Source organism: Hymenobacter sp. 15J16-1T3B (assembly GCF_020711235.1).
In the GTDB taxonomy this organism is placed as follows: Bacteria; Bacteroidota; Bacteroidia; order Cytophagales; family Hymenobacteraceae; genus Solirubrum.
The window spans coordinates 1-110945 of the sequence record NZ_JAJFAV010000019.1 but is presented as its reverse complement, the minus strand read 5'-3'; the positions used below and the strand labels follow the sequence as shown (position 1 = coordinate 110945).

General features: G+C 66.0%; 105 protein-coding genes, 2 tRNA genes and 1 pseudogene (1 of these 108 running past the window's edge). 55 read left to right on the top strand and 53 right to left on the bottom strand.

Translation table 11 applies throughout. From position 1 onward, the window contains the following. Positions 1 to 278, bottom strand: the 5' end (the start) of a protein-coding gene (locus LJ737_RS24145; protein WP_227769336.1) for an SDR family oxidoreductase. Its footprint begins 916 nt before the window's first position; the window shows 278 of its 1194 coding nt (coding positions 1–278); it begins with the start codon at positions 276 to 278; its stop codon lies beyond the left edge, outside the window. Between the two features lie 152 nt (positions 279 to 430). Here LJ737_RS24145 and LJ737_RS24140 point away from each other — a divergent pair, with 152 nt between their 5' ends. Both LJ737_RS24140 and LJ737_RS24135 read left to right on the top strand, forming a co-directional pair. Beyond that, on the top strand, positions 431 to 1252 hold the full coding sequence (locus tag LJ737_RS24140; protein WP_227769335.1) for a S1/P1 nuclease: 822 nt from the start codon (positions 431 to 433) through the stop codon (positions 1250 to 1252). Between the two features lie 167 nt (positions 1253 to 1419). Then, positions 1420 to 2127, top strand: coding sequence for a 16S rRNA (uracil(1498)-N(3))-methyltransferase (locus LJ737_RS24135; RefSeq protein ID WP_227769334.1), 708 nt, complete (start codon positions 1420 to 1422; stop codon positions 2125 to 2127). A gap of 28 nt (positions 2128 to 2155) precedes the next feature. Here LJ737_RS24135 and LJ737_RS24130 read toward each other — a convergent pair whose 3' ends face one another. Beyond that, on the bottom strand, positions 2156 to 2911 hold the full coding sequence (locus tag LJ737_RS24130; protein ID WP_227769333.1) for a DUF8737 domain-containing protein: 756 nt from the start codon (positions 2909 to 2911) through the stop codon (positions 2156 to 2158). 88 nt (positions 2912 to 2999) lie between these two features. Then, the gene (locus LJ737_RS24125) at positions 3000 to 3584 is read right to left on the bottom strand and encodes a Crp/Fnr family transcriptional regulator (protein ID WP_227769332.1); all 585 of its coding nucleotides are present in this window, start codon (positions 3582 to 3584) and stop codon (positions 3000 to 3002) included. Between the two features lie 167 nt (positions 3585 to 3751). Between LJ737_RS24125 and LJ737_RS24120 the strand changes: the two genes are divergently transcribed. After that, positions 3752 to 4414, top strand: coding sequence for a DUF4159 domain-containing protein (locus tag LJ737_RS24120; protein WP_227769331.1), 663 nt, complete (start codon positions 3752 to 3754; stop codon positions 4412 to 4414). 1 nt (position 4415) lies between these two features. Beyond that, positions 4416 to 4853 (top strand): hypothetical protein, encoded by a 438-nt coding sequence (locus LJ737_RS24115; protein WP_227769330.1) that lies wholly within the window; start codon positions 4416 to 4418, stop codon positions 4851 to 4853. A gap of 23 nt (positions 4854 to 4876) precedes the next feature. Here LJ737_RS24115 and LJ737_RS24110 read toward each other — a convergent pair whose 3' ends face one another. The 6 genes from LJ737_RS24110 to LJ737_RS24085 form a co-directional block, all read right to left on the bottom strand. Beyond that, positions 4877 to 5743 carry a methylated-DNA--[protein]-cysteine S-methyltransferase gene (locus LJ737_RS24110; RefSeq protein ID WP_227769329.1) on the bottom strand — a complete coding sequence of 289 codons (867 nt, stop codon included), beginning with the start codon at positions 5741 to 5743 and terminating at the stop codon, positions 4877 to 4879. Between the two features lie 56 nt (positions 5744 to 5799). Then, positions 5800 to 6975 (bottom strand): alpha/beta hydrolase, encoded by a 1176-nt coding sequence (locus LJ737_RS24105; RefSeq protein WP_227769328.1) that lies wholly within the window; start codon positions 6973 to 6975, stop codon positions 5800 to 5802. A 27-nt stretch (positions 6976 to 7002) separates the two neighbouring features. Next, complete coding sequence (locus LJ737_RS24100) at positions 7003 to 7560, bottom strand: 1-acyl-sn-glycerol-3-phosphate acyltransferase (protein WP_227769327.1); 558 nt, start codon at positions 7558 to 7560, stop codon at positions 7003 to 7005. A 43-nt stretch (positions 7561 to 7603) separates the two neighbouring features. Then, positions 7604 to 8395: a patatin-like phospholipase family protein gene (locus LJ737_RS24095; RefSeq protein WP_227769326.1), complete on the bottom strand. Its 792-nt coding sequence runs from the start codon at positions 8393 to 8395 to the stop codon at positions 7604 to 7606. Between the two features lie 3 nt (positions 8396 to 8398). Continuing rightward, on the bottom strand, positions 8399 to 9247 hold the full coding sequence (locus LJ737_RS24090) for an MBL fold metallo-hydrolase (RefSeq protein WP_227769325.1): 849 nt from the start codon (positions 9245 to 9247) through the stop codon (positions 8399 to 8401). Positions 9248 to 9324: 77 nt separating this feature from the next. Further along, positions 9325 to 9510 (bottom strand): hypothetical protein, encoded by a 186-nt coding sequence (locus LJ737_RS24085; protein ID WP_227769324.1) that lies wholly within the window; start codon positions 9508 to 9510, stop codon positions 9325 to 9327. Between the two features lie 308 nt (positions 9511 to 9818). Between LJ737_RS24085 and LJ737_RS24080 the strand changes: the two genes are divergently transcribed. Beyond that, positions 9819 to 10070 (top strand): hypothetical protein, encoded by a 252-nt coding sequence (locus tag LJ737_RS24080; RefSeq protein WP_227769323.1) that lies wholly within the window; start codon positions 9819 to 9821, stop codon positions 10068 to 10070. A gap of 215 nt (positions 10071 to 10285) precedes the next feature. On the opposite strand, the gene LJ737_RS24075 is transcribed toward LJ737_RS24080, so the two are convergent. From LJ737_RS24075 to LJ737_RS24065, 3 genes are all read right to left on the bottom strand, one after another. Continuing rightward, a tRNA-Asp gene (locus tag LJ737_RS24075) sits at positions 10286 to 10359 on the bottom strand. Between the two features lie 192 nt (positions 10360 to 10551). After that, positions 10552 to 11592, bottom strand: a complete 1041-nt coding sequence (locus LJ737_RS24070) for an FKBP-type peptidyl-prolyl cis-trans isomerase (protein WP_227769322.1) — start codon at positions 11590 to 11592, stop codon at positions 10552 to 10554. A gap of 252 nt (positions 11593 to 11844) precedes the next feature. Then, positions 11845 to 11918 (bottom strand) — tRNA-Asp (locus LJ737_RS24065). Positions 11919 to 12206: 288 nt separating this feature from the next. Between LJ737_RS24065 and LJ737_RS24060 the strand changes: the two genes are divergently transcribed. Further along, on the top strand, positions 12207 to 13157 hold the full coding sequence (locus tag LJ737_RS24060; protein WP_227769321.1) for an acetyl-CoA carboxylase carboxyltransferase subunit alpha: 951 nt from the start codon (positions 12207 to 12209) through the stop codon (positions 13155 to 13157). A 122-nt stretch (positions 13158 to 13279) separates the two neighbouring features. On the opposite strand, the gene LJ737_RS24055 is transcribed toward LJ737_RS24060, so the two are convergent. After that, positions 13280 to 14260: an ADP-ribosylglycohydrolase family protein gene (locus tag LJ737_RS24055; RefSeq protein ID WP_227769320.1), complete on the bottom strand. Its 981-nt coding sequence runs from the start codon at positions 14258 to 14260 to the stop codon at positions 13280 to 13282. 506 nt (positions 14261 to 14766) lie between these two features. Here LJ737_RS24055 and LJ737_RS24050 point away from each other — a divergent pair. Further along, the gene (locus LJ737_RS24050) at positions 14767 to 15015 is read left to right on the top strand and encodes a hypothetical protein (protein WP_227769319.1); all 249 of its coding nucleotides are present in this window, start codon (positions 14767 to 14769) and stop codon (positions 15013 to 15015) included. Between the two features lie 87 nt (positions 15016 to 15102). On the opposite strand, the gene LJ737_RS24045 is transcribed toward LJ737_RS24050, so the two are convergent. Beyond that, entirely contained in the window at positions 15103 to 16179 is a 1077-nt protein-coding gene (locus LJ737_RS24045) for a DNA polymerase beta superfamily protein (RefSeq protein ID WP_227769318.1), read from the bottom strand. Positions 16180 to 16263: 84 nt separating this feature from the next. Between LJ737_RS24045 and LJ737_RS24040 the strand changes: the two genes are divergently transcribed. Then, positions 16264 to 16797: a cupin domain-containing protein gene (locus LJ737_RS24040; RefSeq protein ID WP_227769317.1), complete on the top strand. Its 534-nt coding sequence runs from the start codon at positions 16264 to 16266 to the stop codon at positions 16795 to 16797. Positions 16798 to 16887: 90 nt separating this feature from the next. Here the strand turns inward: LJ737_RS24040 and LJ737_RS24035 are convergent, their stop codons facing one another. From LJ737_RS24035 to LJ737_RS24015, 5 genes are all read right to left on the bottom strand, one after another. Then, positions 16888 to 17652: a nucleotidyltransferase domain-containing protein gene (locus LJ737_RS24035; protein ID WP_227769316.1), complete on the bottom strand. Its 765-nt coding sequence runs from the start codon at positions 17650 to 17652 to the stop codon at positions 16888 to 16890. Between the two features lie 275 nt (positions 17653 to 17927). Continuing rightward, positions 17928 to 18707, bottom strand: coding sequence for a class I SAM-dependent methyltransferase (locus LJ737_RS24030; protein WP_227769315.1), 780 nt, complete (start codon positions 18705 to 18707; stop codon positions 17928 to 17930). Then, positions 18700 to 19746: a hypothetical protein gene (locus LJ737_RS24025; protein ID WP_227769314.1), complete on the bottom strand. Its 1047-nt coding sequence runs from the start codon at positions 19744 to 19746 to the stop codon at positions 18700 to 18702. Before LJ737_RS24025 ends, LJ737_RS24030 begins: the two co-directional genes overlap by 8 nt. Positions 19747 to 19784: 38 nt before the next feature. Next, on the bottom strand, positions 19785 to 20336 hold the full coding sequence (locus LJ737_RS24020) for a GbsR/MarR family transcriptional regulator (RefSeq protein WP_227769313.1): 552 nt from the start codon (positions 20334 to 20336) through the stop codon (positions 19785 to 19787). A 26-nt stretch (positions 20337 to 20362) separates the two neighbouring features. Beyond that, complete coding sequence (locus LJ737_RS24015; RefSeq protein ID WP_227769312.1) at positions 20363 to 21298, bottom strand: TIGR01777 family oxidoreductase; 936 nt, start codon at positions 21296 to 21298, stop codon at positions 20363 to 20365. Positions 21299 to 21660: 362 nt separating this feature from the next. On the opposite strand from LJ737_RS24015, the gene LJ737_RS24010 reads away from it, so the two are divergent. The 7 genes from LJ737_RS24010 to LJ737_RS23980 all read left to right on the top strand — a co-directional run bounded on the left by LJ737_RS24010 (position 21661) and on the right by LJ737_RS23980 (position 30504). Next, positions 21661 to 22476 carry an SDR family oxidoreductase gene (locus LJ737_RS24010; protein WP_227769311.1) on the top strand — a complete coding sequence of 272 codons (816 nt, stop codon included), beginning with the start codon at positions 21661 to 21663 and terminating at the stop codon, positions 22474 to 22476. A 118-nt stretch (positions 22477 to 22594) separates the two neighbouring features. After that, positions 22595 to 25348 (top strand): MGH1-like glycoside hydrolase domain-containing protein, encoded by a 2754-nt coding sequence (locus LJ737_RS24005; RefSeq protein WP_227769310.1) that lies wholly within the window; start codon positions 22595 to 22597, stop codon positions 25346 to 25348. 75 nt (positions 25349 to 25423) lie between these two features. Then, positions 25424 to 26071 (top strand): cyclase family protein, encoded by a 648-nt coding sequence (locus tag LJ737_RS24000; RefSeq protein WP_227769309.1) that lies wholly within the window; start codon positions 25424 to 25426, stop codon positions 26069 to 26071. A 152-nt stretch (positions 26072 to 26223) separates the two neighbouring features. Beyond that, positions 26224 to 27210 carry an NADP-dependent phosphogluconate dehydrogenase gene (locus LJ737_RS23995; protein ID WP_227769308.1) on the top strand — a complete coding sequence of 329 codons (987 nt, stop codon included), beginning with the start codon at positions 26224 to 26226 and terminating at the stop codon, positions 27208 to 27210. Between the two features lie 122 nt (positions 27211 to 27332). Then, positions 27333 to 27938, top strand: a complete 606-nt coding sequence (locus LJ737_RS23990) for a TMEM175 family protein (protein WP_227769307.1) — start codon at positions 27333 to 27335, stop codon at positions 27936 to 27938. A 279-nt stretch (positions 27939 to 28217) separates the two neighbouring features. After that, complete coding sequence (locus LJ737_RS23985; protein ID WP_227769306.1) at positions 28218 to 29945, top strand: M28 family metallopeptidase; 1728 nt, start codon at positions 28218 to 28220, stop codon at positions 29943 to 29945. A gap of 103 nt (positions 29946 to 30048) precedes the next feature. Further along, entirely contained in the window at positions 30049 to 30504 is a 456-nt protein-coding gene (locus LJ737_RS23980) for a hypothetical protein (RefSeq protein WP_227769305.1), read from the top strand. Between the two features lie 51 nt (positions 30505 to 30555). On the opposite strand, the gene LJ737_RS23975 is transcribed toward LJ737_RS23980, so the two are convergent. Next, the gene (locus tag LJ737_RS23975) at positions 30556 to 33210 is read right to left on the bottom strand and encodes a polynucleotide kinase-phosphatase (protein WP_227769304.1); all 2655 of its coding nucleotides are present in this window, start codon (positions 33208 to 33210) and stop codon (positions 30556 to 30558) included. 236 nt (positions 33211 to 33446) lie between these two features. Between LJ737_RS23975 and LJ737_RS27320 the strand changes: the two genes are divergently transcribed. Continuing rightward, the gene (locus LJ737_RS27320; RefSeq protein ID WP_227769303.1) at positions 33447 to 33716 is read left to right on the top strand and encodes a hypothetical protein; all 270 of its coding nucleotides are present in this window, start codon (positions 33447 to 33449) and stop codon (positions 33714 to 33716) included. 39 nt (positions 33717 to 33755) lie between these two features. Here LJ737_RS27320 and LJ737_RS23965 read toward each other — a convergent pair whose 3' ends face one another. The 3 genes from LJ737_RS23965 to LJ737_RS23955 form a co-directional block, all read right to left on the bottom strand. Further along, positions 33756 to 34193 carry a DUF5991 domain-containing protein gene (locus LJ737_RS23965; RefSeq protein ID WP_227769302.1) on the bottom strand — a complete coding sequence of 146 codons (438 nt, stop codon included), beginning with the start codon at positions 34191 to 34193 and terminating at the stop codon, positions 33756 to 33758. Positions 34194 to 34312: 119 nt separating this feature from the next. Continuing rightward, positions 34313 to 36277: an OmpA family protein gene (locus LJ737_RS23960; protein WP_227769301.1), complete on the bottom strand. Its 1965-nt coding sequence runs from the start codon at positions 36275 to 36277 to the stop codon at positions 34313 to 34315. Positions 36278 to 36511: 234 nt separating this feature from the next. Then, positions 36512 to 36925, bottom strand: a complete 414-nt coding sequence (locus LJ737_RS23955) for a winged helix-turn-helix transcriptional regulator (protein ID WP_227769300.1) — start codon at positions 36923 to 36925, stop codon at positions 36512 to 36514. Between the two features lie 160 nt (positions 36926 to 37085). On the opposite strand from LJ737_RS23955, the gene LJ737_RS23950 reads away from it, so the two are divergent. From LJ737_RS23950 to LJ737_RS23940, 3 genes are all read left to right on the top strand, one after another. Further along, positions 37086 to 37457, top strand: coding sequence for a DoxX family protein (locus LJ737_RS23950; protein ID WP_227769299.1), 372 nt, complete (start codon positions 37086 to 37088; stop codon positions 37455 to 37457). 96 nt (positions 37458 to 37553) lie between these two features. Continuing rightward, on the top strand, positions 37554 to 38399 hold the full coding sequence (locus tag LJ737_RS23945) for a sulfurtransferase (RefSeq protein WP_227769298.1): 846 nt from the start codon (positions 37554 to 37556) through the stop codon (positions 38397 to 38399). A gap of 37 nt (positions 38400 to 38436) precedes the next feature. Next, positions 38437 to 38874, top strand: a complete 438-nt coding sequence (locus LJ737_RS23940; RefSeq protein WP_227769297.1) for a hypothetical protein — start codon at positions 38437 to 38439, stop codon at positions 38872 to 38874. 10 nt (positions 38875 to 38884) lie between these two features. Here the strand turns inward: LJ737_RS23940 and LJ737_RS23935 are convergent, their stop codons facing one another. Further along, complete coding sequence (locus tag LJ737_RS23935) at positions 38885 to 40312, bottom strand: 3' terminal RNA ribose 2'-O-methyltransferase Hen1 (protein WP_227769296.1); 1428 nt, start codon at positions 40310 to 40312, stop codon at positions 38885 to 38887. A 226-nt stretch (positions 40313 to 40538) separates the two neighbouring features. On the opposite strand from LJ737_RS23935, the gene LJ737_RS23930 reads away from it, so the two are divergent. Further along, complete coding sequence (locus LJ737_RS23930; RefSeq protein ID WP_227769295.1) at positions 40539 to 41102, top strand: hypothetical protein; 564 nt, start codon at positions 40539 to 40541, stop codon at positions 41100 to 41102. Positions 41103 to 41197: 95 nt separating this feature from the next. Here the strand turns inward: LJ737_RS23930 and LJ737_RS23925 are convergent, their stop codons facing one another. Further along, positions 41198 to 41719 carry an NUDIX domain-containing protein gene (locus LJ737_RS23925; protein ID WP_227769294.1) on the bottom strand — a complete coding sequence of 174 codons (522 nt, stop codon included), beginning with the start codon at positions 41717 to 41719 and terminating at the stop codon, positions 41198 to 41200. A 101-nt stretch (positions 41720 to 41820) separates the two neighbouring features. Between LJ737_RS23925 and LJ737_RS23920 the strand changes: the two genes are divergently transcribed. Then, positions 41821 to 43263 (top strand): DEAD/DEAH box helicase, encoded by a 1443-nt coding sequence (locus LJ737_RS23920; RefSeq protein WP_227769293.1) that lies wholly within the window; start codon positions 41821 to 41823, stop codon positions 43261 to 43263. A gap of 153 nt (positions 43264 to 43416) precedes the next feature. Further along, positions 43417 to 43896 (top strand): hypothetical protein, encoded by a 480-nt coding sequence (locus LJ737_RS23915; RefSeq protein WP_227769292.1) that lies wholly within the window; start codon positions 43417 to 43419, stop codon positions 43894 to 43896. 100 nt (positions 43897 to 43996) lie between these two features. Here the strand turns inward: LJ737_RS23915 and LJ737_RS23910 are convergent, their stop codons facing one another. The 3 genes from LJ737_RS23910 to LJ737_RS23900 form a co-directional block, all read right to left on the bottom strand. Beyond that, complete coding sequence (locus tag LJ737_RS23910; RefSeq protein ID WP_176132931.1) at positions 43997 to 44170, bottom strand: hypothetical protein; 174 nt, start codon at positions 44168 to 44170, stop codon at positions 43997 to 43999. A 709-nt stretch (positions 44171 to 44879) separates the two neighbouring features. Next, positions 44880 to 45452, bottom strand: coding sequence for a helix-turn-helix domain-containing protein (locus tag LJ737_RS23905; RefSeq protein WP_227769291.1), 573 nt, complete (start codon positions 45450 to 45452; stop codon positions 44880 to 44882). 379 nt (positions 45453 to 45831) lie between these two features. Next, positions 45832 to 47622 (bottom strand): L,D-transpeptidase family protein, encoded by a 1791-nt coding sequence (locus LJ737_RS23900; RefSeq protein WP_227769290.1) that lies wholly within the window; start codon positions 47620 to 47622, stop codon positions 45832 to 45834. Positions 47623 to 47979: 357 nt separating this feature from the next. Between LJ737_RS23900 and LJ737_RS23895 the strand changes: the two genes are divergently transcribed. Continuing rightward, the gene (locus tag LJ737_RS23895; RefSeq protein WP_227769289.1) at positions 47980 to 49782 is read left to right on the top strand and encodes a M1 family metallopeptidase; all 1803 of its coding nucleotides are present in this window, start codon (positions 47980 to 47982) and stop codon (positions 49780 to 49782) included. Between the two features lie 142 nt (positions 49783 to 49924). Then, complete coding sequence (locus tag LJ737_RS23890) at positions 49925 to 50854, top strand: cyanophycinase (protein ID WP_227769288.1); 930 nt, start codon at positions 49925 to 49927, stop codon at positions 50852 to 50854. A 175-nt stretch (positions 50855 to 51029) separates the two neighbouring features. Here the strand turns inward: LJ737_RS23890 and LJ737_RS23885 are convergent, their stop codons facing one another. Beyond that, a complete protein-coding gene (locus tag LJ737_RS23885; RefSeq protein WP_227769287.1) occupies positions 51030 to 52004 on the bottom strand; it encodes an isoaspartyl peptidase/L-asparaginase family protein in 975 nt (324 codons plus the stop codon). 345 nt (positions 52005 to 52349) lie between these two features. On the opposite strand from LJ737_RS23885, the gene LJ737_RS23880 reads away from it, so the two are divergent. The 4 genes from LJ737_RS23880 to LJ737_RS23865 all read left to right on the top strand — a co-directional run bounded on the left by LJ737_RS23880 (position 52350) and on the right by LJ737_RS23865 (position 55230). Further along, on the top strand, positions 52350 to 52766 hold the full coding sequence (locus tag LJ737_RS23880) for a DUF3127 domain-containing protein (protein ID WP_227769286.1): 417 nt from the start codon (positions 52350 to 52352) through the stop codon (positions 52764 to 52766). 105 nt (positions 52767 to 52871) lie between these two features. Then, a complete protein-coding gene (locus tag LJ737_RS23875; protein WP_227769285.1) occupies positions 52872 to 53753 on the top strand; it encodes an SDR family oxidoreductase in 882 nt (293 codons plus the stop codon). A gap of 256 nt (positions 53754 to 54009) precedes the next feature. After that, positions 54010 to 54270, top strand: a complete 261-nt coding sequence (locus LJ737_RS23870; protein ID WP_227769284.1) for a hypothetical protein — start codon at positions 54010 to 54012, stop codon at positions 54268 to 54270. Between the two features lie 315 nt (positions 54271 to 54585). Further along, positions 54586 to 55230 (top strand): AlbA family DNA-binding domain-containing protein, encoded by a 645-nt coding sequence (locus LJ737_RS23865; RefSeq protein ID WP_227769283.1) that lies wholly within the window; start codon positions 54586 to 54588, stop codon positions 55228 to 55230. Between the two features lie 70 nt (positions 55231 to 55300). Here the strand turns inward: LJ737_RS23865 and LJ737_RS23860 are convergent, their stop codons facing one another. Then, positions 55301 to 55843, bottom strand: a complete 543-nt coding sequence (locus tag LJ737_RS23860) for a DinB family protein (protein WP_227769282.1) — start codon at positions 55841 to 55843, stop codon at positions 55301 to 55303. Between the two features lie 161 nt (positions 55844 to 56004). Between LJ737_RS23860 and LJ737_RS23855 the strand changes: the two genes are divergently transcribed. Further along, complete coding sequence (locus LJ737_RS23855; RefSeq protein ID WP_227769281.1) at positions 56005 to 59049, top strand: T9SS-dependent choice-of-anchor J family protein; 3045 nt, start codon at positions 56005 to 56007, stop codon at positions 59047 to 59049. Positions 59050 to 59179: 130 nt separating this feature from the next. On the opposite strand, the gene LJ737_RS23850 is transcribed toward LJ737_RS23855, so the two are convergent. After that, on the bottom strand, positions 59180 to 59860 hold the full coding sequence (locus tag LJ737_RS23850) for a VOC family protein (RefSeq protein ID WP_227769280.1): 681 nt from the start codon (positions 59858 to 59860) through the stop codon (positions 59180 to 59182). Between the two features lie 125 nt (positions 59861 to 59985). On the opposite strand from LJ737_RS23850, the gene LJ737_RS23845 reads away from it, so the two are divergent. Further along, a complete protein-coding gene (locus LJ737_RS23845) occupies positions 59986 to 60498 on the top strand; it encodes a YkvA family protein (protein WP_227769279.1) in 513 nt (170 codons plus the stop codon). Here the strand turns inward: LJ737_RS23845 and LJ737_RS23840 are convergent. Then, positions 60489 to 61313, bottom strand: a complete 825-nt coding sequence (locus LJ737_RS23840) for a DUF4184 family protein (RefSeq protein ID WP_227769278.1) — start codon at positions 61311 to 61313, stop codon at positions 60489 to 60491. The genes LJ737_RS23845 and LJ737_RS23840 overlap by 10 nt on opposite strands. 131 nt (positions 61314 to 61444) lie before the next feature. On the opposite strand from LJ737_RS23840, the gene LJ737_RS23835 reads away from it, so the two are divergent. Next, positions 61445 to 63733, top strand: a complete 2289-nt coding sequence (locus LJ737_RS23835; RefSeq protein ID WP_227769277.1) for a S46 family peptidase — start codon at positions 61445 to 61447, stop codon at positions 63731 to 63733. Positions 63734 to 63861: 128 nt separating this feature from the next. On the opposite strand, the gene LJ737_RS23830 is transcribed toward LJ737_RS23835, so the two are convergent. Continuing rightward, positions 63862 to 65268, bottom strand: coding sequence for a metallophosphoesterase family protein (locus tag LJ737_RS23830; RefSeq protein ID WP_227769276.1), 1407 nt, complete (start codon positions 65266 to 65268; stop codon positions 63862 to 63864). A gap of 227 nt (positions 65269 to 65495) precedes the next feature. On the opposite strand from LJ737_RS23830, the gene LJ737_RS23825 reads away from it, so the two are divergent. Both LJ737_RS23825 and LJ737_RS23820 read left to right on the top strand, forming a co-directional pair. Further along, positions 65496 to 66779, top strand: a complete 1284-nt coding sequence (locus LJ737_RS23825) for a metal-dependent hydrolase family protein (RefSeq protein WP_227769275.1) — start codon at positions 65496 to 65498, stop codon at positions 66777 to 66779. A gap of 10 nt (positions 66780 to 66789) precedes the next feature. Continuing rightward, on the top strand, positions 66790 to 67296 hold the full coding sequence (locus tag LJ737_RS23820; protein ID WP_227769274.1) for a hypothetical protein: 507 nt from the start codon (positions 66790 to 66792) through the stop codon (positions 67294 to 67296). Positions 67297 to 67361: 65 nt separating this feature from the next. On the opposite strand, the gene LJ737_RS23815 is transcribed toward LJ737_RS23820, so the two are convergent. Next, positions 67362 to 68126, bottom strand: a complete 765-nt coding sequence (locus LJ737_RS23815) for a glycosyltransferase family 2 protein (RefSeq protein ID WP_227769273.1) — start codon at positions 68124 to 68126, stop codon at positions 67362 to 67364. Positions 68127 to 68239: 113 nt separating this feature from the next. Between LJ737_RS23815 and LJ737_RS23810 the strand changes: the two genes are divergently transcribed. From LJ737_RS23810 to LJ737_RS23800, 3 genes are all read left to right on the top strand, one after another. Continuing rightward, on the top strand, positions 68240 to 68539 hold the full coding sequence (locus tag LJ737_RS23810) for a YciI family protein (protein ID WP_227769272.1): 300 nt from the start codon (positions 68240 to 68242) through the stop codon (positions 68537 to 68539). Positions 68540 to 68630: 91 nt separating this feature from the next. Next, positions 68631 to 69029 (top strand): STAS/SEC14 domain-containing protein, encoded by a 399-nt coding sequence (locus tag LJ737_RS23805; RefSeq protein ID WP_227769271.1) that lies wholly within the window; start codon positions 68631 to 68633, stop codon positions 69027 to 69029. An 81-nt stretch (positions 69030 to 69110) separates the two neighbouring features. Further along, complete coding sequence (locus tag LJ737_RS23800; protein ID WP_227769270.1) at positions 69111 to 69974, top strand: DUF1571 domain-containing protein; 864 nt, start codon at positions 69111 to 69113, stop codon at positions 69972 to 69974. 296 nt (positions 69975 to 70270) lie between these two features. Here LJ737_RS23800 and LJ737_RS23795 read toward each other — a convergent pair whose 3' ends face one another. Continuing rightward, a complete protein-coding gene (locus tag LJ737_RS23795) occupies positions 70271 to 71146 on the bottom strand; it encodes an SDR family oxidoreductase (RefSeq protein WP_227769269.1) in 876 nt (291 codons plus the stop codon). Between the two features lie 138 nt (positions 71147 to 71284). Here LJ737_RS23795 and LJ737_RS23790 point away from each other — a divergent pair, with 138 nt between their 5' ends. Next, positions 71285 to 72112: an NAD(P)H-binding protein gene (locus tag LJ737_RS23790; RefSeq protein ID WP_227769268.1), complete on the top strand. Its 828-nt coding sequence runs from the start codon at positions 71285 to 71287 to the stop codon at positions 72110 to 72112. A gap of 30 nt (positions 72113 to 72142) precedes the next feature. After that, a complete protein-coding gene (locus LJ737_RS23785; RefSeq protein WP_317206669.1) occupies positions 72143 to 73393 on the top strand; it encodes a BaiN/RdsA family NAD(P)/FAD-dependent oxidoreductase in 1251 nt (416 codons plus the stop codon). A gap of 5 nt (positions 73394 to 73398) precedes the next feature. Here LJ737_RS23785 and LJ737_RS23780 read toward each other — a convergent pair whose 3' ends face one another. Next, a complete protein-coding gene (locus LJ737_RS23780; protein WP_227769267.1) occupies positions 73399 to 73920 on the bottom strand; it encodes a DUF6756 family protein in 522 nt (173 codons plus the stop codon). A 99-nt stretch (positions 73921 to 74019) separates the two neighbouring features. Between LJ737_RS23780 and LJ737_RS23775 the strand changes: the two genes are divergently transcribed. Continuing rightward, a complete protein-coding gene (locus tag LJ737_RS23775) occupies positions 74020 to 74487 on the top strand; it encodes a PA2169 family four-helix-bundle protein (protein ID WP_227769266.1) in 468 nt (155 codons plus the stop codon). 268 nt (positions 74488 to 74755) lie between these two features. Here LJ737_RS23775 and LJ737_RS23770 read toward each other — a convergent pair whose 3' ends face one another. Together LJ737_RS23770 and LJ737_RS23765 are read right to left on the bottom strand one after the other, a co-directional pair. After that, a complete protein-coding gene (locus tag LJ737_RS23770) occupies positions 74756 to 76696 on the bottom strand; it encodes a DEAD/DEAH box helicase (protein ID WP_227769265.1) in 1941 nt (646 codons plus the stop codon). A gap of 429 nt (positions 76697 to 77125) precedes the next feature. Continuing rightward, positions 77126 to 77317: a cold-shock protein gene (locus tag LJ737_RS23765; protein WP_227769264.1), complete on the bottom strand. Its 192-nt coding sequence runs from the start codon at positions 77315 to 77317 to the stop codon at positions 77126 to 77128. Positions 77318 to 77553: 236 nt separating this feature from the next. Here LJ737_RS23765 and LJ737_RS23760 point away from each other — a divergent pair, with 236 nt between their 5' ends. Further along, the gene (locus LJ737_RS23760) at positions 77554 to 78252 is read left to right on the top strand and encodes a DNA alkylation repair protein (protein WP_227769263.1); all 699 of its coding nucleotides are present in this window, start codon (positions 77554 to 77556) and stop codon (positions 78250 to 78252) included. A gap of 73 nt (positions 78253 to 78325) precedes the next feature. On the opposite strand, the gene LJ737_RS23755 is transcribed toward LJ737_RS23760, so the two are convergent. After that, positions 78326 to 79042: a hypothetical protein gene (locus LJ737_RS23755; protein WP_227769262.1), complete on the bottom strand. Its 717-nt coding sequence runs from the start codon at positions 79040 to 79042 to the stop codon at positions 78326 to 78328. Between the two features lie 88 nt (positions 79043 to 79130). Here LJ737_RS23755 and LJ737_RS23750 point away from each other — a divergent pair, with 88 nt between their 5' ends. Further along, a complete protein-coding gene (locus LJ737_RS23750) occupies positions 79131 to 79562 on the top strand; it encodes an acyl-CoA thioesterase (RefSeq protein ID WP_227769261.1) in 432 nt (143 codons plus the stop codon). A gap of 281 nt (positions 79563 to 79843) precedes the next feature. On the opposite strand, the gene LJ737_RS23745 is transcribed toward LJ737_RS23750, so the two are convergent. After that, positions 79844 to 80668, bottom strand: a complete 825-nt coding sequence (locus LJ737_RS23745; protein WP_227769260.1) for an FkbM family methyltransferase — start codon at positions 80666 to 80668, stop codon at positions 79844 to 79846. A gap of 60 nt (positions 80669 to 80728) precedes the next feature. Beyond that, entirely contained in the window at positions 80729 to 81127 is a 399-nt protein-coding gene (locus LJ737_RS23740) for a hypothetical protein (protein ID WP_227769259.1), read from the bottom strand. Positions 81128 to 81244: 117 nt separating this feature from the next. On the opposite strand from LJ737_RS23740, the gene LJ737_RS23735 reads away from it, so the two are divergent. Continuing rightward, positions 81245 to 84676, top strand: coding sequence for a UvrD-helicase domain-containing protein (locus tag LJ737_RS23735; RefSeq protein WP_227769258.1), 3432 nt, complete (start codon positions 81245 to 81247; stop codon positions 84674 to 84676). Here the strand turns inward: LJ737_RS23735 and LJ737_RS23730 are convergent, their stop codons facing one another. The 4 genes from LJ737_RS23730 to LJ737_RS23715 all read right to left on the bottom strand — a co-directional run bounded on the left by LJ737_RS23730 (position 84677) and on the right by LJ737_RS23715 (position 88657). Beyond that, positions 84677 to 85444, bottom strand: a complete 768-nt coding sequence (locus LJ737_RS23730; RefSeq protein ID WP_227769257.1) for a DUF4262 domain-containing protein — start codon at positions 85442 to 85444, stop codon at positions 84677 to 84679. Between the two features lie 215 nt (positions 85445 to 85659). Then, complete coding sequence (locus LJ737_RS23725; protein WP_227769256.1) at positions 85660 to 86826, bottom strand: hypothetical protein; 1167 nt, start codon at positions 86824 to 86826, stop codon at positions 85660 to 85662. 60 nt (positions 86827 to 86886) lie between these two features. Next, entirely contained in the window at positions 86887 to 88056 is a 1170-nt protein-coding gene (locus LJ737_RS23720; RefSeq protein WP_227769255.1) for a hypothetical protein, read from the bottom strand. 76 nt (positions 88057 to 88132) lie between these two features. Continuing rightward, entirely contained in the window at positions 88133 to 88657 is a 525-nt protein-coding gene (locus tag LJ737_RS23715) for a vitamin K epoxide reductase family protein (protein WP_227769254.1), read from the bottom strand. Between the two features lie 103 nt (positions 88658 to 88760). Here LJ737_RS23715 and LJ737_RS23710 point away from each other — a divergent pair, with 103 nt between their 5' ends. Together LJ737_RS23710 and LJ737_RS23705 are read left to right on the top strand one after the other, a co-directional pair. Further along, positions 88761 to 89285: a GNAT family N-acetyltransferase gene (locus tag LJ737_RS23710; RefSeq protein WP_227769253.1), complete on the top strand. Its 525-nt coding sequence runs from the start codon at positions 88761 to 88763 to the stop codon at positions 89283 to 89285. A 3-nt stretch (positions 89286 to 89288) separates the two neighbouring features. Next, the gene (locus LJ737_RS23705; RefSeq protein ID WP_227769252.1) at positions 89289 to 89612 is read left to right on the top strand and encodes a hypothetical protein; all 324 of its coding nucleotides are present in this window, start codon (positions 89289 to 89291) and stop codon (positions 89610 to 89612) included. Positions 89613 to 89655: 43 nt separating this feature from the next. Here the strand turns inward: LJ737_RS23705 and LJ737_RS23700 are convergent, their stop codons facing one another. From LJ737_RS23700 to LJ737_RS23680, 5 genes are all read right to left on the bottom strand, one after another. Next, positions 89656 to 90189: a hypothetical protein gene (locus LJ737_RS23700; RefSeq protein WP_227769251.1), complete on the bottom strand. Its 534-nt coding sequence runs from the start codon at positions 90187 to 90189 to the stop codon at positions 89656 to 89658. A 247-nt stretch (positions 90190 to 90436) separates the two neighbouring features. Then, complete coding sequence (locus LJ737_RS23695; RefSeq protein ID WP_227769250.1) at positions 90437 to 91021, bottom strand: hypothetical protein; 585 nt, start codon at positions 91019 to 91021, stop codon at positions 90437 to 90439. Positions 91022 to 91075: 54 nt separating this feature from the next. Next, positions 91076 to 91822, bottom strand: coding sequence for a hypothetical protein (locus LJ737_RS23690; protein ID WP_227769249.1), 747 nt, complete (start codon positions 91820 to 91822; stop codon positions 91076 to 91078). A gap of 93 nt (positions 91823 to 91915) precedes the next feature. Next, entirely contained in the window at positions 91916 to 92335 is a 420-nt protein-coding gene (locus tag LJ737_RS23685; RefSeq protein ID WP_227769248.1) for a hypothetical protein, read from the bottom strand. Between the two features lie 108 nt (positions 92336 to 92443). Continuing rightward, positions 92444 to 93022, bottom strand: a complete 579-nt coding sequence (locus LJ737_RS23680; RefSeq protein ID WP_227769247.1) for a hypothetical protein — start codon at positions 93020 to 93022, stop codon at positions 92444 to 92446. Between the two features lie 84 nt (positions 93023 to 93106). Between LJ737_RS23680 and LJ737_RS23675 the strand changes: the two genes are divergently transcribed. Beyond that, positions 93107 to 96199, top strand: coding sequence for a PD-(D/E)XK nuclease family protein (locus LJ737_RS23675; RefSeq protein ID WP_227769246.1), 3093 nt, complete (start codon positions 93107 to 93109; stop codon positions 96197 to 96199). A gap of 198 nt (positions 96200 to 96397) precedes the next feature. On the opposite strand, the gene LJ737_RS23670 is transcribed toward LJ737_RS23675, so the two are convergent. Further along, entirely contained in the window at positions 96398 to 96931 is a 534-nt protein-coding gene (locus LJ737_RS23670) for a hypothetical protein (RefSeq protein ID WP_227769245.1), read from the bottom strand. Between the two features lie 105 nt (positions 96932 to 97036). On the opposite strand from LJ737_RS23670, the gene LJ737_RS23665 reads away from it, so the two are divergent. The 4 genes from LJ737_RS23665 to LJ737_RS23650 all read left to right on the top strand — a co-directional run bounded on the left by LJ737_RS23665 (position 97037) and on the right by LJ737_RS23650 (position 99177). Then, on the top strand, positions 97037 to 97471 hold the full coding sequence (locus tag LJ737_RS23665; protein WP_227769244.1) for a nucleoside deaminase: 435 nt from the start codon (positions 97037 to 97039) through the stop codon (positions 97469 to 97471). Between the two features lie 96 nt (positions 97472 to 97567). Beyond that, positions 97568 to 97873: a hypothetical protein gene (locus tag LJ737_RS23660; protein ID WP_227769243.1), complete on the top strand. Its 306-nt coding sequence runs from the start codon at positions 97568 to 97570 to the stop codon at positions 97871 to 97873. After that, positions 97846 to 98253, top strand: a complete 408-nt coding sequence (locus LJ737_RS23655; RefSeq protein WP_227769242.1) for a hypothetical protein — start codon at positions 97846 to 97848, stop codon at positions 98251 to 98253. The genes LJ737_RS23660 and LJ737_RS23655 overlap by 28 nt, the downstream gene beginning before the upstream one ends. An 84-nt stretch (positions 98254 to 98337) precedes the next feature. After that, positions 98338 to 99177, top strand: a complete 840-nt coding sequence (locus LJ737_RS23650) for a mechanosensitive ion channel family protein (protein WP_227769241.1) — start codon at positions 98338 to 98340, stop codon at positions 99175 to 99177. A gap of 146 nt (positions 99178 to 99323) precedes the next feature. On the opposite strand, the gene LJ737_RS23645 is transcribed toward LJ737_RS23650, so the two are convergent. Beyond that, on the bottom strand, positions 99324 to 99959 hold the full coding sequence (locus tag LJ737_RS23645; RefSeq protein ID WP_227769240.1) for a response regulator transcription factor: 636 nt from the start codon (positions 99957 to 99959) through the stop codon (positions 99324 to 99326). A gap of 159 nt (positions 99960 to 100118) precedes the next feature. Between LJ737_RS23645 and LJ737_RS23640 the strand changes: the two genes are divergently transcribed. From LJ737_RS23640 to LJ737_RS23625, 4 genes are all read left to right on the top strand, one after another. Further along, positions 100119 to 101312, top strand: coding sequence for a hypothetical protein (locus tag LJ737_RS23640; protein ID WP_227769239.1), 1194 nt, complete (start codon positions 100119 to 100121; stop codon positions 101310 to 101312). 207 nt (positions 101313 to 101519) lie between these two features. After that, a complete protein-coding gene (locus LJ737_RS23635; RefSeq protein ID WP_227769238.1) occupies positions 101520 to 104762 on the top strand; it encodes a glycine-rich protein in 3243 nt (1080 codons plus the stop codon). Positions 104763 to 104917: 155 nt separating this feature from the next. Beyond that, positions 104918 to 106672 (top strand): sensor histidine kinase, encoded by a 1755-nt coding sequence (locus tag LJ737_RS23630; RefSeq protein WP_227769237.1) that lies wholly within the window; start codon positions 104918 to 104920, stop codon positions 106670 to 106672. Positions 106673 to 106822: 150 nt separating this feature from the next. Then, the gene (locus tag LJ737_RS23625) at positions 106823 to 108565 is read left to right on the top strand and encodes a chloride channel protein (RefSeq protein WP_227769236.1); all 1743 of its coding nucleotides are present in this window, start codon (positions 106823 to 106825) and stop codon (positions 108563 to 108565) included. Positions 108566 to 108597: 32 nt separating this feature from the next. Here LJ737_RS23625 and LJ737_RS23620 read toward each other — a convergent pair whose 3' ends face one another. After that, a complete protein-coding gene (locus LJ737_RS23620) occupies positions 108598 to 109008 on the bottom strand; it encodes a ribosomal maturation YjgA family protein (RefSeq protein ID WP_227769235.1) in 411 nt (136 codons plus the stop codon). Positions 109009 to 109164: 156 nt separating this feature from the next. Here LJ737_RS23620 and LJ737_RS23615 point away from each other — a divergent pair, with 156 nt between their 5' ends. Continuing rightward, entirely contained in the window at positions 109165 to 109944 is a 780-nt protein-coding gene (locus LJ737_RS23615) for an oxygenase MpaB family protein (protein WP_227769234.1), read from the top strand. Positions 109945 to 110055: 111 nt separating this feature from the next. Further along, positions 110056 to 110945: pseudogene (locus LJ737_RS23610) on the top strand (hypothetical protein); the annotation flags it as partial.

Here is a 110945-nt window from a genome sequence, read left to right as displayed (position 1 = left end):
TTGACCCAGGTATCGAAGCCGCCGAAGGCCTGCTGGGCTTTCTGGGCAATGGTTTGGGCGGCGCTGGGCTCGGCCACGTCGATGGCCACGTACACAGCCTGGCCGCCGTCCTGCTTAATTTCGCTTACGAGCTGGCGCAGGGCTTCTTCGGAGCGGGCGGCCAGCACCAGTTTGGCGCCCTTTTTGGCGGCCATGCGGGCCGTCACGAGGCCGATGCCGGAGGAGGCACCGGTGATGACAATAACCTGGTCTTTGAGCTTTTTGAGTTTCAGGGCCATTGGTTGTGTGGGCTTGGTGTGGATTAAAAAAGGACGGGTTGTAAGCTTTCTTGTACGGCGGGCCCGCGGCTTCGGTACGAACTTTTTTTGCCGGACCTTTGTGCAGCCCTCGGCGCGCCGGACGCGTCGTTGGGCTCTTTTCCCGTTTCCGAATGCGTTTCCTCTCCCTTTCTGTCCGCCGCGCTTTGCGGGCGGCTGCCCCGTTTACGGCCGCAGCGCTGCTGCTGCTCTCCCCCGCCGACGCCTCCGCCTGGGGCCGCGAAGGCCACCGCACCATTGCGCTGATTGCCCAGAAGCACCTTTCCAACAAGGCCGCGGCGCAGATCAAAGACCTGCTCGGCGACAAATCCATTGCCGACGTGGCCTCCTGGGCCGACGAGGTGCGCAACCAGCCCGAATACAAGGGCACCGGTGCCTGGCACTTCGTCAACCTGCCGCTGGGCTACGGCTTCGGCGAGTTTGAACAGCAGCTGAAGGCCAAAACCGAGGCCAACGCCTACCAGGCCCTCAACGACAACCTCAAGCTCCTGGCCGACCCCAAGCAGCCCCGTGAAAAGCGCATCGACGCCCTCAAGTTCGTGGTGCACCTGGTCGGCGACATCCACGAGCCCATGCACGTGAGCCGGGCCGAGGACAAAGGGGGTAATGACATTCAGCTGCAGTTTCAGGGCGAGGGCACCAACCTGCACCGTATGTGGGACAGCGGCTTGATCCACGCCCAAGGCCTTTCGGACGACAAAATGGCCGCCGATTACGACCACCCCGACAAGCAGATTGCCGCCACCTGGGCCAAGTCGCCGGTGGAGCAGTGGCTGTTCGAATCGTACTTGGTGAGCACCAAGCAGTACGCCGAGGCGCCCAACGGCACCACGCTCGACGCGGAGTATTACAAAAAACACATCGACGAGGTGCGCGTGCGCCTGCAGCAGGGCGGCATCCGCCTGGCCGAAGTGCTTAACAAGGCGCTGAATTAAGCGGCAGTGCTCTTACGTACCGCGGCCGGCGCCGCGTCGGTCTCCGACGCGGCGCCGGCCGCGCCTTTTTCGGGCGACGTTTCCTTAATGAGCCGCGCCAGTGTATCCTTTAGGCCTTGGCCGGCGCGCAACGGCCACTTGCCCGCCGGCCCTACCTTTGCCCCATCATGCCCCATACCTTCTACGCCCCCGACCTCGCCGGCGCCGCCTATACCCTGCCCGAAGACGAAAGCAAGCACGCCGTGCGGGTGCTGCGCCTGCAGCCCGGCGACGCGGTGGTGCTCATCGACGGCCGCGGCGGGGTGTACCAGGCCGAGGTCAGCGACGACAACCCCAAGCGCTGCCAGCTGCGCATCACCGGCGAGCAGCAAGTGCCGCGCCGCGCCTACGAGGTGCACGTGGCCGTGGCGCCGACCAAAAACCTCGACCGCATGGAGTGGCTGGTGGAAAAAGCCACTGAAATCGGCATCGACCGGCTGACCTTTCTGCGCTGCGCCCGCTCCGAACGGCGCGAGCTGAAGCTCGACCGGCTCGAGCGCATTGCCGTCAGCGCCCTGAAGCAGTCGGGCCAAGCCTGGCTGCCCCGGCTCGACGAGCTGACGGATTTTGGCGCGTTCGTGGCGGCGGTGGCACCCGCTACCACGTTCATCGCCCATTTGGCCGACGATGACCGCACTTCCCTGGCCCAGGTGGCAGCGCAGGGTGCGGGCTGCTGCATCCTCATCGGCCCCGAGGGCGACTTCACCCCCGACGAAATTCAGCTGGCGCGCGGGCGCGGCATCCGGCCGGTGGCCCTGGGCCTCACCCGCCTGCGCACCGAAACGGCCGCGCTAGCCGCCTGCCACACGGTGCACGTGGCGCGGGAACTGGCCTAGCCCCACCGCGACGCGCCCCCACTCCGACTTACAGGAGCGCGGCTATGGCCGGCCGCGTCGTCGTGGCGGCGGCTGGGCCAGCACCAGCAGCCGCCGTCGCGGAAACGGCTACCGCGCCCGCGCGCAGCTGCCAAAGTACCGTCAGGTGGGCCAGCAGCACCAGGGGCACCACCACGCCGGGCAGCCACACGAACGGAAACTGCAGCACGGCCACGTTGGGCTGCTCGAAGCCCCACTGCTGCAGGGGCCCGGGTATGGCCAGCACGGCGTTGACGATGATGTTTAGCAACGTCGCCAGGCCGAGCACATTCCACGCCCGCAGGGCAGTGCGCCCCCAGCGCGGCCGGCGAAACGCGAAGTAGTACACCAGCGGCGCGCTGAGCCCGGCCAGGATGTCCCAGTTGCGGCCCTCAAAGGTCATCAGCCGCGGCACGCTTCCCAGCAGGTATAGGCCCAGCAGCGTCAGCTCCACCGGCACGCGCACGACGTGCAACAGGGTTAGCTGATCGGGGCGCAGGCCGGCCAGGAAGCGGCGGCCCCGGGCCGTGGCAAACAGCAGCCCGATGCCGAGCAGCGGCGGGCCCAGGAGCAGTGCTGTGCGGGGCGGAAAGGCGTCGGTTTTCAGGAAAAAGCCCGCCAGAGCCGCCGCGCCTTGCAACACTAGAAACGCGAGCAGCCAACCGAGCACCCGGGCGGAGCGGTGGGCCGCCCGGTAAAAAAGCCAGCCGGCCAAGCCGGTGATGAGCCCGAAGGCGAGGCTGAGGACAATGAGGGAGCTGGTCATGGCCGGAAACGGTTAGGGTGAACGACGACCCAAAGGAAGCGGCCCCGCGCCGCGCCCGGCTTGCCAAATGGCAGGAAATAACGGCGGGCTATTTTTTCCCGGCCGCGGCCTTTCGCAAGCGGCTCAGGGAGGTGTCGGTCACGCCCAGGTAGGAGGCCACGTCCTTGAGCGGGGCGTGCTGCACAATGTCGGGGTGGGTGGCCAGCAGATGCTCGTAGCGGGCGGCGGCCGGGGTAGTTATCATTTCCAGCATGCGCGTCTTGAGGGCCGCAAAGCCGCGCACCAGCACTCCGCGGCCGAACTCGCGAAACTCCGGCCGGGCGTGAAACAGCCCGTTGAGCTGCGCGTAGCTCAGGGCCCAGCCGCTGCAGTCGGTCAGGGCCTGGAAGTTTTCCTGCGAAGGCGTGCGCATGAAAAAGGACGACACTTCCAGTACCACCTGGCCGCTGGCGAAGAAGCCGGTCGTCACGTCGTGGCCATCGGTGTCGTAGGCGAAGCTGCGCACGTAGCCGCTGGTCAGCAGCAGGTATTCGTCGCTGACTTTGCCGGCCCGCAGCCACAGCTCGTGCCGGCGGAGCTGGCGCGGGCAGAACGTCTGCGCGATGTCGGCGGCCTGCGCCGCGCTGATGCTGCCCGTGCTCTGCAAAAAGGTGCGTAGGGAATCCTGGTTCATGGCAGACGCCGGGTTGGGGGACGGAATCGAAGCGGCCGGTGGCCCGGGCTTGCCCGGGAGCAACGCGGCGTGCGTACTTTGCGTCGTTGCGGCGCCCGGGCCGGCTCCGAACTTTCCGCGCCGGCCTGCAATTATAAGGCACGCCCTTCACCTCGCTCCTACCTGCCATGTTTCGCTACCTGCTGCTCTCGGCGGCGCTGCTGTTTTCCCTCGTTGCCGCCGGCCCGGCCGCGCCCAGCTTTCAGATTGCCCGCCTGCAGTACGGCGGTGGGGGCGACTGGTACGGCAACAAAACCTCCCTGCCGAACCTGATCCGTTTCTGCAACCAGACGCTCAAAACCAACATTGCGCCCGAGGAAGCCGTGGTGGAGCCCGATTCGCCCCTGCTGCTGCAGTACCCCTTCGTGCACATGACCGGCCACGGCAACGTCACCTTTACCGACGCGGAAGCCAAAAACCTGCGCCGCTACTTGCTCGGCGGCGGCTTTCTGCACATCGACGACAACTACGGCCTGGACAAATACATCCGGCCCGAGATGAAGAAGGTGCTACCCGAGCTGGACTTCGTGGAGCTGCCCTTCTCCCACCCCATCTACCACCAGAAATTTCCCTTCCCCAAGGGCCTGCCCAAAATCCACGAGCACGACGGCAAGCGGCCCCAGGGCTTCGGGCTGGTGTACAAGGGCCGGCTGGTGTGCTTCTACACCTACGAGTGCGACCTGGGCAACGGCTGGGAAGACCCCGAGGTGTACAAAGACCCGGTGGAAAAGCACGAAGAAGCCCTGCGCATGGGCGCCAACCTGCTGGCCTACGCGCTGACCCAGCAGTAGCGTGCAGATTACCTACTCCGCCTTTTCGAGCCAGCCCACCCCGGCCCAGCTTGACACGTACCCGGGCGCGGCGCTCTGGTATTTGCTCGACGGCGACCTGCTCATCACCGAGCACGGCCGCACGTTCTGGCAGGAAGATTTCCCGCTGTTTCGCTTGGCCGCCCTGCTGCACCACTGGCTGGCGTACCGCCCCGCGCCCCTGGACGAGTCGCGCCTGGTGGTGGAAGACTTCCGCGACGAGCCCGCCCTGGTCATTCGCCGGCAAGCCCCGGACGTGACGCTCACGTGGACGGAAGAAGGCCGCGCCGTGAGCAGCGTGGCCGTGATTGAAGCCGAGTTTACGCGCGCCAGTCAGGCCTTCCTGCAGCAGCTGCAAACCGACGTGCAAGTGCGCTTCGGCGTCGACATGCACCCGCTGCTCCGGGGCATCCCGTTTTAAGGGCTGCGGCGGCCCGGGGCGGACTATCCCGGCACCGCCTGCGGTTCCAGCCGCGCCATTTCCCAGCCGATCAGCGCCTTTTTGGTGACGGAGCCCCAGCGGTACTCGCCGAGCAGGCCCTCCTTGCGGATGACGCGGTGGCAGGGAATGAGCACGGCCACCGGGTTGGCGCCCACGGCCGAGCCCACCGCCTGCAGGGCCTTGGGCTGGCCGATGGCCCGCGCCACGTGCTGGTAACTGACCACCTGCCCGACGGGCACCCGCAGCAGCGCCTCCCACACCTTCACCTGAAAGTTGGTGCCGCGCACCAGCAGGTGCAGCGGCTGCCCGGCCCGCGGCGCAAAGGCCCGCGCCAGCAACGGCGCCGTACGGGCGGCATCGGGCACCCATTCGGCGTGGGGCCAGCTGCGGCGCAGCTCCTGCAAAGCCGCGGCCGGGTCCGGGTGCTGGGCATCGAGCAGGTGCAGGCCGCAGATGCCGCGCTCGGTAGCGGCCAGCAGCGCCGGGCCGAAGGGCGTCGGGTGCACGCCGTAGCCGATGCACAGGCCCGCGCCGCCGCTGCGGTACTCGTGCGGGGTGGCGGCTTCCAGGGTCACGAACAAGTCGTGCAGGCGCGAGGGGGCCGAAAGGCCGGCGTCCTCGGCGGCTTCGGCCAGGTTGCCGGCCGCGGCCAGCCGCGCTTTGAGAAAATCGGCCGTGAGAAACTGCACGAAGCGCTTGGGGCTGATGCCGGCCCATTCGCTGAACAGGCGCTGGAAGTGAAACGGGCTCAGACTCACGGCCGCGGCCACTTCCTCCAGGCTGGGCTGGCGGCGGAAGTTGGCTTCTAGAAACCGGATGGCCTGGGCAATGCGCTGGTAGTCGGGGTTGAGGGATTCGGCGGGTAGCATGCACCAAACTTACCGCCGCCCGCGCCCCGTTCCGACCCGATTCTTGCGGACTTGGCCTACCGCCGCACCTCGAGGCGAATGGCGGGATGCCGCTGGGCCACCTGCGGCAAGGCTTCGGCAGCGTGCCCACGCAGCTCGGCATCGAAGAAGGCGGTGAGCAATTCCGCCGTCAGGCGCAGGCCCTGCGCCCCGTCGACGCGGCCGAAGCGGTGCTGGCGCAGCTTGGCGGGCACCGCCGCGGGAGGCAGCAGGGCGGCGTCCTGAAAGTTGCTGTGGTAAAAGCCGGGCAGCCGCACCCGGTACGCGGCGGGGGCCGGCGCCTGCAGTTGCGCCCACACCCGCTGGCGGCGGGCTTCGGAGCGGTCTTGCTGCTCCCAGGTTTCCACCGGCTGCCCATCGAGGCCGGGCGGCTCTGACGTGAGGTAGAGCACCGGCTGCGCCAGGCGGCCGGTCGTTTCCGCTTCGTCGAAGTCGCCGTCGAGGTTGGCCACGGCGCCCAGCAAAGCCCCGGCCTGGGCCGCGCCCACGGCCGCCGTCCCGCCGATGGAATGGCCCACAGCGCCTACCCGACTCAGGTTCAGGCGTCCGCGCACGGGGCTATCGGGTGCCGCGTTGAGCTCGTCCAGCTGCCGGCGCACGAAGCGAAAATCGGCTACCAGCGGGCCGTGCTCGTGCAGGCCGCTGCCTTCCAGCAATTGGCCGTTGCGCAGCTGCACCACGCCGGCGTACTGCGGCGGGGCCCAGGCCACCACGACGTAGCCCTGGCTGGCCAGTTCTTCGAGCAAGGCGCTGTAATCGGTGGGCAGCCAGTTCAGCCCGGGGGCAAACAAGAGCACGGGCAGGGCCTGGGCCGCTGGGGCCACCGGAGCCTGCCGCTGCGCCGTCGTGCGCAGGCCCAGCAGCGCCGTAGCTGCCCCCGCCCCGAGTCGGCGCGTCAGCTGGGCGTGGTAGCGCTGCGCCCAGGCCGCCGCGGGCAGCACGCTGTCGGCGGCCGCGGGGGTTGCCGGGCGCGCCGTGGGGTAATACACCCATACCGGCAACTCGCGCTGCCGGGTGGCGTCGGTCCAGTACCGCAGCGTGCGGCCTACCCCAAAAGGCCCGGTGGGCGTGGGCAGGCGCAAGCTGACCACGGGTTCTTGCGCGGCCGCTTGATCGGCCGCCTGGTCAGCGGCCCCGGGGTGGCAGGCGCTCAAGCTGAGCCAGGCCGTGAACAACAGTCCGCCGTAACGCATAGGCAGAGGTCAGGAAATAACTCGGGGCTAGCGGATGCCCATTTCCGGAAAGCGGCCCTTCTTGGTGCGGTAAAACGCTTTGATTTTTTCCTCGTCCTGCTCGTAGTTGCCCGTCGGGTACACCGCCGGCCCCACGCCGGCTTCCTTGCGGCTGTAATCGAGGAAGCCGAGCAGAATGGGCACGCCGGCGGCCTGGGCCACGTGGTAGTAGCCGCGGCGCCAGCGGGGCTGGTACTTGCGCGTGCCTTCCGGGGTGATGAGGATGATTAGGTCGGGGTACTGCTGAAACAGCTCGGTCATGGCTTCCACCATGCTGTTGTTCTTGCTGCGGTCGATGGGCAGGGCGCCCAGGCTCAGCAGCAGCTTGCCCAGCAGCGGAATGTTGGTCCACTCGTGCTTCACGGTGAAGCGCACGTTGCGGCGCATCAGGAAGAACGCGGCGCGGGCGTACATAAAGTCCCAGTTGCTGGTGTGCGGGGCGGCAATCATCATGGCCTGCCGAATGTCCGGCGGGATGCCGGAGGCCAGGCGCCAGCCCGTAATTGCAAACCAGAACTTGGAAAAGGCCAGCCAGAAGCTGTTCATAGGGGCAACGGGAAAAGAAGCGTCGGGGGAAAAGCCAACAAAGCTAGCCAAAATCCCCGGCGGGCGCCACCAGCAGGGCTGCCAGCGCCGCGGCCTGCGCCATCGTGTGCTGGTAGCCAATGTCGAACAAGGCCGCGGCGTGGCGCAGGTCGGCCACCCGGTAGTCGCGCAGCTCCGGGGGCTGCAGTACCAAGGCGCAGCGGGCCAGACGCGGGGCCACGTTGGTGCCAATGGCGAGCATAAACGTGCGCTCGGCCACGTGCCGGATGCTCTCGATGCGCCCCTCGGGGTTGAACACGTTGGTGTGCGCCCCCAGCACCACCAGCTCGGGCCGGTCGAGCAGGGGCTCCACCGGCAGGTTGTTGAGCAGCCCGCCGTCGACCAGCACCCGCCCCCGGTACTCGATGGGCTGGCAGAGTACCGGCACGGCACAGGAGGCCAGCAGCGGCGGCACCAGCGGCCCTTCGTCGAAAAACACGGTTTCGCCCGCGGCCAGGTCGGCGGCCGACAGCGTGACGGGCAGGCTCAGGTCGGCGAAGGTCTGGTTACCGGGCAGGTGGGCCGCAAACAGCTTTTCCAGCAGGGCCAGGCTCACCAGCCCCCGCCGGTACGCCGGCCGGATCAGCCGCAGAAAGCGCGTGTCGGTGAGCAGGCGCAGCACCTCACGCGGCGGAATGCCGGCCGCGAAGAACACCGCCGCCAGCCCGCCCGAACTCACGCCCGACATGGCCCCGATGGGCAACTGCAACTCCCCCAGCGCCTCCAACATGCCCAGGTGGGCAATGCCCCGGGCCGCCCCGCCCGACAGGGCAATTCCTAGCTTGCGCGTGGCCACGGCTTACAGGTCGCTCAGGCGCAAGGTATCGGCCAGGCGCACGCCCCGCTCGGTCATTTGCACGGTGCAGGCTTCGGTGTGCGCGTCGTGCTCGAGCACCAGCACCCACTGCTCCTCGGCGGCGCGGCGCAGCACTTGCTCCTTTTCCAGCAGCGTCTGCAGGGGACGCACGTCGTAGCTCATTACCCAGGGCATGGGCAAATGAGCCGTGGAAGGCAGCAAATCGGCCATAAATGCCAGCTTGCGCCCCTTGTAGTCGAGCACGGGCACCATCATTTTCTCGGTGTGCCCGTCGGCAAATACGATGTCGCGCAGCATGGGCAGCTCGGCGGGCACGCCCTGCCCTGGGTCGACAAAGCGCAGGTGGCCGCTTTCCTGGATTGGCAGGATGTTTTCGGTCAGAAAGGAGGCTTTTTCGCGGGCGTTGGGCGCCGTGGCCCAGTCCCAGTGGCTCTGGTTCGACCAGTACGTGGCGTTCGGAAACGCCAGTTCCAGCTTGCCATCGGCGGTGCGCACCACCGAGCCGCCGCAGTGGTCGAAATGCAAATGGGTCAGAAACACGTCGGTAACGTCGGCCGCGGTGAAGCCCTGCTGACGCAGAGAGCCTTCAAGTGTCGCGTCGCCGTGCAGGTAGAAGTGCCCACGGAATTTCTCGTCTTGCTTGTTGCCAATGCCGTTGTCGACGAGCACCAAGCGGCCCGCGTCCTCGATGAGCAGGCAGCGCATGGCCCAAGTGCACATATTGTTGTCGTCGGCCGGGTACTGCCGCGACCAAAGGGATTTGGGCACGACGCCGAACATGGCGCCGCCGTCGAGTTTAAACAGGCCGGTATCGAGGGTGTAAACGTTCATGGGCGCAAGATGCACAAAGCCGCCGGACCCGTTGTGGCGGATCCGGCGGCTTCGCTAGGCCCGGCAGCGGGCGACGATTAGTGCATCCAAGCCAGCATGCCCCGGAAGGGGTTGCCGGAACCGCGGTAGGGCGTATAGTTGGGACGGTGCGTGTGCGGCTTGCCTTTCATCAGGGCTTTTACATAACGCGGCCGCGGGCGGGCTTCCGCTTGGCCAGCGCAGCCAAGCACAATCAGAGCGAGCAGAAGTACCAGTTTGTTCATAACTCAGAAGGCTTAAAGGTCCGTTACTGAGACTAATTTATAACATAACCAATCATATAAACCAAATAACAAGAAAATAATATGATTATTTACACAATTACAAGGTTAAGTTAAATTGCTTAATTATATAATTTAACTTATAAAAGCCTTAACAATATCAACCATACCTGTCTGAAAGTCCGCGTTTCCGGCTTGTTGGGGCACTAATAGCTCGACGCCACTCCACTCATCACATCATAATGTGATATCTCCAATCAGGCTTTTTGCGTTTTGCCAGGAAGTTGGATTCACGATTGTTTTTTACCCTCATGGACGACGCCTACCTCTCCGCCCTTGGCTTCGAGCAATGGGTCAGCCAGCTGCCCTTGCAAACCACCATGTACGTGCACCGCTGCCCAGCCCAGGATGGAGCCCGCCTCTACCTAGCTATTCCGCCCGCGGCCGCGCCGGAAAGTGCTCCTGCCTGCCGCGCCCGGTTCGAAGCCCAAGTGGAGCGCTTCTTCCGCAAACACGGCGGCCGCCGGTCTGCCCCGGCACCCCAGCCCGTTTCCCTTGCCTAAGGCATCTGCGGCTCTTGCCGGCAGGCATCACATATATATGTGATGCCGCCCGTACGTTGCCGGCGTACCTTCGCGCCCACTGCCCTAGCCCGGCAACATTGGTGAACAAAGGAAAAGCCTCGCCCCGCCGGGAGAGGCTTTTTTCGTGCGCGCTGGTTTGCCGGCGCGCACGAAAAAAGCAAAAGGCCCTGCAGCGCGATGCTGCAGGGCCTTTGCGGTCCGGACGGGACTCGAACCCGCGACCTCCGCCGTGACAGGGCGGCATTCTAACCGACTGAACTACCGAACCAAGGTAACCCGCTCTGGAAGCCGTGTGCTTTCCGTTAAGGTGCTGCAAAGGTAAGGCGGGTTTTCATATTTCAAAACCTGAAAAGCGAGTTAAACGCTAAAAAAACGCCCTTCCCACCGCATAAAATTGGTTATGAAGGATATAGGCCGAGTAATTTTTTTTGAAAAAATTACTCGGCCACGGCTCAGCGGCTTATTTGATATCCACCAGCTCCACGTCGAAGCGCAGCACGGCGTGCGGGGGAATGTCGGCGCCGGCGCCGCGGGCGCCGTAGGCCAAGCCGGAGGGAATCAGCAGCACGGCCTTGGCGCCTTTGCTGAGCAGCGGAATGCCTTCGTCCCAGCCCGGTATTACCTGGCCCACGCCGATGGGAAAGTCAATCGGCTGGCCCCGCTTAAACGAGGAGTCGAATTCCTTGCCGCTGAGCAAGGTACCGCGGTAGTGCACCGAGACGGTCTGGCCTTTGGTAGGTTTGGCCCCGCTGCCGGGCTCCGTCACGATGTAGTAGAGCCCCGAGGCGGTTTTCTGGGCTTGCAGGTTGTTTTGCTGCAGGTATTCCTGGATAAGCTTGTCGTCGACGGGCTTCTGCTTTTCTTCCAATTGCTTGGCCTGGGCCTGCGCGGCATTCATCATCTGCTGCTGCGCGGCCATGGCGTCGGCTTGGCTCTGGATGGCGGCTACCTTCACCAACAAGCGCATGGTATTGCCGTGCTTCTTGATCTGGGGCGGCGCCGGCTGGCCGGAGCTTTTGAGGGAAAGCGAATCGGCGTTGAAGCGGAACACGGCCGAGTCGCCGGCCTGCAGCAGGGAAATGGCCTCCTCCAGCCCGCCCTTACGCACCACGGCCTCCAGCGGCACGCGTACCGGGTAGCCCCCGGTTTGCTTGCGCGACTGAAACAGCACCGAGTCCTTGGCGGTGCGGTATTCCACGTGCAGTGCCATTACCTGGCCGATGCGCTTGGCGTAGGCCGCGGCGGCCGTAGCGGGCACCACGGCCGGCTGGCGCGTGTAGCGCCCGTTCACGCGCTTGTAGATGCGGTACTCAATGCCTGATTTCAGGCGGTTGTATTGGGGCGGCTGGGCCTGCACGGGCTTGGCCGCGGCGGCTTTGGGCTTAGCGGGGGTGGGGTTGGTTTGGTTCGGCTTGGTTTGAAAAGCCAGCAGCGCGGCCAAGCCCAGCCCGGCCAGGGCGCAGCTCGCCGGTGTATTCCAACGGGTCATCGTCGTTCGCATCGAATAAGGAAAAGGAACCGAAAGATAGGCGGCGGGCCCAGAACTGCCGGGCGGGTGGTTGCGCCGGGCCTGCGCAACTGCCCGGTACGGTCGGGCGTGCTTGGCTTGAAGCGGGCCAGCCCCCGCCGGCGCAGTAACCCGGCAAGCGCACCTTGGTTAGCAGAGATGTTGGCGCCGCGGGGTTCGGCTCGGCAAGGCGCGAATGGGCGGAAAAAGCAAAAGGCCCTGCAGCGCGATGCTGCAGGGCCTTTGCGGTCCGGACGGGACTCGAACCCGCGACCTCCGCCGTGACAGGGCGGCATTCTAACCGACTGAACTACCGAACCAAGGTGCAATGTGGCCGGGGCGTTTCCCCGATTGCGCTGCAAAGGTAGGGGCCTGTTTTGCCGCTTTCCAAGCCCGGGGCAAAAGTTTTTTACCAAATCGTTACCCGACGAGCTGTTGTGGCTGATAGCCAACCAGAAAAATTTCGGACGCCCCGGCTAAACTTTTCGCCGCCGCCGCCCAAAATAGCCGTGCCATGCTTGGCGCGCGTCGCTTACCTTTGCCCTCCCCCATTTTCCACCGTAACCACGACAACTGCGCGGCGTCCTTCGGCCGCCGCCCGCTTGGCCATGCTGCTCGATTTCGAACAACCGATTGCCGCCCTCGAAGGCAAGCTCCGCGAGATGCAAAAACTGGCGCAGGAAAGCCAGGTTGACGTCTCGGAGGCCGTTGAGGCCCTTGAAACCAAAATCAAGGCGCTCAAGAAAGAAACGTACGCCAACCTCACCCGCTGGCAGCGCGTGCAGCTTTCGCGCCATCCCGACCGCCCCTACACGCTCGACTACATCGAGGGCATGACCCAGAAGTTTGTGGAGCTGCACGGCGACCGGACCGTGGCCGACGACAAGGCCATGGTGGGCGGTTTTGCCGAACTCGACGGGCGCACCGTCATGTTTATCGGGCAGCAGAAGGGCCGCAACACCAAGCAGCGGCAGCTGCGCAACTTCGGCATGCCCAACCCCGAGGGCTACCGCAAGGCCCTGCGCCTAATGAAGCTGGCCGAGAAGTTCGGCAAGCCCATCGTCACGCTCATCGATACGCCGGGCGCCTTCCCGGGCCTGGAGGCCGAGGAGCGCGGACAAGGCGAGGCCATTGCCCGCAACCTCAAGGAAATGTTCATGCTGAAGGTGCCCGTTATCTGCATCATCATCGGCGAGGGCGCCTCGGGCGGAGCCCTGGGCATTGCCATCGGCGACCGGGTGCTGATGCTGGAAAACACCTGGTACTCGGTGATTTCGCCCGAGTCGTGCTCCAGCATCCTGTGGCGCTCCTGGAACTACAAGGAGCAGGCCGCCGAAGCGCTGAAGCTCACCGCTACCGACATGCTCAAGGCCGGCCTGGTTGACGGCATCGTGAAGGAGCCCCTGGGCGGCGCCCACACCGACCCGGACAAAATGATTCAGACGCTGAAAAAGACCATCCTCAAAACCCTGGACGAGCTAGACGCCCTGCCCCACGACGAGCGGGTGTCGCAGCGCATCGACAAGTTCAGCAAGATGGGCGTGGTCGTGGAAGCGTAAGCAGTTGTCAGGGCGCACTTCGCTCTTGACTGCCTGTTCTGACAAATCAAAAAGCCCGCGACTGGTGTCGCGGGCTTTTTTGTTAGCGTCGGCCCGACGACCGATAACTCGCACCGGACCACTTACTTCACCGCCGCGGCCAAGCGGGCAGCCAAGTCCTCGATGTCGGCGCGGCGGGCCAGCACCTGCAGCCACTCGGGCGGAATGGCCTGCTCGCCGTAGTACAGGCCGGCTAGGCCGCCGGCGACGGCGCCAGTCGTGTCGGTGTCGTCGCCGAGGTTGACGGCGGCCAGCACGGTTTCGGCGTAGGTGTCGTAGCGCAGCAGGCCCCAAAGAGCGGCTTCCAGGGTGTGGAGCACGTAGCCGGAGCCACTGATTTCGTCTTCGCGATACTGCGCTAGGGGCAGAATTTCGTATTCGCCGTGGGGCTGCTGCAGAATGCGGTGAAAGCGGTGCTGCTCGGCCAGCAGCGCCGGCTCATTGGCAATGGCGGCCACCACAATGTGCCGCGCTTCATCAAAAGCGACCTGCCTATCAGCTCCCAGCAGCAGCTGCCGGGCCACTTCGAGGTAGATGAAGCAGGCCAGCACGGAGCGCGGGTGAGCGTGCGTGGGGCTCGACACTTCACGAGTCTGTTGCAGCCGCTCAGCCACCGGCAAGTTGCGCGTGTAGAACACCAGCGGCAGGATGCGCATCAGGGAGCCGTTGCCGTTGCTGTACTCGTCAGAACCGCCCGCGTGTAGCGGCGGCGTGCCACGCTCCAAGCGGCGAATGGCCTCGGCTGTAGCCACGCCTATGTCGAAGACGCGCCCGTGAGGCGTCCAGTAAGCATGCTCGTACCAGTTGATGAAACGGCGACTCAAGTCACCCAGGTCGTAGCCTTTGGTTAGGCTTTCGGCCAAACAGAAGGTTAGCGAGGCGTCGTCGGACCAGGTGCCGGCGGGCTGGTTGTGGGTGCCGTAGGCGCGCATGCTCACCACGGGGTCGGCTTTGCGGCGGGCGCGGCTTTCGAATTCAACGGGCACGCCCAGCGCGTCGCCGACGGCCAGGCCGAGCAGGGCGGCGCGGATGTGGGCTTCGAGGGAGGATGAAGTTTGGGACATAGCGAAGGATATACAACCCGAAGGTAACGGCGCCGAACCAGCCGCCGCGGACAGGGGCAGGCCCAATCTTCTGTGGCCGCCGGCCGCAGCGCGCAAAAAAGCCCGCAGGAAGCCTGCGGGCTTTAGGCGGGTAGTCGGCCCCTCCTACGATCAAACCACTACCCGCTTGCGCTGGGTGCCCGCAACGAGGGCTCAGCGGGTAGATGTCGGCTGGCAGTAGTTTCCACAAATCCGGCGTTGAAATTTTCTCGGCCGCGGCAAGCCTTCCTTGTTTTGCTCAATTCACGACTGCACAAAACTCCGTCGGCGTCGTTTTTTTAGCGGCAACAGGAACTTTTTTTATTTCTACAACCAACTCAACAACAATACATTATTACGCCAGCAACATCGCCACCTGCCGGCGCTACGCGCAGACGAGCCGCAGCACTTTAGATTTTGGCACACAATTTTCAAGTGACCTGGAGAGTTTAACAGTTACGAACCGCCACTTCAACCTTCTCTCTCCGATGATCCGAATCCTGCTTCTCTGCTTTGCGCTGCTGGTGAGCAGCGTGGCCTCCACCACGCCGGCCGAAGCGGCCCGCATCAGCTCCTACGCCAAGGCCAAAATGAAGGGCCGCATCTACACGCACCGCCCCAACTACAAAACCTACAAGGGCCGCAAGAAAGCCAAGCGCTTCAGCCTGCGCAAAACCGGCAAGAGCAGCAACAGAACGTTCCAGCTGCGCCCCAAGCACAGCACCACGCGCTTCTAGTCCCGCCCGACAACGCCCGCCGCGGCGGTTCGTCGACCGACCAGCTCCCTTGCGGGGCCGCGCCTCCTGGCCGCGGCCCCGCTTTTTTTAGGCCCCGGCGTAAAAGCGCTGCCGCGTCTCGATGAGCACCTGCTCCACGGCGGCGCGGTCGGGTTCAGGGGGCAGTGCGGAGGCGGCAAAGGCCGCATCGACACGTTGCACCAGCGCTTCGGCCTGCTGCACCAGGTCGGCGTACTCGAACTCGCCGCGGCGGATCTGCAGCAGAAAGTCGCGGTTGGGGCGGCGCACGTGCAGGCGGCCTTCGCGGGCAATTTCCTCGGCCATCTGCAGCAAGCGAAACACGTGCAGCATGTTCTTGGCGTCGTAGTTTTTGCCGTGCTGCACGGTGTTTTGGTAGCGCTCGGTGTTGCGCTTTTGCACCCAGTCCCAGTACTCGCGGTACACGCGGCAGTAGGTGCTGTAGCCGTTGCGGTTGAACGACAAATACGCCACGGGCTCCTCCCCTTTCGGCACGGCCGAGAGTTGCACGTCGTTGCTCAGCTCCGCGTCGCGGATGAGGCCGCGGTAGCCGAGTCGGCCATCCGCCGAGCCGTCCACGAACAGCGCGTAGAGGTCGGGCAAGTGCGGCACATTGGCCAGGCCGCACTGCGCGGCCGTGAGGCTTTGCCGTTGCAGCCAGGTTTCGGCCGGCTGGGCCCCGGCACCGCGGGTCACGTAGCAGAAGTCGAGCACCGACTTGCGGGCCGGCGGCTCGGGGTTGTTGATTTTCTTGTTGAGGCCCTTGGCTTTCTTGATCTGGGCCACGGCGTAGTCGGCGAAGGTTTGGCGGCAGAGCTGGGAGAGAAACAGCTCGGGCCGAAACGCCGCGAACAGCGGGTGGCGCTGCCGCACGCAGTCGGCCGGCGAGGCCAGCAGCTCCAGCACGTTGGGGTTGTTCTTGAGGGCCAGCTCGGTGAAGCGGCGCAGCTCGTAGAACACCTCGTCGTTCGTGTCGTTGGCCACCTGCGGCACGTAATCGAGGCCCAGAAACTGGCGCTCGGGCAGCACAAACACGCCCTTCAGGTCGGTATCGGAGTGGGCCAGGTTGGTGCCGTAGGCCCGGCTGCCGCTGACGGCTTCGAAGAGAATCAGGTGCTGCTGGCGCAGATCGGGAATGAGGAGCATAGAAGCAAGGTAAGTCCTGTTAAGTTTGTTGGAAAAGCGCGACCGTACCGCCCCGGCGGGGTCACCCTTCTCTTCTTCTCGCCTATGCTTACTGCTACCTTGCCGACCGCGGAGCACCTGCACGTCGTGCGCAGCGCCCGCGACAACGTCGGCTACTCCGAGCTGCTGCTGTACGTGGCACCCCATTATTTCACGCCCAAGCACTTCCACGACCTCTTCGACGAATGTTTCGAGGTTGTCGCGGGCGAATTAGAATTTGGCCACGGCAACCAGAAGGTGGTGCTACGGGCCGGCGAGCAGGTCACGGTGGGCCGCGGTACCGTCCACTATTTCGCAAACCGTACGGCGCAGTCGGCGGTGGTACGGGTGAAGGTTTCGCCCGGCAACCCCGACTTTGAGCTCGGCTTCCTCATTTACCACGGCCTGATTCGCGACCAGCTCGTCGACCAGAAGCGCCGCCCTAAGCACTTTGCCGACACGGCCATCTTCCTCAAACTCACCAACTCGCGCTTTCCCGGGCTGGGTCGCTTTATCGAGCCGTTGTTTTTCCGGGCGGCCCGCAAAGCCATAGCGCGCGGCCGCCTGGCCGAAATGCATGCGCGCTACGCCGTGAACTAAGAATCAGACCAGGCTGTGGCGCCGCTCAATAATGATGGCACACACGATATCGGTTGCTCGCCGCGGTTCCGCGCAGGTTCGCGCGGAACTTTAAAAGCTCCCCGCCAGCAGCTGCCGAAACCGCTCGTTGAGGGCCGGCGTGGGGTCGTCGCGGCGCGGGGGCGCCGGGGCGGTGCGGGCGGCCTGCCCGGCCAAGTATTCGGCTTCGATGAAGTGGGCCAGCCCGGCCGGGCGCGGGGCGGTGGTTGTTTCGTCGGCCCGGGCTTTTAGGCGCAAGAGCGCGTCCACGTCGGCCTGCAACTCCGCGGGCACCAACTCGCGCAAGAGGCGGAACTCCATCGGTGGCACGGTTTGCCGTTCCCGAATCCAGCGGGCGGCTAGCACGGAGCGCAGGGCGTAGAACAAGCGTTTTAGGCGGATGGCGGGCGGCGGCAGGTCCTCTTCTACCCCGCGGCGCACCAGGCCCAGGTAGTGGTGCAGCCCGGCCAGCGGGTTGAAGCACTCGGCCCGCAACGGCTGCAGGACGGTGCGAAAGTCCAGGGCCTCCAGGTACACCACCGGCGACTGCAGCCACTCCAACAGGGCGGCGTTGGAGCCGCGCAGTAGTTTCAGGGCCTTGCGCAGGTCCCAGCCGGCTAGGTCCAGCTCGTCGTCGAGGGGAAAATTGAGCGTGTCGGGGCCTTCGTCCAGGGTCAGGTACCAGCTGGCCGGGCGGCAGTAAATAAAGCGCACGTCGTAGTCGGAATCGGGCGAGGGAAAGCCCCAGGCCCGGCTGCCGGCTTCGCAGGCGTAGAGGATGCGGATGCCGTGCAGCGGCTCCAGGCGGCGCAGCTCGGCTTCGATTCGCGGTTGCATGCGGGCAAATTAGTGCGGTTTCGGCGGCGGCGGCCGGTTACGCCGGCTAAGCTGGCGGCTGGTCGGCGCGCCGGTTGGGCAACTTCTCCGGGAGCAGGCCGGAGGGCCGCGGCTGATGTCGGATAGCAAACTTTACTCAAAGCATTGACAGTCAATACGTATGCTGATAAACGCACACTAATTCAACTTCACCAGCCACGGCCTAAGCCTGCCGGCGGCGCCCAACAGTGTGAGCAGCCGCATCGGTGTCGAGCGGGCAAACAGTTCCGGCCAACTCAGCTGCCGCGCCGGCCCACGAGGGCCGTGGCGCAGCCCAGCAACAAGGGCACTTGCCGCACCTCGGCGCAGCCGGCGGCCAGAAAAGCGCCTTCCACCGCGTCGAGGTTGGCGAAGCTGTGGGCGTAGAAGGGCAAGTAGCGGTGCAGGGCGGCGCGGCCCCGGCTCAGCCAGGTCAGCAGCGGCAGCACCGAGCCCAGGTACTGCCGAAACGCCCAGCGGCGCCAGCCTTGCCGGGGCAGGGTGAATTCGAGCAGCACGAAGGTTCCGCCCGGCCGCAGCAGGCGCCGCACTTCGGCGGCCAGGGCCAGGAACTGACGGGCATCGAGCGTTTTCAGGCCGTAGCCGCACACCACGGCATCGGCGGCGGCGGCGGGCAGCGGGGTGCGCAGCGCGTCGGCCAGGTGCAGGGTGGTGTTGGCGTGAACGGCCTGCTGCCGGCGCTGCGCCGCCTGCGCAAGCATGGCGCCGGCAAAATCCACGGCCTGCACCTGCGCGCCGGGCCCGAGGCGGCGGCGCAGCGCCGGCCACAGCTCCCCGCCCCCGCACATCAAATCGACAACCGTGCCAGCGGCCGGCAGCGCGGGCAGCAGCTGCGCGGCTTGGTGGCGCCAGGCGGCGGTTAGGCCCAGCGCCATCCACTGGTGCCAGCGGTAGCTGGGCGCCAGCTGATTGAAGAGGTGGCGCACGAAACCGGCGTCGAACAGGGCGGCTTCGGGGGCGGTATCGGCGGGGGTGCGGCGGCGGGCGCGGGGCCGGGCCATGACGCGGCTACTCATGCTGGGCTTGGGTTTGGATGGCGGAAAGCACGCGCTGGTGCATGTCGTCGAGCAGGTAGTCGCTCCAGAGCTGCCAGTAGGCGCGCGGGGCAATGCTGTGGCGGTAGGAGGTCGAGGCTTCGAGCACGGTGCTGCCGTCGGGCTGGGGCAGCAGGCGGAAGGTGCCCTGCTCCACGCGGAAATAGCCGTGCAGGTGCGGGGCGTGAATGCGCGGGTACGGACTCAGCTCCTGCATCGGAGCGGGCATGTCGGGCACCCGAAACGTCAGTTCCCGCCCCGGCTGCCAGCTCGTCACCGGCAACCGCGCTGCGCCCTGCGAATAGGTGCAGATGAGCTGATGGCGGCCGTCGGGGGTGGTTTGCAGGGCCGTGCGCGTGGGGTAGGCCACGCCGGCCCGAAACAACCAGCCCACTTCGGCCGGGTACTGCACCGGCCGCGTGAGCACCTGCCACACGCGCTCGGGCGAAGCCTGCACCCGCAGCCGCGTGACAACGCGGTGGGCCGGCACCGGCACGGGGTAGCGGGCTTCCAGCGCCTGCCCAACCGGGTAGAGCAACACCAGCACCGTGAGCACCCGGGCCGAATTTCGCTCCCCAATCATGTGACTCAGCGAACTGCCCAGCCACGCCCCAATCAGCGCCATGAGCAACGCCAGCGGCGCGGCCATCAGCACGCAAATGACGCCTTCCAAGGCCGAGGCCACCAGCAAGGCCAGCGTGCTGAGCGCGGCCAGCACGACGGTGACCCAGGTGGCTACCAAGCCGGGTTGGGGCTCCCCCGGGGCCCGGCGGGCAGTATACATGGCATTGGCGACCAGCCCCCCGATAAAAGGCGAGGCCAGAAACACCATGATGCCGTAGCTCTGAAAAACGTTGGTGGAAAGGAAGGTCAGCGCGGCGCTGAGCGCGGCGGTGGGCACCACGGCCAGCACGGCGCAGCCCGGCGGCGTCTGGGTCAGCCACTGCCCCACCGACTGGGGCGGGGCCGCGGTTTCGTCGTCTTCGGGATAGAGGCGGGGCGGTTGGTTGGCGGGGTCCATACGCACGGGGAGTGGCGGGCGGACCGGAGCCGGCCGCCCTAGGTGAACATTCGGAGAAACTTGTCGATCAACCAGTTCTTCTCAGCCTTCATCACACCGGTGAGCACCGTGTCGGCGCTGTCGGCCAGCTGCTGAATGTCGCCGAGCACGCGGTGAAACTCGCGGTAGCCGGGCTCGGTGGGGTCGCCGGGCAGGGCGGCTAGCTGGTCGAGGCTGCGCTTCATCGCGTCCAGCTCGCGGCGTTTCCGCTCGCGGATGATGCAGCGCGTGACCTGCAGCATGTCTTTTTCGGCCACGAAGTACTCGCGCCGCTCGCCGGGCTTGAGGGCCTTATACACCAGGCCCCAGTCGAGCAGCTCGCGCACGGTCATGCTGGCGTTGCCGCGCGAAATCTGCAGCTGCGCCATCAGGTCTTCGGTGCTCAGCGCCTCGGCCGATACCAGCAGCAGCGCGTGCATCTGGGCCATGGTGCGGTTGATGCCCCAGTTGGCGCTGGTGGCGCCCCAGAGCTGCACAAACTGGGCTTTGGCCTGCTCTAGCGGCAGCAGGTCGGGCGAGGAGTCGGCGGTTGGGTTAGTCGGGTCGGGCATGAAGGAAAAAGCGCAAAGGCCGCGAATCAGGCCTCTACGGTACGCAGAATATCGGCAACGGCCGCTTGGCAGCCGGGAAATTGGAACTGAAAGCCCCATTCGAGCAGGCGCTGGGGGTATACTTTGCGGCTTTTGAGCACCAGCTCGGTCTGGGTTTGAAGGGCCCAGGCGCCGGCTTCGAGCAGCCACTCGGGCTGGGGCAGGCGCAGCACCGGGCGCAGCTGCTGGGCCAGCAGGGCGTTGAAGTCGCGGTTTTGGAGGGGCTCGGGCGCGCAGAGGTTGAACACTCCGCTGGCGCCCGGCTGCTCAATCAGAAATTCGACGGCCCGGGCAAAGTCGGTGGCGTGCAGCCAGCTGATCCACTGCCGGCCGCTCCCCTGCGGGGTGCACAGGCCCCAGCGCGCCAGCCGGGCCAGCACCGGAAAGGCCCCACCCTCGGCGCCGAGCACAATGGCCGTGCGCAGGGCCACGCGGCGGGTGTTGGGCGCCGGGCAGGCCCAGAAGGCGTCTTCCCAGGCCTGGGCCACCTCCACCGAAAAGCCCCGCCCGATGACGCCGTCGGCCTCGGTGTTGGCCGGCCGCTCGCCTTCCGTGTGCTCGTAGATGGTGGCCGTGGAGGAATTGAGCCACACCCGCGGCGGGCGGCGGCAGGCCGCCACGGCCGCCCCGAGCACCCGCGTACTTTCCACCCGGCTGTCGACGATGGCGCGGCGGTTGGCCGCGTGGTAGCGGCAGTCGACGCTGCGGCCCGCCAGGTTCACCAGCACCTCGGCCCCGTCGAGCTCGGCGGCCCACTCATCGAGGGTGCGGCCGTCCCAGCGCACGTAGCGCACGTTGGCGTAGGCGGGTAGCTGCTCCCGCGACAACACCACGATTTCCACCCCGGGGCGGCGGAAGTGGCGAATCAGGCGTTGGCCCAGAAAGCCGGTGCCACCGGCCAGAACGATGCGCGTGGGTGCCATAGCGGTACACAAAAAAGATGAAGAAAAGAAGCTTCAGTGCTTTGTTCGCTCCAAATGTATCACAAGTTTCAATAATTATTGAAACTTGTGATACATAATTAATAATCGGTTAATTATCAGCTACTTTATTTTCGCAACACCGCCCAATAATCGGCTAGAGCAGCCGGATTGACTAGGCCGCGGGGCCGGCCACCAGGGCCGAGCCGGGCTCCAATAGGCTCCTTCACAAAAAAAACAGCTGCTGTGCCGCAGTTTGCCGGCGCCGCCGGCACCCGCGCCCGGTGGCCGCGACGAAACCCAATGGCTGTAACCCCGGGGCCGGTTTTGCGGTCTAGCAATAGGTTTTCATCCCGACTGCAGCCATGACTCAGCCTACTCCTCTCCTACTCCAACACCAAATTGCCCTCGTCACGGGGGCCAGTTCCGGCATCGGCTTCGGCGTGGCCGAGGCGCTGGCCGCGGCGGGCGCCACCGTCGTTATCAACTACCACAAGGAAGCCGAGCCGGCCGAAAAGCTGGCCCAACGCATCAAGGACGGCGGCGGCGAGGCCCTGGCCGTGCAGGCCGACGTAAGCAAGGAAGAAGACGTGCAGCGCATGTTTCGTACCGTCGTGGAAAAATACGGCACCGTGCACATCTTGGTCAGCAACTCGGGCATTCAGCAGGACGCGGCGTTTCTGGACATGACCGCGGAGCAGTGGCAGCGCGTCATCGGGGTAAATCTGACGGGACAGTTTTTGTGCATGCGCGAGGCGGCGCGCGAGTTTGTGCGCCGCGGGCCCCAGCCCGACGTGTCGCGGGCCACGGGCAAGATCATCTGCATGAGCTCGGTGCACGAGGTGATTCCCTGGGCCGGGCACGTGAACTACGCCGCCAGCAAGGGCGGGCTGATGCTGCTGATGAAGAGCGTGGCCCAGGAGCTGGCCCCGCACCGCATCCGCGTCAACGGCATCGGGCCGGGCGCCATTGCCACGCCCATCAACGCGGAAGCGCGCGACACGCCCCAGGAAGAGCGCGACCTATTGAAACTCATTCCCTACGGCCGCATCGGGGAGCCCGCCGACATCGGCAAGGTGGCCGTGTGGCTGGCTTCCGACGAATCGGACTACGTGACGGGCCACACGCTGTTTGCCGACGGCGGGATGCTGCTCTACCCCGGCTTCGTGGGCAACGGCTGAGCCCCCGGCGCGGGCGGCAGCCCGCGTCCGCCTGGGCCGTTCGGCCACCCTACCGCTCAGGCACCCGAGGAGTCCCCATCTGATGGCCGCGGCCGCAAGCCCGCGCTACTTTTTGCTTATGTCGACCACACCCGACACGCCCGAACACCAACGCCTGGCCACGGCCAACGCCCCGAAGGGCGCCACGCCCTGGCGCCGCTTCGGCCCCTACCTGGCCGACCGGCAGTGGGGCACCGTGCGCGAGGACTACTCCGCCGGCGGCGACGCCTGGCACGCCACCACCCACGACATGGCCCGCAGCTACGCCTACCGCTGGGGCGAGGAGGGCATCGGCGGCATCTCGGACGACAAGCAGCGGCTGTGTTTCGCGCCCGCCTTCTGGAACGGGCAGGACTCCATCCTGAAGGAGCGGCTGTTCGGGCTGAGCGGGCCCGAGGGCAACCACGGCGAGGACGTGAAAGAGCTGTACTACTACCTCGACAACACGCCCACGCACTCCTACATGCAGATGCTCTACAAGTATCCGCAACGGGCGTTTCCCTACGAGTGGCTGGTGCAGGAAAACGGCCGCCGCAACCGCCACAAGCCCGAGTTTGAGCTGCTCGACACGGCCGTCTTCCACGAAAACCACTACTTCGACATTTGTCTGGAGTACGCCAAGGCCAGCCCCACGGACCTGCTCATCGAGCTGACCGTGTACAACCGCGGGCCCGAGGACGCGCCGCTGCACGTGCTGCCGCAGCTCTGGTTTCGCAACACCTGGAGCTGGGGCTCCGACGCCTACCGCCCCCAGCTGCGCGCCGACGCGGACGGCCACCTCGAGGTAGCGCACCGCGAGCTGCCGGCCCTGCGCCTGTACTGCGAGCCGCTCGACGAGCAGGCGCCGGAGCTGTTGTTTTGCGACAACCAGACCAACTGCCAGCGGCTGTTCGGGGTGGCGGCGCCCGCGGAGGAGCGGTTTTTCAAGGACGGCATCAACGACTTCGTGCTGCACAACCGGGCCGATGCCGTGAACCCCGAGCGCGTGGGCACCAAGGCCGCCGCGCACTACCGGCTGCTGGTGCCGGCCGGGCAGCAGCGGCGGCTGCGCTGGCGCCTGGGCCCGCCCGAGTTGGCCGCGCCCTTCGCTGACTTCGACCAGCTCATGCAGCAGCGCCGCGACGAGACGGACCAATTTTACGCGGCGCTGCAGGCCGACATCGGCGACGCGGACGCGCGCAACGTGCAGAGGCAGGCGCTGGCGGGCATGCTCTGGAGCAAGCAGTTCTACTACTACGACGTGCCGGAGTGGCTCACGGGCGACCCGGCTTTTCCGCCGCCCCCGGAATCGCGCCAGCACGGCCGCAACGCCCACTGGCGCCACCTCAACAACGCCGACGTCATTTCGATGCCGGACACCTGGGAGTACCCCTGGTACGCGGCCTGGGACTTGGCCTTCCACTGCGTGCCGCTGGCCATGGTCGACGCGCACTTTGCCAAGCACCAGCTGGGGCTGCTGCTGCAGGACTGGTACATGCACCCAAACGGGCAGCTGCCGGCCTACGAGTGGAACTTCTCGGACGTGAACCCGCCGGTGCACGCCTGGGCCACCTGGCGCGTGTACAAAATGGACCAGAAGCAACGTGGCGAGGGCGACGTGGCGTTTCTGGAAGCCAGCTTCCACCGGCTGCTGCTGAACTTCGCTTGGTGGGTAAACCGCAAGGACGTGGAAGACCGCAACGTGTTCGAAGGCGGCTTTTTGGGGCTCGACAACATCGGTGTGTTCGACCGCTCGGCCGATTTGCCGCCGGGCACCTTTATGGAGCAGGCCGACGGCACCTCCTGGATGGCCATGTACGCGCTGGACATGATGCGCATTGCCCTGGAGCTGACCAAGACCAACCCCATCTACCAGGACATGGCCAGCAAGTTCTTCGAGCACTTCCTCTACATCGCCGACGCCATGGCCGGCATGAACGGCAGCCCGGACAGCCTGGATTTGTGGGACGACGAGGACGGGTTCTACTACGACGTGCTCAACACCCCGGAGCGCGGCCGGCAGCCCCTGAAAGTCCGCTCCCTGGTGGGGCTGGTGCCCTTGTTTGCGGTGGAAGTGCTCGACGAGGATTTGATGCGCGAGATGCCCACGTTTGTGGCCCGCATGAGCTGGTTTTTGGAGCACCGCCCGCAGCTGGCCGCGCTGGTGTCGCGCTGGCAGGAGCCGGGCAAGGGCCGCCGCCACCTGCTGAGCCTGCTGCGCGGGCACCGCATGAAGCTGCTGCTCAAGCGCATGCTCGACCCGGCGGAGTTCCTCTCCGACTACGGCATCCGGTCGTTGTCAAAGTACCACCATGAGCATCCCTACGTGTACCACACGCCCGAAAAGGACTTCACGGTGCGCTACGAGCCGGCCGAGTCGGAAACGGACCTGTTCGGGGGCAACTCCAACTGGCGCGGGCCGGTGTGGCTGCCGATGAACTTCCTGATCATCGAGTCGTTGCAGCGCTTCCACCACTACTACGGCGACGAGTTCAAGGTGGAATACCCCACCGGCTCGGGCGAGTACTGCACCCTGCTCGGCATTGCCGATGCGCTAACCGCGCGCCTCACCCGCCTGTTTTTGCGCGACGCGCAGGGCCGCCGCCCCGCCCTCGGCCCCGACCCGCACGTTCAGGACGACCCGCACTTCAAGGATTTTCTGCTCTTCCACGAGTATTTCCACGCCGAAACCGGCCAGGGCCTCGGCGCCAGCCATCAAACCGGCTGGACCGGCCTCATTGCCAAGCTGCTGCACCCGCGCCGCCCCGACGGCAGCCTGTTCGCCGGCGTGTCGGACGAGCAGGAAGAGCAGCAGCAACTGCAAGAACCCGTGCCGGCGGAGCCGGGCAAGTAACGAGGGAGGAATAAAAGGTCATGTCGAGCGAAGCCGAGACCTGACGTGCAGTTAAAACTCACCAAATCACCCACCATGCCCGACTCCCCTACTCCCTCGCCCTGGCTGGATTTGACCACGCCCATCACCGACCAGATGCTGCACTGGCCCGACAACGCCCCGGTGCACATCCGCCCGACGCGCAGCATGGCCTGGGGCGACGCGGCCAACGTGACCGAGCTCAGCCTGAGCGCCCACACCGCCACCCACGTCGACGCTCCGCGCCACTTCCTGGCCGAGGGGGCCGACGTCACCCAGCTCGACCTCAGCACCCTCATGGGCCCGGCCCGGGTGGTACGCATTGAGCACGAACAGTTTGTAACGCGCGACGAGCTGGAACGGCAACTGCCCGAGGTGCAGCCCGGGGCGCGGCTGCTGTTTCGCACCCGGAATACCGAGCGCAACTGGTCGGTTCAGCCATTTACCCAGGACTTTGTGAAGGTGCGCGCCGACGCGGCCAAGTGGCTGCGCGACAACGGCGTGGTCTGCGTGGGCGTGGACTACCTCTCCGTGGGGCCGGCCGATACGCACAAAATTCTGCTCGGCGCCAGCATCACCGTCATCGAGGGCCTGAACCTGCGCCAAGCTGAACCGGGCCGCTACGACATCATCTGCCTGCCCCTGCTCATCGAAGGAGCCGACGGCGCCCCGGCCCGCATCATTGCCCGCAGGCTCCAGGAATGAAGGCACGAATTGGTGCGCAGTGAATGCCCCGAACTGCTGCTACTGGCTGCTGAGTTACGGCTTCCTTCTTCCTCCCAGCGTTGGCGCTGCGGCCCTCAGCTCCACCTGCCCCATCCTTCACAAATTCACCACTCCACAACTTCACCCTTGACATGAGCAACACCCAAATCGGCATCGTCGGCCTCGGCAAAATGGGCGCGGCCCTGGCCCAGCAGGCGGCCGAAAAAGGCTACCCCGTGGTGGGCATGGACATTCGCCCGCGGCCCGACCTGGAATCCGACCTGATTCACGTCGTGGGCACGCTGCCGGAGCTGGCCCAGCGGCTGGCGCGCCCGCGCAAAGTGTTTATGTACATCCCGGCCGGCGCGGCCGTCGACGGCATCATCGAGCAGCTGCTCGGGGTGCTGGAACCCGGCGACGTGCTCGTCGACGGCGGCAACTCCTACTGGGGCGACTCCATCCGCCGCGCCCGGCGGGTGCAGGCGCAGGGCGTGCACTTCCTCGACTGCGGCACCAGCGGCGGCCCCGGCGGCGCCCGCACCGGCGCCTGCTACATGGTGGGCGGCGCCCCGGCGGCCGTGGCCCTGCTGCAAGACTTTTTCGTGGCCACGGCCGTGCCCGGCGGCTTTCTGCACACCGGCCCGGCCGGCACCGGGCACTACGTGAAGCTGGTGCACAACGGCATCGAGTTCGGCATGCTGCAAGCCATTGCCGAGGGCATGGGCCTGCTCACGCACTTCCGCGAAAAGCTGGACATCAGCGCCATTCTGCAGCTGTGGAACAACGGCTCGGTGGTGCGCAGCTGGCTCATCGAGCTGATGAAAAAGACCTACGACCAGGAAGGCGGCTTCACCGTGCCCAGCTACATCGAGGACACCGGCGAAGTGAACTGGCTGGTGGCCGATGCGCTGCACATGGAAGTACCTATTCCGGTCATCACGCAGTCGGTGGTGCAGCTCTTCACCTCCCGCGACAAGGACCCGACCTGGGCCAAGGCCATTGCCATGATGCGCCACGGCTTCGGCGGCCACCCCTACGGCGAGGACGCGGGCATCCGGCACGAGCGGCAGTTCGGGCGCGTGGGCGAGTACGAGCAGCCCGACGAGACCGGGGAGCAGCCGGAGAATAATCCGAAGTAGGCCCCTGGAAGCCCCGCTCGGCGCAGGGGCAGCATTGCGCATTGCGCATTTCTGAGCAGCTTTGTTCGGTCTTGATAGCTGCGGCTGCGGGACCGAACCAAGCTGCTCAACTTTTTTCTGCCATGCACAAGGGCCGCCTCGAAGCCTTCAGCGACGGTGTACTCGCCATCATCATCACCATCATGGTGCTGGAAATCAAGGTGCCGCACGGCCACGGCACCCTGGCCGACCTGCTGCCCCTGGTGCCGGTGTTTCTGAGCTACGTGCTGAGCTTTATCTACATCGGCATTTACTGGAACAACCACCACCACATGCTCAGCAGCGCCTCGCGCATCAGCGGCGTGGTGCTCTGGGCCAATCTGCACCTGCTGTTCTGGCTGTCCTTGGTGCCCTTCGCCACCGGCTGGATGGGCGAAAACCACTTTGCCCCGGCCACGCTCACCCTCTACGGCGCGGTGCTGCTGATGTCGGGCGTGGCGTACTGGGTGCTGCAAAGCACGATTATCCGGCAGGACGGCCCCGACTCCGTCCTGGCCCACGCCATCGGCCGGGACCTGAAGGGCAAGGCCTCGCCCCCGCTCTACATTGCGGGCATTCTGGCCTCGCTGTGGCAGCCCTGGCTGGCCGGGGCCATCTACGTGTTCGTGGCCTTCATGTGGCTGATTCCGGACCGGCGCATCGAACGCACGCTGGCCCGCAAGGCCGCCGACAACCGGGTGGCGCCCTAGCCGATGGCCTTTGCGCTGCGCCACGCGGGGTGTCGGCTGACCAGCTGCTGGGTACCGCCGTTTGAGCCGCGTCGAGCTGCTGGATCAGTATTTGGGGCCGCCATAGGCTTCGATAACCTGCAGTTTCTGGAGCCCCAAGAGCCGTACGGGGCCACCGAGCGGGTCATCGTGACGGAGCCCGGCCAGGGTACCCGGCGTTCGGGTAGCGGCGGGGCAATTCTGGGCCCGCCGTTGTAAGTTGCCGGCCGCGCCGGGGTGCCGGCGCATTTCCCCGCTGTTATGCCCACTTCTGCCCTGATCCGACTGCTGCTGGCGGCCCCGGTCGGCCTGCTGCCCTTGCTGACCGGCTGCCGCACCCAACCCGCCGCGGCCACCATGGCCGGCGCGGCCGCGCCGGCCGTTGCGCCGCCTGCTGTCGCAGCGCCGGCGCCCGCCCCGGCGGCCGTCGACACGGCCACGCTCGGCCGGTATTTGCGCGCCGTGGCCTCCGACGCCATGCTGGGCCGCAAGCCCTTTACGGAAGGCGAAAAGCGCATCACCGGCTACCTGGCCGCCGAATTCAAGCGCCTCGGCCTGCAGCCCGCGCCCGGCGGTAGCTATTTTCAGCCGGTGCCGCTGGTTGAAATCACCGGCACGCCGGCGCCCGCGCTGCTCATCAAGGGCGGCAAGGGCCAGCCGCTGAGCCTGCAGTACAAAACCGACTTCGTCAGCTTCACCCAGCGCGAGCAGCCGGAAGTAGCCGTCACCAACTCCCCGCTGGTCTTCGCCGGCTACGGCGTGACGGCGCCCGAGTACGGCTGGGACGACTACCAGGGCCTCGACGTGAAGGGCAAGACCGTGGTGGTGCTCGTCAACGACCCCGGCAACGCGGGCACGGACACCACCCTGTTCCGCGGCAAGGCCATGACCTACTACGGCCGCTGGACCTACAAATACGAGGAAGCCGCCCGCCACGGGGCTGCCGCGGTGCTCATCGTGCACGACACCCAACCGGCGGCGTACCCGTGGTCGGTGGTGCTGAGCGGGGCCGTCAGCCCCAAGCTGCGCGCCCAGACAGCCAACAAAGGCGCCGACAAATGCGCCCTGGAAGGCTGGCTGACCCTGGACGCGGCCAAGCGCCTGTTTCAGGCCGCCGGGCAGAACTACGAGGCGCTCTACCAAGCCGCCAACACCAAAGGCTTCCGCCCGCGGCTTCTCGGCCCGCTCACGCTCACGGGCAGCATCCGCAACCAGCTGCGCCGCCAGACCTCGCAGAACGTGCTGGGCGTGCTGCCCGGCACCACCCGCCCCGACGAGTACATCATCTACTCCGCGCACTGGGACCATTTCGGCGTGGGCAAGGCCATTCAGGGCGACTCCATTTACAACGGCGCGGTGGACGACGGCACCGGCCTGGCCGCCCTGCTCAGCATTGCCGAGGGCTTTCAGAAATCGGCCACGAAGCCGGCGCGCAGCATCGTGTTTCTGGCCGTGACGGGCGAAGAGCAGGGCCTGCTGGGCTCGGCCTACTACGCCCAGCACCCGGTGTTTCCGCTGAATAAGACCGTGGCCGACCTGAACATGGACATGCTCTGGCCCTACGGCCCGATGAAGGATCTGACCGTCATCGGCTACGGCCAATCGGAGCTGGAGGACTACGCCCGGGCGGCGGCCCGGGCGCAGGACCGCTACCTGCTGCCCGACCAGACGCCCGAAACCGGCATGTTCTACCGCTCCGACCACTTCAGCTTTGCCCACGTGGGCGTGCCTTCGCTCTACGCCTCGGGCGGCTACGAAAGCCGCGCCCACGGCAAGTCCTACATTGCCGACAAGCGCCGCGAGTACACTACTAATATGTACCACAAGCCCGCCGACCAGTTCAGCCCCGGCTGGGACCTGACCGGCATTGCCCAGGACGCGGAGCTGTACTTGCGCGTGGGCCAGCGCCTGGCCGCCGAAACCACGTTTCCGCAGTGGCGGGCAGGCTCGGAGTTTCGGGCGGCGCGGGAGAAGAGCCTGGGCCACTAAGCCGGGCTGGACTGGTTTTTGAGCGGCGGCCGGGGCCGTTTCGGTCGCATTGTCGGCCGAAACAGCCCCGGCCGCCGCTCAACTTTTTATCCGTGTTTTCCGCATGAAAAAGCTATTTACCCTGCTACTACTCAGCCTGCTGGCGCTGCCCGGGTATTGCCAGATGGACCACACGTCCCTGGTGGAGCTGTTTTTCACCGAGTATACCCTGCTTGGCCCTGAAAAGGCGCTGGAGCACCTGTACGCCACCAGTGCGGCGCCGCAGCACAACCAAGCAGGCTTTGAGCAGCAGCGGGCGGAGCTGCGCAAGCTCACGCCGGAAAACGTCGGCAAGTACTGCGGCCGCCAGCAGATCCGGGCAACCGGCCTGAGCTGGAACCTGGCGGCTACGTCCTATTTGGTGCGCTTCGAGCAGCAGCCGGTGCGCTTCACCTTTACGTTCTACAAAGCCCAGGACCGGTGGGGCCTGTACGCCTTCACCGTCGATACGGACCTGGCGGCGGAGCTGGCGGAAACGCTGAAGCTGAACTACCCGACGCTGGAAACCCGCCAGCCCTGAGCCGGGGCGCTGGCTCAGGGCTGGCGGGGGCCGCCGCAGCACACGGACTTGCTACAGGCGCGGGTCCACGGCTTCGCTTTCCAGGGCCAGCACACCGAACACGCACTGGTGCACCTGCCGCAGCGGCTGCCCGGCCACGAAGCGCTCCAGGCCCTCCACGCCCAGGGCGAATTCGCGCAGGGCCAGGTTGCGCTTGCTCTTCACGTTTCGCTCGCGCAGGCGCTCCAGGTTGCCGGGCAGCAGGTAGTCGGGGCCGTAGATGATGCGCAGGTACTCGCGGCCGCGGCACTTCAAGGCGGGCTGCACCAAATTTTTCTGGCCCGCGGGGATGAAGTCGTAAGGCTTCACCACCATGCCTTCGCCGCCGGCTTCGGTCAAATCCAGCCACCATTGCGTGGCCACCTCCACGTCCGGAATGTCGCGCAGCGTGACCACGCGGTAGGGCGTGGCGCGCAGCAGGCCCTCGTCGGCGCGGCAAAGCGCGTGCAGGGTTTCCATGTGCCAGGCGTGGTCCTTGTCGAAGTAAGTGCGGCCCTCGGTGGCCAGCAGGTGGAAGGGCGCCAGGCGCAGGTCCGCGAGGCTTTCCACGGGCCAGCAGTAGCGGCGGTAGGCCTGGGCGTAGTGCTCGGCCGCGTTCTGCCGGGCCACGGTGCGCGCCAGCAGGGCCTCGAGGCCGTCGAGGCCGCGGGCGGCGGCTTGGCCGAGGGCAGCGGCCGCGGCGGGCAGGGCGGCCGTGGCAGCGGAGGCCACGGCGGCGTACTGGTTTTTGATGAGCTCCTGGGCCTTGGCCGACCAGGGCAGCAGCTCTGCGTCGAGGCACACCCAGTCGGTATCGAACCGCTCCCAGAAGCCGCTGCTGCTCAGCGCGTCCTGCAGACGGGCCAGGAAGGCGGCTTCCATCGCCGGATCAGTGAAGAAATTGCGCCCGGTGCGGGTGTACACCTTGCCCGGCCCCTCGCCCACCACCCCGAAGCGGCGCCGGGCGGCGGCTTCGTCGCGGGCCAGCACCACCACCACGCGGGAGCCCATGTGCTTTTCCTCGCACACCACGCGCTCCACGCCCTGGCGGCGGAAGTAGTCGAAGGCCTCGGCCGGGTGCTCCAGCATATCGGGCAGCACCGAGGTTTCGGAAGGCGACATGGTGGGCGGCAAATACAGCAGCCACTTCGGGTTCAGGGCAAAGCGCGACATGACTTCCAGCGCCGCCGCGGCGTTTTCCTCGCGGATGGTCACCGAGGGCAGCAGGCGCGTTTTCACGATTTGCTTGCCGAGCACGTCCGCAAGGTCCAGCACCTCGTCGTGCTGCTGCTGGGCGGAAAGCGGAGTCGTCAACTGCGAGTTGTCCGTTGCCCGGTCGCTTGGGTGGTCTGCCAACGTACTGCTGACCACGCCCCGCAGCGGCCGCACCGGCTCGCAGTAGACCTGGGCGGCGGGCACCGTCACCAGCTCCCGCTCGGGGTAACGCAGGGCGGTGAGGCGGCCGCCGAACACGCAGCCCGTGTCGATGTCGATGGTGTTGTTGAGCCATTCGGGCTCGGGCACGGGCGTGTGGCCGTAGACCACCGTGGCCCGGCCGCGGTACTCGGCGGCCCAGGGGTAGCGCACCGGCAGGCCGAACTCGTCGATTTCGCCGGTGGTTTCGCCGAACAGGGCAAACGCCCGCACGGCGCCCGAGCCGCGGCCTTGCATGTCCTCGCGCAGGCCGGCGTGGGCCACCACCAAGCGGCCCTCGTCGAGCACGTAGTGGCTCACCAGCGAGTCGAGAAACTGCCGCACTTGGTGTTTGAAGGTGTCCGACTCGCCCGCCAGCTGGCGCACGGTTTCGGCGAAGCCGTGCTGCTCGTTGACCTGCTTGCCGTTCAGGTAGCGCAGCAGCTTGATGTCGTGGTTGCCGGGCACGCACAGCGCCAGCCCGTCGTGCACCATGCGCATGACGAGGCGCAGCACCGCCGGCGACTCTGGGCCGCGGTCGACTAAGTCGCCGAGGAACACCACCTTGCGCGCCGCGTCAGCGTCGGCCCGGCGAGTAACGCGCACGCCCAGGTCGCGCGCGTCCTGCACCGTCTCGGCCTGCACCGCGTAGCCCAGCTGGTCGAGCAGCTGCGTTAGTTCTTGGTAGCAGCCGTGCACGTCGCCGATGATGTCGAAGGGGCCGGTTTCGTGGCGCCGGTTGTTGTGCAGCGGGTCGCGCACCACGGCCTGCACGGCGTCGATTTCCTCGGGCCCGTGCAGGTGGTAGATGTGCCGGAAGCCCTCGGCTTTGAGCAGCTTGAGGGAGCGGCGCAGCTGCTGGCGCTGCTGGGGCACCACGTGGCGGCCCAGGTGCTGGCGCTCCGCCCGCTGACGGTTGCGGTCCTCGGCCACGCGGTCGGGCACGTCGAGCACCACGGCGGCGGGCAGCACGTGGTAGCGGCGGGCCAGCTCCACCAAGGTCTTGCGCGCCTCCGGCTGCACATTGGTGGCGTCGACCACGGTGAGCAGGCCACGCTTCAGGCGCAACTCTACTAAAAAGTGCAGCAGGGCAAAGGCGTCGGTGGTGGCGCCCTGGTCGTTTTCGTCGTCCGCCACCAGGGCCCGGCACTGATCCGACGAGACAATTTCGGTGGGCCGGAACAGCCGGCGAGCAAAGGTGCTTTTCCCCGCCCCCGAGGTGCCGATGAGCAGCACCAGGGAGAGTTCGGGGAGCTTGAGGGAGGTCAAGGACATGGATAGAAATGGATATTTTCGCCCGCGTTCCTACGCGTCTTCCGATTATGGTACTAGCCGACTGGTTAGCCGCATTGCCGGCGAATTTAGCCCAAACCGGTATTACCCTTTACCCCGGCGCCCCGCCCCGTTCGATTCGGCGGTTTGAGGGGCAACTCCATCTAAGATTACCCGAAGATTTTCGGCTGTTTTACAGCTGGTGTGACGGTTTTGAATCGACCACAGACTGGTTCCGCATGGTTCCACTGGATGAAATCATGACTCACCCCGGCAACTACCAGCCGCCCCGACGCTTCACCATTGCCGAGTGCCTGCTGTACTGCGACACGTGGGAGGTGGAGCTGCTCAACGCTCCCAGTGCTTACCGCATTCTGAACACCTACCGGGGCCAGCAGGTCGTACTGACCACTTCGTTGGCCAGCTTTCTGCAGCATTTCTTGCGGGGCGGGGTGTACGCGGCTAACGGGCTGTATGCGTGGGCCGAACGGCTCCTGGCCGGTGGTTGAGCGGCCCGTCCAATACGGCTGCTGGTTGGCAGCCCCTTCCTACTTCCGCACAAACGCTACCTGCCCGTCCCGGTAGGTTTCCAACAGGCGCGGGGTAAGCTTGCCCCAGTAAGTCTGCACGGTGCCGTTCGGGGCTTTGTGCAGGCGAAAGAGCACGTCGCCGGGCTTGAGCTGTTGGTAGCCCGCGCCGTCGAGGCCCTGCACGAAGATGACCTGGGCGTCGGTCGGAGTGCCGGACGCGCGCACTTTCAGCTTCATAAAAGTCTGCTGGCCCTCCACGTTCAGCTGCCCGCCGAGGCGGCCGCTGGCCGGGGGCTGCAGGCGCAGTTGCCAGGTCATGGCCATGCTGTAGCCGGCCACGGCTTTCACGGGTTCTTCCTCGTAGCGGTAGTTGCCGGCCCAGGCTTGCACGCCGGCGGCCGGCGGGGTGGCCGTAAGCACGGAAAACCAGGTCAGCAGGAGCAGCAGCGTGGTCATGGCGACGACGGATGGGTGGAACTGCTTCCTGTAACGCAATTCCGGCGCCCGCGGCCGAGCTGCGGCTCCGCCCGGTCCGCGGTTACCGCTGCGTTTCCGGTTGTTGCGCGGCCGGTGGGCTACTGCACGCCCGTCACCCGGAACTCCACGCGGCGGTTGAGCTTGCGTGTTTCCTCCCGCTCGTTGCTGGCCCGGGGCTCGGCCCCGCCCAGGCCCACCCCGCTGATGCGCTCGGCCGCTACGCCGTGGTTGACGAGGTAGGTCTTGACGGCCGCCACGCGCTGCTCGCTTAGCGCCACGTTTTTCTGCGGGTCGCCCACGTTGTCGGTGTGGCCGCGCAGCTCGATGCTCATGCCCGGGTTCTGGGAGAGCAGGGTCACGAGTTGGTCGAGAGCGGCGAACGACGAGGCGAGCAGCGTGGCCTGCCCCTGCTCGAACTGCACTTTGTCGAGGGCCGTGACGGTGCCCACGCCCAGGGGGCGCAGCAGGATGTCCTGCACCGACGGCCCGGCCGGCAGCGTGTAGAGGCTGTCGGCGGCCAGGTAGCCGGCCAGTTGGGCCTCGGCCGCGTAGCTGAAACCGGGCTGGGCGCTAAAGCTAAAGGTGCCGTCGGCCGTGAGCGGCACCGGGCGGCCGCGCAGGCTCAGCCGGGCCCGCGGCAGGGGCTGCCGCGTCACGGCGTCGAGCACCCGCCCGCGCCAAGTGGCGCTGGACGGGGCCGCGGCCGGGGCTGGCGCCGCGGGCGGCGGCACCGGGCTGCGAAACAAATTGCAGCCGGCCAGGTCGGTGTACACGCCGCGGCGCACGCGGCGGGCGTCGCGGAAGGACAGGTCGACTTCGTAAATGGATTTGGGCCCGGCCAGGTAGAGGCGGCGCTGCCCGCTGGCGTCCTGCTGCATCAGCAGGTCGCTGTAGCCGCCGCGCTCGGGCAGCCCGTCGATGGGCAGCAGGTCCGGGTCGGCTTTGAGGGTGCGCAGGTCGACCCGCAGCACCGCGCCGTCGGTGCTGTACACCTCGTAGAGCGTGCCCTTGTCGTCGAGGCAGAAGTTGGCGTGGGTCCCGGCGCCGGCAAAGCCGATGGCCGGGTAGTAGGGCGCCTGCTGCACCGGGTCGTGCGACCACACCACCGTCACGCTGCCATCGGCGGGGCTCACGCGCACGAGCTGGTTGCCGTCGGAGGTGATGAAGTAGAGCCGGCCGGCGGCGTCGGTGGCGGCCGAAATCCAGACGCTTTCCCCGCCCTGGGCCGGCAGCTGCCACTCGGTGTAGCCGCCCTGCCGGGAGGCCGGGTCGTAGCGGTACACGTACTCCGGCGCGTTGGTCGGGGCTTTGGTAACGGCGTAAAGGCAGTTGTCGAAGCCTTTGGCCAGGGCGTACGACTGAAAGGGCAGCACCTGCCGGTGCACCCTGGGCGCGGCCGCCAAGTCGTTGGTATTGAACTCGTGAATTGTGCGGCAGTCGTCTTCCCAGATGCCGTTGTGCACGCGCAGGGCCGCAATGCCGTACATTTTGTCGTCGCAGCCCTGCTCGGCGTAGCGCTTGGGCGGGGCCGCGGGGCTGCTGCCACCCGTCAGCGCCAACGACTCCACCAGCTGCTGGCCCTCGGCCAAGTAGCGGCGGTCGGCGGCCGGGGCGCGGTACTCCAGCTGCAGCTGCTGCCCGCCGCGCAGCAGGCGGCGGCCCAGCACGCGGGTGCGGCCCGCGGCCGTGGCGTAGCTGTAGTCGTAGCTGAGTTCCTGGTAGGCGCCGGCGTCGCGCTCGGTCAGGCGCAAGACCTGGCTTTGGGGCAGGGCGCGGATGCGGCTCCACAGCGAATCCTGCAGGCCCTGGGCAAGCGGGTTCGGGGTTTTCAGCGCGTCGGGCAGGCTGCGGCTGCGCAGCACCGCGGCGGCCGGCGGGTTGTCGGGCGAGCCGCCGGCGTAAAAGGTCACCGCCCCGGCCTCCTGGCTGACCTGCCAGGTCAGCGGGTAGGTGAGGCGGTAGCCCAGGCGGGCGTCGGTGTAGGCTTGCCCGGCCGCGGGGCCCTGCGCGCGCAGGGGCAGCCCGCACAGCATCAGGAAAACCAGCGTCAGCAAAACCTTCATAGGCGGAAACTCAAACTCGGCGCGGCGGCCCCGCTGCGGGGCGCGGCCGGCCTGGTAACGTAAAGTTACGCCTGGTTTGCTCCCGCCGACGTGTATCCGTCCGCGCCGGCACTGGCGGGCCGTACCCCGCCCGACGATTTCCCCGTTGATTGTCAGCTAGAAGATCGAGCAACTGCGGCGGCGGGGCCTCAGTAGTTTTTTCTACGCGCAGTGGGTGTGGCCGGCCCGCAGGCCCTAGGCCGACAACGCCTCGGGCTCGGGCCACTCGGCCTCGGCGGCCGCTTCCAGGGTTTCGGGGTGCATGATGTGGCGGCGGTGCTGCTGCCCCCAGGAACGCAGGGCCTCAATGACGGGGTAGAGCGTGCGCCCGTAAGCGGCCAGCGTGTACGTGACGGCCACCGGAGCCGCGTCGGCTTGCACGTGGCGGGTGATGAGCCCGTTGATTTCCAGCTCTTTCAGCTCCTTGCTGAGCATCTTGGCGGTGATGCCGGCCACCTCGCGCTGCAGCTGCTTGAAGCGCCGCGGGCCGCCGGTGAGGCCCACAATGATGGGCAGCTTCCACTTGCCGCCGAGCAAATCAAGGGCGTCGCGCACGGAGCGCATGGAGGCGTTGCATTCCTGCGGGGTTCGGGGCTGGGTCGAGTGCATGGGACAAAGGTCGTTATAAATCAGGGCGCTATACCCGGGCACACCGGTATCCTTCGGTAAACCGCTATCCATTTCATACCCGGCGGCGGCCACCTTTGCCGGCAGCAGCGGGCCACCCGGACGGCCCGCGCGGCGCTCCTCACCCACCACCGTTACTCCGATGATTCTCAACAAAAAAAGCCTCGTGACCGGGTTGGTCACGGCCGTGCCCGCCCTGCTGGTCGCGGCCAGCGGCGTCATGAAACTGCTCGGCGGCGCTGGCATCCAAGCGGCCCTGGCCCGGGCCGGCGTGGCCGAGCTGCGGGTGCCGCTGGGCCTGCTGGAGCTGCTGTTCACGGCCTTGTTTCTCTACTCGCGCTCCATGAAACTGGGCCTGCTGCTGCTCACCAGCTATTTTGCCGGCGCCATTGCCACCGACCTCTCCCACGGCCAAAGCCCCGGTCCGGCCGCGCTGATTCTGACCCTGGTGTGGATGGCGGCCTTCGTGCGCGACCGGTCGGCCTTTCTGCCCGCCCCGCCGGCACGGGCCTAAACAGCGCCGGCCGAAGCCGCCGGTCGAAGTTCTGAGCGGCGGGCGGGAAGTCGCCAAGTCGCGTAATTTGGCCCGGCTTCACTGCTTGCCGCGCCTATGAATCTCGCTCCCCTCATCACGCCCGCTGCGCTCCGCCCCTTGCTGGCCAGCGGCCAGGTCTGCCTGCTCGACGCCCGCACTGGCCCCGGCGCCCGGGCCGCGTTTGAAGCCCGCCACCTCGCCGGGGCGCAGTTTGTCGACCTGGAGCGGGACCTGGCAGCCCCGGCGCCGGACCCGGCCGCGGGGGGCCGGCACCCACTGCCTTTCCCCGAGCAGTTTGCCCGGCGGCTGGGCGAGTGGGGCATCGAGCCGGCTTCCCGGGTGGTGGTCTACGACGACAAGCAGGGCGCCAACGCCGCGGCCCGGCTGTGGTGGCTGCTGCGCGCCAGCGGCCACGCGGCCGTCCAAGTGCTCGACGGCGGCTGGCAGGCGGCGCTGGCGGCCGGCTTGCCCGTGGCTACGGGCCCCGAACCCGCTACGGCGCCCAGGCCACCCTACCCCGCCACGGCCTGGCTGCTGCCCACCGTCGACGCCGACCACGTGCAGCGGGTGCTGCGCGCCGGCACCGGCCTGGTCATCGACGTGCGCGAAGCCCGCCGCTACCGGGGCGAAGTCGAGCCCATTGATGTGGTAGCGGGCCACATTCCGGGCGCCCTCAACGTGCCGTTTAGCGAAAACCTCGACGCGGCCGGCCAGTTTCTCTCCCCCGAGGCCTTGCGCGCCAAGTACGCGCCGCTGGTAACTGGCGCCGGCGAGGTGGTGGTGCACTGCGGCTCGGGCGTAACGGCCTGCCACACCCTGCTGGCGCTGGCGCACGCCGGCTTGCCCCTGCCCAGCTTGTACGTGGGCTCGTGGAGCGAATGGTCGCGCAGCGGCCGCCCCCTAGCCACCGGAGCGGCCTAGGCCCATGCGTGTTTCCTTGCGCATCACAGCCACCGTCATGCTTGGCTCGCTGGGGTTGCCGGCCTGCCGCGGCCGCGTGCAGGCCGGCGCCGAGCTCACGGCCGCCGAACTGCAGCGCCTGCGCCAGCTGGGCCTGCTGGCCCCGGGCGAAACCGTGCGCCTGTTCGACTCGCAAGCGGGGCTCAGGGGCAGCGCACAGGCCGGCAATTTCTTCACCGACCGCCGCCTAGCCGCGTACTGGCTGGAGAAAGACCGCCCCGGGCGCAGCAGCATCACCTACGCCTACTACCCGGACGTGGACACGCTCTACGGCATCGACCGCAGCCAGACGCTGACCTACGCGTCTTACCTGGAAGTACGCTGCCATGATGGCCGCCGCTTCAACGTGTACGTCAGCGCCGACAGCGCCCAGACCCGGCGCTTTTTCCGCGCCGCCACGGCCGAGTGGCAGCGCGCCCGCCGCCCCAAGCCCTAGCGCGGGCCGTTTACCGCTCAAACACCGCCAGCTGCGAGGGAGCCCCCACCTCGGCCTCGGCCGGGCCGAGTGGCTCCACCCGCACGCGGTAGCCGTGCCGCTCGGCCACGCCCGCGGCCCAGGCCCCGAACTGCGCCCGCGTCCACTCAAAGCGGTGGTCGGCGTGGCGGAAGGAGCCGGCTGATAGGGTTTCGTAGCGCTGATTGTAGTCGGCGTTGGGCGTGGTGACGAGCACGGCGCCGGGCCGGGCCCGGGCGAAGATTACCTGCTCGAAGGTGGCCAGCCGGCTTTCGTCGAGGTGCTCGATGACTTCCACCACGGCCGCCGCGTCGTAGCCGGCCAGGCGCGGGTCGTGGTAGAGCAAGGAGCCCTGGGTAAGCGTGAGCCGCTCGCGCTGCCGCGGCGGCATTTCGGCCACGTGCAGCCGCTCCTGCGCCCGCTGCAGCTCCTGCCACGACACGTCGAGGGCCAGAATATGTTCGATCTGCGGCAGGCGCAGCAGGCGGCGCACCAACTGCCCTTCGCCGCAGCCCAGGTCAAGCACCCGCCGGGCGCCGAGGCGCTGGATTTCCTCGGCCACGCGGTCGAGGCGCTGGGCGTGCAGCTTCGGGGTTTTTTCCGCAGTGGCCGAGGGCTGGCTGCTGCCGGCTTCCGCCTCGCCAATAGCGGCGGCTTCCGTGTCGTCCGAGGCCGGCTCGTCGGCGGCCAGCAGGCGCTCCAGCGTGGGGTTCACGTACTGGGCCAGGTTGCGCAGGTAGCGGCGGGTGATAAACTCGCGCTCTGGGTGCTCGGGCAGCCAGCCCGCCCCGCGCAGCAGGAGTTTCTCGGCCTCGGCCTGGTTGATCCAGTAGTGCTTGTCGCCGCGGTCGAGCACGGGCAGCAGCACGTAGAGGTGGCTGAGCAAGTCGCGCAGGCGGCGGGCCGGGTGGCGCAGGCGCAGCGTAAAGTAGCGGCTTTCGTGCCAGGCCGGCACGGTCGGGTCGAGCGGATGCGCCTCGGCTTCTACCGCGTAGCCCAGCGGCCCGAACAGGCGGTGCAGCTGCTCGGCACTGGCGGCGGGCACCACGGCCACGGTGGCTTCCAGCGGCAGCAGCGTATCGGGCAGCTCGGGGCGGTCTTTGCAGGTGCCGTTCATGGCCGTGTTGAACGCCTTGGCCAGGGCCGCGCTCAAAAACGACGAGGCCACGTAGGGCCGGTCGTTGACGTACTGCTCCAGCGCAAAGCCCTCCCCGGCCGGCCCGCGATGGTTGCGCACCAGCCCGACGGGGTCGAGGTCGAGCAGCAGGGCGGCGGTGCAGCGCGCCGCGGTGGCTTCGGGATAGAAAATGTGAGCCTGCCCCGCCGCCACGTCCAGCGTCTGCAGGCGGGCCGGGTTCTTGTGCAGCAGGTAGCCCAAGTCGGTGGCGGGCTGGTGGGTGGTACTAATGGTGAGGAGCATAACGGGAGGCTCGAACGCGAATCGACTACGGCCCGGCGCGGGGCCGCGGCAAGTTAGAGCTGTTTGGCCGGCTCGCCAGCCCAGCGCAAGCACTGCGTCCGGCCCCGGTGCAAGCCGCTTTTTCGCCGAAGTCACGCGCCTGCTCGCCGAAGGGCCGCGGCCGGGCGCGGCGGGTTAGCTATTTTTGTCGGCTGAAAAGCTCCCACCGGTTTCCCTCCACCCCTCTATGAAGAAGTTCGTTACCCTCGTTGCGCTGCTCGCCCTTGGCGCCGCGGCGGCCCACGCCCAGTCCTTGCCCGGCGCCGAACGCAAGAAATACATGCTGCCCAAAAAGGACAGCGAGTGCGCCTACGTGCAGAACGTGACCAAAAACACGGAGGAAGACCAGGAGGTCGAGGGCACGTTTACCCGCCTGGCCTACCGTCCCTACAGCGAGCTGCTGAACGAAATCAACGAGTTGCGGAAGATGAACAACTGGGCCGACTCGACCTACCAGCGCCGCTTCAATACCCTGCCGGCCGGCGGCACGCTCACCATCATCATGCACCGCAAAGGCGCCAAAAACGCTGACCCCAGCCTGCTCACCGTGGCGGCCCTGACCAAGGACGGCCAGCCGCTGATGAGCCAGCAGCTCACGCCCGGCACCGGCCGCTTCTGGAACCGCGACCTGTACCTGAGCACCCGAACTATACCATTTGTTAAAACCGAGCAACCCGGCCCGGTGCAAGTCGTCATCAGCGACGCCAAGCTCAAGCAACACTTTGACTACGTCGTTAATACGCAGCAATAACGACTTTGCCACCAACTCCCCGATAACTACCGGGCCGCGGCAGACAGACCCGACAAGTCTGCGCACCGCGGCCCGGTTTTTCCAATTGGGTGAAGCTATTTTTTATTGAGCTGCGCCCACTGCACGGCAATTAAAGTCTTGGCATCGCGCCACTGGCGGGCTTGCATTTCGGCCCGGCTCAGGCGCACCAGGGTGATGTTCTCGTTTTCGTCCTCGGCCCCGCCGCCATCCCCGGTCTGCTCGCTTACCTCGGCGTAGTAAATGGCAATGGTTTCGGCGTTGCCGCCCGGCGAGGGAAAAATGGTGACGATGTGCTCCAGGTGGTCGACCTCCGCGTAGCCCAACTCCTCCTCGATTTCGCGGCGCAGGGCCTCCTCCGGCGACTCATTGCCTTTGTCGAGCATGCCGGCGGCAATTTCTTCCATCTCCTGCTCGGCCCCCACGCGAAACTGCCGCACGAAAACATATTGCTGCTTGTTGGTGTCGTACACCAGCGCCGCCACGGCGCGGCCGGGCTCAAACCGTTCGCGCGTAAGGGTTTGGTCGCCGTCCTGCACGGTGAGTTTGCGCAGCTTATAGAAGCCGTCGTAAACCGTTTCTACCTTTGTAATCTTCATGGGTGGGTTGGATAAGAGTCTGACCACGTTCTTTACGCCAAATATGCGGGCCCGTGTTCGGCCCCGCGTCCACCCTGCCGCATTTCTTTTTCCCATCGATTTTGACATTTGACGACCTTCACCTGCTGCCGGAGATTCTAAAATCTCTGCACGCCGCAGGCTATGAGCGCCCGACGCCCATTCAGCAGCAGGCCATTCCGCACGTGCTCGACGCCCGCGACCTGCTGGGCGTGGCCCAGACCGGCACCGGCAAAACCGCCGCCTTCACTCTGCCGCTGCTCCAGCGCCTGCACCTGGCCCGGCCCGCGCACCAGCCCACCGGCCCCCGCGCCGTGCGCGCCCTCATCCTGACGCCCACCCGCGAGCTGGCCATTCAGATCGGGGAAAGCTTCGAAAGCTACGGCAGCTACCTGCCCCTGCGCCACGCCGTGATTTTCGGCGGCGTGAGCCAGCACCCGCAGGTGCAGGCCCTCAAGCGCGGCGTCGACGTGCTGGTGGCCACCCCCGGCCGCTTGCTCGACCTCATCAACCAAGGCTTCATCGACCTGAAGCGCCTGGAAATTTTCGTGCTCGACGAGGCCGACCGCATGCTCGACATGGGCTTCATCAACGACATCCGGCGCATCCTGCCCCTGCTGCCCAAGCAGCGGCAAAGCCTGTTCTTCTCGGCCACCATGCCGCCCACCATCCGCGAGCTGGCCGACACCATCCTGCGCAACCCGGTGCAGGTAGCCGTTACGCCCGTGTCGAGCACCGCCGAAACGGTGGAGCAGGTGGTGTACATGGTGGAGAAAACCGACAAGCCCTACCTGCTGCTGGAAGTGCTGGAAGACCCCGAACTGCGCCGCGTGCTCGTCTTCACCCGCACCAAGCACGGCGCCGACCGCGTGGCCAAGGGCCTGAACGCGAAGGGCGTGGGCGCGGAGGCCATCCACGGCAACAAGTCGCAGAACGCCCGGCAACGGGCCCTGCAGAACTTCAAAACCGGCGAAACCCGGGTGCTGGTGGCCACCGACCTAGCTGCCCGCGGCATCGACGTGGACGAACTGAGCCACGTGGTCAACTACGAGCTGCCCAACGAGCCCGAAACCTACGTGCACCGCATCGGCCGCACCGGCCGCGCCGGCGCCGAGGGCCGCGCCCTTTCCTTCTGCGACGCGGAAGAACGCGCCTACCTGCAGGATATTCAGCGCCTGATCAACCAGGAGCTGCCGGTGGTCGACACCCACTCCTACGCCCAGAACGACGTGGCGCCGGTGCCGCTGAAGGGCCCTAACATCACCAAGCCCAAAGGCCCGGCCGGCCGACCGCCGCGCTCCGGTCCGCGCCCCGAACGGGGCGGCTCGGCCCCGAAAGCGCCCAAGGCCGCCCAGAGCGGGGGCGGCCGTCCCGCTGCCAACGCGCCGCGCCCCAAAGCGGAACGCCAGGGCCAGTCGCAACGCTCGGGCCAAGCCCCGGCCGGCGGCAGCAAGACCGGGGGCGCTGGCAACGGCCGCTCCGGCCGGCGCCGCAGCCGCAACTCCCGCCCCAACCGCGCTTCGTAACCAGTGCCGCCGCCCGTCTTCCCCGACGGGCGGCTTTTTTTGCTTACTTCAACAACCACCGCCAGCCGAACGAACAAATCCGGCCCCCTAGCGCTTATAACAGAGCCCGTCCGACGCCCGGCCGGGCGTGTGCCATTTCCTTTCCGCATTTACATGGCTAGCTGTTCGCTTTCGGTTATTGAAGCGCTGCGCACCACGGCGCAACGACTGAGCACGCAGGCCCCTTACCAATGGGGCCACATGGGGAGCTGCAATTGCGGCCACCTCGCCCAAACCATTACCCACCTGAGCAAGGCCGAGATTCACGCCCGCGCCCTGCAGCGCTACGGCGACTGGGACCAGCAGCTGCGCGACTACTGCCCCACCAGCGGCCTGCCCATGGACGAAACCATCGATGAGATGCTGGCGGCCGGCTTTACCCGCGCCGACCTGGCCCACCTCGAACGCCTTTCCGACCCGGTTATCCGAGCGGCCATCCCATTTGAGCGCCGCGACGCCCTGCGCCACAACCAACGCGACGACGTGGTGCTCTACCTACGCACCTGGGCCCAACTGCTGGAGACGCAGTGGCTGGCCGGATTTGAGCTGCCAGAGTTGCCATTGGCCGCCCCCGCCTCGCAAGTCGCCGGGTAGGTCCGGCCGGCTGTTCAATACCGCCACCACGCAAAACGCCCCACCTGAACCGCGGTCCAGGTGGGGCGTTTTGCGTGGTGATGGCCGCAGGCCGATCAGGCTATTTGATGGCGTTCGGGTTGCTGCTCTGTGCTTCGCGGTAACCTTCAGGCCGGTGGCTGCGCTTGTAAGCAGCATCAGCGTTGGGGTCTTGTTCAGCATTCGGCGGGGGCGTGCACGACGTGGCCAGCACGGCCACCCAGGCAAATAAAGCGAGCAGGCAGGTCTTCTTCATGCCCCAAAGGTAAGCAGCGCTTCTGTATTCCGACAAGGGTTCGTGCAGATGTCTGGGCAAGGATTCTTCGGCTCGCCGCTCTTCCTTCCCTTTGGACAGATATCTACAGCTGCTAATCACAATCGGCAGGTCTTTACATACGTATATGTACCCAAGTACCAGGGGTAACTCCCAAACACCATAATTTACAAAACACAATCACCACACTGGATTCCCGCGCCCCTGAAAGGTTTGATTAACATTCTAACAAACCCTTTCATCATAAGTGATAACGCTAACTGCATTGGCTTAGCCTAGCTTATTGACGTATATGATAATACACAGAAATCTCCATGCTCCTATTTTTAGCAAATTCTTTATCCGCAAGAGTTGTATACATCCCTATTATTGGCATTTATAAAATAATATAATTCCTGCAATACAACAAGCTCTTACCTTAACTACTAAATCAAAAGTCATAGTAGAACACTACTTACATTTAGCTCTGATAACAAGAATCTTATACAATCATATCTATCTCGATTCACAAGGCAATAATGACAACATGACAAGTATAGTTTAACCAAGCACATCATTTACTTCATCTTCCCTACCAAAGAGGCAGTTAAGAATATAATCCTGCCTTCTCATCGCCACTGGCGCGACGACTCTCTTAGTTACACTAATCAATGTGAGGAGCCAGTAACTACCCTTTTCGAGTCGCTCAAGGCTAGATTCCTTCTGATGCAGGGCTGAAGTCTGTAAAGGTGCCGTCGCTGTAGAATATCAGCACCCGGCGAATAGTCTTGGCAGGCTTGGGTTCCAAGCTGAGCGACGGTGCAGCAGCCACCACCGCCCCAGTAGCTACTGTGGCAATTGCCGCGTCTGTTAGAGCAGCAGGGGGCGTCGGCGGTGTAGCGGCAAGCTCCGTAAGGGCCGCATCCGACTTCTGCTCGGCGGCAATGCGTGTGGTTTCGGCCCCGCTGCTGGCCTTATCGCTTTTGGCCGTAGCCCGGGGCCGAGCAGGAGTATCCGTGAGCTTCACGGGGCCGTTTGAACGCTCCACCTGCCGGCTTAGCTGGTCGGTGGCTCCGCTAGCAAGCATAGGACCCTGCCCGGTGAGCAGCCAAGGCATGGCGACGTCGGGAAACGCAGCAATGATTTTCTGCACGACTTCCAGGCTGGGCTTGTTCCGTCCGCCCAGAATGTGACTCACAATGGGGCGCGCTACCCCAATAGTATCGGCAAACTGCGTCGGGGTTAGCTGCCGCACTTGCAGCAGCTGGCGGATTCGGTCGACCATGGCGTTTAAAGCGAGTTTACAAAACTACCAACATCCACCTGGCAACCCAATTCAAAGTCAAACTATGATTTTTAACCATTGATTACATTAATAAAATTTATAAACAAAAAGATGGCCGATTTTTCAATTATGTAAATTTCAATTTACATAAGTATCAAATGTAAACAGCTGCTCCCAGGCTTGCTTGGGCACTATTCTAGAAACCGTCAGCACACTCTCGTGTGCTCAAGCCGCCTGTTTACGTGCCGACATCACCTGCTCAAAGCTGTGAGTAGAAATTCGATGGTTCTCCCAACACGCAAACGCCGCCGCTCCAGCGTACTGGAACGGCGGCGTTGATGAATAGCCCGGACGCGTGGCTCCGCGCAGCGAGTTGCGACTAGGCGCTGAAGTATTCTTGGGCCAGCGCTTTGTCGTGGCCATAGATGTCGTCGCGGAAATGCAGATTGCCGGCGTCGTCCACCCAAGCGGTGAAGTACACCAAGTAGACGGGCAGTTTCTCAGGCAGGGTCACGTATTGCTCCTTCCCTTCCGCCACCGTCTGCTGAATCTTGCTCATGTCCCAACCGGGCTTGTTGCGCAACAGGTACTCGGCCAGCACCAGCGGCTTTTCCACGCGCACACAGCCGTGGCTGAAGCCACGCTTGGCCTGACTGAACAGCTCATCGTGCGGCGTGTCGTGTAAGTAGATGTCCTGAGAATTAGGGAACAAAAACTTCACGTCGCCCAAATCGTTCTTGGGGCCGGGTCGTTTGCGGAGCGTGTACTTCCACGTGTCCTGCGTGAGGTTGGCCCAGTCGATGCTCGTCGGGTCCACGGGGGTGGCCTTGGCGCCGTAGCCCTTCACCACTTCCATATCGAGACGGTCGAGGGTCCCGTTGGGGTCGGCCGCCAGCTTGTTGCGCAGCTCTTTGTCGATGATGCTGAAGGGCACGTTCCAGTACGGCGCCAGCACCACGTACTCCATCTTGTCGCTGAACACGGGCGTTGCGTTCAGGGTCTTGCCCACGATGACGCGCATGTCCAAGGCCGGCTTGCCGTTCTCGTACACCCACATGTGGTAGTCGGGAATGTTTACCAGCAGGTAGTTCGGCTCGAAGCGCTTGGGTATCCAGCGCCAGCGTTCCATGTTGACGATGATCTGGTCGATGCGGCGCTGCAACGGAATGTTGAGCATGTTCACCGTTTCGGGCGTCAGGCGGCCGTCGGATTTGAGCCCGGTTTGCTGCTGAAAGGCTTTGACGGCCTCGGCCAGTTCGGCGTCGTATTTGTGCGACTCGCGCGGCGCGGCCGAGGCCGGCTGCCCGGGTTTGTTCGATACAGGCACGGCTTGCACCGGCGCGTTGCTCACGGCCGGGTTGGGCGTGCCGTCGGGGTTGAAGCCGAGCAGGCGACGGCGCACCGCGGGCACTACCGACGAGGAGTCGCCCACGCGCAGGGGCTTCTTCACGGCGGGCACGGGCTGCCAACCGCCGTTGCGTTGCATGGCGCGGTAGTTGGCCAGCGCCTTGCGCAGCCGGTCGTATTCGGGGTGCAAGGGCGCGAATTCGTAGTACGGGTAGGTACTTTCGCGCTCTTGGAGTATGGTCATGAGGGCCTTGTGCAACTTGATTTTGTTGCGTTTGACCTTCCAATCGATGTTTTTTACTTCCCGCGGATCCACGATGCCGCGGTAGAAGTCGTCGGCCCAGTTGAAGTACGTGGCCGACAGCGCCACGTCGATTTCCTTTTCGAGGGCGTTGCGCGCGGTGGTATCCGGCGCTTTTTTGATCTGGGCAAAGAGCTGCTCGAAGTCGACGACGCGGTACTTTTTGGGGTCCAAGCCGTTCTCGCCGGCTTTGTTCAGCTCGGAGAGCATGCGCTCGGTTTGAGGCACCAGCTCGTGGTTTTTAAACCAGCCGAGGCGGCCGTCGCGCTCCTTGTAGAACTTTTTGCCCCACTCGATTTCGTCTTTGAATGCCGGCTTGGCGGCCATGTACTTCTCGACGTACACGGTATCGACGCGCGGCTGCGGGCCGGCGAGCTTGCCCTGGCCGGGCAGCAGGTCGGCGGCTGCGTCTTGGACCTTCGCTTTCTGCTCCTGGCTACACGCACTGGTAACCAGCAGCAGGCAAAGGGCCAGCCACAGCATGAAGGTGGAATAGAAAGCGGATTTAACCGAAGCGTTCATTGGGGAGGGTGGAAAACAAGGCGGCAGGGCGCTTGGCTGCGGTGAAAGGCCCAAACGCTCGTTTGGCCGCAGCGGCGCTTGCCTCGTTGTACTCCGTCGGTGGGCGGCAGGTTGCCTTCACCAGCGGGTTTCCAGCCTGCAAGATAGCCGAAAAGCCCGGCGCCGAAAACATTTCTAAACAGATATATACCGGCCTGCCGCGCCAAAACAACCGGTTTAGGTTGGGCCGCGCGCCGCCCCTCAGCGGCACCTCGCCGGCTTGAGCCACTCTGATTTCTTCACCGCGCGCCAAACCCAGCCCGCCCCGGGGCGGTTATCTTTGCTGTCCTCGTTGACCTCACCCACTCCTTATAATATATGGCCGTTCCCCTGCTCGCCGCCGACCCGCACAGCTGCGCCCGCCCCGCCGAAGCCGCGGTGCGTCACCTCTCGCTCGACCTGACCGTGGACTTTGCCAGCCGCAGCCTGCACGGCACCGCCACGTGGCAGCTCGACGTGCAGCCCGGCGCGACGGATCTGTGGCTCGACACGCGCGGCCTAGCCATTGAAGCCGTGACCCTGGCCGACGGCGCGACTCTCACCCACTTCGAGCTGGGCGACGACGACCCGGTGCTCGGCCGCCCGCTGCGCATTCACGTGCGGCCCGGCGAGGAGCAGATTTCCATCCGCTACCGCACCGCTCCCGACGCGGCCGCGCTGCAATGGCTGAGCCCCGAGCAAACGGCCGGCAAGCAGTACCCGTTTCTCTTCACCCAGTCGCAGGCCATTCTCGCCCGCACCTGGATTCCCTGCCAAGATTCGCCCGGCATCCGCTTCACCTACGACGCCACCGTGCGCGGCCCGCAGGAACTGCTGGCGCTGATGAGCGCCGAAAACCCGCAGGCGCTGTCGGCCACGGGCGAGTACCGCTTCCGCATGCCCCAGCCGATTCCGGCCTACCTGATGGCCCTGGCCGTGGGCGACCTGCGCTTCGAGGCGCTGAGCCCGCGCACCGGCGTGTACGCCGAACCCGTGACGCTGCCGGTGGCCACCGCGGAATTTGGCGACCTAGAACCCATGGTGGCCGCCGCCGAAGAGCTGTACGGCCCCTACCGCTGGGAGCGGTACGACCTGCTGGTGCTGCCGCCCTCCTTTCCCTTCGGCGGCATGGAAAACCCGCGCCTCACCTTCGTCACGCCCACCATCCTGGCCGGCGACCGAAGCCTGACCAGCCTGGTGGCACACGAGTTGGCGCACTCTTGGTCGGGCAACTTGGTGACCAACGCCACCTGGAACGACTTCTGGCTAAACGAGGGCTTCACGGTGTACTTCGAGCGTCGCATCATGGAGCGCCTCTACGGCCGGTCCTACGCCGACATGCTGCAGGTGCTCGGCCAAACCGGCCTGCACCACACCATTGACGAATTGGGCAAAGAAAGCATCGACACCCACCTGCACCTGAACCTAGCCGGCCGCGACCCAGACGAAGGGCTCAACGAAATTGCCTACGAGAAAGGTAATTACCTGCTGCTGACCTTAGAAAGCATCGTCGGCCGCGAAAAGCTCGACGCCTTTATCACCAAGTACTTCGCCGAGCACGCCTTCCAGTCCATGGACACGGCGCACTTTGTGGCCTACCTGCGGCGCGAGCTGCTCGACCGCGTGCCGGGCGCGGAGGAAAAGCTGCAGCTCGACAAATGGATAAACGCCCCGGGCATTCCGGCCGTGGCGCCGCCGGTGCAGTCGGAGCGCTTTGCCAGCGTGGAAGCGGCTTTGCAGAGCTGGCGCCACGGGGTCGCGCCGGCCGCCCTCGACACCGCCGCGTGGAGCAGCCACGAGTGGGTGCACTTCCTGCACGGCCTGCCCGAACACATCAGCGCCGAGCAGTTGCAGCAACTCGACCAGGCTTTTGGGTTCACTCAATCCGGCAACGCCGAAATCCTGACGGCTTGGCTGCCCCTTGCCGTACGGGCTGGCTACCACGCCGCCGACGCGGCGCTGGCTGAGTTTCTGACCCGCGTAGGCCGGCGCAAATTTTTGGTGCCGCTCTACAAGGCGCTGCTGGCTACGCCCGAGGGCACAGCGCGGGCGCGGGAGATTTACCAGCGCGCCCGCCCCAACTACCACGCTGTATCCACCAGCACACTGGATACGTTAGTAGGCAAACCGGCCGGCGCGTAAGGCGCTTGGCGGCCGCCACTTTCCGGCTTTGCGCAGCAGCTCCTCGCGCCTATCCCGCGCGGCGGCTGGGCATTTTTGGCCTCAGGCTTGCATACGGGCCCGTGGTCTATTTTTCACCCCAAGACAACCTTCCTTTAGCTAGTTGGACGCTCTGAAACCCCTGGGTAAGCTCATTGCCGTTGGCGGCAACGAAGACAAAGGCACCTACGCCAACCCCAACCCGCGCCGCCGCAAGAAATACTACCTGAACTTCTTTGAGCTCGGGATTCTGAAACGCGTGGTGCTGGAAAGCGGCAAAGCCGATCCGCGCATCGAAGTCGTAACCACCGCTTCCATGATTCCGGAGGAAGTGGGCGCCATCTACGTTTCCTCGTTCGGCATGCTCAATTGCCTGAACGTGGGCGTGCTCGACATCCGCGTGCCCGCCGACACCGACCAGCCCGAGTACCTGCAGCGCCTGGCCGCGGCCGATATCATCATGTTTTCGGGCGGCGACCAGTCGCGGCTCAAGGAAATGTTCGGCGGCACGCGCTTTCTGGAGTTGCTGACCACCCGCTACCAGCAGGAGCCCAACTTTGTCATTGCCGGCACCTCGGCCGGGGCCATGGCCATGTCGCAGATCATGATTCGCGGTGGCTCGGTGCCCGAGGCCCTGATGAAGGGCGCCGTGAAAATGGGCACCGGCCTGGCACTGATTCAAAATGTGGTCATCGACTCGCACTTCGTGAAGCGCGGCCGTTTCGGCCGGCTCATCGAGGCGGTGGGCCTGCACCCGCGGCTCATCGGCATCGGGCTGGGCGAAGACACCGGCGTGCTCATCCGCGAGGGCAACCTGATTGAAACCATCGGCTCGAATCTGGTCATCATCATCGACGGGCACAACATCCGGCACAACAACACGCCCGGCGCGGCCAAGGGCACGGCGCTGTCCATCGAGAACATGACCATGCACGTGCTGGCCAAGGGCAACGTGTACGACATCCGCGAACGAAAATTCTTCGTCGACAAGCGCACCCACGACGAGGCCTTCGGGCCCACCGCCGCGGCCATCACCACGCCGGCCGTTTCGTAGCGGCTACTCCTTATATATATAGCGCGGGCCGGAGCGACAGTTGTCGTTCCGGCCCGCGCTGTTTTTCAGGTAAGCAACGTGGCAACCCTATGCGGCCCCGACGCCCGGCAGTAGCACCAAACGCTGCTTCGCGCGTCGTCGAACCATTCGGAAGCCAGCAACGCGGAGCGGAATGTTACTGCTCGTCGTTGTAAATGCCGACGAAGAGAGGTGACTCGCTGCTGACGCTGGCGCGGTACATGCCCTCGGAGTTGAAGGGCAGCGCGATGTTGCCGCGGGCATCGACGGCCACCAGCCCACCTTCCCCGCCGACGGGCGCCAGTTTGTCGTGGACCACCACCCGGCAGGCCTCGGCCAAGCTCAAGCCGCGGTACTCCATCAGGCAAGCAATGTCGTGGGCTACTACCGCCCGCATGAAAAACTCGCCGTGGCCGGTGCAGCTAATGGCGCAGGTCCGGTCGTCGGCCCAGGTGCCGGCCCCGATGAGCGGGGAGTCGCCGATGCGGGAAAAGCGTTTGTTGGTCATGCCGCCGGTGCTGGTGGCAGCGGCCAGGTGGCCGTGCTGGTCCAGCGCCACCGCGCCCACCGTGCCCATCTTCTTTTTGGGGTCTTCGTTGACGGCTTTGGGTTCTTCGAGCGGGGCATCATCGCTGTGGTCGAGGCGCACCTGCCCGCTGGCCAAGGCTTCCTGCAACTGCTGGTAGCGGTGCTCGGTGAAAAAATAGTCGGGCGGCTGCATCGCGAGCCCCTGCTGGCGGGCAAACTCTTCGGCACCGGGCCAGGCCAGCAGCACGTGCTCCGATTTCTCCATCACCAGGCGCGCAGCCCGGATGGGGTTCTGAATGGCACGCACGCCTGTTACCGCGCCGGCCAGCCGCGTGTGTCCCACCATCACCGACGCGTCCATTTCGTGGTGGCCTTCGTGGGTGAACACCGCGCCGCGGCCGGCGTTGAACAAGGGGCAGTTTTCGAGCTGCACTACGGTGTGCTCCACCGCGTCGAGGGCCGAGGCGCCCTGGCGCAGCAAGTCGTAGCCGGCGGTGAGGGCCTCGCGCAGGGCGTGGCGGTACTGGGCCTCGGCGGCGGGAGTGAGCAGGTGGCGGGCAATGGTGCCGGCGCCGCCGTGCAAGGCAAGGGCAAATGAGGGCATGCAGCAAGATGGTAGGTGCGCGGGCAAAATTACGGCCCAGCGCCCGTGTGGTTCAGGTTGCCGACTCCTTAATTATATAGGAGCGCCGTGCGGGAGGCGGTGCGGAGACGGCAGCTGGTCAAGTCAGCAGCCGGGCCGGCCGGATATGCACATTTTTTTAGCAAGCCAGCTTTGTCAACTATTTTTTTGAGCAAAACCACACACTTTGCACATCAGCTTCATTCCCTGACGCTTATATTAGCCGCCGAAAATAGCCCCGGGCAGCACCCTGTTTTGGGCCTCCGCCAGGGAATTATTTTTCGTAGATTTGGCTTACTAATTTTCAAACCTCCCCTTCTTTTGACTATGGCTTACGAAGCTACCGGCCGCCTGCACGACATCATGGATGAGCAACAGGTGAGCGAGAAATTCCGCAAGCGCGAGTTCGTGCTGGAAGTCGTAGACGGCCAGTATCCCGAGCATATCAAGTTTCAGCTGGTTCAGGACAAGACCGCGCTGATCGACCAATACAAAGTTGGTGACGAAGTCCGCGTGCAGTTCAACCTGCGCGGCCGCGGCTTCAACAAGAACGGCCAGATGCTGTATTTCACCAACCTGGAAGCGTGGCGCATCGAAGCTGCCGGTGGCGCCCCCGCGGGCGGCAACCAGGGCGGTGGCTACGCTGCTCCAGCCGCCAACCAGAACCCCGGTCTGCGCCGCGACGCCCAGCCCCAGCGCCCCGCCCCCATTGCCTCGGACGACGACAACGACCTGCCGTTCTAAACTGCCCCGCGCAGCTTGCGAATAAAAAATGCCGCTTCCGGTTTCCGGGAGCGGCATTTTTGCGTACGTACCGGCAGCCCCCCGTTGAGGGGCCACTTCCACCGCATGACTTCCGTTTCCGCTGCCGGCTCCTTACAAGGCCGCACCGTGCTGCTTACCGGCGCTTCGGCCGGCATTGGGTTGGCCGCCGCGCGGCAGTTGGCTACCCTCGGGGCTCAGCTGATTTTGGTGTGCCGCGACGCGGCCCGCGGCGAGCAGGCCCGCGCCGCCATTCGCCTAGCCGCACCCGAAGCACCCGCGCCCGACCTGATCCTAGCCGATTTGGCCGTGCAGGCGCAGGTGCACCGCCTCAGCGACGAAGTCCTGGCCCGCTACCCACATCTCGACGTGCTTATCAACAACGCCGGCGTGCTACCGGCGCAGCTCAGCACCACCGTCGACGGGCAGGAACTCTGCTGGGCCACCAATCATTTGGCGCCGTTTATCCTGACCAATCGTCTGCTGCCCCTACTAGAAGCCGCGGGGCCGGGCGCCCGCATTATCACCGTGGCCTCAGAGGCGCACTGGCTCGGCGAAATAGAGGTGAATGCGTCGGCCCGGGCCGACGCCAACCGCAGCAGCGCTTTCACGGCTTACTGTGACTCCAAGCTAGCCAACATCTTGTTTACCAAAGCACTGACTGAGCGCCTGGAGCTAACGGGTATCACCGCTCACTGCTTGCACCCGGGCGTCGTGCGCTCCAATCTGTGGTCGCATAGCTCGTGGCTGCTGCGCCTGTTGATGGTGTCGGCGTGGCCCTTCGCCCGCTCCTGCGAGCAAGCCGCGGCTACCATTACTCACGTAGCAACCTTGCCGCAGGCGGCACAAGCCAACGGGCAGTATTTTAAAAACCGGCAAGTCGCCCGAGTTTCGGGCCGGGCGAGTAACCGGGCCGAAATCCATCGACTGTGGCGAATTTCAGCCGATGAAACCGGTGTCGGTGAGTAAAATATAAGGCAAAAAGAGCTCGGTTTAGAATCGTAACAGTCGGATTAATTACGAATTAATTCCCCAGACTAATAGGCATATCGAGCCGGTTTTATCAGCAGTAATCGACATTATTACCGAATAAAAAATGGCCTTTGCAGCCTGTTTAAGCGGGTTCAAACTCTCCAAGCCAAAAAATAACGGGTTACGTCCGTACTTTATTTTTTATTTCTCGTTCCTTTGCTCAGGTTTAACACCCTTCAAACGACCCTAACCCATGGCCGAACTTAACCTGCAGCATCTACAGAAAGTATTGTCGGACGCGACCCGCAATGAAAATCTGGTTCGCGAAATTCGTCGCGCCCACAGCAAAGTGCAGCTGGCGCTAAACGAGCTGGCCGAGCTGCTGGACCCGGCTTACGAGCCCAATGAGCGCAAAAAACCAGGCCGCAAAGCCGCAGCTGCCGAAGGTAACGAGGGCGGTGAAGGCCGTCGTCGGGGCCCGGGCCGTCCGCCCAAAAACGCCACCAACGCGTAATTTTATTGGTACCGCCGTCCTGCGGCCGTGCCTGGCCCGTCGCCCTCGGTCGACGGGCTTTTTTATTGGCCTCGGCGACTGGGGTGATTGTCCGCTACGGGCCATACGTGACCGGTTATTACCGGAGCGAGGAACCGGGCCGAATACCAATAATTCGTCCAGAAATTACAGCCCCCGATTTACGCGCCCGCGGGTCCGCTTCGGCGCTGCGCGACGGAACCCGGGGTGGGCAAGCCGCCGTTATCCTCTTTTGCGGCTACCACGTGGCAACGCCATTTGGGCAAGTGCGCAGCCGGATTTTGCATTAGTTGTTCGATGAAATTCACGATGCAGCGCCTGCGGGAATTGATTGCGCAGGGCGAAGGCGAAACGCTGGAATTTAAAAAGCGCACCACCCACCCTAGCCGAATTTCGCGCACCCTGGCTTCGCTGGCCAATGCCCGCGGCGGCCGGGTACTGGTAGGCGTGGAAGACAACGGCCGGCTGGTGGGCGTGCGCGACGCGGAGGAGGAACGCTACCTGCTGCGCCAAGCCGCCGAGCAGTTCGTGGACCCGCCGCTGCCCCTGCAAATCGACGAGGTGGAGGACGAGGACCGGGTGGTGCTGGTGGTGACCGTGGCCGAAAGCCCGCGCAAGCCCCACCGGGCCCTGGTCGGCGAAGATGACTGGCGCGGCTACGTGCGCGTGGGCGACCAGAGCGTGCAAACCAGTCAGCTGACCGACAAGGTGCTGCGCAACGAGCCGCCGCCCGAACACCGCCTGGAGTGGCTGCCGCTGAGTCGCCACGAGCAGGCCGCGCTGGATTACGTCCGTCAGCAGCCCCGCCTGACTCTGCCCCAGTACATGAAGCTGATCAACGTATCGAAACGCCGGGCCCACCGCATGCTCATCAAGCTGGTGCTGCACGGCTACCTACGCTACCACGATAAGGAAAAAGAGCCGTATTACACCAAGGCCTAAACGCGCCGTCGCCAGACCAGACCGCCCGACCAAACTAGCCGGGCGGTCTGGTCTAAAACTGCTTGGGGTGCTACGCTTCGGCGGTAATCAGCGGCAGGTAGCGCTCGGCCAGGATTTCGGCGTGGTGCGCCTCGTGGCCGGCCGTGATGAAGCGCAGGGCCTGCACGGTGACGGGGTTGCCGTTGGCCGTGCCGCCGCGCTGCAACTGCTCGGGCGTAAAGCTGCGGAACAGGGCGAGGGTAGCTTGGCGCACGGCCGCGTACTCGGCCAGCAGGCTGGCCAGGGTCCGGTCGTCGGCGCCGGAATGGTCGGCGTAGTGGTTTTCGTCGAAGCCCGGCAGCTCCTGCTGGTCGGCGCGGGCGAAGCGCAGGGCGCGGTAGGCGAAAATGCGTTCCACATCGGCGATATGCAGCACAACTTGCTTGATGCTCCATTTGCCCGGGGCGTACCGAAACGAGGCTTGTTCCTCGGTTACCTCGGCCAGGAGTTGGTGCAGGGCCGTGGGCTGCACGCCGAGCATTTCAAGCGGATCGATGTCGGCCCCGACGCGGTTGATATAGGTGTCGAAGTAAGGCGGGTAGGTGCCCGGGACGGGGCGCAGGAGTTCGGACATAAAACGGGCTGTTGGGCTTGGAACGCAAGATACGCGGCGGCCGGATTGTTCGGTCACGCTGCAGCGGGCTCATCTTCATGATGTTTTGGTAACATTTCGGTAACATTGTAGCCCTCACCCCGAAGTAACTTTGCCTTCCCACTTAACCCGACCTCATGTCGATGAAATCACCTTTACTACTTGGTTTGCTAAGTGCTGGCTTGCTGGGCTTTGCAAGTCAGGCAGCCCAAGCCCAAACGCCGGTTACGCTGGCTAGCACCCCTTACACCGAGAACTTCGACAACCTCGCGACGGGGTTGCCGGCAGGTTTCGGGGTGTACACCGGTGCCACGGCTACGGCTCCCGGCACGGCGGCAACTTTTGCGCCTGCCAAAGCGGCGTGGAACGCCACCGCCGGCGGCTTCAAAAACGTGGCTTCGGCCACGGGCCTGACGGCCACTTCGTCCGCGGCCGACCAGGACGCGTCGACCAACCGGGCGCTGGCTCTGCGCCAAACCGGCTCGCTGGGTGACCCGGGCGGCGCGTTTGTATTCCAAGCCGCCAACACCACGGGCAAAACGGATTTCTCGCTGAGCTTCAAGCTGCAGTCCCTCGACAACTCGGTGGGCCGCACGGTGAACTGGACGGTGGATTACGCCACCGGCGCCACGCCGACGGCATTTACGCCCCTGGCTTCGGGCACGGGCAGCACCACGCCGACCTTCGGCAGCAACACGGTCACCGCCAGCTTCGGCACGGCGCTGGACAACCAGACCGGCCCGGTGTGGATTCGCATCGTGGCGCTGACGGCCAGCACCGGCTCGGGCTCCCGCCCCACCTCAGCCATCGACGACTTTTCGCTGAGCTGGCAGGGCAACCCCAACGCCCCGACGCTGACGACTTCGGTGTCGACGCTGGCCTTCGCCAGCCAGAACATCGGCACGACCTCGGCTCCGCTGAACTACACCCTGACGGGTGCCAACCTGACCACCGACGTGACCGTGGCCGCCACCGGCCCCTTCACAGTGTCGAAAGACAACACCACCTTCGCCTCGTCGGTGACGCTGACCGCGGCGGAAGTGGCCACGGCCAAGACGCTGTACGTGAAGTTTGCCCCGACCGTGGCTGGCCCCACTACCGGCAGCCTCACCCACACCAGCACCGGCGCTAGCACCCGCACCGTGTCGTTGACGGGCACCGCCGTGGACCCCTCGCAGCTTAGCTTCGACTTCCAGGCCTGCACCGGCACCACGTCGATTTCGGACGGCTGGACGCAGTACAGCGTAACGGGCCCGCAGACCTGGGCCTGCACCACCTTCGGCCGCGACCCGCAAAACCCGGCCGGCACCACCGCTTTCCCGAGCGGCGTGCAAATCAACGGTTTCGCCAGCGGCTCGAACGTGCTGAACGAGGACTGGCTGATTTCGCCGGCCCTGAACCTGGCCAGCACCACCTTCCCGCTGCTCTCCTACTGGAGCCGCGTGGCCTTCAACGGCGCCCCGCTGAAGCTGATGGTGTCGACTAACTACTCCGGCTCGGGTAGCCCCTTGGCCTCGGGCGTGACCTGGACCGACCTGAACGGCTCGTTCCCGGCCACCGGCACGGCCGAATGGACGCAGACCACCAACGTGGACCTCTCGGCTTACAAGCAGGCTGGCGTGTACATCGCCTTTGTGTACAACTCGACCAACGACGAAGGGGCCCGCTGGACCCTGGACGACGTGGCCGTGACCAACTCGCCCACCGCCCCGCCGCCCGCCATCCGCAGCAGCGTGCCGAGCCTGGCTTTCGGCTTCCGCGCCGTGAACAGCACCCCCACGCAGACCTTCACCGCCACCTTCAGCAACCTGACGGCTGGCGCCACCATCACGTCTTCGGATGCGGCGTTCCAGGTGTCGACCAACGGCACCACCTTCGGCAGCACGGCCACGGTGACGCAAGCGGCCGCGGCGGCCGGCGCCATCACCGTTACGGTGCGCTTCGCCCCCACCACGGCTTCGCGCAACTACACCGGCAACATCACCCTGGCCTCGACCGGCGCTACTAGCGTGGTGGTGGCCGTGAGCGGCAACACCTACGACGTGACCAGCACGCTGGAAGTGGTGAACTGGAACGTGGAGTGGTTCGGCTCGGCCACCATGGGCCCGACGAACGACAACCAGCAGTACACCAACGTCAGCACCATCATCAACTCGCTGAACGCCGACATCTACGCCCTAGCCGAAGTGGTGGACACCGTGCGCCTGCGCACGATGGTGGCCGCCATGCCCGGCTACGCCTACCGCGTGTCGGACTTCGGCTCGTACGCTGATGACCGCAACGACCCGGACTACGCCGACGCCCAGAAGCTGGCCTTCATCTACCGCACCAGCGTGGTGTCGAACCCGCAGTTCACCTCCTTCTTCCGCTGCACCGAAGCCCAGAACTGCGCCGAGCGCAACTACTGGTCGTCGGGCCGCTTCCCCTTCGTGATGACGGCCAACGTGACGCTGAACGGCGTGACCAAGCAGGTGACCTTCGTGCTGATCCACGCCAAGGCCAACACCAGCCCCACCACGACCTCTTACGCCCGTCGTAAGAGCGGCGCCGATGGCCTGAAAGCCAAGCTGGACGCGGATTACCCCACGCAGAACTTCGTCATCCTGGGCGACTTCAACGACGACCTGGACCAGACCATCACCACCGGCATCACGCCGAACACGACCTCGTACAGCGCCTTCACCAACGACGCCGCCAACTACCCGGCCCTGACCCTGCCGCTGAGCCTGGCCGGCAAGAAGTCGACCGTGAGCTACAACGACGTGATTGACCACGTGGTGGTGTCGAACGAGATGAACGCCTACTACATCCCCGCCTCGGCCGAAATTCAGTCGCAGGTAGCCGGTCTGGTCGCCAACTACGGCAGCACCACCACCGACCACTACCCCGTGCTGACGCGCTACTCCTTCTCGCCCGCCACGGCTACGGCCGGCGCCCGTACGGCCAAGCTAGGCCTGTACCCGAACCCGGTGAGCAAGTCGGTGCGCGTGGAAGTGCCCGAGAAAGGCCAGCACCTGCAGCTGGAAGTGCGCACCGCCGACGGCCGTCTGGTGGTGAGCAGCACCGGCACGGTGGAGCAGCTGAACCAGCAGCTGAACGCCAAAGTGGGCAGCCTGCACGCCGGTATGTACGTGGTACGTATCGTGGGCGAGCAGCAAACCTACGTGGAGCGCTTCGTGAAGCAGTAAGCTTCCGCTGCCTCCCGGCTACGCAAAAGCCCCGCTCCGATCCGGAGCGGGGCTTTTTGTTGGTATCGGGTCCGCGGGTGTTAGCGGGCCTGAACGGTTGGCAAAACGGGTAAGCGTACCCGAAGGGGCTTCACGCACGGGAGTCGGCGCCGGTGTGCTCGTTGGCTTCGAGCACGAACGGGCGGCCGGCTTGCTCGCCTTCGAGGCGCAGCCAATGAGGCTCGGCGGGGCGGCCGGTGGGCAGCCAGCCGCGTTGGGTTTCGGTGAGGATGAGCAGGCCTTCGTCGTCGCCGAGGGCGGCAAAGTTGGGCAAGCGCGGGCCGCGGTGAAACGCGGGAATGCCGTGGGCGGCCGTCAGGGCCTCGGCGGTGGGCAGCACTGCGGGCGTAACCACCCCGACCTCGCTCAGGCCCAGCAGGCTGGCGGCCGCGAAGGGCCGCGGCGACGCGTTGGGCAGGGGCTGGCGGGCAATGCATTCGAGGATGTTGCCGGCCGGATCGAGGAAGTAAAACGCGCGGGCCTGCCAGTTGGGAAACTCGGCAATGGGCTGGCCGTCGGTGAACGGCAGCAGCGGGGTGCGGGCGGCAAACCAGGCGTAGGCCGCGTCGAGCTGGTTGTGCGGCACGTGTAGGGCGAAGTGGTAAAACGGGGCCGTGCCTAGCGCGGCGGGCCGAAAAATCAGCTCGGAATACCCTAGCTGCACGCGTAGCCCGGCGGCCGTGGCGTGGGTGGGTAGCCCCAGCACCTCGGCGTAGAAGCGGTGCAGCGCGGGCAAATCGGGGGCAAGCAGGTGCAGGGTGAGCAGGTGCATGGGCGAGGGAAAACGGGGCCGGGCCCGCAACGTAGCCACTACGCCCCACAGTTGCCAGCGCCGCCGGGCACAACGGCGCGGCGGCCCGGCGCGTACACGGCCCACCACCCTCCTTTCCCCACGCAATGGCAACCCTGACCGAACGCGGCCTCCAGATTTCCAAAAACGCGCTCTTCAACGTCTTCACCTCCCGGGCCGGCAAGCTGCTCGGCAAGCCTTTCAAAGCGGTGCTCGTGCTCAACGAAGTGGCCGACAAGCTGGCCAGCGAGGAGAGCAAGGACAACAAGTTCAAGCAACTCTTCGACGCGGCCCTGACCGTGGTGCGCCTGGTGCGCGCTTACGTCAACGGCTCGTACCGCGAGGTGCAAACCAGCACCATTGTTTCGGGCCTGGGCGTGCTGCTCTACGTTCTTTCGCCCATCGACCTAGTGCCCGATTTCATTCCGGTGCTCGGCTTTCTGGACGACCTCAGCCTGGTGAGCTGGTTTATCGGCAAGTTCCAGGACGAAATCCGCCGCTTCCGCGAGTGGGAAACCAGCTCGGCCGCGGCCGATGCCCCGACCACGGCATTAGCGCCCACGGCTTCCGCGTCCTCGGCCGCCAACGCGGTGGCCATAGCCGAAATGGGTCACTCGTAAAACGAGGGTTCCGGCTGTTTCACCGGCCGCGAAGCCGGCTCTGCGGGGCCGGCTTTTTTTGCGTGCTGCCGGTACCACAGCCCGAAGCCCAGCAGCCCCAGCCACAGAAACGAGCAACTGGCCACGATGCTCTGCACAATAACCCAGCGCACGGCGGCGTAGGACGTCAGCGGCGGCAGGTGCCGGGCATTGTAGGCCACGCCCAGCGCCGCCGCGCCCAGCAGCAGCCCGGCCGTCCAGAGCAGGCGGTGGCGCAGGACCGGGGCCACGCCCACCGGCTGGCGCTGCAGCCACCGCCACGCCCACCAGGCCAGCATCAGCGCCCCGATGCCCGTGCTGATGAGCTGCAGCAGCTTGCAGATGGGCATGTGCTCGAAGTACGGAAAGGGCACCTCGCGCAGCAACAGCGGCCAGTGCTCGGCCACCCAGCCGTCGGTGTGGGTGAAGGCGTCCCACACATCGTGCGTGGCGGCCCCAACGAGAATGGCCGCGGCGAGCTGCCCCAGGCGCCGGCCGGGGCCAAAGGCAAACGGCTCGGCCGCGGCAGCCGCGGCCCGGCGGCCGGCCCAGGCAGGCAACAAAGCCACCGCCGGCCCTTTTACCACGGCGTGCCACAGCCAGAGCACCAGCAGGCTCAGGGGCAGGCACGAAAAAAACAGCCCCCAGAACGAGTGCCCAAACTCGCCTTCGGCCTGCAGCTGCAGGAAATAGATGAAGTCCGGGCTTAGGCTGCCCACCCACAGCGCCGACATGGGCAGGCGCAAAGGGCGGGCCAGCGGCACGGCCGCGGCAGGATGGCTAAAGGTGAACGGCATTAAACGAGCGGCGGCCTCGGCGCCTGTACTGGCGCACGAACCACTAAAGTTAACGGCAGAATCTGAGGCTGGGGTGAAGCGAGTCGGGTTTGCGGCGTAATTTTGCCGCAACCATCCCCAAACACACGCTCTTGCTCACCTCCCTTTTCTCCCGCCGCGCCGCGCGCACCTGGGCCCTGCTGCTGGCCTTGGTGCTGCCCGCCGCCGCCCGCGCCGACGAAGGCATGTGGCTGCCGCTGCTGCTCAAGCAGCTCAACGAAGCCGACATGCAGCAGAAAGGCCTCAAGCTCTCGGCCGAGGACATTTACTCCGTCAACCGCGGCTCGCTCAAGGACGCCATCGTGCAATTTGGCGGCGGCTGCACCGGCGAAATCATCAGCAACGAGGGCCTGCTGCTCACCAACCACCACTGCGGCTACGGGCAGATTCAGCAGCACTCGTCGGTGGAAAACGACTACCTCACGAAGGGCTACTGGGCCATGACGCGCGAGCAGGAGCTGCCCAACCCGGGGTTGACGGCCACCTTCATCGTGCGCATGGAGGACGTCACGGCGCCGGTGCTGCAGGGCATTCCGGCCGGCATTGCCGAAGCCGACCGGGAGCGAATCGTGCAGCAGCGCTCGGCCGAAGTGGCCCAGAAGGCCGTGGCCGGCACGCACTACAAGGCGTTTGTAAGGCCCATGTTCAACGGCGGCGAGTACTACCTCTTCGTGACGGAAGTGTTCGAGGACGTGCGCCTGGTGGGCGCCCCGCCGAGCAGCATCGGCAAGTTCGGCGGCGACACCGACAACTGGATGTGGCCCCGCCACACCGGTGACTTTTCGATGTTCCGCATCTACGCCGGGCCCGACAACAAGCCTGCCCCCTACTCCAAGGACAACAAGCCCTTCGTGCCGCGCCACTCCCTGCCGATTTCGCTCGGCGGCGTCAAGCCCGGCGACTTTACGCTGGTGTTCGGCTTTCCCGGCCGCACCACCGAATATCTCACCAGCTGGGGCGTCGACGAAACCTACTCGGTGTCGGACCCGGCCAAGGTAAAAATCCGCGACACCAAGCTGCGCATCCTCGACGCGGACATGAAGGCCTCCGACAAGGTGCGCATTCAGTACGCGGCCAAGTACGCCTCGCTGGCCAACTACTGGAAGAAATGGATTGGCGAAATGCGCGGCCTCAAGCGCCTCGACGCGGTGCGCCGCAAGCAGCAGCAGGAGCAGCAGTTCCGCCAGTGGGTGCAAGCCGGTGATGGCGCCCGGCAAGCCGCCTACGGGCAGATCCTGACCCAGCTGGAGCAACAATACCGCACGGTGCGCCCCTACGTGCAGGCCCGCGACTACGTGACCGAAGCCGCCCTGGGCATCGAGCTGCTGGGCTACGCCAACGCCCTACAGCAGTACGTGGATTTGGTGCAGGCCAAGGCCCCGCAGAGCGAAATCAACGCGGCGCTGGAAAAAACCCGCAAGGGCACCACCGGCACCTTCCGCAACATCAACATCGCCACCGACCAGAAGGTGGCCGCCGCCCTGCTGCCGCTCTACGCCGAGGGCACGCCCGCCGAGCTGCTGCCCGACAACGTGAAGGCGCTGCGCCAGAAAAACACCACGCCCGAGGCCTGGCAGCGCTACGTGGCTGATTTGTATGCGCGCAGCCGCCTGACCTCGGAGGAAAGCGCCCAGAAAGTGCTCGACGAGGTGGCCAAGGGCAACATCAGCGGTATTCTGAATGATCCAGCGTATCAGCTGATTGCGCCCATCGTGGCCACCTACCGCCAGAAGGTGCTGCCGACCTACACCCAGGCCCAGGACCAGATTACCCTGCTGCAGCGCACCTATATTGCCGGCCTGCGCCAGCAGCAACCCCAGCGCAAGTTCTACCCCGACGCCAACTCCACCCTGCGCGTGGCCTACGGGCAGGTGGCCGGCTACCAGCCCGCCGACGGCGTGCAGTACGACTACTACACCACCTTGGACGGCATCATGCAGAAGGCCGACCCGACCAACTCGGATTTTGAAATTCCGGCCCGCCTGGTGGAGCTCTACGAGAAGAAAGACTACGGCCCTTACGCCGTCAACGGCACGGTGCCGGTGGCGTTTACGGCCACCAACCACACCACCGGCGGCAACTCCGGCTCCCCGGTCATCAACGGCCGCGGGGAGCTGATCGGCACCAACTTCGACCGCAACTGGGAGGGCACCATGTCGGATTTGATGTACGACCCGGACCGGGTGCGCAACATCACGCTGGACGTGCGCTACATGCTCTTCGTGGTCGATAAATACGCCGGCGCCACCCACCTGGTGCGCGAAATGAAGCTGGTGAACGGCCCCGGCTCGGCGCCCACGGAAGCCAGCGGCTCCGACGACAAGAAGGCCAAGAAAACCAAAGTAAAAGTGAAGCGCGAGAAGGCCGCGGCCGCCCGCTAAGCCTTTTTGCCCACCTGCCCAAAACCCGGAACTTGCCCCGTGCAGGTCCGGGTTTTTATGTTGTTATCGGGCCGTTCTGTTGCCCAACCAGCCGTTGCCGTTGGCGCGGCCCCACAGCGGGCCCGCGGCTACAGCTTCACCAGCCGCTGCTGCAGCCGCCGCGCGCCCACGCGCGCCGAGGCCTGGTACAGCCCCGGCGGCAGCGGCGGCGTCACCACCAGATGGTTCAGCCCGGCCTGCCCCGCCTGCTCCGCTTGCCACACCACCCGCCCCTGGTCGTCGGTGAGGGTGAGCACGACCGGAGCGGCCGCGGGCAGCGTCACGTCCACCGTAAGCGCCGGCCCGAACGGGTTCGGGTAGGTACTCAGCGAGGCCGGGCCGGCCTCGACGGGCACCGGCACCGGTCCGAAATACGTGGATAGCCCCTGCTCGTCGTCCTGGCGCAGGCGGTAATAGCGCAGCCCCGGCGGGGACGTCGCAGCGTCGGTAAACGCGTAGTGCCGGGGCGCGCTGCTGCTGCCCGCGCCGGCCACGAAACCGATTTCCCGGTACTGCAGCCCATCGGCCGACACTTCCACGCCGAATCCCCGGCAACGCAGTTCCTGGGCGGTAGTCCAGCTAAGTTGCACGGCCGCGCCCTCGCGCCGGGCCTGTAGTGCCGTCAGCGTCACGGGCAGCGGGGTGCTGGTGCGCAGCAGCGTGTAGGCGTCGATCAGCTGCCCGGTGCGGGTGTAAAACTGCATGGAAAGCGAATTGGCGGAAGCGTTGAGCAGCATCGCGCCGTAATCGGCCGCGTACAGGGCCTGGGTGTAGGGCCCGGGCTGCCCGACGCCGTACAGGCTGCGCCCGCCCAGGCCGTTGACGATGTAGGTCAGCCCGTCCACCGTCAGCCGCTCGTAGTGGTGGTTGTGGCCGGCCATTACCAGGGAGGCGCCCCAGGCCTTGAAGGGCCACTGCATGCCCTGAATGTCGCCGTAGACACCCGAGGAGTAGGGCGCGTGGTGGAAGTACACCACTTTCCAGGGTTCGGTGGCCGCCGCCAGCCGTTGCCGCAGCCACTGCGCCTGCGCCGAGGTACTCGCGGTGCCGTCGGGCTCGTGCGCGTCGCTGTCGATGGCGAAGAAGCGCACGTTGCCGCGCGCAAACTCGTAGTACCGCTCGTTGCCGGGCAGGGTGAAGAAGTTTAGGTAGCCCTGGGCGGTGCCGGTTTCCCAGTCGTGGTTGCCCAGGGAGGGAAAGAACCGGTTTTCTGCCCCCGGCGAAGCCGCCCCGTAGCTGCCGGCGTAGGGGTACATGTAGTGGTGGTAGTACTGCCCGATGTTCTGGTCGATGGTCGCGGCCTCGCCGTACTCGTAATTGTTGTCGCCCACGGTGATGACGAAATCGGGGTTCCAGCTTGCTACCAGCGCGGCCACGTCGCGCTCGGGCTGCCCGGCCATGCCGAAGTCGCCGATGCAGGCAAAGCGCTGCGCCCTAGCCTCCCCGGCTACCAGCCAACTGCCCACCACCATCACCCATGCCGTTATCCCTCTCATACGACCTTATGTTGGCGCCAAAAAGAGTTATACCATGAATATATTTATAATATTTATCTTTAAAAATCAATAAATAACATTGTTAGCACAAACAAGCCGGCGGCCTCCTTGCGTCCTTTATACAAAGCCGTTTTGCCGCGGCCCGGCGCGCTTGGCCCTTTCAGCGGCCGCGTAGGCGCCGCCGGAGGTTCTTTGGGGATACTGCCCACGGGCCGTAGCTTGCGGCCATGACCCAACGCCTCTTTCGCCGCTGCCTGCTGGCCGCTTTGTGCGTACTCGGCGGGCGCTGCCTAGCCCAGTCGGCGCCGCCCGCCCCGCTCCTGCTCCAGCCCGCCGCCGTGTTCGACGGCCAGACGCTGCACCCCGGTTGGGTCGTGCTCGTGGAGGGCAGCCTGATCAAAGCCGCGGGCCCGGCCGCCCAGGTGAAGGCGCCGGCTGGCGCCCGGGCAGTGCCGCTGCCGGGCCTGACCTTGCTACCCGGCCTGATCGAGGGTCATAGCCACCTGCTGCTGCACCCCTACAACGAAACCAGCTGGGACGACCAAGTGCTGCGCGAGTCGCAGGCGCTGCGGGTGGCGCGGGCCACCGAGCACGCCCGGCGCACCCTGCAGGCCGGCTTCACCACCGCCCGCGACCTGGGCACCGAAGGGGCGGATTACGCCGACGTGGGCCTCAAGCAGGCCATCGAGCAGGGCATCATCCCCGGCCCGCGCCTGCTCATTGCCACCCGCGCCTTGGTGGCCACCGGTTGCTACGGCCCCAAGCTTTCCGTCGATGTGGCGGTGCCGCAGGGCGCGCAGGAAGTCAGCGGCCCCGACGAAATCGTGCGGGCCGTGCGCGAGCAAGTTAGCCGCGGCGCCGACGTGGTGAAGGTGTACGCCGATTACCGCCTGACACCCGGCGGCCCCTCCGTAGCCACCTTCTCGCAGGACGAGCTGAACGTGCTGGTGGCCACGGCCCGCTCCCTCGGCCGGCCGGTGGTGGCCCACGCCTCCACGCCCGAGGGCATGCGCCGGGCCGCGCTGGCCGGCGTCGAAACCATCGAGCACGGCGACCAGGGCACGGCGGAGGTGTTCAAGCTCATGAAGCAGCGCGGCGTGGCCCTCTGCCCCACCGTGGCCGCCGGCGACGCCATCTTGCAGTACCGCGGCTGGCGCAAGGGCCAGGGCCCCGAGCCCGAGCGCATCACGCAGAAAAAAGCCAGCGTGGCCGCCGCCCGCCGGGCCGACGTAGCCCTGGTGCTCGGCGGCGACGTGGGCGTATTTCCCCACGGCGACAACGCGCGCGAACTGGAATTGCTGGTGCGCGAGTACGGCTTCACTCCGCTGGACGTGCTGCGCCAAGCCACCAGCGGCAACGCCCGCCTGCTGCACCTGCCGGACCGCGGCCAAGTGCAATCCGCCCTGCTCGCCGACCTCGTGGCCGTAGCCGGCGACCCGACGCAGGATGTGCAGGCTCTGCGGCAGGTGCGCTGGGTGATGAAGGGGGGCGCGGTAGTGCGGGAACTATAAGCTCAACTTGATGGAAAGAATAGCGCAGCTTCAGGCTCTTGTCAACCTGTCAATACCAGCTTTTGCTGCTCCAAACGCTGATGATAACTCCGTTTTGCAGTTTCTATTGGACCAAGGAACTGATCTAGTCCAAGCCCAACAAGTGGTGGCTTTTGCTCCCCTAGCGTTTGGTCGTGCCGTCTTGGCTCAATTGCCAATAGTGCTTTCTACCACCTCCAGCATAGTAGATGACCGAGGAAATGTCTACGAGGGCTATCTGCTGGAACTCGAGCCAGTCTTTGTAGCAGCTCAATGGCTGGCCGAGGAGCTAATCGAGCGACGTCAGTGGCGCGAGGATGAGCACATGCTGTTGGCCATGTGGAGCGCGGAGTTTAAGTCGGTCAATGCGCTGCTACGCGAGGGCTCCAAGCCTGAGAATCTAGAAATATCTCCGCCTGTTTTGCTTTGGGACATAGTCAGTACTGTTCCACCGATCAAGCCAGAGTCGCCCCTAAAGCCTTGGTGGAAGTTCTGGTAAAAAACGGCACGTGACGGGTCAGAACGCCCAACCTGTCCCGTGTCACCTGTTACCTATCACCTCAATTACCCCGGCCGCTCCACGCCCAATTCCTTGAGTTGTGCGGCGTACTTGTCGTAAATCACCTGCAGGTCGGCGCCGTGCTTGGCCGCGTCCACGCCGATGCTCACGTTGGCGCGGTGGAAGCGGTGCAGGTGGCTCAGGTGCGGGCAGATGACGGGCAAGTGCCCGGCCAGCAAAAAGCGCACGTAGAGGTCCAGGTCCTCGGCCATGCGCAGCGCTTCGTCGTAGCCGCCCACCTCGTCGAAGAGGCGGCGGCTGTAGCACACGTTGCCCTGGATAAAGTGCTCGGCTTTGAAGATGGCTTCCAGCATCTTGGCCGGCGTCTCGAAGCGCCAGGCGTAGTAGTCCTCGCCGGGCAGGTAGCGGCGCTCCTCGTCCACGCGCAGGAAGTCGGCCACGAACCACTGCCGGTCGGGGTTGATCTCGATCTGGGCGCCGTAGTGGTAAAGGCAGCGCTGCAGCAGCAGGTCGTCGTCGTCGAGGGGCACGAGCCAAGCGTCGGCGGGCGCTTCGCGGATGAGCTGGTTGCGGGCCGGGCCGGGCAGCAGCCGCTCGGCCGCCCGGTGCTGCCAGGTGCGGATGGGCGGGCCGTCCCAGCCGCTGGCTTCGGCGAGGAAGGCGGCCGTGTGGTCGGTGCAGGCGTTGTCGAGGATGAGGTGCTGGTACTGGGCGTCGAGCGGGGCCAGCACGCTGGCGCGCACGCTCTGCACGGCTTCGGGCAGGAAGGCGGCCCGGTTGTGCGTGGGGGTGATGACGGCGAATTGCATACGGGCTGCTTGTTCGGACGGCGCCAAAAAAAGTTGCCTTCCGGTCGTCGGTGTCAACCTTCGCCGCGCGCCTGGCGTTAATTCGGGCAACCCTTCCCCGCCGCCGCATTCCCATGGGCTTGTACGTCGTCACGCTCCGCTTACCCGATTCCTTCGACGAAGAGTTTGTCGCGCTGATTCCGCGTCACCGCGCCTTCATCAACAACCTCATCGAAGAAAACATCATTCTCTCCTACGCCATCAGCGCCAACCGCTCCCGCGGCTGGGTTACCATGCAGGGTGCCACGCCCGAGGCCGTGCGCGCCGTGGTCGAGCAGTTTCCCCTCTACCAGTTTTTGCAAAGCATCGAGGTCGACGAGCTGTTCGTGTTCGACAGCACCGCGTCGCGCCTGCCCAAAATCAGCCTGAACTAATCCCGCCGCCCGCCGCGTTTTGCCTGCTCGACGCGCCGCCGGCCCGACCGGTTTTCTGCCCGGCGGCGCGTTACCAGGTTTACCCGTTCCCATGCAGCCCCTGTTGTCGCTTCCTTACCTGTCGGTGTTCCTGCACCCCGGCCCAGCCCTCGAAACGCAGTGGCTGGGCTTTGCCACCAGCGCCGAGTTTCGGGCCGCCATCAAGCAGCTGCTGGCGCTTGGGCAGGCGCACCGCGTCCGGGGCTGGCTGGCCGACGACCGGCTGCTCGGCGCCGTGCGCCCGCGCGACCTGGACTGGTCGAGCCAGCACCTGCTCGCCGGCCTCGACCGCGCCGGGCTGCAGCGCTTCGCCCTGGTCGAGTCGCAGGACGTGCTGAACCGCCACACCATCACCCGCATGTACGAGCAGGTCGTGCCCGCCGTCGGCTTCGAAATCCGGCGTTTCGCCGCTATCGAGCAGGCCCGTGCCTGGGCCGCCGGCGGCGCATAGGGCCGTTGTGCCGGACTCTGCGTAGTTTACTTCTGCATTCCTACCGCTGCCCGCTCCATCCACTCTGAGCTTCTCCCCTGCATGATATCCTTGTTGCTCTGGCCGCTGAGCCTGCTGGCTCTGCTCCCCCCGGTCACCGCACCCCCGGCCGCCCCGGCCCCGCCGCCGGCCGAGTCGCCCACTACCGATGTGCTGCTCAACCGCTTGGGCACGGCCATCAGCAAGCTGCAAACCCTGCGCGTCAACGTGAAAGCCACCGAACGGCACCCCGACGGATACCAGCAGGCGCGCACGCTGATGAAAATTGCCACTACCCCGCTGCGCATCTACCTGCGCAACCAGAAGGGCATCGAGGTGCTCTACGTGCAGGGCCAAAACAACGGCGACGCCTGGGTGTACCCGGCCAAGTTTCCGTACGTAACCATCAGCCTGGACCCGAACGGCGCGCTGATGCGGCGCAACCAACACCACTCCGTGCTCGACGCGGGCTACGGCGTCATTGCCGATTTGATCCGCATTCCGCCGCAGCGCTCCGAGGCCTACCGCCGCTCCTTCCGCTACCAGGGCGACACCACCATTCAGGGCCGTCCCTGCTACTTGCTGCGCTCCGACTTTCCGCAGTTCAAGTACATTTCCTACAAAACCACCGGCGGCGAAACCGCGGCCAAGATTGCCGAGCGCTTCGGCTGCGGCGAATTCCGCATTGCCCAGCGCAACGACATCGGCTACGAGGACGTGCTGCCCGAGGGCAAGGTACTGCAGGTGCCCAACGCCTACGGCCGCCGCACCATTCTCTGCGTCGACCAGAAAATGCTGCTGCCCGTGGCCGTGGCCGTGTGGGACGATAAAGGCCTGTTCGAGTCGTTCGAGTTTTCGCAGGTGGTGGCCAACCAGCCCATTCCCACCGCCGAATTCAGCAAGGATTACAAGGACTACAAGTTTTGACGTGCTGATGCGGCATTGGGCTGATTCGCTAGTGTATCAGCCCCGTGGCCGCCCCATCGTCATTGCGAGCGAAGCGCGGCAATCCTTCCTCCAGTAGCAGAAACGCAACCATACCCACAGACCCAGAACGACACCGCCCGAAACCCGCATTGCAGGTTCAGGCGGTGTCGTTTTCGATTCTGACAAGCTTTCAGTTTCTGCCAGCCGGTTGGTGGTGCCGCGAGCGAAACGATTGCCGCGCTTCGCTCGCAATGACTACAAGCAGCCCGGCGCACTACCACCGCAGCACATCAAGATTACCGCCGCATGGTCTTCTCGATCATGTCCCACATATCCGGGGTCAGCAGCTCAAGCTTGTTGAACTCACCGGCCCCGTTGAGCCACTCGCCCCCGTCGATGGTGATGACTTCGCCGTTGATGTAGGCCGCGAAATCGGAGACGAGGAAGGCGGCCAGGTTGGCCAGCTCCTGGTGCGAGCCCACGCGCTTGAGCGGCACCGAGGCGGCCGGGTCGAGTTTGGAGGCCAGCGGCTCGGGGAAGAGGCGGCTCCAGGCACCTTCCGTCGGGAACGGGCCGGGCGCAATGGCCACCGAGCGGATGCCGTACTTGGCCCACTCCACGGCCAGGGAACGGGTGAGAGCCAGCACGCCGGCCTTGGCCGTGGCCGAGGGCACCACGAAGGCCGAGCCCACGGAGGCGTAGGTCGTGACGATGTTGAGGATGGTGCCGGGCTGCTCCTGCTTGATCCAGTGCTTGCCCACGGCCAGCGTGCAGTTGTAGGAGCCCTTGAGCACGATGTCGACGATGACGTCGAAGGCCTTGTTGGATAGCCGCTCGGTGGGGCTGATGAAGTTGCCGGCGGCGTTGTTTACCAGCACGTCGATGCGGCCAAACTCCTCGAGGGTGCGCTGCACGAGGCGCTCCACTTCGTCGTACTTGCGCACGTCGCACTGCACGGCCAGCACTTTGCCGTGGGTTTGTTCGCGCAGCTCGTTGGCGGTGGTTTCCAGCACGTCGAGCTTGCGCGAGCTGATGACCACGTTGGCCCCGAGCTGCAGGAAGTAGGTGGTCATGGCGCGGCCCAGGCCGGTGCCGCCGCCGGTGACGATGATGGTTTTGCCGTCGAGGGCGCCGTCGCGCAGCATGGGTTGGGCGTAGGGAGCAGTTGCCATTGGCAGAGTAGGTTTGAGGTGGGAATTGCGGACACGCAAGAACGGCATTTGCCGGAAATTGTATGCATGCCGCATACTTTTCTGACTCGGCCGCCCGAATATGGCCAATTCCCGGCAGTGAAGCCGTTCTTTGCAGGCATGAACGCGACATCCATTGCCCTGCTGGGCTGCGGCTGGCTGGGCCTGCCGCTGGGCCGGGCGCTGGCCGCAGCCGGCCACCCTGTAGCCGGCAGCACCACCAGCGCCGACAAACTACCCGCCCTCACCGCCGCCGGAATCCGGCCCCACCTGCTGCGCTTGGTTCCCGCCACCACGGCTGCCCATGTTGCCCCGCTGCTGGCCGGCGCCGCGGTGCTGGTGGTGAGCGTGCCGCCCTCCCGCGCCGCCGCCGACCGCGCGGCCTACGCCGCCGCGTTGCAGCCCGTGGCCGAGGCGCTGGCCGCGTCGGCGGTGCGGCGCGTCGTGTTCGTCAGCTCCACCGGCGTGTACGCGGACGAGCCGCGGACCATGACCGAAGCCGATGCTGTGGCGGCTGCAGAAGCCGACAGCCACCTGCTGCGGGCCGAGTGGGTGTTTCAGCAGCCGGGCCAGCCCTGGCAAACCACCGTGTTGCGCCTGGGCGGGCTAATGGGCCCCGGCCGCGCCCCAGGCCGCTTCCTGGCCGGCCGCGCCGAAGTGCCCCAGCCCGCGGCGCCCGTCAATATGCTGTACCTGGACGACGCCGTGGGCATTGTCCGGGCCGTTATCGAGCAGGAGGTCTGGGGCCGGACGCTGAATGTGTGCGGGGCCCAGCACCCCTCGCGCGAGCAGTTTTACCGGGCGGCCACGGCCCAGCTCGGCCTGCCGGTCCCGCAGTTCGTGGCCGATGGCCGCGGCGGCAAGCTGATTGCGACCGAGCAGCTGCGGGCCGCGGTACGCTACGATTTCCGCTTCGACGACCCGCTTGGGGCCCTGCCCTACTGCTAAACGCGACCGGGGCGCCGTACCTTTGCCTTCGTGAAAGACCTGCTCTCTGCCGACGTGGCCGTGCTAGGCGGCGGGGCCGCCGGCTTCTTCGGGGCCATTGCCTGCGCCGAAGCCAATCCCAAGTTGAGCGTGGTGCTGCTCGAAAAAACCACCAAGCTGCTGAGCAAGGTGCGCATTTCGGGCGGCGGCCGCTGCAACGTGACGCACCACTGCTACGAGCCCGCCGAGCTGGCCCGGCACTACCCGCGCGGCGGCAAACAGCTCAAGGAGCCCTTTCGCCAGTTCGGTGCCCACGACACGGTGCGCTGGTTTGAGGCCCGCGGCGTGAAGCTCAAGACCGAGCCCGACGGCCGCATGTTTCCCGTCACCGACTCGAGCGAAACCATTGCCCAGGCCCTGGAAGACGCGGCCCGGCGCGCCGGCGTGCGCGTGCTCCTGAGCACCGCCGCCGACCACATCGAGCCCCGCCCCGAGGGTGGGTTCCACCTGATGCTGAGCGGTGCCCAGGCTCCGGCCCGGCAGCTGCAGGTGCGCAGGCTGCTGGTGGCCACCGGCGGCAACCCCAAATCGGCCGGCTACGACTGGCTGCGGCAGCTGGGCCACTCGGTGTGCGAGCCGGTGCCTTCGCTGTTCACCTTCAACGTGCCCAACTCCCCGCTCAAGGACCTGATGGGCGTGAGCGTGCCCCACGCCCGGGTGGTGCTGGCCGGCGAAAAGCTGGAGTACGAAGGCCCGCTGCTGGTCACGCACTGGGGCGTGAGCGGTCCGGCCGTGCTCAAGCTCTCGGCCTGGGGGGCCCGCCGCCTCAGCGAGCTGCAGTACACCGGCACGGCGCTGGTGAGTTGGGTGCCCACGCACAAGGAGGAATCCATGCGGCAGTGGCTGCACGAGTACCGCGCCGCCAACGGCAAGAAAACCGTGCTGGCCAATCCGCTTTTCGGCTTGCCGCAGCGCCTGTGGCGCACCCTGGTGGAGCAGGCCGGAATTGGCATTGAAACGCGCTGGAGCGAGCTAGCCGGCAAGCTGCAAAACCGCCTCGTGGAGCTGCTGCTGCGCACGCCGCTGGCGGTGCGCGGCAAAACCACCTTCAAGGAGGAATTCGTAACCTGCGGCGGCATCCCGCTCGGCGAAGTCGATATGAAAACCATGGAAAGCCGCCGCGTGCCCGGCCTGCACTTCGCCGGCGAGGTGCTCGATATCGACGGCATCACCGGCGGCTTCAATTTCCAAGCGGCCTGGACGACGGGATTTTTGGCCGGGCGGGCCATGGCCGGGCGGTAAGCTCCCTATCGGATTCGCACGCCTGCTTGCTGGCCCAATTGCCGCACCCGGCCGACCAACGGCTCACTGCAAAAGATGACGTCGTCGGCGTGGTTTACGAACAAAGCCCAGCGGTATTTGCGGTCGGTGAAGCCGTATTCTTCCAGGCGGCCCCGGCGCTGCCTCAGGTGTTCGAGCAGCTGCCAGGCCGTTGCCGCATCGGTTTGGTACCACCACGTTTTTTCGTTCTGCACGCTTTCCTGCGCAAAGAAAAAAACCGGCTTCGCCCGCTGCCACATTGCCCGCAGCTTCGGTAGCGTCGTTTCGTTGCCGTCCAAGTCGCTCAGCACTGCAGTGGCTAATTCCGGGCGCAACTGCTTCCATAGCAACGGCCTGCGTTTGGCGGCTAGTACGGGTTCACGAAACGCCCGCTCCATTCTCAGTTGGATACCAAACCAGTCGCCAGCCCCGACCGGCCAAAACTGCTCCGCGCTTGGGTGCAATTCCTGCCGAACTCGTTCGATTTCCTGACGAATATCAGTTCGCATACGCGGTTACCATCCTGTAACGGCCGCAACCTTCTCGCGGCCTCCGCAGTAAAGTATGCTATTCCATCCCGAACCTTTCCACACAACCTTCCAAACATCATGGCCAGCGAAAACACTGCCCTCAAGACTGTTCTGAACGAACTCGTAGAAACCCTGAAAGACGGCGAGCGGGGCTATTCCGAAGCCCTGACCGACGTGAAAGATCAGGACCTGAAAGAGGTATTCAAGAAATACGCCCTGCAGCGCGACGGCTACCTCACGGAGCTGGAAAACGCCATGCACAACCTGAACCTGCACCCCGAGCAGTCGAAGGAAGACAAAACGGACTCGGTAGTCGGCAGCGCCCACCGCGTGTGGATCAACCTGAAAGGGCTGGTAACCGGCAACGACCGTCACGCCATCCTGGCCGAGTGCGAGCGGGGCGAAGACTACGCCAAGAAAGCCTACGAAAAAGCCTCGCAGGCCCAGGGCATCCCCTCCGATATCAAAGCCCTCATCGACAAGCAGGCCCAGGGCATCAAAGAAGCCCACGACACCATCCGCGGCCTGCGCGACTCGTCGAAGTAACAACCCGACTTCCAACCCATTTTTCCGACTTGCCCGGATTTCGTAGGCGGATACGTTCCGCCGGCCCCGCAAGTCACTAAGAAAGGCCACCTCGTTGAGGTGGCCTTTCCTGCTTTTTGGCAGCTGCTATTCGGTGGCCGCCTGCTTCCCTCGGTCCAGTGCCGGGCTTGGCGACAGGAAAAGGCATAAAAAAAGTGCCACAGCTATAAGCCGTAGCACCTTTTTATTGGGACGATTATCGTCCAAGAACTCTCGCTAGCGCAGCTGACTATTCGTCGAAGCCGCCGCCTTCGTTCCGGTCGCGGCGGGGCTTGTAGCCGCCTTCGTTGTCGCGACGGCCGCCGTAGCTGCCCCCGCCGCGGTTGCCGCCGTAGCCGCCTTCGCGGTTACCGCCCCCGTAGCTGTTGCCGCCGCGGTAGCCGCCTTCGCGGTTGCCGCCGTAGCCGCCCGAACGCTGCCCGCCGCCGTAGCCGCCTTCGCGACGCTGGTAACCACCTTCGCGGTTGCCACCACCGTAACCGCCTTCGCGGCGCTGGTAGCCGCCCTCACGCGGGCCACCGAAGCCGCCGGTGCGGCGCGGACGACGCTCTTCGCCGCCTTCACCACCCTCGGCGCCGGCTTCGCGTTGCGTCGCCAGGCTGAACGATACCGGGCGGCCATACAGCGAGGTGCGACCCAGCTGCTCCACGATTTCCGTCACGTTCTCGTTGGGCACTTCCACGAAGCTGAACTTGTCGTACAGCTCGATGTCGCCGACGCGGCCCGGGGCGATGCTCGAGGACGACACGATCAGGTCGACCAGGTCGCGCGGGTGCAGGCGGTCTTTCTTGCCCATGGTCACGAACAGGCGGGTGTACCCCTCGCGCGGCGTGCCTTTCGCACGGTCCGACTCCAGGGCTTTTTCGGCCTGCTTCGATTCCTTCATCACCATCTTGAGCAGGGCGGCGGCAATGTCCAAGGACGTAACCTCTTCCTCCTGGTCGATCAGGCGCTGCACGCGGCCGATGTACTTGTCCAGGTTGCCCTTCTCGATGATTTCCTTGATCTGGCCGAGCAGCACGGTGGTTTTCACCTCCGACACGTCCTCGAAGGACGGTATGCGCTCCTGCTTGATCTGCGCCTTGGTGAAGCGCATGATGTCGCGCAGCTTGTAGATGTCGCGGCCCGACACGAAGGTGAAGGCCTTGCCCGACTTACCGGCGCGGCCGGTGCGGCCGATGCGGTGCACGTAGTATTCCTCGTCGGCGGGCAGGTCGTAGTTCACCACCGCTTCCACGCTGTCCACGTCGATGCCGCGGGCGGCTACGTCGGTGGCCACCAGCACCTCCAGGGTGCCTTTGCGGAACTTGTCAAGCGTGTTCTGACGTGCCTGCTGGCTCATGTCGCCGTGCAGGCCGTCGGCGAAGTAGCCCTTGGCTTGCAGGTCGGCCACGATGTCGTCGACCATGCGCTTGGTGTTGGCAAACACGATAACCGACTTGAGGCTGTACATGTCGATTACGCGCGACAGCACATCCTTTTTCTGCGGGCCGCGCACCTCGTAGTACATCTGCTCGATGTTCGAGACGGTCATCTCCTGATGATTGACCTTCACGATCTGCGGATCCTTCTGGTACTTCTTGGTCAGCTCCATGATGGGCTTGCTCATGGTAGCCGAGAAGAACACCGTCTGGCGCTCCTCCGGCATCTGCGACAGCACCGTCTCGATGTCGTCGCGGAAGCCCATGTCGAGCATTTCGTCGGCCTCGTCGAGGATGATCATCTTGCAGTTGTCCAGCTTGAGCGTACCGCGCTCCAGGTGGTCCATCACGCGGCCGGGGGTACCAATGACCACCTGCACGCCGCGCTCCAGGGCCTTAAACTGCCGGTCGTACGACGAGCCGCCGTAAATCGGCACGGTGGCCAGACCGCGCTTGTACTTGCCGAGCTTCTGGATTTCGCCGGATACCTGCACCGCCAGTTCGCGGGTCGGGCAGAGCACGAGCACCTGCACCTCGCGGGAGTCGGCGTCGACTTTCTCAATGGCGGGAATGCTGAAGGCGGCCGTTTTGCCGGTGCCCGTCTGGGCCTGGCCGATAACGTCTTTGCCTTCGAGCAGAACGGGAATGGCGGCCGTCTGGATGGGCGAGGCTTCCTCGTAGCCCATGTCCGTGATGGCACGCTGCACCTCTTGCGAGAGCTGCAGCTCTTCAAATTTTACTTTCTCCATGTGTCTTGTAGGGAGTGATTGAAACGGCAATCGGAAACCAGCGCGTTCCTTTCCCTACGCAACACGACAGGACAACGGACGACGACAGCAGACGAACTCTTTTTTACTTGAGGCAAGCGGCAAAACAACAGTAGCCGCCACGGCCGGGACGCGGACCGATTTGCAATTGCGGGTGCAAAGATACGGAAAATATAGCCGAAAAGCGAGGTAACATTGTAACCTGTCCGCGCCGGCCTCCGGTGCCGGGCCTCGTTTCCTCGCGGATCAGACGCCCAACCGCCGCGGCTCTACGGGCCGCATCGTTGCTCCTGCCGGACGCATTGCAGCCTACAATAGTTCATTCTGGCGCAGCCGTCAACCGAAAGCGGCCCGCCTCAGCTGAGGCGGGCCGCTTTCGGTTGACGGTATTTCCGTTGCAGGCAGCGCGAACTAGGCGCGGCGTACTTGCACGGCATTCAGGCCTTTGCGACCTTGCTCTACCTCGAATTGTACTTTGTCTTTCTCGCGAATTTCGTCGACGAGACCGGTTACGTGCACGAAGATGTCTTCGCCGGTTGCGTCGTTTTTGATGAAACCGAAGCCTTTGGTTTCGTTGAAGAATTTTACCGTTCCAGTCTGCATGGTAAGGAGGTGATGAGGAGAATGTATTTAAGCCAAACCTTGCCAAAACCCGGCGCCGACACGGTAAGTCGGCGCCACGTGCCGGAAGCATTTCATCTTAAACGCTGGTAAATATAGAGGTATTTGTTTGCCACGCAAATACCAAAAAGGGCCTTTGCGCCCTGCTAACGCCGTTTGCTAATTTTATTGGGACGCCCTATATTGCCTCCTTGGTATTTTGTCACTCTTCCCCCACCATGACGTTCGATGACCTGTACGCGCAGCTGCGCGCCCTCGGCAGCGAAGCCACCCGCACCTTTTACCTGCGCCACGGCTTCGGTGATAACACCTTCGGGGTGAGCTTTGCCCAGCTCGGCGCGCTGAAAAAGCAGCTGGTCGGGCGCGGCAAAGACAAAGCAGTGGCGCACCAGCTGGCCCGGCAGCTCTGGCAATCCGGCAACTACGAGGCCCGCACCCTGGCCACCATGCTTGCCGATGCGCAGCAGTTCACCCCGGCCGACGCCGACGCCTGGGCCGCCGACGTGCGCAACCACGGCCTAGCCGATGCGCTGGCCGGCCTCGTGGCGGGCACCGACTTTGCCTGGGCCACGGCAGCGGCCTGGACCGCAACGGCCGGCGAGTACCCGCAGCGCCTGGGCTACGCGCTGCTCAGCCGGCTGGCCCTGCAAGACAACGCTGCTTCCGATGCCGCCTTCCTGCCCTACGTGGCGCGCATCGAGCAGGAGCTTCAGCGGGCGCCGAACCGGGCCAAGGAAGGCATGAACGGCGCCCTCATTGCCATCGGCGGCCGCAGCGAAGCCCTGCGCCAGCGCGTGGAGGAAGCCGCCGACCGCATCGGCCCCGTCGTCATCGACCACGGCGCCACGGCCTGCCAGACACCCGCCATCCGGCCCTATTTGGCCAAGATGTGGGCCCGCAAGGCGGTGAAGGCGTAAAGGTGTTGCCCAAACCCCACAAAAAAGGCGCCGGAAACACGTTCCGGCGCCTTTCGGCATTAGCAAATACGATCTAGCGCCGCCGGCTGCGGCGGTCGTCCTGGTCGTCATCGTAGTGGTAGCGGCCGTCGCGGTCGTCGCGGGCCCGGTCGCGGCCGGGGTAGTCGTCGTTGCGGTAGCGGTTGTCCTCGCGGTAGCGGCCGCCCTGGCTGCTGCCGTCGTAACCGTCGTGGCCGTACTGGTCGCCGATTTGGCGGACTTGCTCGCCGGGCTGGCCGTAGCCCGAGGGCCGGTCGTAGGCGCGGCCGCGTTCGTCGTAGGGGTCCTGCGGCCGGCGGCCGCGGTTGTCGGGGCGGTCGACGTCGTGGCCGCGGCGCCAGCGCGCGTCTTCGTCGGAGTAGTAGCCGCGGCCGCCGCGGTAGTCGCCCTCGTAATGGCCGGGGCCGAGGCCGCTCTGAAAGGCGCTGGGGTTCTGCCGCTCGCGCGAGGTGCTGAAGGAGTTGTCGGTATCGTACTGGTCGTTGTATTCCTGGCGGCGGCCGTAGCTGAAGGAACCCTGGTCGCGGCCGTAGTCGCCGCGCGGCTGGGAGCGGTCGTAGTCGTCGTGCCGGTCGCCGCGCTGCGAGGCGTCGTGGTCGTAGCGGCTGCCTTGGCGGTCATCCGAACGGCGCTGGTCGTGGTCACGGCGGCGGTCCTCGTCGTGGCGGCCGCGGGGCTGGCGTTGGCGCTGCTCGTCGTGGCGGTACCGCTCGTTGCTGGGATGAAACTCGAAGTTCTGTTCGTAGGGCATGGTTGTGGGTGCAATGGTTGGCGCTAAGGTGTACTGCTGAGCCGCAGCGAAGGTTTTTGCGTAGCTCTTTCTTCCTTTGCCCTCAGCTATGACCATGCCCACGCCTGATATTCCCGCCTTCCGCTTTTCGCGCCCCGTCACGGTGGTGGCCAGCCACATCGATGAGTTGAACCACGTCAACAACGTGCAGTACGTGCAGTGGATTCAGGACATTGCCGGTGCGCACTGGCTCACGGCCTACCCCGAGGGGGAGCGGGAGCAGTACGTGTGGGTGGTGCAGGAGCACCACGTGCGCTACCGCAAATCGGCCTTGCTCGGCGACGAGCTGCGGCTGACTACGTGGATTGGTGAGTTCAAGGGCGCTACCTCGCAGCGCTTCACCCGCATCGAACGGCTTGCGGACGGCGCCCTGCTCTGCGAAGCCGAAACCAAGTGGGTGCTGCTCGATCCGCAGACGCAGCGCCCCAAGCGCGTGGAGGCCAGCGTGGTGGAGCGGCTGTGGGGCCCAGTGGGCGCGTGAGTAGCTGATGTTAGAACGTCATCCTGAGCCTAAGCGAAGGACCTTCCTCCTACCTGCACCACCGCTACATTCAACGAGCATGCATTAAGCCGTGGGCACGATAAAAGCGCAGCCACCAACGTGGCGGGCGTTGGTGGCTGCGCTTACTAGTTGGTGCTAGAACCGGGGAAGGTCCTTCGCTTAGGATGACGAACGATTTCCCTTCGCGTTTTTCAAACCTCTTCTAAATAAAAAAGCCGTGCTGGAGGCTCCAACGCGGCTTTTTAGTCTCAGCACCAAGCTTATTCGGCCACGGCGTAGAGGTCGAAGTGCTTCCACTTCAGCATGTCCTCTTTCTGGCGGATGGGCACCACTTCGGCGTCGCTGGCGAAGTCGGCGAAGTAGTAGAGCGAGTAGCCCAGGTTGCGCAGCAGCTCGAACTGCTCGAAGCGGGCGGCGCTGTCGTTTTTGCCGAAGCACTCGGTGATGACGGCAGGCTTGTACTGGCGCAGCAGGCCCGAAATCGACTTGATGATTTCCTTGTCGTAGCCTTCGGTATCGATTTTGACCAGCTTGAGGCGCGGCAGGCGCTCGGCGTAGTTCTGCTCCAGAAACTGCTGCAGGTTCACGCCCTTGATCTTGACGTTGAGCGAGTATTTGCCGTGGCGGTTGCTGGGCTCGGTGCTGATGCCGCCGTTGTTGAAGGAGGCCTCCGAGGAGTTGTAGTAAAACTCGCCGTCCTGCTCGCTGATGGCGAAGTTGTAGGCGTCGATGTTGGTCTTGTCCGGGTTGAGCTTGGTATTCTCTTCCAGCACCTCGAACACGTAGGGGTTCGGGTCGAAGCCCAGGGTGAGGCCGGTTTTGCCGGTCACCAGGGCCAGCGGAATGGTCATGTTGCCGATGTTGGCGCCGATGTCAATGGCCACGTCGCCTTCGTGCAGGAACTGCTGGTAGAACTCCACGTTTTCGGCCGCAATGCTCTTGGGCGTCACCAGCGGGTTTTCCCAGTTGGCAAACTTCACCGTGCCGTACTTGCCCACCGTGAACGAGTCGACGCGGGTGGGGTATTTCTTGGTGACGCGGCGGGCGATTTTGCGCTTGATGGAGTTGATGATGGCCTGAAACATCGGGCAGGGCAATGAAGGTGTAAGAATACGGGGCCGCAAAGTAACGGCGCTTTCGGCAGTTCAGCTTCGGCGGCGGAAGCGCTGACACAGCGTCAGCAACACCTGATACCATACCAAGGTGCTGACGTACAGCAACCCGCAGCACAATTCGTGGTTAAACGGCTCCCGCTCAGGGTCGGCAAAAGTGTAGTCAAGGCCTTTGCTGATCAATGCCAGGGACGTAAGTAACAGGACCGGCACTGCCAGTACGGGCAGCAGCAATCGGTTGGCCCAACCGCGCAGTCCCGACGCCGCACCGAGCAGCATCGCGCCGGCCAGCAGGCCCGCCAGCGCCAGGTTTTTATCGGCCTCCGCCATGCCCCCTTTGGCGAAGGGAGAGCCCAGCGCAAAGGCCATCAGCAGCACCAAAGCGGCAACCAAGCCGAACAGCCACCACGATTTAAGCAAACTTGTCACCACCGGAATCAGAATAGAGGTCAGCCCCTGGGACGCCCAAGGTCCAGGGATAATCCGATACCGAAGATAGGCCCATTACTCCGACCTTTACCAAGTCGATTCCCGCTTACCCCGCCCCGCATGCCTTCTACCTTTCGCATCTATTCCGCCTCCGCCGGCTCCGGCAAAACTTATCAGCTGACCAAGGAATACCTGCGCCTGGCGTTGGGCGCCGACGAACCGGGCTACTACAAGAGCATTCTGGCCATTACCTTCACCAACGCCGCCGCGGCCGAAATGAAGGAGCGCATCATCGGCGCCCTGCGCGGCTTCGTGCACCCGGGCTCCGACGCTAAGGCCGACGCGCTGCTGCGCGAGCTAGCCGCCGAAATGGCCGAAGACGGGCTGCTGCCGCCCGAGGCGCCCGAGCTGCAGGAGCGGGAGCTGCGCCGCCGCGCCGAGCAGACCTTCCGCCTGGTGCTCTACCACTACGCCGACTTTGCCGTCAGCACCATCGACTCCTTCGTGCAGCGGGTGGTGCAGGCTTTCACGCGGGAGCTGGGCTTGCCCGCGGCCTTCGAGGTGGAGCTGGACGACGAATCGGTGCTGCACGCGGCGGTGGCGCTGCTGCTCGACAAGGTGAACCGCGGGCAGGAGCACGAGCTGCTCACCCGCACCCTGCAGGACTACGCCCTGAGCAAGGCCGAGGAGGGCCGCAGCTGGAACATGCTGCCCGAGGAAATCATGCGCTTCGGCAAGTTTCTGCTCAACGAATCGGTGCACGAGGCGGTGGCCCAGCTGCAGCAGATGGAGCTGAAGCAGTTCCGCAAGCTGCACAAGACGCTAAAGGAGCGCCGCGAGCAGATGCGCAGCGACATCCAGGCCGTGGGCGACCGGGCGGTGGCTTTGCTGGAGCGCCACGGCTTGCAGCCGGATCAGCTGGCCGGCGGCAGCCGGGGCGTGCATTCCCACTTCACCAAGCCCCTGCGCTGGCTGGAAGACCCGGCCGGCACGCCCACCAGCACCGCCCGCAAGGCGGCCGAATCGGGCAAGTGGGGCAGCGGCGACGCGATGAAAGGCCCGCTGAAGCCGGCCCTGGAAGCCGTGGCCCCAGAGCTGACCGAGGCCTTCAACGAGCTGGAGCTGCTGCGCGACCGGTACCTGAGCCAGTACCTGCTGATCGACGCGCTGCTGCCGCAGCTGTTTCACGTCTCGCTGCTGAGCGAGCTGAGCAAGGCCGTGCAGCAGGTGAGCATGGAGCGCAACGTGGTGCTCATCGGCGAGTTTAACCGCCGCCTCGCCGGCATTGTGCTGCGCGAGCCGGTGCCGTTTCTCTACGAGCGGCTGGGCGAGCGGTACCAGCACCTGCTCATCGACGAGTTTCAGGACACCTCGGAGCTGCAGTGGAACAACCTGCTGCCGCTGGTGGAAAACGCCGTGGCCGGCGGCAACCTGAGCCTAGCCGTGGGCGACGCGAAGCAGGCCATTTACCGCTGGCGCGGCGGGGAGATGGAGCAGATTCTGCGCCTCTACCAAGGCACGCCTCGCCCGCTGGTGGAACGCGCCCAGGACCTGGAAATGCGCGCCATTCTGGCCCAACGCTACATCGGCCTGGCCGGGGCGCTGGAGCCCATGTCCTTGCAAACCAACTACCGCTCGGGCCCGCAGATCATTCAGTTCAACAACGACTTCTTCGCCCACGTCGCGCAGGGCCACCCGCACTCGGAGCTGGTCGGCTCGATTTACGACGAGCACTTCGGGCAGCAGGCCCCGGCCACCGCGCTGGCCGGTCCGCCCAGCCACGTGGAAATCCTGCTGACCCAACACGACGCGCCGGCCCGGCTCTATCGCCCCGCCGAAGGCCGGTACTCGGAGCTGCCCTTGCCCGGCCACCACGACACCGACGTGCTAGACTACGATGAAAGCACGCTCTACCTCACGCTGGCGCTGGTGGAGCAGGCCCTGGCCGACGGCTTCCGGCTGGAAGACGTGGCCGTGCTCTGCCGCCGCCGCGACCAGTCGCGACGGGTGGCTAAGTTTCTGAAGGAGCGCGGTTACGACATCATTTCGGCCGATTCGCTGTCCCTGGAATTTGCCGAAGTGGTCAACCTGCTGGTGGCCATTCTGCGGGTGCTGCACCAGCCCGCCGACTCGCTGGCGCGGGTGGAAGCCTTGCTATTGGTGGATAAGGTGGTGCGCGGGGTGCCGCCCACGCCCACGCGGGCCCGCCGCATTGGGGAAATTGCCAAGGAGGAGCGCAGCCGGCCGTTTTTCGACGAGCTGCGCCGGCTGGGCTTCGACGTGCAGGAAACGCAGACCGGCAACCAGGACCTCTACGAGCTGTGCGAAACGCTCATGGGCTTGTTCGGGCTCTTGCACCGGCGCGAGGAAAGCGAGTACCTGTTCCGCTTCCTCGACCTGACGCTGGAATACTCCCTGCGTTTTGGCAACAACCTTGGCAACTTCCTCGCCTACTGGGACCAGCGCAAGGCCAACCTGAGCATCAACGCCCCCGCGGGCCGGGGCGGGGCCGTCACCATCACCACCGTGCACAAGGCCAAGGGCCTGGCCTACGGCGTGGTCATCGTGCCCTGGGCCGACTGGAGCCTGGAGCCCACCGCGGCCTTCGGCGGGGCCTACCTCTGGGGCCGCCTCGACGAGGACGAGAAGCCCGTGGCCGACATGCCGCCGGTGGCCGTGGTGAAGCAGCGCAAGGAGCTGACGCAGACCGCGCTGGCCGGGCAGTACGCCGAGGAGCGCGAAAAAACCTTTGTGGAGGCGCTGAATTTGCTCTACGTGGCCTTTACCCGCCCGCGCCAGCGCCTCTACATCCTTACCCGCCGCCCCGACGCGGCCAAGGCCGCCAAGGACGACCCCTCCGCGCCCGCGCAGAACGTGGCCCAGCTGCTCTACCGCTACCTGGTGGACTTGGGCCAGTGGAACGAGGAGCAGCTCACCTACGTGCTCAGCCAGGGCGCCCCGGCTCCTCTAAGCACCCAGCACCAGGCACCAGGCACCGACAACATCTTCTCCCTCACCAACCTCGAAACGGCCGCCTGGGAGCAGCGCCTGCGGCTGCGGCGGCACGCCAGCACGGTGTTCGACTTCTCGGAGCAGCAGCAGCAGCGCGAGTGGAACCGCAAGCTGCACTTCGCCTTGCGCCGCGTCATCACTGCCCAAGACGTAACCCGCGTGGCCGGCCAGCTGACGGCCGAGGGCCTGGTCAGCCGCCGCGAGCAGCCCGAGCTGCTGCAGCGCCTGCGCCAGGTGGTCGATAATGCCCGGCTGGCCCCCTACTTCCGCCCCGACGTCATTGCCGAGACGGAGCGGGAAATTCTGGTGGGCGGCGCCCCGCGCGAGGACTACAAGCCCGACCGCGTGGTGTTCGAGCCGCAGCAGGGCCCGGCGCCCGGCCGCGTCACGCTCATCGACTTCCGCGTGCCCCCGCCCGAAGACCGGCACCAGACCATGCTGCGCCAGTACGGGCAGCTGTTCAAGCGTCTGGGCTACACCGATGTGCGCGGCCTGGTGTACTACTTCGAGACGGAGGAAGTGGTGGAGTTTGAGTGCTGATCAATCGCCGCATTCATCGAGCTGCACCTTTTCCGTATGCCATGTCTCTTCTGGTTGGTCTCGCCAAGCCCACCAACCCGGTCGTAGTTGATGTAGGTCGTTCAGCGTTGGGTCGCGCTTTACCAGCTCTTCCAGGCATACCAGCTTCATGTTGTCCGCCGTAGGCCTGTCTTCGCCCCAGAAAAGCCAATCCCCTTCGTCGTCGTGCTCAACGGTCAAAATGGGCTGGCCATCCAGCACTGCCTGCGTCACGAACACACCCAAGTCGCGCTCCTCGTAGAACTTGAAGTCGGTATTGCGGTCGAGCAAAGGCTGCTTTAGTCTCCAATTGGGATTGAAGCCTTCGTCCCAGGGAAAACGATGCTGCTTGTCGGGCCAAACAAGCTGCAACGTTTCAAAGGCTTCATTTGAGCCGTAAAACCAGCGGGCATAACTTAAGTAATCCGGGTAATACTCGTTGTTGACGGGCACAAACTGCACGTCATAACCTTCCAGAAAGTCGTCGTAGGATTGACCTGGTTTTAGAGCCCGTCCGGTTTTGATCAACTCATGGGCCATGTCCACCACGCTGAACAAGACCTCTCGCGGCAAGTCAAAACAGATGATTTCGGGGTGGCCGTACGTTTTGGTGAGCCCGACGGAATAGACGAAAGACGGCAAGTAGTCATCCCCAAGGATGAGAATAATGTGGCATCCGTATTTCTCGATATCTGATACCAGTTGCTGCTCGGCAGCTGCTTCGTCGTGCTGGCATTCTACGTCGGCCATTCGGTAACCACTAAGAGGACAGAGCGGTAAAGGTAGCTGGGGCTGCGGATTAGGCTCCGCCCTTCTTTTCGCCGCGCTCTGGAAGACCACGGCTTCACTCTGCACGTCAAAGGCCGCCCGCACCAAGTGCAGGCCCACCCGGACACGCCCCTGGAAGCTGGCTCCGATAGCAACTGAGAACTGAACCCGATCAACTTCTTCTACGTCCGTGGCGGCTAGCTTTTAGGCGGCTGCGCTTCGGCGGTGTGCTGAAAGCGCAGCCCGCCGGCCACGGTATCGGCGTAGAGCACCAGTTGGGGGCCCGGGCCCGCACTCAGGCCGAAACGGACTTCGGTGGGGCGCTGGGGCAGGCGAAACCGGGGCACGGCGCCCAGGCGCAGGCGGCGCAGCGCCGTCGGCCGCTCCCGCGGGATGAGGACCAAGGTTTCGTCGTCGGGGCTGAAAAAGTAGTGCGTGCGCGTTTGCTGCAGGTACTGGTAGCTCAGGCCGCGGCCGTTCTGGTAGCCGGTGGCCGTGGCGCCGAGGTGCAGGCGGGTGAGCACGCGGCCGTCGACGAGGTCGAGCACCAAGGCGTTGGCCCGCGGCAAGGGCAGCGGCTGGCCCTGCTCGTCGAGGGCCGGGGCGTAGGCCACCAGGGCGGCGCGGGCGTTGAGCAGGCGCGTGCCGGCCACCTGCAGGCCGGGCAGGCCCAGGTCGACGGGCGGGCGGGCGGCGCTGAGCACAGCGTAGCGGGTGAGCAGGGTGCGGCCGTCGGGGGTGAGCACGTTGGCGGCGGGCTGGTCTTCGGCCCGGTGGTTCAGGCCCAGGTAGCGCACCTGCCCGGTGCCGGCGTCGAGCAGCAGCAGCGCCGAAGCGGCCCAGTCGGTGTCGTAGGCCTGAAACCAGAGCGTGAAGGCCAGGGCGTGCAGGCGGGGCAAATACCCCGCAAACACCGGCGCCGTGGGCAGGCTTTCGGTCACCAGCTCCTCCCCTAGCGCGGCCACAAAATCGGCCTTGCGCAGCTCGGTGCGAAATTGCTCCCGGCCGTCGGCGCGGCGCAGGCCCAGGGTATACACTGCGTCGAATCCCGCCCCGCTGGTTTGCAGCTGGGCCAATTCCGGGGCGGCCAGCTGCCCGGCCAAAGAGTCGCGCAGCACCAGCGGGCGGCGCGAGTCCACCCGGGCGCCGGTTTCGACGCGGCAGAGCTGCCCGTCGAGCTGCACGGTGCGCGCCACCGGGCCGGCGGGCAAGGCGGCAAACGGCAGGGCGGTATCGGCGGCGGCCACGGGGCCCGGGGTGGTGGCGGTTTGCTCGTCGGCCACGGCCGCGGGGTGCTTGCTTGGGCCGCAGCCTGCGCCCAGAACGGCCAGCGCCAGGCCTGCCAACCAGATATTCTTCACCATAGCGTAGCGCCTAACCGGAAAATCGGGCCGCAAGTTGCATCCGCGGCGCGGAACATCGGCTCAGGGCACCGCCACCGGCTGCCGGTAGCGCACGGCGCCGCTGCCGGTATCGACGAAGAACACGGGGGGCAAGCCGCCCGTGGTGTACACGGTAAAGCGGACCTCCGCGGGGCGCTGCGGCGGCGCAAAACGCGGCAGCTTCGCCAGTGGCAGCGTGCGGTACTGCAGCGGTTGCGCGCGCGGAAAGAGGCGGAGCGTGCGGTTGTCCGCGTCGTATAGGTAGTAGGTCTGCGTCTGGGCCAGGTACTCGTCGCGGAGCATGTAGCCGACTTCCGCTTCCAGCCCGTCGAGGCGAAACGCGCCCAGCTCCCGGCCGTCGAGGTTGAGCAAATGGGCGTTGGGGCCGCGCAGCGGGCGTCGGTTGCCCTGCCGGTCGTAGGCGCCCACGTAGGCCACCAGCAGGGTATGGGCGTTCAGCCACCGGGTGCCGGCCACCTGCTGGCCCGGCCGCAGCAGCGAAATGCGGCGGCCGTCGGCGCGCAGCAGGTCGGTACCGGTGAGCAGGGCGCGGCCGTCCGGGGTCAGCGCGTTGGCCCCGTCGGCGTCGTCCCACCGCTCGTAGGGCACCACGAGCTGCACCCGGCCGGTGCCCGCGTCGAGCAATAGCAGGGCCGAGGCCACGTCATCAGTGCCCTCCATGAAAAAGCTCACCTCGAAGGCCAAGGCCCGAAAGCCCGGCAAGTACGCCAGCAAGGTGGGGGCGTTGCTGGCGTAGCCGGCCACGGCCGTTGCCCCGATGGCCTCGGCAAAATCCGGCTTGCGCAGCGTGGTCACAAACCGCGCCCGGCCGGCCGCGTCGAGCAGGCGGATGGTGTACTCGGCGTCGTAGCCGTAGCCCCAGGCCCGGCTCAGCGAATCGGCCAGGCCGGATTCCGGGGCCGGCTCGCCCGGGGGCAGCGGCCGGGTCAGGTCGATTCGCCGGGCGGTTTCCACGCGAAACGGCTGCCCCTGCAGGCGCACCACCGGCAGCCCGGCGGCCGAGTCCAGCCGAGTGAGTACGGTCGGGAACGGGGCCACGGTATCGGCCCGCAGTGGCTGCGGCGCCGCGGCAGCCGCTGCGACAGGCGAGTCAGGAGCGGCAGAAGCTGCGGCTGATTCGGCGGCGGGCTTGCGCCCCTTGCAGGCCAGCAGCGCGGCGCACAGGCCCAGCGGATACAAACGGGTACGCATGGCTCAGCCCCGGCCGCGCCCTGCGTTGGGTGCGAAACCGGGGCTGCAACTTGCAAAATCGAGCCGGAATGCGGGCTTATACCTGCGCCACGCTGTTGGGGCCGCTGGTGAAGGCGTTTTTGGCGGCGCGCACCACCTCGGGCACGGCCAGCGCCAGCGAGGCTACCGATAGCACGTTGGCCGTCTGGCAGTAGAAGCACAGCGCCTTGTTTTCCTGCCACTCCTCCCGGGCCAGGGTTAGGTTGGTGAGCACGTCGCCGAGGAGCTTGGCGCCCATGGCCAGCGGCACCCAGGGCTTCATCAGGGCGCGGTCCTTGCCGCCGGCCGAGGCCAGGGCGGTGGTCAGGCCGTAGGTGATGAGCATGGCGGCCGCGTCGGGCGTGTCGAGGCGCTTGTAGCCGTAGTCGGAGGCGTCGACTTTGTCGGAATCAAACGGGCCCACGGGCGGGTCGGGCAGGTGCTTGATGATGCCGGTCTGGTAGAGCGTCACGATCTGGCCCATGGCCGCGCCGAGCAGGGAAAGGCCAATAATCCAGCGGCGGCGCTTGAGGTCGGGGGTTTGGGCGGTGCGCAGCTCGCGGCTGAGTTGGGTAGGGTTCATAGGCGTAGCGTCGGAAAGGATGGTCTGCTTCCGTACGCGCCCCGGGCCGCGGGGTTCGGCGCGGGAGCCGGCCGATTTTGCCGCCGCGCCGTAGTTTTAGCGCATGTCCTTCGTTTTGCCCGAAACCGCCCGCCTGGCCCTGCGCCCCATCACCGCCACCGACTTCGACCTGTACCTGCGCTTTCAGTCCGATCCGCAGATCATGGCCCACATCGGCGCGCCGCGCCCGGCCGAAGTGGTGCAGCAGTACCTCGCCAACATGCCCGCCGACTACGCCCGCTGGCCCGGCCTGGGCCGCTGGTTTACCGTCGACAAAGCCAGCGGGCAGGTTGTGGGCATCCATTTGCTCAAGCCCCTGGACACCTCCGAGCACATCGAGCTGGGCTACCGCCTGCTGCCCGAGGCCTGGGGCCGGGGCTACGCCACCGAAATGGGCCGGGCGCTGATCGAGTACGGCTTCGGGCAGCACGGCCTGCGGCAGATTGTGGGCATCACCGCGCCCTCGAACGTGGCCTCGCAGCACGTGCTGGAAAAGTGCGGCCTGCGCTTCCGGGGCCAGGCCCACTACTACGGCGCCGAGCAGCGCTTTTACACCATCGACAACCCGGCCGCCGCGCCGCAGCCCTGAACCATGCCCGCCGAACAACACCTGCTACTCGTCGTGGCCAGCACTCTGCGCCTGCCCGGGCTGGGTACGCTCGTGGGCGCCGGCCGCTACGAGGCGGCGCTGCACCGTTTTCCGCTGCACAGCAGCCTGGAAGTGGAACTGCGCCTGCCCGGGGGCCCGCTCGTGGTGCCCGCCACCGTGGAGGAGCTGCAGCGCCCCGCCGACGCCCCCGATGCCGACGCCACCACCGACTACGTGCTGCTGCTCGACTCGGACCGCGTGGGCGAGCTGCCCGCCGGCACGGAGGTGTGGCTGCCGGCCGTGTGGGCCGAGATTTACGGGCTCTAGCGCAGGAGGTCGGCCGCGGCCCGGAGGTTCCGCGGCGTGGGCCCTACTCGGGGGCGGCGTAGTCTTCCACCACCACATCGAATTGCTGCTCGTGCCGGAGGTTGGGGTTGCGCTTTTCCCAGAGCCCGTATGTGATGCTCATGCGCCGGTCGCGCGGCAGCTCGGTGGCGACGCCGTAGAAGTAGAACGCCAGCAGCATCAGGTCCCCGGGCTGGGTCAGCGGCACGCGGTCCTTGACCAGCTGGTAGACCTGGGCATTCTTCGTCTGCACGTCTTTGCCGTAGATGACCAAGCCCACTTTTTTGCCGTCTGGCTGCTTGGTAATGTCCACTACCCGCGCCGGACCGCCGCCAAAGCCGTAGGCAATTTTGGTGCTTAGAATAGGCGGAAACGCCTTTTTGTACGTGGGCGTGACGCTGAAAACGGCTACGACCACGTTGCTGTCGGCCGTGCAGGCGGCCCGCACCAGCTGCACCCGGTAAGCCGAAGCGGCGGGTTGCTGCGCCCGCGCTGGCAGAGCCGCCCAGCAAAGCCACAACCATACTGCAAACCACCCGGCGCTACGATTGATCAGCATAACAAGCGAGAGTATTCCGCGCCCGTATTCCCGAGGCGGGTCGATGTATATAAGCCACGCAAAATAACGTCAAAGCTGCTTTAGCCCTGCCTTCGCTCTGCAGCCGGCCGCAAATGCGCACAACTAGAGGCAAAAGGTGCTCAGCCGGGCTGAAGGCGTTCCTTCACCCGTGCTAGGCCGGCGCGGCAACGCCCGGCAGCCCGAGTGCCAGGGCGTCAGGATTATTCGATGCGCCAGCGCAGCCCCGTCAGTGCATGCAGCCTATGTACATACGCGTCTTCACCCGAAAGGCGGTGGGCGCGGCGCGGCGCACCACGGCCAGCAGGCTGTCGGCGCGCTCGGGCTCCTGGTAGATGCCCGTGACCAGGGCCATGCTTTTGGCGTGGGCCGGGGCGTATAGGTTGGTGTATTCCACGCTCAGGGTCGCATCGGGCAGGCGGCGCGGAAAATAGTCGCCGGCGTACAGCTCGTCCGCGTCGTCGTCGGGCAGCCGGATCAGGTCTTTCTGCGGGTCGTAGAAGCGGCCCATCGTGTCGATGCGCTGGCCGGTGGCGGCCTGCAGGCGCAGCAGCTGCCGGCGCAGCGGCCGGTACTGCCGGCTGGTATCGGCAATGACCACGTACATGGTTTCGTACTGGTCGGCGGTGTCCGCGGCGGCCGTTTCCGTGGTGGGCGCTTCCGCGGCAACGCTTACCGCGGCCGGCAGCTCGGTCGGAGCGGCCTGGGGCGCGTGCGCCGCCGGCACCGCGGCGGTCCGGGTGGTATCGGGGTCCGAGTGGCAGGCGGCGAGCAGGCTGGCGGCCGCCAGCAGCGGCGTTACACGACGTTTCATGAGCGGACGGGGCAGAAGCGCCAAGATAGGCAGCGGCAGCGGGAAAGCCCGCTCTCAGGACTCCCAGCATTGCTGCGCCGCCACGATAATCCAGTGGCCGCCGCGCTTCTCCACGACCAGCAGCTCGCCCTGTCCGCACTTGCCGCCGCAGTAGAAATTGTAGGCCAGCAGGCATTTGGTTTGAGCCGCGTTGAACACCAGCCGCGACACGCTGACCATGCCGATGGAGCAGCCTTGCAGGTACCAGTCGTAGTTGGCACCGCTGCGGGGCGCGGGTGCGGGCTGCACGCGGGCCGTGGGCAGGAGCAGCTCCGAGGCGCGCAGCTGCGGCGGGCCGGTGCGCAGGCTGTCCAGCGCCGCCCGGGTGGCCCCGCCGGCCACGGCCTGCAGCATCGCCCGCAGGGTGCCCCCGAACGGGGTCAGCCCGCCTTCGCCCTCGAAGTAGGCCCATTCGGGCAGCACGGGTCGAAAATCGGCCAGCAGGCAGACGGTGCCCTGGCGCTCCGGGTGGCGCCGCAGCAGCAGGCGCAAGCGGTTGATTTCGCGCTGCAGCCCGGTGGTGTCGGCCCCGTGGAAGTGCGCCTTGCTACGGGCCTGCTGGATGCGCGGCTCGTCGGGGCCGAGGTACCGGTCGTTCCAGCGCTGCTCGACGAGCTGGGTCAGTACGTCGTTGTACACCCGCAACTGCTCGGCCCGGGCCACCGCCGGGGCAGCCCGCCGGGCGGCTTGTTCGGCCGGCAACCCGCCCGCGGCCAGCAGCGCCGCGGGCAACAAGAACGGGAGGATAGCGGTTGGGCGCATAACATAAATAAGAGGGCTGGCGCGCAGATTAGCGTGCTGGGCGCAGCCGCCGGGCCGGGCGGAGGCGGCAACGAGCGGCTGGCAATATTGCCCTTACGGCAGCTGCCGCAGCCAGGCGGCGGCCTCCAGCGCGTCGTTGAAGACGCGGTAGTGCAGCGCACCTTCCCGGGCGCCCTGCATCAAGGTGCTCATGGCCAGGCGGGCAAACACGTCGTTGGGCAGGAGCACGGCGGCAATCATCTCGCGCTGCAGGGCGTGGCTGACCTGCAGCCACTGGTCCTTAATCCAGGTGCGCTCCTCGTCGGTGAAGGGGGCCAGCAGGCGCTGGTTGGCCAGCATCTTGTTCCAGCCCCGGCGTTTGAGCAGGTGCTCCAAGTGGTTGAGAAACGCCTGGAAGTCGCCCAGCACGCGCGGTCCGGCGTTGTAATCCACCACGACGTAGCCGTTGGGATGCTCGTAAAGACGTCCGATGGGGTTTTCGTAGTACAGCGGCAGGCCGGCAAGAACAAGCATAAGCGGAAGAAATCAGGGCGGCAACCGGGGCGGCAAAACTAGAACGGACCCGGCTAAGTTCCTATTGCAGCCCCCACCGCCCCGCGCCGCCGCGGCTCTGCCCCGCGGCTACTGCCGCACCCACAGCTCGTTTTGCAGCCGAAAGGCCACCAGGCCCAGCCCCCGGGCCACGAAGAGCTCCGTTACGCGCTGGTTGTCGCAGCGGCTGACGCACTGGCTGCTGAGCACCGCGTCGAAGGTGCGGCCGCCGAGCTGCTGCGTGGCGGCGTACGCGGTGTTGGTGGAGGCGGCGCGGTACTGCGAGGCGTCGAAGCTGCCGCTGAAGCTGGCCTGCACCGCGGGGCTCACCTGCGCGGCGTAGAGGCGCAGCCCAAGCGTGTCGGGCAGGGCGGGGCCGGCCCAGCGGGCTTGCACGTACTCGCGCTTGCCCAAGGGGCACTCGTCGCCCTGGTCGAATTCTTCAATGGCCTCGTCGTAGCGGACCAAGGCCACGGTTTGGCGCTGGCCGCGGCTGGATTCGAACACGGCCGTGGCCGCCGGCGCGGCGGGCAGCCAGTCGCGGGCACGGCTGTCCAGCTTGACCAAGTCTTTCTCGTAGCCCGGGCAGCCGCAGCCAATCAGGCAACCGCAGCCGCTCAGGCCCAGGGTCAGCAGGCCCGCCGTCGATACAGTCGTCAGAATGCGCATTAGGTAAATGATAACGTGGTAGTTCGGGCTTAAGGTAGCCGAAAAAGCGGCCGCCGCCCCCGCAGAGCGTATCTTTACCTAGCCATGACTGCCTCCGCCCCCGCTCCTGCCCTGCCCACCCCAGCCTTCGACCCGGCCGCACTGCAACCTTTTCTGCGCCAAGCGGCCAAGGATTTGCTCGGCCGTTACGCGGGCACCGAGCTGTCGGACCTGGTGGTGGTGGTGCCCACGCGCCGGGCGGTGGTGTACCTGAAAAACGAACTGGCCCTGGCCGCGCCGGTGGGCGAGGCGCTGTGGAGCCCGCGCGTCACGTCGATGGAGGACTACATGGTGGACCTCGCGGGCGTGCAGGTGGAGGAACCCATTGCCCTGCAGCTGCTGCTCTACGACATCTTGCGCGAGCTGGACCCCAACCTGGACTTCGACCTCTTCACCGGCTGGTCGCGCCTCTTGCTCGACGACTTCTCGAACCTGGACCAGAACCTGGCCGACCCGGCCAGCCTGTTTGAGTACCTCTCCGAAGCCAAGGCGCTGGAACGCTGGGACCTGACCGACTCGCCCGCGCCGGCCTCGGCCACGGCCGCCTGGTTTAAGTTTTGGGACGACCTGGAGAAGGTGTACCGCCGCCTGCGCCGCCGCCTCAAAGCCGACAACCTCGCCTACCCCGGCCTGGCCTACCGCTTGGCCGTCGACGTGATGCAGCGCCGGCTCAAAAACGAGGAGCCGGTACCCCAGCACGTGTTTCTGGGCCTGGGCATTTTGTCGCGCGCCGAGCAGTATTTGCTGCGCCAGCTGCAGAAGGCGGGCAAGGCCGAAATCCGCTTCGACACCGACCGGTTTTACACCGAAGGCCCCAACCGCGCCGGCCTGCCCTTCGCCGACCTGCGCAAGCACCTCGACCTGGGCGCCGAGGCCCTGGGCTTTGCCGATGGCGGGGCCGAAGACTTGCTGCGCACCGTGCCCCGGCAGATTCGGATGATCGGGGTGGCCAACAACTCCATGCAGGGCAAGGTGGCCGGGCAGCTGGTGGCCGAGGGCCTGCAGCTCGACCCGCGCGGCTCGGTGGCGGTGGTCTTGCCCGACGAGACGCTGCTGCTGCCCGTGCTCCACGGCCTGCCGCCCGAGCAGGTGCCGCAGTTCAACGTGACCATGGGTTTGAGCTTCCGCAGCACCCCGCTGTTCAACCTCATCGACCTGCTCTTCGAGGTGCACCTGACCGGCATTCGGGAGGGCGAAACCGGCCCCGACTACGGCGTGCGGCGCTACCACCACCTGACGGTAACCAAGCTGCTGGCCCACCCCTTCCTGCGCCGCTACGAACAGTGGCTCGACCAGCAGCCCGACGAGCGGTTTCACCACGTGCTCGACCACCTCTGCCGGCAGATCGTGCAGCGCAACGCCGTGCTGCTCACCGAAGAGGAGCTGCGCGAGCTGGGCCGGCACCACCCGCTGGTGGAGGCGCTGTTTCGGCCCTGGCGCAACTGCGACGACGTGGTGCGGGCCTGCTACGAGGTCATCGAGCTGCTGCGCGACGTATACCGGCAGGAGCACACGGCCATCGAAGCCGAGTACCTCTACCTCTTCTACACCCTGGTGCGCCAGCTCGATTCGGCCTTCGACTGCCGCCAGCAACGGCCCTCGGTGCGCTCCTTCCGCCGCTTCCTCTACGAGCAGATGACGCGCACCCGCCTGCCCTTCGCCGGGGAGCCCATTGCGCAGGTGCAAGTGATGGGTTTGCTCGAAACTCGCGCCCTGGATTTCGACCACGTCGTGATTCTGAGCTGCAACGAGCAGATTCTGCCCGCGCCCAAGCGCAACACCTCGCTCTTCCCTTACGACGTGCTCACCAAGTACGGCCTGCCCACCTACGCCGAGCACGAAGCCGCCACCGCCCACCAGTTCTGGCGTCTGCTGCAGCGCGCCCGCCGCGTCGATTTGGTGTACATCCTGCCGGGGGCCGAGGGCGTGCAGGCCGGCGAACGGAGCCGCTTTCTGCTGCAGATTGAAAATGACCTAAAAGACCAGAACCCCGGCCTGCAGGTGCTCGACCTCACCGCATCGGCCACGGTGCTGCCTTCGGGTGAGCTGGTCGGCGGCGAAGTGGCCCGGGGCTCGGCCACGGCGCCGAACCAGCAAAGCCTGTTCGAGCAGCCCGCCGCCCCCAAGCCGACCACCGGCCAGAAATACGAGGGCGACCTAGTGCTGGAAAAGGACTACGAGATGCAAGGCGCCATCCGCGGCCTGCTGGAGCGCGGGCTGTCGGCTTCGGCGCTCAATCAGTTTCTGACCTGCTCGCTGCAGTTCTACTTCTCGCGCATTGCCAAGTTCAAGGAGCAGGACGGCGTGGAGGAGGACCTGGGTGCCGACGTGTTCGGCACGGCCGTGCACTACGTGCTGGAGCAGCTCATGACGCCCTTCGTCATCGACCAGCGCCCCATCACTACCGACGACGTGGCCGCCTGGCGCCCGCAGATAGCCGGCCTGCTGGAACGCGGACTGGCCCTCGACGACGGGGCCGAAACCGAAAACCCGCGCCAGCAGCTGCCCGACGAAGGCCTCAACCACGTGCTGCGCGGCGTGGGCGTGCGCCTGGTGGAGCGCTACCTCGACACGCTCGCCCAGCAGCTCGCCGCCGAGGGCCCCTTGCGCGTGGTGGGCTTGGAAGAAGGCCTGACCGGCGACGTGACCGTGGAAACCAGCGCCGGCGACCGGGTCACGGTGCACCTCATCGGCTTTGCCGACCGCGTGGACGAGCTGCCCGACGGCCGCCGCCGCATCATCGACTACAAAACCGGGGCGGTGCACGGCGGCGGGCTCAACCTACTGGGCAGCGGCTACAAGAAATATTCGCCCGCCGAGGCCCTGGAGCGCCTCGTGAGCGAAGCCGGCGGCGGAGCCGACAAAGTCCGGCAGCTCTGGCTCTACCGCCTGATGCTGGCCCAGCGCGGCTACGTGGCCGCCGAAGCCGCCATCGTGCCCCTGCGCAGCCCCGACCCCAAGTTGCTGGCCGCCGACCTGAGCTTCCTCACCGCCGAGGGCCAGCTCTTCGAAGAAGCCAGCCAACAGGCCCTCACCCGCCTGGTGGAGCGCATGCTCGACCCGCAGGAGCCCATCCGCAAAACCGACGACCTGAACGTGTGCCAGTACTGCCCCTACAAGGGCATTTGCGCACGGTAACCCAAGCGGCGGCGCCCCCTCGACGGCGCCGCGTCCAAAGCGGCAGAAGCTTATTAGGCCATCATGCTGGGTCCTGCGAAGCACCTCCGCTCAACAATTCCGTGAGGAAGCAGCAGTGGGGCAGCTTCGCGGGGCGGGCGACAGACCGGGCCGGGCGCGCTGGGCGTGTGCTGCCCGCGCAGATCGGGCCAGCCGCCACTACCACTGCTCACGCAACTGCTGCCACTCCTCCCAGAAGCGGGCGTAGCCAGCCGCGTCGAGCGGGTCGGTGGGCGTGGATTTAGGCTTGCTGCGGTGATAAAACCGCTCTACCTCGTCGGCAAAGGCCAGCACCTGCGCCCGGTACTCCCCGCTGGGCACGGCCGCAGTGGTGCCGGCTGCGGTGGTCAGCCGCACCGCGTCGCCCTCGTGCTGTACCGTCCAGTCAATGCCGCTGGGGCAGCCTAACACGAGGGTGTCGGGCCCATTTTCGGGAAAGTACCACATCGTAAAGCCGCAGCACGGCAACAGCTGACCCGCGCCTACGGGCTCGTCGGGACTGTGGTTGCGGGTGAGCGTGCGCAGCAGAAACAAGGCGGCGGCGCTGACAGTCCATTCCGGGTGGCTGGCGTCGGACACGGTTTCGGCACCGATGCCCACCTGCACGGAGCCGTGTGCACAAAGGTCCTCGGTTTCGTCCAGCGTATCGAGCCAGCGGATGCCCAGCAGGCGCAGGGTGAAGTTGTGGATCATGGCGTTATCTTGAACCGACCGGGCCACAAAGAACGCCCGCGGCGCGGTACTAGGCATTTGCCGCGTAGCTTTGCCTCCCGTTTTTTATTCCCTCTCTTCTTCCCCATGGACGAATTCATGCAAGCCGCCATCGACGAAGCCCGCCTGGGCCGCTCGCAGGGCGGTATCCCGATTGGCTCGGTTTTGATGCGCGACAACCAGATTGTGGCCCGCGGCCACAACAAGCGCGTGCAGGAGCTCAACCCCATTTTGCACGGCGAAATGGACTGCCTCAACAACGCGGGCCGCCAGCGCACCTACCGCGACACGGTGCTCTACACCACGCTGATGCCCTGCTACATGTGCGCCGGTACCATCGTGCAGTTCAAGATTCCGAAGGTGGTGGTGGGCGAAGCCCGCACCTTCGGCGAATCGAAGGCGTTCCTGGAAAGCCACGGCGTGGAGGTGGAAATCCTCGATCTGCAGGAGTGCGTCGACATGATGCAGGAGTTTATCGAGGCCGAGCCCACGCTCTGGAACGAGGATATCATGGAGCTGTAAGGCTTTAGGCCACCCATTAGCTGCGCCCCCCGCCCGGCGGCCGACTCACATGGTTGTGTGAGCGGCCATTCGGGCGGCGGGGCGTACGTTTGCGGCATGGAACGCCCCCCGCTCATGGCCAGCAAGCGTTGCCCGCACTGCGGGCAGTGGTCGGCGCACCAGCACCAGCCCGATGACCGGTGCGAGCATTGCCAGGAACTACTCGACCCCTTCGGCCCGGAGCGCGCGGCCCAGATGGAAAAGGCCTGGAAGTGGGAACTGCCGCCGATGATGCTCCTGCCGATTCCGCCCACCGACCCGGCTTGGCTGCGCGGGCTGAAGTACCTGGTACGCGGCGGGCAGCTGCTGTTTGCGGCCACCGTGTCGTTTATCGTATGGTTTCTCACCACGCTGGCCGGCTAGCCCTGGCCCCGTTGCACCGCCCGCTGTTTGTGACCTGCGCCGGCCTCTACGCCGGCTACCAGCTGCTCACGCGCGGCCTGCACCTACCCTTGCCGAGCTGGGTCACGAGCTGGCTGGCCGACGCGCTGGCCATGCCCGTTGTGCTCACGCTGGCGCTGGTGGTGCAGCGCCTGGTGCGCCGCCGGCCGCAGCTGGTGCTGCCCGCCAGCTGGCTGTGGGCGGCCTGGCTCTACGTGAGCGTGTGGTTTGAGCTGCTGGCGCCCTGGCTGCGCCCCGCCCGCTACACCGCCGACTGGCTCGACGTGCTGGCCTACGCGCTGGGCACCTGGGCGTTTCAGCGCTGGCTAAACCGGCCGGCCACCGCCCCAGCTCAACCTTGACGCCGCCTTTTGCCGTACAACCCGGTGCCGCCCGCCGTGCCTTTGGCGCGGCGGGCGCTTTGTTTTCCGCTTTCCACCGCTTCTATGCTGCTTACCGACCTCCACCGGGTCCTTTCCGCTTACTGGACTCAATTTCTCTACCTGCTGCCCAAGCTGGCCCTGGCCCTGATCCTGCTGGTCATTGCCATTTTCCTCTCCAACCGCATCAGCCGCCTCGTCGGCGGGCGCCTGCACGCCCGCTCCCACGACCCGCTGCTGGCCGAATTCCTGACCCGCCTCACCAAGTGGGCCCTCATTCTGCTCGGCCTCACGCTGGTGCTGCAGGTCATCGGCATGACGGGCGTGGTGAGCGGCATGGTGGCCGGCGCCGGCCTGACGGCTTTCGTGGTGGGCTTCGCGCTCAAGGACATTGCCGAAAACTTCCTGGCCGGCGTGGTGCTGGCCTTCAACCGTCCCTTCCGCATCCACGACACGATTCAGATCAAGGACAACCAGACGCTCATGGGCCGGGTGGAAGCGCTGAACCTGCGCACCACCCTCATCAAAACCTTCGACGGCAAGGACATCTACCTGCCCAACGCCATGGTGCTGCGCGAACCGCTGATCAACTTCACCCGCGACGGCCACATCCGCCAAGACTTTCTGGTGGCCGTGGACATGGAAGGCAAAGGTGGCCCGGCCGAGCTCAAGCAGCTGCTGCTCGACTTCGTGCGCGCCTTCCACGACGTGAAGGACGAGGAAGGGCACCGGCCCTACATCATCCTGGAGAAAACCGACGGCACCGTGGCCACCCTGCACGTGTATTTCTGGACCTACTCCGAGGACTACCGCCGCGGCACCCAGGAGCTGAAAAGCGAGCTGATGCAGGGCATCCGGGAGCTGCTGCTGCAGCAAGGCTACCCGCACCCGGCGGCCGTGCAGTAACCAAGCCGTGCCGCCCGCTCGGCCGGTAATTGGCCTCCTGCCCCCCCTTGCCGGCGCGCTGAGCTCAGCTCAACCGCGCCGGTAAGGGGGGTTTACGGCTTACGGAGGTTCCGCCCCGACCGGTGCGGCCGGCTACGGCCGCCTGCTCAGAGCTGCCCACGAGCGTGGCGGCTCACCAGCTCGGTGCGCGAGCTGACCTGCAGCTTGCGGTAGATGCGCTTGACGTAGGTGCGCACGGTTTCCACCGAGAGGTCGAGGCGGGCGGCCACCTGCTTGTCGCCCAGCCCGTCGACGATGGCCTGCACCACTTCCCGCTCCCGCTCCGAGAGCAGGTCCGATTGCATGGCGGGACTGGGCTTGAAGTGGGCCAGCACTTTGCGGGCCACGGCCCGGCTCATAGGTGCCCCGCCGCCGACCACTTCGAGCACCGCGGCTTTGATGTCGGCCAGCGGGGTATTTTTGAGCACGTAGCCCGAGGCCCCGGCGCAGAGGGCGCGGTAGATGCGGTCGGCGTCGTCGAACACGGTTTGCATGAGCACGTCGGCGTCGGGCAGGCGCTGCTTGATAAGCGGCAGCGCGTCGAGCCCGCTCATGCCGGGCAGGTGAATGTCGAGCAGCACTACCTGCGGGGGCTGCACCAGGTCGGGCAGCTCGGCCAGGAAGGCTTCGGCGGAGTCGGCCACGAGCACGCAGCGCAGCTCGGGCTGCCGGCAGAGGTAGCCGCGCAGCAGCTCGCGCACTTCGGGGTCGTCTTCGACCAAGGCCAGCAGAATCGGGTTCATGGGGCAAAGGACGGCAGCGCCCCGGCCGAAACCAAGGCGTGGCCCGTCCCCAAATGCGGTACAACCCGCCCTTGGCCGCTGGATTTTGCCCCGGTAGTTTTGCATCCAACAGCCGGCTTAACTGGCTTTCGACGCCTTCTCTCCTCTTTTTTATCCCCTATGACCCCACGTTTTACCCTGTTGCCCCTGACGCTGCTGGCCCTGCCGGCACTGGCCCAGTCGCCCATTACGCTCACCCAGGCCACGTTCCCGGCATCGGCCGCCACCGTGGAGCGCTACCAGGACGCCGCCCTGCCCGCGGGCCTGGGCGCGCCCACCACCGGCGCCAACCAGAGCTGGGACTACCGCGGCCTGCTGCCCAGCGGCTCGGCCTACAACCTGCTGAACCTATCGGTGCCGGCCAGCCCGGCCTTCGCCGGGGCGCAGTGGACGCGCGCCAACACCAGCACCATCGGCGCCTTCTCCTACGTGCTGACCACCTACTTCAACCTGGCCGCCACCGGCCGGATGGCCCTGGGGCGCAGCATCACTCGCCAGCCGTTTTCCATTGCCTCGCGCACCGGCGGCGCCAACGACTCCATCGTGGTCAACCGCCAAAACGCGCCCTACGGCGGAGCCAGCGGCATTGCCGACTTCCCGCTGCCGCTGACGGCCGGCAGCCGCTCCCAGCAAAGCTTCCGCATCGGGGTGACGGGCACGCTCACCATAGCCGGCGCCAGCCTGAACCGCGCCCCGTTCCGCCTGGTGCAGCGCTACACCTACGTCGACTCGGTGGCGGGCTGGGGCACGCTGCGCATCCCCGTGGCGGGCCGCGCCGCCGGCTCCGACCCGCTGCCGGTCCTGCTGGTGCGCAGCCGCACCATCCGGCAAGACAGCGTGTATCTGAACGGCGCGCCGGCCCCGGCGGCCCTGCTGGCGGCTTTTGGCCTGACCCAGGGCGGCGTCAGCACGTTTTTCCTCGACCACTTCTGGCGCATGGGCTCGGCCCAGCCGCTGCTGGAGCTGTACTACCCCAACCGGCAGTACGCCACGCCCGCCTTCGCCGACTACTCCACCGAAAGCAACGTACTGACGACCACCGCTAGTACGGCGCTGGCCGCGGGCTGGCAGGCCTGGCCCAACCCGCTGGCCGCGGGGCAGCCCCTGCAGCTGGCCTTGCCGGGCGCGGCGGCCGGGCAGCCCGTGCAGCTGACTCTGGTCGACGCGCTGGGCCGCACGGTGCTCCACCAACCGCTGCCGGCGGGCAGCGCAATGCTGCCCGCGGCAGCTACTGCCGGGCTGCGCCCGGGGCTGTACGCGCTGACCGTGCAGCAGGGGGCACACCGCGCCACTTCGCAGTTGTTGCTGCAGTAGCAGGCAGGTATCCGCCGGGCATCAAAATGCCCTGTCGGGCGTCCGGCAGGGCTTTTTGATGCCCGGCACCCGCTGCTGTGGGCCCGCGGGCCCACAGACGTCCCCCAAATGCGGTACACAGTTGGTTTGTGCGGCCTGCTGGCTCCGGTAGTTTTGTGGTCCGGTGGCCCCTCGGGCCGGCCGGCTATACGTCTCTTCCACCTTTCTATGCAACACCGTTTACGATTTGCGCTATTGCCGGCTCTGCTGCTGGCGCTGCTTACGCCCGCGGCCCGGGCCCAAACGCCGACCGGCTCGGTGGGCGTGGGAACGACCACGCCGCACGCTTCGGCGGCGCTGGAGGTGTCCTCGACGGCCAAGGGCCTGCTGCCTCCGCGCATGACGCAGGCGCAACGCGACGCCATTGCCAGCCCGGCGGCCGGCCTGACCATCTACAACACCGACGCGGGCAAGCTCAACACCTGGAACGGCTTCTACTGGGGCGAATCGGTGCAGGGCCTCTCGGCCAGCGCCAGCGGCCCGCAGACGCTGACCTTCAACTACACCGGCACCTCGCAGACCTGGACCGTGCCGCCGAACGTGACCAGCGTGCAGGTGGACATGGCCGGGGCCCGCGGCCGCACCATCGACAACTGCAGCAACTGCTACCGGGGCGGCCGGGGCGGCCGGGTCCAGGCCACGCTGACGGTGACGCCGGGCCAGGTGCTCACCATTGAAGTGGGGGGCGACCGGGGCTATAATCCAAGTACGCTTTACCAGGACGGGGGCTACAACGGCGGCGGGCGCGGCAGCGAACCGGGCGGCGGCGCTACCGACATTCGCATCGGGGGTACGGCCCTCACCAACCGGGTGCTGGTGGCCGGCGGCGGCGGCGGCTCGGGTTACTACGCCCGCGGGGGCCCCGGCGGGGGCCTGACCGGCGGCGACGGGCTGATTCCGACGGCGGGCAACCCGACGGGCACGCCGGGCACCGGCGGCAGCCAATCGGCCGGCGGCGTCACGGGCGGCACGCCGCAGCAGTACTGCTACTGCGGCACGAGTCCGGCCGGCCCCGGCGTGGGCGCGGGTCTGACCGGCGGCACCAGCTGGGGCGCGGCGGGCGGCGGGGGCGGCTACTACGGCGGCGGCATGAGCCACGGCAACGCCGGCGCCGGCGGCGGCTCGTCCTACGCCGACCCCGCGCTGACCAGCAACGTGACGCACACCCAAGGCTACCAGAACGGGGCGGGCTACGCCCGCCTGAGCTTCAGCTTTCAGCCCGAAGCCCCCATCATCAGCCTGAACAACGCCACCACCTCCCAAGCGGCCGGCACTGTGATTTTCAGCGACGGCAGCAAGCTCAGCGGCAGCAACCAGCTCTATTGGGACAACGCCACTAGCCGCCTGGGCGTGGGCACCAGCAGCCCCCAGGCGGCGCTGCACGTCACCGGCAGCACCCGTCTCGACGGCCTCGGTGGCAGCGGCACGCGCATGGTGACGACCGATAACAACGGCACGCTCGCCGCGCAAGCCCTGCCCACCGACGCCCAGACGCTGGCGCTGAGCGGGCAGACGCTGAGCATCAGCGGGGGCAACGCCGTGACGCTGCCCAACGGGGCCGACAACCTGGGCAACCACACCGCCACGCAGAACCTGAACCTGGGCGCCAACCAACTCGTGGGCAACGGCGGCAGCAGCGGCCTGGGCCTGACGAGCAGCGGCGGCCTGCTGCTGCCGGCCGGCGTGATTCAGCGCGGCGGCGCGGCCATTACTGCTACATCCGATTTGGGCCTGTACTCCCGCCAGAGCGGCGTATTCATGCGCCTGGTGACCAACAACGCCCCCATCCGCTTCTACTCCGACGACAACGCTGGCACCACGCCCAACGTGAGCATTGAAGCCGACGGCTCGGTGGGCATCGGCACGGGCAACACCACGCCCGCCAACCGCCTGGACGTGCAAACCACCGCCGGGCGCACCGGCACGCACGCCTCGGGCCGCCCGCTGTACGTGACCGGCGACTTCGACCAAGCCGCCGGCGGGGCAGAATTCCGGCACTACAACGGCACGCAGGGCGTGGGCATCGGCTACAACTCGCTCTACGCGGCGGGCACCAACGCCGACCAAAACCTGAACCTGATGCCCAAGGGCGCGGGCAGCGTGGGCATCGGCACGACCAGCCCCGCGGCCCTGCTCGACGTGAACGGCAGCCAATTGGTGCGCGGCACGCTGGGCTTCGGGGCCAGCACCCGGCAGATGCTCAACCTCTGGAATACCGACTACGGCATTGGCATTCAAGGCGGCACCGAGTACTTCCGCTCGGGCGAGGCTTTTGCCTGGTACGCGGGCGGTTCGCACAACGACACGCAGTTTGACGCCGGCGGGGGCAGCCAGCAGATGGTGCTGAAAAACGGCCGCCTGGGCATCGGTTCGGGCTTCAGCAACGCGGCCCTGCCCAACGGCCCGCTGGAAATCCGCCAGCAGAGCCCCTACCTGGTCGTGCACTCGCCCGGCAACGCCTGGGCCTCCGTGGGCCTGGATGCCAACGACAACTTCAAGCTCAAGTTCAACGACGGCCCGGGCTTCGGCGGCACCAACTACCTCACGTTCAGCGGCACCAACGTGGGCATCGGCACCACCGCGCCCGCGTACCCGCTCGACGTGCAGCGCTCGGTGACGCCCGGCAACTTCAACTACGGCTACCTCAACGGCGGCGGCTCCACCGGCTACGCCACCAACAACACCGGCGCGGTGAGCATCCGCGCCACGGGCCGGGTGCTGGCCACCGAATTCAACGCCACCTCCGACCGCCGCCTCAAAACCGTCATCGGCCTGAGCAACGCCGCCCAGGATTTGGCCCTGCTCCAGCGCCTGCGCATCACCGACTACACCATGCGCGACCGGGTGCAGTACGGGCAGCGCCGCTTCAAGAAGGTCATTGCCCAGGAAGTGGAGGAAGTGTTTCCGCAGGCCGTCAACCAGCATAGCGGCTTCCTGCCCGACATCTACGCCAGCGCCACCCAGGCCGCCGCGCAGGCCGATTCGCTGCTGGTGCTGACCCTGCCCGCCGCCCCGGCCGCCGCGCCCGGCCAGCGCATCAAGCTCATCGGCGCATCCTGCGAAGTCGTGGGCACGGTGAAGGCCGTCCGCGGCACCACGCTGGTGGTGCGCGGGGCCCGGCAGCTGGCCGGCCAGGCGGTGTTCGTGTTTGGCCTGGAGCACTCCGACGTGCGCACCGTCGACTACGAAGCCCTGGCCATGCTCAACGTGTCGGCCACCCAGGAACTGGCCCGCAAAGTGGCCGAACTGGAACAGCAAAACGCCCAGTTGCGCCAGCAAAACCACGCCCAGGGCCAGCGTCTTGATCAGCAGCACGCCTCGCTGCAAACCCAGGCCGCGCAGACCGCCGACCTGGCCCAGCGCCTGAAAGCCCTGGAAAACCTGCTGGGGGCCAAGGCCGAGGCCAAGTAAGCCCCGCCGACCCCTGTCGGCTACCTTCTGCCGCCCGCCCCGAGAGTGCCGCGCACTGATTGGGGCGGGCGGCAGTGCGTAAGCCCCGCGGCAACCCGTATTTTTACCAGTCGGCGCGCGGCCTCGCTCTGCTCGCGCGCCCGTTTGCCTTCTGCATGAAACGCCTCTTTGGCTTACTGCTCAGCGTGCTGCTGGCGGATGGGCTCACCGCCGCGTCCCCGCTCGACAGCCTGCGCCGCCTGCCCGGGCTGCCGCTGGCCGCCCAGCTGCGCCTGGCCCGGCAGCCCGTCACCCTGCGCACGGCGCCCACCGTCGTTGCCCTCACCCGCCGCCCCGGGCTGCCCCGGCTGGTGCGCGCCGAGCTGCTGGCCAACCTGGCGGGCCACTACCTACACGAAAACCAGCCCAGCCTGGCCATTATCCAGATGCTGCAGACGCGGCGCATGGGCCTGGAAGACGGCGACTCCCTGCGCGCCGCCGTGGCCTGCGAGTGGCTGAGCTATTCCTATTACCTGCTCAAACAGCCCCAGCCCGGCATAGCCTACGGCCGCGAGGCCCTGCGCCTGGTGCCGCGCCACACCGCCGCCGGTCGCGCCGAGCTGGGCGGCATCTACACCAACCTCGCCTGCTGCGCCACCATCGCGCGCGACTTTCCGCTGGCCACCCACTGCTACCGCCAAGCCCTGCGCCTGGCCCGGCAGGAGCGCGACCCGGGCAACGTGGCGGTGGGGCTGGCCAACCTCGCCGACCTGGCCCTACAACAGCAGCAGTACCCGCGCGCCGCGGCGCTGCTCGACTCGGCCTTTGCCGCCTACGCGCCGCCGCGCCACATCGGCACGCAACTGTTCCTGGACGAAATGCGCGGCGTGCTCGATTACCGCCTGGGCCATTACGCCGCCGCCGCCCGCCGCCTCGAAGCCACCCTGCACGCCGCCCGCGCCGCCCACAACCTCAACGACGAAATGAGCGTGACCACGACGCTGGTGCCGGCGCTGCAGCGGCTCGGCCAGTACCAGCGCGCCCTCACCTACCAGCGGCGCTACGCCGTGCTGCAGGACAGCTTGTTCGAGGAATCGAGTGCGCGCCACGCCCGCGAGCTGCAGACGCTGCACGCCACCCAGCAGAAGGAGCAGCAGCTGGCCCGGCAGCAGCAGCGCATTGCCGCCCTGCAGGCCGCTACCCGCCTGCGCGAAGCCGAACTGACGCGCCGCACCACCCTGTTTCTGGCCGTGTTGGCCGGCGCCGGGCTGATGCTGGTGCTGGTGGTGGTGCGGCAGCGGGCCCGCCACCTGCTGGCCTCCACCACGGCCGCCCTGCGCATGCGCACCCGCATTGCCGCCGACCTGCACGACGAAGTGGGCACCCTGCTCACCCGCGTGAACCTGCAGGCCGAGCTGCTGCGCCAGCAGCAGCCCCAGCCCGACCCAGCCCTGGAGCGCCTGCTCACCAACTCCCGCCAGGCCGCCAGCACCATGCGCGACATCGTCTGGGGCATCGACGCCGAGGCCGACACTGTGGGCGCCCTGCTCGACCGCATGCGGGACCACCTCGACCAGTGCGCCCCGCCCGCGGGCCTGGCCACCGAGCTGCACGTGCTCGGCCTGCGCGACGAGGAGCACCTGAACCCCGAGCTGCGCCAGCACCTCTACCTTATTTTCAAGGAAGCCGTCAGCAACGCCGCCCGCCACGCCCGGCAGGCCACCGAGCTGCACGTGAGCCTGGAGCGCACCGACGGCAACTTGCGCCTGCGCGTGGCCGACGACGGGCAGGCCGGCGGGGCCGCCCCCTCGGGCCGCAGCGGGCTGGGCCTGCGCAGCATGCAGCAGCGGGCCACGGCCCTCGGCGGCACGTTGCGCACCGGCCCCGCGCCCGGGCACGGCTTCTTGGTCGAGCTGCTCGTGCCCCAGTAAGCCGCCGCGGAATCACCCGCTTATTTCACCATTTCCGCAAATCCCCGTATCATGCGGGCACCCGACGGCGTTAGGGGCCCTAGCGGCCGCCCAGTCGTCTTTGCCGCGTACCGCATGTCCCAAAGCGTTGTTCACCGAGTACTCCGTCCCTTGCTGCTTTGGCGCCTGCGCCACGTCAGCGACCGGGTGTACCTGATTCTGGTGAGCGTGCTGGTGGGCATGCTGGCGGGCCTGGCGGCAGTACTGCTCAAAAATGCGGTGCACTGGGGGCAGGAATTGCTCTACGGCTGGATTCCGGAGCAAAACCGCGTTTTCGCCCTCTTCCTCTACCCCATCATCGGCATCGGGCTGACGGTGCTCTTCGCCCGCTACGTGCTGCACGGCAACCTCGGCCGCGGCATCGGGCCCATCATCTACTCGGTGGCCCGGCAGGGCAGCATCGTGCCGCGCTCCAAGCTCTACTCGCAGTGGGTCAGCTCCTTGCTCACGGTCACCTTCGGCGGCTCGGCCGGTCTGGAAGCCCCGATTTCCGTCACCGGCTCGGCCATCGGCTCCAACCTGGCCCGCATCCTGCGCGTGAGCCGGCGCGAGCGGCGCCTGCTGGTGGGCTGCGGGGCGGCGGCGGGCGTGGCGGCCATCTTCAACTCGCCTATTGCCGGCGTGCTGTTTGCGGTGGAAGTGGTGCTGAGCGAGCTGTCGGCGCCGTTTTTCATCCCGCTGCTGATTTCCTCGGCCACGGCCACGGTGGTGTCCAAACTGCTGTTTTCGGGCCAGCCCTTCGTGCTCATCACCACCAGCTGGGACGTCGACACCATCCCGTTTTACATCGTGCTGGGTTTGTGCGCGGCCCTGCTGTCGGTGTACATGATCCGGGTGTACTTCGCCGCCGACAAGGTGTTTGAGCGGTGGAAGGGCTCGTTCCGCAAGGTGGCCCTGGGCGGCATCGGGCTGGGCGTGCTGGTGTTCGTCTTCCCGCCGCTCTACGGCGAAGGGTACAACATCGTGCAAAACCTGCTCAGCGGGGAGCCCCAGCACCTGCTCGACGCCAGTATTTTTTCGGTGTACCGCGACGAAAACGTGTGGATTCTGCTCACCGTGGCCCTGTGTACCATGCTACTGAAGGTGCTGGCCACCTGCATCACCATCGGGGCCGGCGGCAACGGGGGCATGTTCGGTTCCTCGCTGTTTTCGGGGGCGCTGCTAGGTTTTTTCATCGCCCGGCTCATCAACATCAGCGGCTGGTTTGTGGTACCGGAGGTGCACTTCGTGGTGCTGGGCATGGCCGGCGTGCTGGCCGGCGTGGTGCACGCCCCGCTCACGGCCATCTTCCTTATTGCCGAAATTACCGGCGGCTACGCCCTGTTCGTGCCCCTGATGGTGGTGACGAGCTGCTCCTACCTCATCACGCGCTACTTCGAGCCCTACTCGGTGTACACGCGCAAGCTGGTGCAGCGCGGCGTGTACGTGCACCAAGACCGCGACCGGGGCCTGCTGGCCCAGCTCGACCTCTCCCGCCTCGTCGAAACCGACTTCGAGCCGGTGCAGCCCGAGGCGACGCTGGGCGAGCTGGTCGACATCTTCCGCCACGCCACCCGCAACCTCTTCCCCGTGGTCGACGACGATGGGGCACTGGTGGGCATCATCTCGCTCGATCAGGTGCGCGACGCCCTCTTCGACGAGCAGCACTACACCACCACCCGTGTGCGCGACCTAATGACCGAGCCGCCCGCCACCGTCAACGTCGACGATACCCTGCTGGACACCTTGCGCTGCATGGAGCAGCTGAACGTGTGGTCGTTGCCGGTGCTCAAAAACGGCCGCTACGTGGGCTTCCTGCTCAAGTCGGCCATCCTGGCCAGCTACCGCAAGCAGCTCATCAAGGAAAGCGAATAGGTGCTTAGGCCCGCGCGCAGCGCCGGCCGCCTTTAGCGCTGGCGCGGGTTCCTCAGCCAGCCGTCGAGGGCGCAGCCCAGCAAGATGCCCGCGGCGTAGCATCCCAAATCGGACCACAGAAAGCCCCGGCCGAGCACCAGCGCCCCCAGCCGGGTGGCCCGCAGCGCCTGCAGCCACGGCGCCTGCCACAGCTGGCTCAGCTCGGTGGCCAGGGCCCAAGCGGCGGCCAACCCCGCCCGGCGCCGCAGCGGCCCGCGCGGCCACCCCAGCCCCACCAGCCCAAACACCAGCAGGGCCCAGAGCCCGTCGCCGGCGTAGAGGCCCACCCAACTCGGCAGCCCCGCTTGAAACCGCCGCGAGGCCAGCCCCAGCAGCACGGTCAGGCCCGCCAGCCCCGCGTAGCGCCGGCGCAGATCAAGCAAATCGTTGGCAGATAGGGGCATCGACGAACAAGTTAGCGGCCGAACAGGACCAAGGACGAGCGGTAGCAATCTGCTCTGGTTTACTCATCAAGCCAATTTTTAACTTTGCATTACAAAGCTCTTTGATAATTTTGCTGACATCAAACTTTCCGGCTAGTTTTTGCTGTTTTTCGAGGCATGGAATATTTCGTAGCGCCCACCTCCATTGTGCGCACCATCTGGGGCAAGGCCGACACCGTGCTGTTCATATTCGCCGGGGCCGCGGCCGAATTTGCCCTGAACAAAGCCGTCGATTGGCTGTATTTCACCGGCAAGCTGCCCGCCGATCCGCTGGGCCGGCTGTTTTCCACCGTCGAGTACGCCCGGCAGATTGTGTTTGCCGAGCGGCCCGCCGCCGAGCGTGCCATCGACACCATTGCCCACATCCACCGCGCGGTGGAAGCCAAGCGGGGCGCCCGCATCCCCGACTGGGCCTACCGCGACGTTTTGTTTATGCTCATCGACTACTCCATTCGGGCCCACGAAGCGCTGGAGCGCCCCCTGACGGCGGCCGAACGGGCGGAAGTGTTCGACGTGTTCGGGCGCGTGGGCCGGCGCATGGGCATTGCGGCCGTACCCGCCACCTACGCCGAGTGGCAGCAGCAGCGTGCGCAGCACCTCGCCGCGGATCTGGCGCCCAGCCGCTACACCACCGACCTCTACCGTCAGTACCGCCGCCACCTCGGCCCGGTGCGCTACGCCCTGCTGCGCCAGGCCCAGGGGCTGGTGGTGCCCCCGCTGGTGCGCCGGTTGCTGCACCTGGGCCGGGGGCAGGCGCTGCGGCCCGTCATAGCCGTGTACCGGCGCGTGCAGCACCTGGCCCCGAGCCGCTGGGCGCGCACCAGCCTGCTTCCGACGGCCTTCCGCGCACAAATTGCGGCGCTGGATATGCAACCGGTGCCTTTGGTGCATCTATAAACTGGCGCGGGCCAAACTCCGGCCCGCGCCGTGCGTACGATTTTTGCAAGTGCGGCGTTGGAATGTTTGCCCGTCCTGCGTTCCTTACTTTTTCTTACCCCTGCAGTGCTTATGGTTTCTCTCTTACTCCGCCATCCGCTGCGGCTTGCGCTGCTGCCTATTCTCCTGGTGCTGAGCCTACTGGCGGCACCCGCCCGGGCCAGCCACATCCGCGCCGGCGACATCCAGGCCAAGCCCGACTCGACCCCGGCCCACAACCCGCTGCGCATCTTTTTCAAGATGGTGCTTTATACCGATGCTGACGCCGGCGCCGATGACCCGGGCAATGCGCAAAGCAACCTCGCAACCATTTTTTTTGGCGACGGTACCAGCCTGGTCGCCACCCGCCTGCCGAGGGTGCGGCTTGCCAACAACGTAGCCCGCAGCGTCTATTATTTCGAGCATACCTACAACGCCCCCGGCCTGTACGTGGTTAGCCATATCGGCGAGCTGCGGGCCACGGGGATTCGCAACGTGCCGTCGTCGCAGGACCGCAGCTTTTACATCCACACCCAGGTCAACATCAACCCCATCATCGGCGTCAACCACTCGCCGGTGCTCAACGCCCCGGCCGTGGACCGGGCCGCCGCGGGCCAAGTGTTCTTGCACAACCCCGGCGCCTCCGATAAAGACCAGGATTCCCTCGTCTTTCGCCTGCGGGTGTGCCAGTACGAGCCGCGCTCGGTAGCTTCCATTGTGGGCCCCGGCGGCGACAATACGCCCCGTCCGGTCGACATTCCGGGCTATACGTTCCCGAACGTTGCCTCCGGCGGCATGCAGGTGCCTTACACGGGGCCGCCGGTGGGCGACACGTCGAGTTCTTCGATCTTGGTGATGAACGACAGCACCGGGCAGATAGTGTGGAATGCTCCTAACCTGCTCGGGGACTACAACGTGGCGTTCGTGGTGGAGGAGTGGCGGCGCGACGCGTTCGGGGGCCGGCGCAAGATCGGGGAGGTGGT

Bases quoted from the DNA above. Each gene is read 5' to 3' on its own strand.
- LJ737_RS24140 (WP_227769335.1), top strand. From the start codon at position 431: ATGCGTTTCCTCTCCCTTTCTGTCCGCCGCGCTTTGCGGGCGGCTGCC.
- LJ737_RS24135 (WP_227769334.1), top strand. From the start codon at position 1,420: ATGCCCCATACCTTCTACGCCCCCGACCTCGCCGGCGCCGCCTATACC.
- LJ737_RS24130 (WP_227769333.1), bottom strand. From the start codon at position 2,911: ATGACCAGCTCCCTCATTGTCCTCAGCCTCGCCTTCGGGCTCATCACC.
- LJ737_RS24125 (WP_227769332.1), bottom strand. From the start codon at position 3,584: ATGAACCAGGATTCCCTACGCACCTTTTTGCAGAGCACGGGCAGCATC.
- LJ737_RS24120 (WP_227769331.1), top strand. From the start codon at position 3,752: ATGTTTCGCTACCTGCTGCTCTCGGCGGCGCTGCTGTTTTCCCTCGTT.
- LJ737_RS24110 (WP_227769329.1), bottom strand. From the start codon at position 5,743: ATGCTACCCGCCGAATCCCTCAACCCCGACTACCAGCGCATTGCCCAG.
- LJ737_RS24105 (WP_227769328.1), bottom strand. From the start codon at position 6,975: ATGCGTTACGGCGGACTGTTGTTCACGGCCTGGCTCAGCTTGAGCGCC.
- LJ737_RS24100 (WP_227769327.1), bottom strand. From the start codon at position 7,560: ATGAACAGCTTCTGGCTGGCCTTTTCCAAGTTCTGGTTTGCAATTACG.
- LJ737_RS24090 (WP_227769325.1), bottom strand. From the start codon at position 9,247: ATGAACGTTTACACCCTCGATACCGGCCTGTTTAAACTCGACGGCGGC.
- LJ737_RS24085 (WP_227769324.1), bottom strand. From the start codon at position 9,510: ATGAACAAACTGGTACTTCTGCTCGCTCTGATTGTGCTTGGCTGCGCT.
- LJ737_RS24080 (WP_227769323.1), top strand. From the start codon at position 9,819: ATGGACGACGCCTACCTCTCCGCCCTTGGCTTCGAGCAATGGGTCAGC.
- LJ737_RS24070 (WP_227769322.1), bottom strand. From the start codon at position 11,592: ATGCGAACGACGATGACCCGTTGGAATACACCGGCGAGCTGCGCCCTG.
- LJ737_RS24060 (WP_227769321.1), top strand. From the start codon at position 12,207: ATGCTGCTCGATTTCGAACAACCGATTGCCGCCCTCGAAGGCAAGCTC.
- LJ737_RS24055 (WP_227769320.1), bottom strand. From the start codon at position 14,260: ATGTCCCAAACTTCATCCTCCCTCGAAGCCCACATCCGCGCCGCCCTG.
- LJ737_RS24050 (WP_227769319.1), top strand. From the start codon at position 14,767: ATGATCCGAATCCTGCTTCTCTGCTTTGCGCTGCTGGTGAGCAGCGTG.
- LJ737_RS24045 (WP_227769318.1), bottom strand. From the start codon at position 16,179: ATGCTCCTCATTCCCGATCTGCGCCAGCAGCACCTGATTCTCTTCGAA.
- LJ737_RS24040 (WP_227769317.1), top strand. From the start codon at position 16,264: ATGCTTACTGCTACCTTGCCGACCGCGGAGCACCTGCACGTCGTGCGC.
- LJ737_RS24035 (WP_227769316.1), bottom strand. From the start codon at position 17,652: ATGCAACCGCGAATCGAAGCCGAGCTGCGCCGCCTGGAGCCGCTGCAC.
- LJ737_RS24030 (WP_227769315.1), bottom strand. From the start codon at position 18,707: ATGAGTAGCCGCGTCATGGCCCGGCCCCGCGCCCGCCGCCGCACCCCC.
- LJ737_RS24025 (WP_227769314.1), bottom strand. From the start codon at position 19,746: ATGGACCCCGCCAACCAACCGCCCCGCCTCTATCCCGAAGACGACGAA.
- LJ737_RS24020 (WP_227769313.1), bottom strand. From the start codon at position 20,336: ATGCCCGACCCGACTAACCCAACCGCCGACTCCTCGCCCGACCTGCTG.
- LJ737_RS24015 (WP_227769312.1), bottom strand. From the start codon at position 21,298: ATGGCACCCACGCGCATCGTTCTGGCCGGTGGCACCGGCTTTCTGGGC.
- LJ737_RS24010 (WP_227769311.1), top strand. From the start codon at position 21,661: ATGACTCAGCCTACTCCTCTCCTACTCCAACACCAAATTGCCCTCGTC.
- LJ737_RS24005 (WP_227769310.1), top strand. From the start codon at position 22,595: ATGTCGACCACACCCGACACGCCCGAACACCAACGCCTGGCCACGGCC.
- LJ737_RS24000 (WP_227769309.1), top strand. From the start codon at position 25,424: ATGCCCGACTCCCCTACTCCCTCGCCCTGGCTGGATTTGACCACGCCC.
- LJ737_RS23995 (WP_227769308.1), top strand. From the start codon at position 26,224: ATGAGCAACACCCAAATCGGCATCGTCGGCCTCGGCAAAATGGGCGCG.
- LJ737_RS23990 (WP_227769307.1), top strand. From the start codon at position 27,333: ATGCACAAGGGCCGCCTCGAAGCCTTCAGCGACGGTGTACTCGCCATC.
- LJ737_RS23985 (WP_227769306.1), top strand. From the start codon at position 28,218: ATGCCCACTTCTGCCCTGATCCGACTGCTGCTGGCGGCCCCGGTCGGC.
- LJ737_RS23980 (WP_227769305.1), top strand. From the start codon at position 30,049: ATGAAAAAGCTATTTACCCTGCTACTACTCAGCCTGCTGGCGCTGCCC.
- LJ737_RS23975 (WP_227769304.1), bottom strand. From the start codon at position 33,210: ATGTCCTTGACCTCCCTCAAGCTCCCCGAACTCTCCCTGGTGCTGCTC.
- LJ737_RS27320 (WP_227769303.1), top strand. From the start codon at position 33,447: ATGGTTCCACTGGATGAAATCATGACTCACCCCGGCAACTACCAGCCG.
- LJ737_RS23965 (WP_227769302.1), bottom strand. From the start codon at position 34,193: ATGACCACGCTGCTGCTCCTGCTGACCTGGTTTTCCGTGCTTACGGCC.
- LJ737_RS23960 (WP_227769301.1), bottom strand. From the start codon at position 36,277: ATGAAGGTTTTGCTGACGCTGGTTTTCCTGATGCTGTGCGGGCTGCCC.
- LJ737_RS23955 (WP_227769300.1), bottom strand. From the start codon at position 36,925: ATGCACTCGACCCAGCCCCGAACCCCGCAGGAATGCAACGCCTCCATG.
- LJ737_RS23950 (WP_227769299.1), top strand. From the start codon at position 37,086: ATGATTCTCAACAAAAAAAGCCTCGTGACCGGGTTGGTCACGGCCGTG.
- LJ737_RS23945 (WP_227769298.1), top strand. From the start codon at position 37,554: ATGAATCTCGCTCCCCTCATCACGCCCGCTGCGCTCCGCCCCTTGCTG.
- LJ737_RS23940 (WP_227769297.1), top strand. From the start codon at position 38,437: ATGCTTGGCTCGCTGGGGTTGCCGGCCTGCCGCGGCCGCGTGCAGGCC.
- LJ737_RS23935 (WP_227769296.1), bottom strand. From the start codon at position 40,312: ATGCTCCTCACCATTAGTACCACCCACCAGCCCGCCACCGACTTGGGC.
- LJ737_RS23930 (WP_227769295.1), top strand. From the start codon at position 40,539: ATGAAGAAGTTCGTTACCCTCGTTGCGCTGCTCGCCCTTGGCGCCGCG.
- LJ737_RS23925 (WP_227769294.1), bottom strand. From the start codon at position 41,719: ATGAAGATTACAAAGGTAGAAACGGTTTACGACGGCTTCTATAAGCTG.
- LJ737_RS23915 (WP_227769292.1), top strand. From the start codon at position 43,417: ATGGCTAGCTGTTCGCTTTCGGTTATTGAAGCGCTGCGCACCACGGCG.
- LJ737_RS23910 (WP_176132931.1), bottom strand. From the start codon at position 44,170: ATGAAGAAGACCTGCCTGCTCGCTTTATTTGCCTGGGTGGCCGTGCTG.
- LJ737_RS23905 (WP_227769291.1), bottom strand. From the start codon at position 45,452: ATGGTCGACCGAATCCGCCAGCTGCTGCAAGTGCGGCAGCTAACCCCG.
- LJ737_RS23900 (WP_227769290.1), bottom strand. From the start codon at position 47,622: ATGAACGCTTCGGTTAAATCCGCTTTCTATTCCACCTTCATGCTGTGG.
- LJ737_RS23895 (WP_227769289.1), top strand. From the start codon at position 47,980: ATGGCCGTTCCCCTGCTCGCCGCCGACCCGCACAGCTGCGCCCGCCCC.
- LJ737_RS23885 (WP_227769287.1), bottom strand. From the start codon at position 52,004: ATGCCCTCATTTGCCCTTGCCTTGCACGGCGGCGCCGGCACCATTGCC.
- LJ737_RS23880 (WP_227769286.1), top strand. From the start codon at position 52,350: ATGGCTTACGAAGCTACCGGCCGCCTGCACGACATCATGGATGAGCAA.
- LJ737_RS23875 (WP_227769285.1), top strand. From the start codon at position 52,872: ATGACTTCCGTTTCCGCTGCCGGCTCCTTACAAGGCCGCACCGTGCTG.
- LJ737_RS23870 (WP_227769284.1), top strand. From the start codon at position 54,010: ATGGCCGAACTTAACCTGCAGCATCTACAGAAAGTATTGTCGGACGCG.
- LJ737_RS23865 (WP_227769283.1), top strand. From the start codon at position 54,586: ATGAAATTCACGATGCAGCGCCTGCGGGAATTGATTGCGCAGGGCGAA.
- LJ737_RS23860 (WP_227769282.1), bottom strand. From the start codon at position 55,843: ATGTCCGAACTCCTGCGCCCCGTCCCGGGCACCTACCCGCCTTACTTC.
- LJ737_RS23855 (WP_227769281.1), top strand. From the start codon at position 56,005: ATGAAATCACCTTTACTACTTGGTTTGCTAAGTGCTGGCTTGCTGGGC.
- LJ737_RS23850 (WP_227769280.1), bottom strand. From the start codon at position 59,860: ATGCACCTGCTCACCCTGCACCTGCTTGCCCCCGATTTGCCCGCGCTG.
- LJ737_RS23845 (WP_227769279.1), top strand. From the start codon at position 59,986: ATGGCAACCCTGACCGAACGCGGCCTCCAGATTTCCAAAAACGCGCTC.
- LJ737_RS23840 (WP_227769278.1), bottom strand. From the start codon at position 61,313: ATGCCGTTCACCTTTAGCCATCCTGCCGCGGCCGTGCCGCTGGCCCGC.
- LJ737_RS23830 (WP_227769276.1), bottom strand. From the start codon at position 65,268: ATGAGAGGGATAACGGCATGGGTGATGGTGGTGGGCAGTTGGCTGGTA.
- LJ737_RS23825 (WP_227769275.1), top strand. From the start codon at position 65,496: ATGACCCAACGCCTCTTTCGCCGCTGCCTGCTGGCCGCTTTGTGCGTA.
- LJ737_RS23820 (WP_227769274.1), top strand. From the start codon at position 66,790: ATGGAAAGAATAGCGCAGCTTCAGGCTCTTGTCAACCTGTCAATACCA.
- LJ737_RS23815 (WP_227769273.1), bottom strand. From the start codon at position 68,126: ATGCAATTCGCCGTCATCACCCCCACGCACAACCGGGCCGCCTTCCTG.
- LJ737_RS23810 (WP_227769272.1), top strand. From the start codon at position 68,240: ATGGGCTTGTACGTCGTCACGCTCCGCTTACCCGATTCCTTCGACGAA.
- LJ737_RS23805 (WP_227769271.1), top strand. From the start codon at position 68,631: ATGCAGCCCCTGTTGTCGCTTCCTTACCTGTCGGTGTTCCTGCACCCC.
- LJ737_RS23800 (WP_227769270.1), top strand. From the start codon at position 69,111: ATGATATCCTTGTTGCTCTGGCCGCTGAGCCTGCTGGCTCTGCTCCCC.
- LJ737_RS23795 (WP_227769269.1), bottom strand. From the start codon at position 71,146: ATGGCAACTGCTCCCTACGCCCAACCCATGCTGCGCGACGGCGCCCTC.
- LJ737_RS23790 (WP_227769268.1), top strand. From the start codon at position 71,285: ATGAACGCGACATCCATTGCCCTGCTGGGCTGCGGCTGGCTGGGCCTG.
- LJ737_RS23780 (WP_227769267.1), bottom strand. From the start codon at position 73,920: ATGCGAACTGATATTCGTCAGGAAATCGAACGAGTTCGGCAGGAATTG.
- LJ737_RS23775 (WP_227769266.1), top strand. From the start codon at position 74,020: ATGGCCAGCGAAAACACTGCCCTCAAGACTGTTCTGAACGAACTCGTA.
- LJ737_RS23770 (WP_227769265.1), bottom strand. From the start codon at position 76,696: ATGGAGAAAGTAAAATTTGAAGAGCTGCAGCTCTCGCAAGAGGTGCAG.
- LJ737_RS23765 (WP_227769264.1), bottom strand. From the start codon at position 77,317: ATGCAGACTGGAACGGTAAAATTCTTCAACGAAACCAAAGGCTTCGGT.
- LJ737_RS23760 (WP_227769263.1), top strand. From the start codon at position 77,554: ATGACGTTCGATGACCTGTACGCGCAGCTGCGCGCCCTCGGCAGCGAA.
- LJ737_RS23755 (WP_227769262.1), bottom strand. From the start codon at position 79,042: ATGCCCTACGAACAGAACTTCGAGTTTCATCCCAGCAACGAGCGGTAC.
- LJ737_RS23750 (WP_227769261.1), top strand. From the start codon at position 79,131: ATGACCATGCCCACGCCTGATATTCCCGCCTTCCGCTTTTCGCGCCCC.
- LJ737_RS23745 (WP_227769260.1), bottom strand. From the start codon at position 80,668: ATGTTTCAGGCCATCATCAACTCCATCAAGCGCAAAATCGCCCGCCGC.
- LJ737_RS23735 (WP_227769258.1), top strand. From the start codon at position 81,245: ATGCCTTCTACCTTTCGCATCTATTCCGCCTCCGCCGGCTCCGGCAAA.
- LJ737_RS23730 (WP_227769257.1), bottom strand. From the start codon at position 85,444: ATGGCCGACGTAGAATGCCAGCACGACGAAGCAGCTGCCGAGCAGCAA.
- LJ737_RS23725 (WP_227769256.1), bottom strand. From the start codon at position 86,826: ATGGTGAAGAATATCTGGTTGGCAGGCCTGGCGCTGGCCGTTCTGGGC.
- LJ737_RS23720 (WP_227769255.1), bottom strand. From the start codon at position 88,056: ATGCGTACCCGTTTGTATCCGCTGGGCCTGTGCGCCGCGCTGCTGGCC.
- LJ737_RS23715 (WP_227769254.1), bottom strand. From the start codon at position 88,657: ATGAACCCTACCCAACTCAGCCGCGAGCTGCGCACCGCCCAAACCCCC.
- LJ737_RS23710 (WP_227769253.1), top strand. From the start codon at position 88,761: ATGTCCTTCGTTTTGCCCGAAACCGCCCGCCTGGCCCTGCGCCCCATC.
- LJ737_RS23705 (WP_227769252.1), top strand. From the start codon at position 89,289: ATGCCCGCCGAACAACACCTGCTACTCGTCGTGGCCAGCACTCTGCGC.
- LJ737_RS23700 (WP_227769251.1), bottom strand. From the start codon at position 90,189: ATGCTGATCAATCGTAGCGCCGGGTGGTTTGCAGTATGGTTGTGGCTT.
- LJ737_RS23695 (WP_227769250.1), bottom strand. From the start codon at position 91,021: ATGAAACGTCGTGTAACGCCGCTGCTGGCGGCCGCCAGCCTGCTCGCC.
- LJ737_RS23690 (WP_227769249.1), bottom strand. From the start codon at position 91,822: ATGCGCCCAACCGCTATCCTCCCGTTCTTGTTGCCCGCGGCGCTGCTG.
- LJ737_RS23685 (WP_227769248.1), bottom strand. From the start codon at position 92,335: ATGCTTGTTCTTGCCGGCCTGCCGCTGTACTACGAAAACCCCATCGGA.
- LJ737_RS23680 (WP_227769247.1), bottom strand. From the start codon at position 93,022: ATGCGCATTCTGACGACTGTATCGACGGCGGGCCTGCTGACCCTGGGC.
- LJ737_RS23675 (WP_227769246.1), top strand. From the start codon at position 93,107: ATGACTGCCTCCGCCCCCGCTCCTGCCCTGCCCACCCCAGCCTTCGAC.
- LJ737_RS23670 (WP_227769245.1), bottom strand. From the start codon at position 96,931: ATGATCCACAACTTCACCCTGCGCCTGCTGGGCATCCGCTGGCTCGAT.
- LJ737_RS23665 (WP_227769244.1), top strand. From the start codon at position 97,037: ATGGACGAATTCATGCAAGCCGCCATCGACGAAGCCCGCCTGGGCCGC.
- LJ737_RS23660 (WP_227769243.1), top strand. From the start codon at position 97,568: ATGGAACGCCCCCCGCTCATGGCCAGCAAGCGTTGCCCGCACTGCGGG.
- LJ737_RS23655 (WP_227769242.1), top strand. From the start codon at position 97,846: ATGGTTTCTCACCACGCTGGCCGGCTAGCCCTGGCCCCGTTGCACCGC.
- LJ737_RS23650 (WP_227769241.1), top strand. From the start codon at position 98,338: ATGCTGCTTACCGACCTCCACCGGGTCCTTTCCGCTTACTGGACTCAA.
- LJ737_RS23645 (WP_227769240.1), bottom strand. From the start codon at position 99,959: ATGAACCCGATTCTGCTGGCCTTGGTCGAAGACGACCCCGAAGTGCGC.
- LJ737_RS23640 (WP_227769239.1), top strand. From the start codon at position 100,119: ATGACCCCACGTTTTACCCTGTTGCCCCTGACGCTGCTGGCCCTGCCG.
- LJ737_RS23635 (WP_227769238.1), top strand. From the start codon at position 101,520: ATGCAACACCGTTTACGATTTGCGCTATTGCCGGCTCTGCTGCTGGCG.
- LJ737_RS23630 (WP_227769237.1), top strand. From the start codon at position 104,918: ATGAAACGCCTCTTTGGCTTACTGCTCAGCGTGCTGCTGGCGGATGGG.
- LJ737_RS23620 (WP_227769235.1), bottom strand. From the start codon at position 109,008: ATGCCCCTATCTGCCAACGATTTGCTTGATCTGCGCCGGCGCTACGCG.
- LJ737_RS23615 (WP_227769234.1), top strand. From the start codon at position 109,165: ATGGAATATTTCGTAGCGCCCACCTCCATTGTGCGCACCATCTGGGGC.